Annotated in this window: 90 protein-coding genes and 3 pseudogenes; 47 read left to right on the forward strand and 46 right to left on the reverse strand. The window is 63.3% G+C overall.

Annotation, left to right across the window (positions count from 1 at the left end):
* Positions 1-244: GntR family transcriptional regulator (locus tag NKJ72_RS24820; RefSeq protein ID WP_352479813.1), on the reverse strand; the 244-nt coding region annotated here is incomplete at its 3' end.
* Between the two features lie 139 nt (positions 245-383).
* A pseudogene (locus tag NKJ72_RS24825) lies at positions 384-623 on the reverse strand (ABC transporter permease); the annotation flags it as partial.
* 113 nt (positions 624-736) lie between these two features.
* Here NKJ72_RS24825 and NKJ72_RS24830 point away from each other — a divergent pair.
* From NKJ72_RS24830 to NKJ72_RS24850, 5 genes are all read left to right on the forward strand, one after another.
* Positions 737-1,336, forward strand: a complete 600-nt coding sequence (locus NKJ72_RS24830) for an ANTAR domain-containing response regulator (RefSeq protein WP_023676288.1) — start codon at positions 737-739, stop codon at positions 1,334-1,336.
* 2 nt (positions 1,337-1,338) lie between these two features.
* The gene (locus tag NKJ72_RS24835) at positions 1,339-2,577 is read left to right on the forward strand and encodes a CmpA/NrtA family ABC transporter substrate-binding protein (protein ID WP_352479814.1); all 1,239 of its coding nucleotides are present in this window, start codon (positions 1,339-1,341) and stop codon (positions 2,575-2,577) included.
* Positions 2,578-2,936: 359 nt separating this feature from the next.
* On the forward strand, positions 2,937-4,253 hold the full coding sequence (locus NKJ72_RS24840; RefSeq protein WP_352479815.1) for a CmpA/NrtA family ABC transporter substrate-binding protein: 1,317 nt from the start codon (positions 2,937-2,939) through the stop codon (positions 4,251-4,253).
* An 83-nt stretch (positions 4,254-4,336) separates the two neighbouring features.
* Entirely contained in the window at positions 4,337-5,233 is an 897-nt protein-coding gene (gene ntrB, locus NKJ72_RS24845) for a nitrate ABC transporter permease (protein WP_352479816.1), read from the forward strand.
* 11 nt (positions 5,234-5,244) lie between these two features.
* Positions 5,245-6,042 carry an ABC transporter ATP-binding protein gene (locus tag NKJ72_RS24850; protein WP_352479817.1) on the forward strand — a complete coding sequence of 266 codons (798 nt, stop codon included), beginning with the start codon at positions 5,245-5,247 and terminating at the stop codon, positions 6,040-6,042.
* Positions 6,043-6,323: 281 nt separating this feature from the next.
* Here NKJ72_RS24850 and NKJ72_RS24855 read toward each other — a convergent pair whose 3' ends face one another.
* Positions 6,324-6,515: a hypothetical protein gene (locus NKJ72_RS24855; RefSeq protein ID WP_352479818.1), complete on the reverse strand. Its 192-nt coding sequence runs from the start codon at positions 6,513-6,515 to the stop codon at positions 6,324-6,326.
* 162 nt (positions 6,516-6,677) lie between these two features.
* On the opposite strand from NKJ72_RS24855, the gene NKJ72_RS24860 reads away from it, so the two are divergent.
* The 5 genes from NKJ72_RS24860 (at position 6,678) to NKJ72_RS24880 (ending at position 14,269) form a co-directional block, all read left to right on the forward strand.
* Positions 6,678-7,979, forward strand: coding sequence for an MFS transporter (locus tag NKJ72_RS24860; protein WP_352479819.1), 1,302 nt, complete (start codon positions 6,678-6,680; stop codon positions 7,977-7,979).
* A gap of 19 nt (positions 7,980-7,998) precedes the next feature.
* Positions 7,999-10,449 (forward strand): nitrite reductase large subunit NirB, encoded by a 2,451-nt coding sequence (nirB, locus tag NKJ72_RS24865; RefSeq protein ID WP_352479820.1) that lies wholly within the window; start codon positions 7,999-8,001, stop codon positions 10,447-10,449.
* A gap of 66 nt (positions 10,450-10,515) precedes the next feature.
* Entirely contained in the window at positions 10,516-10,845 is a 330-nt protein-coding gene (gene nirD, locus NKJ72_RS24870; protein ID WP_254816082.1) for a nitrite reductase small subunit NirD, read from the forward strand.
* Between the two features lie 3 nt (positions 10,846-10,848).
* Complete coding sequence (locus tag NKJ72_RS24875) at positions 10,849-13,680, forward strand: nitrate reductase (RefSeq protein ID WP_352479821.1); 2,832 nt, start codon at positions 10,849-10,851, stop codon at positions 13,678-13,680.
* Positions 13,681-13,783: 103 nt separating this feature from the next.
* Positions 13,784-14,269 carry a hypothetical protein gene (locus tag NKJ72_RS24880; RefSeq protein ID WP_352479822.1) on the forward strand — a complete coding sequence of 162 codons (486 nt, stop codon included), beginning with the start codon at positions 13,784-13,786 and terminating at the stop codon, positions 14,267-14,269.
* Between the two features lie 27 nt (positions 14,270-14,296).
* Here NKJ72_RS24880 and NKJ72_RS24885 read toward each other — a convergent pair whose 3' ends face one another.
* Positions 14,297-15,328, reverse strand: coding sequence for a hydroxyacid dehydrogenase (locus NKJ72_RS24885; RefSeq protein ID WP_352479823.1), 1,032 nt, complete (start codon positions 15,326-15,328; stop codon positions 14,297-14,299).
* Between the two features lie 177 nt (positions 15,329-15,505).
* On the opposite strand from NKJ72_RS24885, the gene NKJ72_RS24890 reads away from it, so the two are divergent.
* Positions 15,506-16,942: an aldehyde dehydrogenase family protein gene (locus NKJ72_RS24890; RefSeq protein ID WP_352479883.1), complete on the forward strand. Its 1,437-nt coding sequence runs from the start codon at positions 15,506-15,508 to the stop codon at positions 16,940-16,942.
* A gap of 38 nt (positions 16,943-16,980) precedes the next feature.
* On the forward strand, positions 16,981-17,562 hold the full coding sequence (locus NKJ72_RS24895) for a DUF1349 domain-containing protein (RefSeq protein WP_352479824.1): 582 nt from the start codon (positions 16,981-16,983) through the stop codon (positions 17,560-17,562).
* Positions 17,563-17,602: 40 nt separating this feature from the next.
* Here the strand turns inward: NKJ72_RS24895 and NKJ72_RS24900 are convergent, their stop codons facing one another.
* Positions 17,603-18,355 (reverse strand): SDR family NAD(P)-dependent oxidoreductase, encoded by a 753-nt coding sequence (locus NKJ72_RS24900; protein ID WP_352479825.1) that lies wholly within the window; start codon positions 18,353-18,355, stop codon positions 17,603-17,605.
* Positions 18,356-18,684: 329 nt separating this feature from the next.
* Between NKJ72_RS24900 and NKJ72_RS24905 the strand changes: the two genes are divergently transcribed.
* The gene (locus NKJ72_RS24905) at positions 18,685-19,956 is read left to right on the forward strand and encodes an O-antigen ligase family protein (RefSeq protein ID WP_352479826.1); all 1,272 of its coding nucleotides are present in this window, start codon (positions 18,685-18,687) and stop codon (positions 19,954-19,956) included.
* Between the two features lie 77 nt (positions 19,957-20,033).
* Here the strand turns inward: NKJ72_RS24905 and NKJ72_RS24910 are convergent, their stop codons facing one another.
* Positions 20,034-21,281 (reverse strand): polysaccharide biosynthesis/export family protein, encoded by a 1,248-nt coding sequence (locus tag NKJ72_RS24910; RefSeq protein WP_352479884.1) that lies wholly within the window; start codon positions 21,279-21,281, stop codon positions 20,034-20,036.
* Between the two features lie 171 nt (positions 21,282-21,452).
* Positions 21,453-22,130 (reverse strand): sugar transferase, encoded by a 678-nt coding sequence (locus NKJ72_RS24915; RefSeq protein ID WP_352479827.1) that lies wholly within the window; start codon positions 22,128-22,130, stop codon positions 21,453-21,455.
* A gap of 549 nt (positions 22,131-22,679) precedes the next feature.
* Here NKJ72_RS24915 and NKJ72_RS24920 point away from each other — a divergent pair.
* The 8 genes from NKJ72_RS24920 to NKJ72_RS24955 all read left to right on the forward strand — a co-directional run bounded on the left by NKJ72_RS24920 (position 22,680) and on the right by NKJ72_RS24955 (position 31,499).
* The gene (locus tag NKJ72_RS24920) at positions 22,680-23,009 is read left to right on the forward strand and encodes an exopolysaccharide production repressor protein (RefSeq protein ID WP_254816090.1); all 330 of its coding nucleotides are present in this window, start codon (positions 22,680-22,682) and stop codon (positions 23,007-23,009) included.
* Positions 23,010-23,461: 452 nt separating this feature from the next.
* Positions 23,462-24,484 carry a glycosyltransferase family 2 protein gene (locus NKJ72_RS24925; RefSeq protein ID WP_352479828.1) on the forward strand — a complete coding sequence of 341 codons (1,023 nt, stop codon included), beginning with the start codon at positions 23,462-23,464 and terminating at the stop codon, positions 24,482-24,484.
* Positions 24,485-24,753: 269 nt separating this feature from the next.
* A complete protein-coding gene (locus NKJ72_RS24930) occupies positions 24,754-25,155 on the forward strand; it encodes a hypothetical protein (protein WP_254816092.1) in 402 nt (133 codons plus the stop codon).
* Between the two features lie 132 nt (positions 25,156-25,287).
* Complete coding sequence (gene exoK, locus NKJ72_RS24935) at positions 25,288-26,154, forward strand: endo-1,3-1,4-beta-glycanase ExoK (RefSeq protein WP_352479829.1); 867 nt, start codon at positions 25,288-25,290, stop codon at positions 26,152-26,154.
* An 85-nt stretch (positions 26,155-26,239) separates the two neighbouring features.
* Complete coding sequence (locus NKJ72_RS24940) at positions 26,240-27,571, forward strand: UDP-glucose dehydrogenase family protein (RefSeq protein WP_254816094.1); 1,332 nt, start codon at positions 26,240-26,242, stop codon at positions 27,569-27,571.
* Positions 27,572-27,602: 31 nt separating this feature from the next.
* On the forward strand, positions 27,603-28,682 hold the full coding sequence (locus tag NKJ72_RS24945) for a glycosyltransferase (protein WP_352479830.1): 1,080 nt from the start codon (positions 27,603-27,605) through the stop codon (positions 28,680-28,682).
* A gap of 187 nt (positions 28,683-28,869) precedes the next feature.
* Positions 28,870-30,039, forward strand: a complete 1,170-nt coding sequence (locus NKJ72_RS24950; protein WP_352479831.1) for a glycosyltransferase — start codon at positions 28,870-28,872, stop codon at positions 30,037-30,039.
* Positions 30,036-31,499 carry a lipopolysaccharide biosynthesis protein gene (locus NKJ72_RS24955; protein WP_352479832.1) on the forward strand — a complete coding sequence of 488 codons (1,464 nt, stop codon included), beginning with the start codon at positions 30,036-30,038 and terminating at the stop codon, positions 31,497-31,499. The genes NKJ72_RS24950 and NKJ72_RS24955 overlap by 4 nt, the downstream gene beginning before the upstream one ends.
* A 222-nt stretch (positions 31,500-31,721) precedes the next feature.
* Here the strand turns inward: NKJ72_RS24955 and NKJ72_RS24960 are convergent.
* Positions 31,722-32,774 (reverse strand): annotated as a pseudogene (locus NKJ72_RS24960) (polysaccharide pyruvyl transferase family protein); the annotation flags it as partial.
* Positions 32,775-33,076: 302 nt separating this feature from the next.
* Here NKJ72_RS24960 and NKJ72_RS24965 point away from each other — a divergent pair.
* The 6 genes from NKJ72_RS24965 to NKJ72_RS24990 all read left to right on the forward strand — a co-directional run bounded on the left by NKJ72_RS24965 (position 33,077) and on the right by NKJ72_RS24990 (position 40,690).
* Positions 33,077-34,249, forward strand: coding sequence for a glycosyltransferase family protein (locus NKJ72_RS24965; protein ID WP_352479833.1), 1,173 nt, complete (start codon positions 33,077-33,079; stop codon positions 34,247-34,249).
* Between the two features lie 11 nt (positions 34,250-34,260).
* Complete coding sequence (locus tag NKJ72_RS24970; protein WP_254816099.1) at positions 34,261-35,253, forward strand: glycosyltransferase family 2 protein; 993 nt, start codon at positions 34,261-34,263, stop codon at positions 35,251-35,253.
* Positions 35,253-36,203 (forward strand): glycosyltransferase family 2 protein, encoded by a 951-nt coding sequence (locus NKJ72_RS24975; RefSeq protein ID WP_352479834.1) that lies wholly within the window; start codon positions 35,253-35,255, stop codon positions 36,201-36,203. The genes NKJ72_RS24970 and NKJ72_RS24975 overlap by 1 nt, the downstream gene beginning before the upstream one ends.
* Positions 36,193-37,143 (forward strand): glycosyltransferase family 2 protein, encoded by a 951-nt coding sequence (locus NKJ72_RS24980; RefSeq protein WP_352479835.1) that lies wholly within the window; start codon positions 36,193-36,195, stop codon positions 37,141-37,143. The genes NKJ72_RS24975 and NKJ72_RS24980 overlap by 11 nt, the downstream gene beginning before the upstream one ends.
* 79 nt (positions 37,144-37,222) lie before the next feature.
* A complete protein-coding gene (locus NKJ72_RS24985; RefSeq protein ID WP_352479836.1) occupies positions 37,223-38,119 on the forward strand; it encodes a UTP--glucose-1-phosphate uridylyltransferase in 897 nt (298 codons plus the stop codon).
* 150 nt (positions 38,120-38,269) lie between these two features.
* Complete coding sequence (locus tag NKJ72_RS24990) at positions 38,270-40,690, forward strand: polysaccharide biosynthesis tyrosine autokinase (RefSeq protein ID WP_352479837.1); 2,421 nt, start codon at positions 38,270-38,272, stop codon at positions 40,688-40,690.
* Between the two features lie 16 nt (positions 40,691-40,706).
* Here the strand turns inward: NKJ72_RS24990 and NKJ72_RS24995 are convergent, their stop codons facing one another.
* Together NKJ72_RS24995 and NKJ72_RS25000 are read right to left on the reverse strand one after the other, a co-directional pair.
* A complete protein-coding gene (locus tag NKJ72_RS24995; RefSeq protein WP_352479838.1) occupies positions 40,707-41,471 on the reverse strand; it encodes a metallophosphoesterase family protein in 765 nt (254 codons plus the stop codon).
* A gap of 129 nt (positions 41,472-41,600) precedes the next feature.
* Positions 41,601-43,508 (reverse strand): propionyl-CoA synthetase, encoded by a 1,908-nt coding sequence (locus NKJ72_RS25000; protein ID WP_352479839.1) that lies wholly within the window; start codon positions 43,506-43,508, stop codon positions 41,601-41,603.
* A gap of 172 nt (positions 43,509-43,680) precedes the next feature.
* Here NKJ72_RS25000 and NKJ72_RS25005 point away from each other — a divergent pair, with 172 nt between their 5' ends.
* Complete coding sequence (locus tag NKJ72_RS25005; RefSeq protein WP_352479840.1) at positions 43,681-44,478, forward strand: DUF2259 domain-containing protein; 798 nt, start codon at positions 43,681-43,683, stop codon at positions 44,476-44,478.
* Positions 44,479-44,762: 284 nt separating this feature from the next.
* Here the strand turns inward: NKJ72_RS25005 and dhaK are convergent, their stop codons facing one another.
* The 14 genes from dhaK to NKJ72_RS25075 form a co-directional block, all read right to left on the reverse strand.
* Positions 44,763-45,749, reverse strand: a complete 987-nt coding sequence (gene dhaK, locus NKJ72_RS25010; protein WP_352479841.1) for a dihydroxyacetone kinase subunit DhaK — start codon at positions 45,747-45,749, stop codon at positions 44,763-44,765.
* A 26-nt stretch (positions 45,750-45,775) separates the two neighbouring features.
* Positions 45,776-46,198 (reverse strand): hypothetical protein, encoded by a 423-nt coding sequence (locus NKJ72_RS25015; protein WP_352479842.1) that lies wholly within the window; start codon positions 46,196-46,198, stop codon positions 45,776-45,778.
* An 8-nt stretch (positions 46,199-46,206) separates the two neighbouring features.
* Positions 46,207-47,823 (reverse strand): phosphoenolpyruvate--protein phosphotransferase, encoded by a 1,617-nt coding sequence (ptsP, locus tag NKJ72_RS25020; RefSeq protein WP_352479843.1) that lies wholly within the window; start codon positions 47,821-47,823, stop codon positions 46,207-46,209.
* Complete coding sequence (locus NKJ72_RS25025) at positions 47,807-48,109, reverse strand: HPr family phosphocarrier protein (RefSeq protein WP_023676329.1); 303 nt, start codon at positions 48,107-48,109, stop codon at positions 47,807-47,809. Before NKJ72_RS25025 ends, ptsP begins: the two co-directional genes overlap by 17 nt.
* A gap of 22 nt (positions 48,110-48,131) precedes the next feature.
* The gene (dhaM, locus tag NKJ72_RS25030) at positions 48,132-48,521 is read right to left on the reverse strand and encodes a dihydroxyacetone kinase phosphoryl donor subunit DhaM (protein WP_352479844.1); all 390 of its coding nucleotides are present in this window, start codon (positions 48,519-48,521) and stop codon (positions 48,132-48,134) included.
* Entirely contained in the window at positions 48,518-49,120 is a 603-nt protein-coding gene (dhaL, locus tag NKJ72_RS25035) for a dihydroxyacetone kinase subunit DhaL (protein ID WP_352479845.1), read from the reverse strand. The genes dhaM and dhaL overlap by 4 nt, the downstream gene beginning before the upstream one ends.
* An 81-nt stretch (positions 49,121-49,201) precedes the next feature.
* On the reverse strand, positions 49,202-50,845 hold the full coding sequence (locus tag NKJ72_RS25040) for a dihydroxyacetone kinase subunit DhaK (RefSeq protein WP_352479846.1): 1,644 nt from the start codon (positions 50,843-50,845) through the stop codon (positions 49,202-49,204).
* Positions 50,846-50,912: 67 nt separating this feature from the next.
* Positions 50,913-51,926: an ABC transporter ATP-binding protein gene (locus NKJ72_RS25045; RefSeq protein WP_352479847.1), complete on the reverse strand. Its 1,014-nt coding sequence runs from the start codon at positions 51,924-51,926 to the stop codon at positions 50,913-50,915.
* The gene (locus tag NKJ72_RS25050) at positions 51,919-53,031 is read right to left on the reverse strand and encodes an ABC transporter ATP-binding protein (RefSeq protein ID WP_352479848.1); all 1,113 of its coding nucleotides are present in this window, start codon (positions 53,029-53,031) and stop codon (positions 51,919-51,921) included. Before NKJ72_RS25050 ends, NKJ72_RS25045 begins: the two co-directional genes overlap by 8 nt.
* A 3-nt stretch (positions 53,032-53,034) precedes the next feature.
* Entirely contained in the window at positions 53,035-53,235 is a 201-nt protein-coding gene (locus tag NKJ72_RS25055) for a hypothetical protein (RefSeq protein ID WP_352479849.1), read from the reverse strand.
* On the reverse strand, positions 53,232-54,182 hold the full coding sequence (locus tag NKJ72_RS25060; RefSeq protein ID WP_352479850.1) for a carbohydrate ABC transporter permease: 951 nt from the start codon (positions 54,180-54,182) through the stop codon (positions 53,232-53,234). The genes NKJ72_RS25055 and NKJ72_RS25060 overlap by 4 nt, the downstream gene beginning before the upstream one ends.
* A complete protein-coding gene (locus NKJ72_RS25065; protein ID WP_302893612.1) occupies positions 54,179-55,126 on the reverse strand; it encodes a carbohydrate ABC transporter permease in 948 nt (315 codons plus the stop codon). Before NKJ72_RS25065 ends, NKJ72_RS25060 begins: the two co-directional genes overlap by 4 nt.
* A 128-nt stretch (positions 55,127-55,254) precedes the next feature.
* On the reverse strand, positions 55,255-56,586 hold the full coding sequence (locus NKJ72_RS25070) for an ABC transporter substrate-binding protein (protein WP_352479851.1): 1,332 nt from the start codon (positions 56,584-56,586) through the stop codon (positions 55,255-55,257).
* A 210-nt stretch (positions 56,587-56,796) separates the two neighbouring features.
* Entirely contained in the window at positions 56,797-57,486 is a 690-nt protein-coding gene (locus tag NKJ72_RS25075) for a PIG-L deacetylase family protein (RefSeq protein WP_352479852.1), read from the reverse strand.
* Positions 57,487-57,513: 27 nt separating this feature from the next.
* Between NKJ72_RS25075 and NKJ72_RS25080 the strand changes: the two genes are divergently transcribed.
* From NKJ72_RS25080 to nhaA, 5 genes are all read left to right on the forward strand, one after another.
* Positions 57,514-58,404, forward strand: coding sequence for a DMT family transporter (locus NKJ72_RS25080; RefSeq protein ID WP_352479853.1), 891 nt, complete (start codon positions 57,514-57,516; stop codon positions 58,402-58,404).
* Positions 58,405-58,480: 76 nt separating this feature from the next.
* A complete protein-coding gene (gene hrpB / locus NKJ72_RS25085) occupies positions 58,481-61,063 on the forward strand; it encodes an ATP-dependent helicase HrpB (protein ID WP_352479854.1) in 2,583 nt (860 codons plus the stop codon).
* Positions 61,064-61,163: 100 nt separating this feature from the next.
* A complete protein-coding gene (locus tag NKJ72_RS25090) occupies positions 61,164-62,489 on the forward strand; it encodes an ActS/PrrB/RegB family redox-sensitive histidine kinase (RefSeq protein WP_352479855.1) in 1,326 nt (441 codons plus the stop codon).
* Between the two features lie 63 nt (positions 62,490-62,552).
* A complete protein-coding gene (locus NKJ72_RS25095; protein ID WP_023676342.1) occupies positions 62,553-63,116 on the forward strand; it encodes an ActR/PrrA/RegA family redox response regulator transcription factor in 564 nt (187 codons plus the stop codon).
* 93 nt (positions 63,117-63,209) lie between these two features.
* Entirely contained in the window at positions 63,210-64,403 is a 1,194-nt protein-coding gene (gene nhaA / locus NKJ72_RS25100) for a Na+/H+ antiporter NhaA (protein ID WP_352479856.1), read from the forward strand.
* Positions 64,404-64,447: 44 nt separating this feature from the next.
* Here nhaA and NKJ72_RS25105 read toward each other — a convergent pair whose 3' ends face one another.
* The 7 genes from NKJ72_RS25105 to NKJ72_RS25135 form a co-directional block, all read right to left on the reverse strand.
* The gene (locus NKJ72_RS25105; RefSeq protein WP_352479857.1) at positions 64,448-65,875 is read right to left on the reverse strand and encodes a gamma-aminobutyraldehyde dehydrogenase; all 1,428 of its coding nucleotides are present in this window, start codon (positions 65,873-65,875) and stop codon (positions 64,448-64,450) included.
* Between the two features lie 25 nt (positions 65,876-65,900).
* Positions 65,901-66,716 (reverse strand): ABC transporter permease, encoded by an 816-nt coding sequence (locus NKJ72_RS25110; RefSeq protein WP_352479858.1) that lies wholly within the window; start codon positions 66,714-66,716, stop codon positions 65,901-65,903.
* Positions 66,706-67,656 (reverse strand): ABC transporter permease, encoded by a 951-nt coding sequence (locus NKJ72_RS25115; protein ID WP_254816389.1) that lies wholly within the window; start codon positions 67,654-67,656, stop codon positions 66,706-66,708. Before NKJ72_RS25115 ends, NKJ72_RS25110 begins: the two co-directional genes overlap by 11 nt.
* 14 nt (positions 67,657-67,670) lie before the next feature.
* Entirely contained in the window at positions 67,671-68,669 is a 999-nt protein-coding gene (locus NKJ72_RS25120; RefSeq protein WP_352479859.1) for an ABC transporter ATP-binding protein, read from the reverse strand.
* 190 nt (positions 68,670-68,859) lie between these two features.
* The gene (locus tag NKJ72_RS25125) at positions 68,860-70,014 is read right to left on the reverse strand and encodes an ABC transporter substrate-binding protein (protein ID WP_352479860.1); all 1,155 of its coding nucleotides are present in this window, start codon (positions 70,012-70,014) and stop codon (positions 68,860-68,862) included.
* A 201-nt stretch (positions 70,015-70,215) separates the two neighbouring features.
* Positions 70,216-71,142 (reverse strand): LysR family transcriptional regulator, encoded by a 927-nt coding sequence (locus tag NKJ72_RS25130; RefSeq protein WP_254816127.1) that lies wholly within the window; start codon positions 71,140-71,142, stop codon positions 70,216-70,218.
* A gap of 66 nt (positions 71,143-71,208) precedes the next feature.
* The gene (locus tag NKJ72_RS25135) at positions 71,209-71,985 is read right to left on the reverse strand and encodes a DeoR/GlpR family DNA-binding transcription regulator (RefSeq protein WP_352479861.1); all 777 of its coding nucleotides are present in this window, start codon (positions 71,983-71,985) and stop codon (positions 71,209-71,211) included.
* A 435-nt stretch (positions 71,986-72,420) separates the two neighbouring features.
* Here NKJ72_RS25135 and NKJ72_RS25140 point away from each other — a divergent pair, with 435 nt between their 5' ends.
* Together NKJ72_RS25140 and NKJ72_RS25145 are read left to right on the forward strand one after the other, a co-directional pair.
* Positions 72,421-73,305, forward strand: a complete 885-nt coding sequence (locus NKJ72_RS25140; RefSeq protein WP_352479885.1) for a phosphotransferase — start codon at positions 72,421-72,423, stop codon at positions 73,303-73,305.
* Complete coding sequence (locus NKJ72_RS25145) at positions 73,302-75,755, forward strand: GcvT family protein (protein WP_352479862.1); 2,454 nt, start codon at positions 73,302-73,304, stop codon at positions 75,753-75,755. Before NKJ72_RS25140 ends, NKJ72_RS25145 begins: the two co-directional genes overlap by 4 nt.
* Before the next feature lie 18 nt (positions 75,756-75,773).
* Here NKJ72_RS25145 and NKJ72_RS25150 read toward each other — a convergent pair whose 3' ends face one another.
* Positions 75,774-76,406: a class I SAM-dependent DNA methyltransferase gene (locus NKJ72_RS25150; protein WP_352479863.1), complete on the reverse strand. Its 633-nt coding sequence runs from the start codon at positions 76,404-76,406 to the stop codon at positions 75,774-75,776.
* A gap of 105 nt (positions 76,407-76,511) precedes the next feature.
* On the opposite strand from NKJ72_RS25150, the gene NKJ72_RS25155 reads away from it, so the two are divergent.
* Positions 76,512-77,414 carry a phosphotransferase gene (locus NKJ72_RS25155; RefSeq protein ID WP_352479864.1) on the forward strand — a complete coding sequence of 301 codons (903 nt, stop codon included), beginning with the start codon at positions 76,512-76,514 and terminating at the stop codon, positions 77,412-77,414.
* Here the strand turns inward: NKJ72_RS25155 and NKJ72_RS25160 are convergent.
* From NKJ72_RS25160 to ilvD, 3 genes are all read right to left on the reverse strand, one after another.
* A complete protein-coding gene (locus tag NKJ72_RS25160; RefSeq protein WP_352479865.1) occupies positions 77,411-78,331 on the reverse strand; it encodes a DMT family transporter in 921 nt (306 codons plus the stop codon). The genes NKJ72_RS25155 and NKJ72_RS25160 overlap by 4 nt on opposite strands.
* 115 nt (positions 78,332-78,446) lie before the next feature.
* Positions 78,447-79,721, reverse strand: a complete 1,275-nt coding sequence (locus NKJ72_RS25165) for an amidohydrolase family protein (RefSeq protein ID WP_352479866.1) — start codon at positions 79,719-79,721, stop codon at positions 78,447-78,449.
* Positions 79,722-79,953: 232 nt separating this feature from the next.
* Entirely contained in the window at positions 79,954-81,798 is a 1,845-nt protein-coding gene (gene ilvD, locus NKJ72_RS25170; protein WP_352479867.1) for a dihydroxy-acid dehydratase, read from the reverse strand.
* Positions 81,799-82,087: 289 nt separating this feature from the next.
* On the opposite strand from ilvD, the gene NKJ72_RS25175 reads away from it, so the two are divergent.
* Positions 82,088-82,561 (forward strand): VOC family protein, encoded by a 474-nt coding sequence (locus NKJ72_RS25175; RefSeq protein WP_254816135.1) that lies wholly within the window; start codon positions 82,088-82,090, stop codon positions 82,559-82,561.
* A 168-nt stretch (positions 82,562-82,729) separates the two neighbouring features.
* Here NKJ72_RS25175 and NKJ72_RS25180 read toward each other — a convergent pair whose 3' ends face one another.
* The 4 genes from NKJ72_RS25180 to NKJ72_RS25195 form a co-directional block, all read right to left on the reverse strand.
* Positions 82,730-84,328, reverse strand: a complete 1,599-nt coding sequence (locus tag NKJ72_RS25180; RefSeq protein WP_502901893.1) for a peptide chain release factor 3 — start codon at positions 84,326-84,328, stop codon at positions 82,730-82,732.
* 152 nt (positions 84,329-84,480) lie between these two features.
* A complete protein-coding gene (locus tag NKJ72_RS25185) occupies positions 84,481-84,783 on the reverse strand; it encodes a YjiS-like domain-containing protein (RefSeq protein ID WP_352479869.1) in 303 nt (100 codons plus the stop codon).
* A gap of 108 nt (positions 84,784-84,891) precedes the next feature.
* Positions 84,892-85,407 carry a hypothetical protein gene (locus NKJ72_RS25190; RefSeq protein ID WP_352479870.1) on the reverse strand — a complete coding sequence of 172 codons (516 nt, stop codon included), beginning with the start codon at positions 85,405-85,407 and terminating at the stop codon, positions 84,892-84,894.
* A 16-nt stretch (positions 85,408-85,423) separates the two neighbouring features.
* On the reverse strand, positions 85,424-85,705 hold the full coding sequence (locus NKJ72_RS25195) for a DUF4242 domain-containing protein (RefSeq protein WP_254816139.1): 282 nt from the start codon (positions 85,703-85,705) through the stop codon (positions 85,424-85,426).
* Positions 85,706-85,909: 204 nt separating this feature from the next.
* Here NKJ72_RS25195 and NKJ72_RS25200 point away from each other — a divergent pair, with 204 nt between their 5' ends.
* A complete protein-coding gene (locus NKJ72_RS25200) occupies positions 85,910-87,712 on the forward strand; it encodes a winged helix-turn-helix domain-containing protein (RefSeq protein ID WP_352479886.1) in 1,803 nt (600 codons plus the stop codon).
* A gap of 23 nt (positions 87,713-87,735) precedes the next feature.
* Here the strand turns inward: NKJ72_RS25200 and NKJ72_RS25205 are convergent, their stop codons facing one another.
* Both NKJ72_RS25205 and NKJ72_RS25210 read right to left on the reverse strand, forming a co-directional pair.
* Positions 87,736-88,653, reverse strand: coding sequence for a haloalkane dehalogenase (locus tag NKJ72_RS25205; protein WP_352479871.1), 918 nt, complete (start codon positions 88,651-88,653; stop codon positions 87,736-87,738).
* Between the two features lie 4 nt (positions 88,654-88,657).
* Entirely contained in the window at positions 88,658-89,248 is a 591-nt protein-coding gene (locus NKJ72_RS25210; protein ID WP_352479872.1) for a TetR/AcrR family transcriptional regulator, read from the reverse strand.
* A 117-nt stretch (positions 89,249-89,365) separates the two neighbouring features.
* Here NKJ72_RS25210 and NKJ72_RS25215 point away from each other — a divergent pair, with 117 nt between their 5' ends.
* Positions 89,366-90,442, forward strand: coding sequence for an NAD(P)/FAD-dependent oxidoreductase (locus NKJ72_RS25215; protein WP_352479873.1), 1,077 nt, complete (start codon positions 89,366-89,368; stop codon positions 90,440-90,442).
* Here NKJ72_RS25215 and NKJ72_RS25220 read toward each other — a convergent pair.
* Together NKJ72_RS25220 and NKJ72_RS25225 are read right to left on the reverse strand one after the other, a co-directional pair.
* Positions 90,436-91,809 (reverse strand): amidase, encoded by a 1,374-nt coding sequence (locus NKJ72_RS25220; protein WP_352479887.1) that lies wholly within the window; start codon positions 91,807-91,809, stop codon positions 90,436-90,438. The two genes, NKJ72_RS25215 and NKJ72_RS25220, sit on opposite strands and share 7 nt — an antisense overlap.
* A 171-nt stretch (positions 91,810-91,980) precedes the next feature.
* Positions 91,981-92,196 carry a DUF6356 family protein gene (locus NKJ72_RS25225; RefSeq protein ID WP_023717932.1) on the reverse strand — a complete coding sequence of 72 codons (216 nt, stop codon included), beginning with the start codon at positions 92,194-92,196 and terminating at the stop codon, positions 91,981-91,983.
* A gap of 115 nt (positions 92,197-92,311) precedes the next feature.
* Between NKJ72_RS25225 and NKJ72_RS25230 the strand changes: the two genes are divergently transcribed.
* The 3 genes from NKJ72_RS25230 (at position 92,312) to NKJ72_RS25240 (ending at position 94,008) form a co-directional block, all read left to right on the forward strand.
* Positions 92,312-92,782, forward strand: a complete 471-nt coding sequence (locus tag NKJ72_RS25230) for an Lrp/AsnC family transcriptional regulator (protein ID WP_352479874.1) — start codon at positions 92,312-92,314, stop codon at positions 92,780-92,782.
* Between the two features lie 84 nt (positions 92,783-92,866).
* Positions 92,867-93,352 carry a dUTP diphosphatase gene (gene dut / locus NKJ72_RS25235; RefSeq protein WP_254816143.1) on the forward strand — a complete coding sequence of 162 codons (486 nt, stop codon included), beginning with the start codon at positions 92,867-92,869 and terminating at the stop codon, positions 93,350-93,352.
* Positions 93,352-94,008 carry an HAD family hydrolase gene (locus NKJ72_RS25240; RefSeq protein ID WP_352479875.1) on the forward strand — a complete coding sequence of 219 codons (657 nt, stop codon included), beginning with the start codon at positions 93,352-93,354 and terminating at the stop codon, positions 94,006-94,008. The genes dut and NKJ72_RS25240 overlap by 1 nt, the downstream gene beginning before the upstream one ends.
* A gap of 33 nt (positions 94,009-94,041) precedes the next feature.
* Here the strand turns inward: NKJ72_RS25240 and NKJ72_RS25245 are convergent, their stop codons facing one another.
* The gene (locus NKJ72_RS25245) at positions 94,042-94,626 is read right to left on the reverse strand and encodes a TetR/AcrR family transcriptional regulator (protein ID WP_352479876.1); all 585 of its coding nucleotides are present in this window, start codon (positions 94,624-94,626) and stop codon (positions 94,042-94,044) included.
* Between the two features lie 81 nt (positions 94,627-94,707).
* On the opposite strand from NKJ72_RS25245, the gene NKJ72_RS25250 reads away from it, so the two are divergent.
* The 4 genes from NKJ72_RS25250 to NKJ72_RS25265 all read left to right on the forward strand — a co-directional run bounded on the left by NKJ72_RS25250 (position 94,708) and on the right by NKJ72_RS25265 (position 97,945).
* Positions 94,708-95,118 carry an SRPBCC family protein gene (locus NKJ72_RS25250; RefSeq protein WP_352479877.1) on the forward strand — a complete coding sequence of 137 codons (411 nt, stop codon included), beginning with the start codon at positions 94,708-94,710 and terminating at the stop codon, positions 95,116-95,118.
* A gap of 75 nt (positions 95,119-95,193) precedes the next feature.
* Positions 95,194-96,051, forward strand: coding sequence for a hypothetical protein (locus NKJ72_RS25255; protein WP_352479878.1), 858 nt, complete (start codon positions 95,194-95,196; stop codon positions 96,049-96,051).
* A gap of 77 nt (positions 96,052-96,128) precedes the next feature.
* Positions 96,129-96,932, forward strand: coding sequence for an isocitrate lyase/PEP mutase family protein (locus NKJ72_RS25260; protein ID WP_352479879.1), 804 nt, complete (start codon positions 96,129-96,131; stop codon positions 96,930-96,932).
* 14 nt (positions 96,933-96,946) lie between these two features.
* The gene (locus NKJ72_RS25265) at positions 96,947-97,945 is read left to right on the forward strand and encodes a proline racemase family protein (protein ID WP_352479880.1); all 999 of its coding nucleotides are present in this window, start codon (positions 96,947-96,949) and stop codon (positions 97,943-97,945) included.
* Here NKJ72_RS25265 and NKJ72_RS25270 read toward each other — a convergent pair.
* Positions 97,942-98,637, reverse strand: coding sequence for a sulfate transporter family protein (locus NKJ72_RS25270; RefSeq protein ID WP_352479881.1), 696 nt, complete (start codon positions 98,635-98,637; stop codon positions 97,942-97,944). The genes NKJ72_RS25265 and NKJ72_RS25270 overlap by 4 nt on opposite strands.
* A gap of 85 nt (positions 98,638-98,722) precedes the next feature.
* Positions 98,723-99,130 (reverse strand): annotated as a pseudogene (locus NKJ72_RS25275) (DMT family transporter); the annotation flags it as partial.
* A 208-nt stretch (positions 99,131-99,338) separates the two neighbouring features.
* On the opposite strand from NKJ72_RS25275, the gene NKJ72_RS25280 reads away from it, so the two are divergent.
* Positions 99,339-100,331 (forward strand): adenosine kinase, encoded by a 993-nt coding sequence (locus NKJ72_RS25280; protein ID WP_352479882.1) that lies wholly within the window; start codon positions 99,339-99,341, stop codon positions 100,329-100,331.
* The last annotated feature ends 268 nt before the right edge of the window (positions 100,332-100,599 follow it).

The raw sequence follows: 100,599 nt of genomic DNA on the forward strand, positions 1-100,599 counted from the left end.
TGCCATCGAAGGTGACGAAAGAGCCGATGCCGACTTTGGTGGTGATCAGCCCGCGGCTAGACAGTTCCTCGAGACCCTTGCGCACGGTGTTACGGCTGACGGAGAAACGCTGGACGAGCTCGTTCTCGCTTTGCAACCGGTCGCCGAAGCCCAGAACACCGGAGCGGATTTCATATTCGAGAACAGTGGCGATCTGTTCTGGCTTGCCCGTGCCGGGAGACAGTTGAACCGAGCGCCGCTTCATTTGGATACCTGTTCAGTGAACCTGTATGATCGTGTTCATTATCCTCACGCGGTGGTCTTGTCAACGACGACTGATATCTGGCCTGCAGCCGTGAAGGACGCTTTCAAATCCCATGACTATCTGACCGCACAGCGTTTCGGGTGAGGATCAGCGCCCCGATGATGGTGGAGCCGCCGCGGCCGCCGGAGATCGAGGTTCCGCCGCCGACGGCCGCGGGCACCGAAGGCAGCACCAGCGGTTCGGCAAGCGACAGCGACGGCGCCTTGATCAGGCCGATATAGAGCAGTGCGAGCCCGCTCCAGATGATGTAGGGCACGGTGATCGCCTGCCAGGCGCAGACGCCGGACAGGCGTGTTGCCCGTTCGTTGTCGCCGACCGCCGCCCGCGTCGCGGCGGCCGTCGCGTCCGGTACCTCAGGCGGCGCGTCGGCTTTGTTTCCGTGAATCTCGCTATGCCGCATTGCACAATCGCCTCGCCTGCGCAAAATGCGGCATGATCCGCAAATCCCTCACTGTCCTGGTGATCGATGAAAACCACATCCGCGCTTCCATAATCGAAGCGGGACTGCGGGAGGCAGGGCATCAGCAGGTCACGGTCATCCACGACGTCGCCGGCATCGCGCGGCGGATCGCCGAGATCGAACCCGACGTCATCGTCATCGATCTCGAAAATCCCAACCGCGACATGCTCGAAAACATGTTCCAGCTTTCGCGCGTGGTGAAGCGGCCGATCGCCATGTTCGTTGACCGCTCGGACCAGGCGTCGATCGAGGCAGCGGTGGAAGCCGGGGTGTCGGCCTATGTCGTCGACGGCCTGCGCCAGGAGCGGGTCAAGCCGATCCTCGATATGGCGATCAGTCGCTTCAACGCCTTCTCGCGCATGGCGCGCGAACTGGAAGAGGCCCGCAGCGAGTTGGAGAGCCGCAAGGTGATCGATCGCGCCAAGGGCATCCTGATGAAGTCGCGCGGCCTGTCGGAGGACGCGGCCTACACGCTGCTGCGCAAGACAGCCATGAACCAGAACCGCAAGATCGCCGAAATCGCGCAGAGCCTGGTGACGGCGGCAGGGCTTCTGGATCCCGAGGAGAGTTGAGAATGGCGGCCGAGCACCGGATCAATGTTGGCTTCATGCCGCTCTTCGACAGCGCCGTCCTTGTCGCGGCGAAGGAAATCGGCTTCGCCTTGCGTGAAGGCATCGACCTGACGCTCAACCGGGAAACGTCCTGGGCCAACATCCGCGACCGCATCGCCATCGGCCATTTCGACCTGGCGCATATGCTGGGGCCGATGCCGATCGCCTGCAATCTGGGGCTGACGCCGCTCGCCTCCGACACCGTCGTGCCGTTCTCGCTCGGTCTCGGCGGCAATTGCGTGACGGTTTCGAACGCGGTCTGGGCCGGCATGGCCGCGCACGGCGCCCGGCCCGATCTCGATCCGGCGCGGGCCGGTAAGGCGTTGGGCGCGCTGATCCGTGATCGGGCGAATGGCGGCGGCGATCCGCTGCGCTTCGCCGTCGTCCATCCGCACTCCGGGCACAACTACGAACTGCGCTACTGGCTCGCCGCCTGCGGCATCGATCCGTCGCGTGAAATCGAAATCGTCATCGTGCCGCCGCCATTCATGGCCGACGCGCTCGCCGCCGGCAGGATCGACGGCTACTGCGTCGGCGAACCCTGGAACAGCGCCGCGGTCGTCGCCGGCACCGGCCATATCGCCACGGTCAAGGCGGCCATCTGGAAGACCAGCCCGGAGAAAGTCGTCGGCGTGCGCAAAGCATGGGCGGAAAGAGAGCCGGACGCGCTTTCAGCCCTGCTGCGTGCGCTTCATCACGCGGCGCGCTGGTGCCAGGATCCGGCAAATCGCGGCGAACTCGCGGCCCTGATGGCGCAGCCGGCCTTCCTCGGCCTGGCGCCGGCGCTGCAGATGCCGATCCTCAGCGGGCGTCTGGCGCTCGGCGGCGGTGCCGAACTGAGCGTCGGCGACTTCTTTCTGCCCTTCAACAAGGCGGCGAACTTCCCGTGGAAGAGCCATGCGCTGTGGTTCTACACGCAGATGGTGCGCTGGGGGCATGTCGCGCACACGCCGGAAAACCTCGCTATTGCCCGCGACTGCTACCGCCCCGATCTCTACCGCTCGGCGTTGAAGCCGCTTGGCGTGGCGCTTCCCGGTGCCAATGCCAAGGTCGAGGGCGCGCTGAAGGCCGCGACCCCAGTTGGTTCGGCGGGGGCAAGCCTGGTGCTCGGTCCCGACGGTTTCTTCGATGGCCAGATCTTCGATCCCGACGAGATCGACGCCTACATTGCCGGCCAGAAATTGGCGCGCGCTAAAGCCTGATCATTTCCGCGCCATTCTTGTGCACTGCACAAAAAATGTGCGTGCAACTGCGCTAATGAACAATCTTTGGCTTGCTCGCCCGGCGGGCCGGGGCGCCGACGATTTTGGCATGCCGTTGATCTCATTGATGTTTATCATCCATTCCGAAACTGGCACGGTTCCTGCGTTGCAATAGGCAGACTCTTCTCGGGGTCACGGAATAGGCGTCCAATGGCGGGCGCTACAGGCAAAGCTGCCGCTCAGGTCAACACGCGATCCCGGATGGACGGACGCGCGAGGCCTGGCCGGCGGCTTTTTTGTTTTGGTCGAACACGCAATCGACGGCGCCGATCCCAAGCCGCGCCCAACCGGAGATGACGATGACGAAAAGCACCAATAGCCATTCCGCCCAAACGGCGATCAGCCGCCGCGATTTCCTGAGGATCAGCGCGGCCGCCGCGGCAACGCTGGCCGCGGCGCGTGCGCTGCTGCCCTCCGGCGCCTATGCGGCTACCGCCGTACCGGAAGTCACGGGCGCCAAGCTCGGCTTCATCGCATTGACTGATGCAGCACCGTTGATGATCGCCAAGGAGAAAGGCCTGTTCGAGAAATTCGGCATGCCCGATGTCGAGGTGCTCAAGCAGGCCTCCTGGGGGGCGACGCGCGATAATCTGGTGCTCGGCGGCGAAGCCAACGGCATTGACGGCGCCCATATCCTGACGCCGATGCCTTATCTGATGCACACCGGCAAGGTGACGCAAAACAAGCAGCCGCTGCCGATGGCGATCGTGGCGCGCCTCAACTACGACTGCCAGGGCATTTCCGTTGCCCAGGAATATGCCGCCACCGGCGTCGCCCTCGACGCCTCCAGGCTGAAGGATGCCTTCGCCGCCAAACAGGCCGCTGGCAAGGAGGTCAAGGCCGCCATGACCTTCCCGGGCGGCACGCACGACCTCTGGCTGCGCTACTGGCTGGCCGCCGGCGGCATCGATCCCGACAAGGACGTCTCGACCATCGTCGTGCCGCCGCCGCAGATGGTCGCCAACATGAAAGTCGGCAACATGGACGTGTTCTGTGTCGGCGAGCCGTGGAACGAGCAGCTCGTTCACCAGGGCGTCGGCTTCACCGCCGCCACCACTGGCGAGCTATGGAAGGGCCATCCGGAAAAGGCGCTCGGCCTGCGCGCCGCCTTCATCGACAAGTATCCGAACGCCACCAAGGCGATCCTGATGGCCGTCATGGAAGCCCAGCAATGGTGCGAAGCCAAGGAAAACAAGGACGAGATGGCCGCCATCATCGGCAAGCGGCAATGGATGAACGTGCCGACCGCCGACATCATCGGCCGCCTCAAGGGCGACATCAATTACGGCAATGGCCGCGTCGCCAACGGCACAGATCTCTACATGAAGTTCTGGCAGGGCGGCGTGTCCTATCCCTTCAAGAGCCACGACAGCTGGTTCCTCGCCGAAAACATCCGCTGGGGCAAGTTCGCGCCGACCACCGACATCAAGGCGCTGGTCGCCCAGGTCAATCGCGAGGATCTGTGGCGCGAAGCGGCCAAGGCTCTTGGTGTCGCCGCGGCCGATATCCCGGCGTCTTCATCGCGCGGCGTCGAGACCTTCTTCGACGGAAAGGTGTTCGATCCGGAGAACCCGTCCGCCTATCTCGACAGCCTGAAGATCAAGGCATCGGCCTGAACGGTGCAAACGGCGCTCGCGCCGTTTGTCGCCGCAAGCGCAACGGCGCCCTTGTCGCCAAATGCCAAAGGAACGTTCGAGAAATGTCTATCCAAGCCATCAAGGACCGCAAGGTGAAGCCGTTCCCCGCGCCTGCCAAGCCTGCCGAAATCATCGCCTTCACCGCCAGGACGCGGCGTCGCTTCGATCCGGCCGCAATCGCAGGCAAGCTGGCCAGCACGCTGGTGCCGCCGGTCATCGTCGTCGCCATCATGCTCGTCGTCTGGCAGGTCGCCTGTTCGTCGCCGACGGCCAGCCTGCCGCCGCCAAGCCAGGTCTGGAACGAGGCCTATGACCTGATCGCCCATCCGTTCTTCAACAATGGCCCGCAGGACATTGGGCTCGCCTGGCGGGTGCTGATCTCGCTGCAGCGCGTCGCCATCGGCTTTGGCCTTGCAGCGGTCGTCGGCGTCGCGCTCGGCGCTCTGGTCGGCCAGTCGATGTGGGCGATGCGCGGCCTTGATCCGGTGTTCCAGATCCTGCGCACGGTACCGCCGCTCGCCTGGCTGCCGCTGTCGCTGGCGGCGTTCCGCGATTCCAGCCCGTCGGCGATCTTCGTCATCTTCATCACCTCGATCTGGCCGGTGATCATCAACACCGCCGTCGGCGTCCGCAACATTCCAGAGGACTATCGCAACGTCTCCCGCATCCTCAGGCTCAACCAGCTCGAATTCTTCGTGAAGATCATGGTGCCGGCCGCGGCACCTTACATCTTCACCGGCTTGCGCATCGGCATCGGTCTGTCCTGGCTCGCCATCGTCGCCGCCGAAATGCTGACCGGCGGCGTCGGTATCGGCTTCTTCATCTGGGATGCCTGGAATTCGTCGCGGCTGCCCGACATCATCGTCGCACTCGCCTATATCGGCGTCACCGGCTTTTGCCTCGACCGCCTGGTCGCGGCGGTCGGCGTCTTCGTCACCCGCGGCACAACGGCAAAGTGAGGAGAGGGACGATGACGGCCTATCTGAAACTCGACCATATCGATAAATCCTTCATGCGCGGCGGCCAGGTCAGCGACGTCCTGAAGGACATAAGACTGACCATCGACAAGGGCGAATTCGTCTCGATCATCGGCCATTCCGGCTGCGGCAAGTCGACCTTGCTCAATCTAATCGCCGGGCTGACCAAGGTCTCCGCCGGCGCGGTTCTGTTGGAAGACAAGGAGGTCGACAGCCCCGGTCCCGAACGCGCCGTGGTGTTCCAGAACCACAGCCTGCTGCCATGGCTGACCGTCTACGAAAACATCAACCTCGCGGTATCCAAGGTCTTCGGCGGCAAAAAGAGCCGGGCCGAACGGCATGACTGGATCATGCGCAATCTCGATCTCGTGCAGATGGCGCATGCGAAAGACAAGCGCCCAGCGGAGATTTCGGGCGGCATGAAGCAGCGCGTCGGCATTGCGCGCGCGCTCGCCATGGAGCCGAAGATTCTTTTGCTCGACGAGCCGTTCGGGGCGCTCGACGCGCTGACCCGTGCGCATCTGCAGGACGCGGTGATGGATATCCATTCCAGACTCGGCTCGACGACGATCATGATCACTCACGATGTCGACGAGGCGGTGCTGTTGTCCGACCGCATCGTCATGATGACCAACGGGCCGGCGGCCACCATCGGCGAGGTTCTTCCCGTGCCGCTGGCCCGGCCGCGTCGGCGCATCGAGCTTTCCTCCGACCGCACCTTCCTGCGCTGCCGCGAGGCGGTGCTGAAATTCCTCTACGAACGCCACCGCTTCGTCGAAGCCGCGGAGTGAGGTCCTAACGGGAAAACGCGTCATCATCATTGGAAATCTGCATCGGCAATCGGCAATCTACCGCATTGCACAAATATTATGCTGCTGTGCAAGGCATTTTGACTAATCTTTGATCCGCTGCCGAGCTTGGTCAAAAGTCGCGCGGCTGCGGCTCATATTGATTTCATTCGATAATTAAGAGCGCTGTCGAATTGGCACGCTTCCTGCTTTCCAAAATGTAGGGCCCGCAAGGGCCAAGTGACACGGCGTCCAATGGCGGGCGCCACAGGCAAAGCTGCCGCTCAGGTCCACACGCGCTCCCGGAATCCCGGACGCGAAGACCTGGCCGGCGGCTTTTTTGTTTTGACGCAATCGACGGCGCTGGTCTCAAGCGGCGCCAACCGGAGACGACGATGACGAAACGGATCGGAACTGGCGCGTGCCTCGCGGAATTCACGCGCCGCCATTTTTCTGGCCAGCAGCGCGGTGTTCACCGCCGCGCTCGTCCTCTTTCCCGCTGCCATCAAGACTGACGGCAAAGGTCGAAGTGACCGTGCACAGCTCGGTTTCAACCAGTTCGCCGATGCCACGCCGCTGACAGTCGCGAACGAACAGCCAAGGGCGGTGCCCCCCACGCCGCAAACCGGAGCCAGAAAATGACCGCAAATCTCCCAGCCGCGCGCAGCCAGGACACTGCTCCCCGGCAGGCGCTTGTGATGTCCACCATCGCCTTCACCGTCTGCTTCGCGGTGTGGACGATCTTTTCAATCATCGGCGTGCGCATAAAGCAGGAGCTGGGGCTGAACGAGACGGAGTTCGGCCTGCTCGTCGGCACGCCGATCCTCACCGGCTCGCTTGTGCGCATGGTGCTCGGTGTCTGGACCGACCGTTTTGGCGGTCGGCTGGTATACACCGCGACCATGCTTGCGGCGGCGGTCGCGACCTTCCTGCTCGCTTTTGCGCACACCTACGGGCAGATGCTGGTCGCTGCACTAGGCGTTGGGCTCGCCGGCGGTTCCTTCGCCGTCGGTGTCGCCTATGTCTCGCGTTTCTTCCCGGCCGGCAAGCAGGGTACGGCGCTAGGCATTTTCGGTGTCGGCAATGTCGGCGCCGCGGTCACCAAGTTCCTGGCACCATTCGTGCTTCTCTCCTGGGGCTGGCAGTCGGTCGCGCTGATCTGGGCGGCAGCACTCGTCGTCATGGCCGCCGTCTTCTGGGTCACGACCGGCGACGATCCGGTCATTCGCGAGCGCCGCGCCGGCAAGGCAGCGCCCGCGAGAAGCTTCTGGCAGGAATTCGCGCCGCTCAAGAACCTGCAGGTCTGGCGTTTCGCCTTGTATTATTTCTTCGCTTTCGGTGCATTCGTGGCGCTGTCGCTGTGGCTGCCCCGCTACCTGATCGGCGTCTACGGCTTCGGGCTTGCGACCGCCGGCATGATCGGCGCGGCCTATTCAATTCCGGCAAGTATTTTCCGCGCCTATGGCGGCGTGCTTTCCGACCGGATCGGCGCCCGCACCGTGCTCTACTGCACCTTCGCTGTCAGTGCCGTCGCGACTCTCGTTCTGTCTCTCCCCTCGGCAGACTACGTCGTGCGCGGTATCAGCGGGCCGATCGCCTTCCATTTCGAGATCGGCCCGCTCGCCTTCATAGCCGTGGCCTGTGTGCTCGGCTTCTTCATGAGCCTCGGCAAGGCCGCCGTCTACAAGCACATCCCGGTTTACTATCCGCAGAGTGTCGGCGCGGTCGGCGGCGTTGTCGGCATGATTGGCGGGCTCGGCGGCTTTATCCTGCCAATCGCCTTCGGCGTGCTCAACGACCTCACCGGCGTCTGGTCGAGCTGCTTCATGCTGCTCTTCGTCATCGTCGCCACCTGCTTTGCCTGGATGCATTTTTCCATCCGGCGGATGGAGCGCACGGCGTCTGCCGAAGCTTCAGGCCTTTCCTACGCGGCTGAGTGAGAGCGGAGTGGATCAGGACATGACCGAGAAACTCGTCATCATCGGCAACGGCATGGCCCCCGGGCGCATGCTGGAGCATCTCCTGGAAAAGGCGCCTGGGCGCTACCAGGTCACCATCTTCAACGCCGAGCCGCGCGTGAACTACGACCGCATCATGCTGTCGCCGGTTCTGTCGGGCGAAAAGGCCTATGAGGAGATCATCATCCATGGCGACGGCTGGTACATCAAGCACGGCATCACCCTCTACAAGGGCCACAAGATCGTCGCCATCGACCGGCAGGCAAAGACCGTCACCTCCGATCATGGCGTGACCGAGCCTTATGACAAACTCGTCATCGCCACCGGCTCGGTGCCGTTTATCATTCCGGTGCCCGGCCATGACCTGCCGGGCGTGCTCACCTATCGCGATCTGGACGACGTCCGGGCCATGATGCTTGCCGCCCAGTCGCGGGCCAAGGCTGTCGTCATTGGGGGCGGCCTGCTTGGGCTCGAGGCGGCAGCGGGCTTGAACTCACAAGGCATGGACGTCACCGTGCTGCACGTCATGCCGACGCTGATGGAGCGTCAGCTCGATCCGGCCGCAGGCTATCTCCTGCAGCGTGCCGTCGAGCAGCGCGGCATCAAGGTCATCACCAAGGCCAACACGCAGGCGATCACCGGCAACGGCAAGGTCGAGCGGGTGGAGCTTGCCGACGGCACCGTCATTCCCGCAACGCTCGTCGTCATGGCGGTGGGTATCAGGCCGAACGCGGTGCTGGCAAAAGAAGCCGGCATTGCCGTCAATCGCGGCATCGTCGTCGACGCCGGCATGCGCAGCAACGACCCGGACATCTACGCAATCGGCGAATGCGCCGAGGTCAACGGCCAGGTCTACGGGCTGGTCGCGCCGCTCTATGAGATGGCGCGCGTCGCCGCCAGCCAGCTGGCTGGTAACGAGGCGGCGGCTTTCGTCCATATGGACACGCCGACCAAGCTCAAGGTCACCGGCATCGACCTGTTCTCGCTCGGCGACTTCGCCGAGGGCGAGGACCGCCAGGAGATCGTGCTGCGCGATGCCGCCGCCGGCGTCTACAAACGCCTGGTGCTGAAGGACGACCGCATCATCGGCACCGTGCTCTACGGCGAGACGACGGACGGTGCCTGGTTCAATGACCTCAAGAAGAAGCAGACCGACATATCCGAGATGCGCGATACGCTCATCTTCGGCCAATCCTACCAGGGAGGCCCCCCTCTGGACCCTATGGCGGCCGTTGCAGCCTTGCCGGATGATGCGGAAATCTGCGGCTGCAACGGCGTATGCAAGGGAAAGATCACCGGCGCGATCACGGCCAAGGGCTTGACCTCGCTCGACGATGTGCGCGCCCACACCAAGGCGTCGGCGTCCTGCGGTTCCTGCACCGGGCTGGTCGAAAAGCTCATGGTGCTGACCATCGGCGACAAATACAACCCCGCGGCGGTCCAGCCGATGTGCAGCTGTACCTCGCTTGGCCATGACGAGGTCCGCCGGCTGATCAAGGCCAAGGGCCTGAAGACCATTCCCGCCGTCATGCAGGAGCTGGAGTGGAAGACCTCTTGCGGCTGCGCCAAATGCCGGCCGGCGCTCAACTATTATCTCGTCTGCGACTGGCCCGACGAATACGCCGACGATTATCAGTCGCGCTTCATCAACGAGCGGGTCCACGCCAACATTCAGAAGGACGGCACCTATTCGGTAGTGCCGCGCATGTGGGGCGGCGTCACCAACGCCGCCGAATTGCGCGCCATCGCCGATGTCGTCGACAAGTTCGACATTCCGATGGTCAAGGTCACCGGCGGCCAGCGCATTGACATGCTCGGCATCCGCAAGGAAGACCTGCCGGCAGTGTGGGCCGATCTCGGTCAGGCCGGCTTCGTCTCCGGCCACGCCTATGCCAAGGGACTGCGCACGGTGAAGACCTGCGTCGGCTCGGACTGGTGCCGCTTCGGCACGCAGGATTCGACCGGCTTGGGCATCCGTATCGAAAAATTCATGTGGGGCTCTTGGACGCCGGCCAAGGTCAAGATGGCGGTGTCGGGCTGTCCCCGAAACTGTGCCGAGGCGACCTGCAAGGATGTCGGCGTGATCTGCGTCGACAGCGGCTATGAGATCCATTTCGCCGGCGCCGCCGGCCTCGACATCAAGGGCACCGAAGTGCTTGGCCTGGTCAAGACCGAGGACGAGGCGCTGGAGCATATCGTGGCGCTGACGCAGATGTATCGCGAGCAGGGCCGCTATCTCGAGCGCATCTACAAATGGGCCAAGCGCATCGGCATCGCCGAGATCAAGCGTCAGATCATGGACGATGGCGAGAAGCGCAAGGCCTATTTCGACCGATTCGTCTTTTCGCAGAAATTCGCGCAGGTCGACCCGTGGTCGGAACGTGCTTCCGGCAAGGACAAGCATGAATTCCGGCCGATGGCTTCGGTCGGTTTTGCGCAGGCGGCGGAGTAGGCGCGTGTCCCCGAAAAGTGGAATGCGGTTTTCGGACAAGAATACGCGCAAAAGAGGAATGGCCACATGAATTGGGTATCGATCGGCTCCCTGTCTGACATTCCGCGTCGCGGTGCGCGCTGCGTGGCAACGCCCGAAGGCAAGATCGCCGTCTTTCGTACGGCTGACGATCAGGTCTTTGCCATCGATGACCATTGCCCGCACAAAGGTGGGCCGCTCAGCCAGGGCATCGTCCATGGCACGGCTGTGACCTGTCCCTTGCACAATTGGGTGATCTCGCTGGAGACAGGCAAGGCGCTTGGCGCCGACGAGGGCGCGGTGCGCACCATCGCGGTGCGGATCGACGGCGAGCGGCTGTTCATTGCGCTGGAAGCGCTGGCCAGCCGCGCGGCGTGAACCATGCAGATTGATGAAGCGCGCGAGGTGAGGACCACCTGCCCCTATTGCGGGGTGGGCTGCGGCGTGCTGGCGAAGGTCGCCGCGGACGGTGAAATAACCGTTCGTGGCGACCCCGACCACCCGGCGAATTTCGGCCGGCTCTGCTCCAAAGGCTCGGCGCTGGCCGAGACCACCGATCTCGAAGGCAGGCTGCTTCATCCGGAAATCCACGGTCGCCGCACCGGCTGGGACGAAGCGCTCGACCTTGTCGCTTCGACCTTCTCGCAAACCATTGCCGAGCACGGCCCCAACGCGGTCGCCCTCTACGTCTCCGGCCAGTTGCTGACCGAGGACTATTACGTCGCCAACAAGCTGATGAAAGGTTTTATCGGCTCGGCCAATATCGACACCAATTCGCGCCTGTGCATGGCATCGTCCGTCGCCGGCCACCGCCGCGCCTTTGGCTCGGACACCGTTCCGGGAAATTACGAGGATCTGGAACTTGCCGACCTGATCGTGCTGGTCGGCTCCAATCTCGCCTGGTGCCATCCGGTGCTCTACCAGCGCATCGTCGCGGCCCGGGAAAAGCGGCCCGAGATGAAGGTGGTGCTGATCGACCCACGCCGCACCATGACGTCAGACATCGCCGACATGCATCTGGCGATCGCGCCCGATGGCGACGTCGCTTTGTTCACCGGCCTGCTCGCCTATCTCGGCCAGCACAACGCGTTGGACCGCACCTATATCACGGCGCACACGACCGGCTTCGGGCAAGCGCTCTTCGCCGCCTCGGCGCTCGACCTGGCCGGCATCGCCGCGGCCACCGGCCTTGGCGAGGATGAACTGGCCCGCTTCTACAGTCTGTTTGCCGCGACGGCGAAGACGGTGACCGTCTACAGCCAGGGCGTGAACCAGTCGTCTTCGGGCACCGACAAGGTAAACGCCATCATCAACTGCCATCTAGCCACCGGCCGCATCGGCAAGCCCGGCGCCGGGCCATTCTCGGTGACCGGCCAGCCCAACGCCATGGGCGGCCGTGAGGTCGGCGGCATGGCCAACATGCTGGCCGCCCACATGGAGATCGAAAACCCCGAGCACCGGAACCGCGTGCAGCGCTTCTGGAACGCGCCAGCCGTCGCCGAAAAATCCGGCCTGAAAGCGGTCGAGATGTTCGAGGCGGTGGCGGACGGACGCATCAAGGCGCTGTGGATCATGGCGACCAACCCAGTCGATTCGATGCCGGATGCCGATGCCGTCGAAGCGGCGATCAAGGCCTGCCCGTTTGTCGTGGTGTCGGACGTGCTGGGCGAGACCGACACGGTCCGCCACGCCCATGTCCGGCTGCCGGCGGCGGCATGGGGCGAGAAGGACGGCACCGTCACCAATTCGGAACGCCGCATCTCGCGCCAGCGCGCCTTTTTGACCACGCCCGGCGAGGCAAGAGCCGACTGGTGGATCATCGCCGAAGTGGCCAAGCGGATGGGTTTTGGCGAGGCGTTTTCGCATGTGTCGCCGGCCGACATCTTCGCCGAGCACGCGGCGTTGTCGGCATTCGAGAATGATAGTGCTCGCGATTTCGACATCGGCGCTTATGCCGATGTGGATGCAGAGACCTATGAGGAGTTGGCGCCATTCCAGTGGCCAGCGCCGAGCCAAGCCACCCCCCTCTGGCCTGCCGGCCATCTCCCCCGCAAGGGGGGAGATCGGCTATCATCACGGCCTTCGCTAATCTCCAATGCCGCAAGGGGAGAGCCGGCGCCAAAGCTGCCAATCTCCCCCCTTGCGGGGGAGATGGCCGGCAGGCCAGAGGGGGGTGCGTGGCGCCAGCCGGAGGACAAAAGCACCCGCTTCTTCGCCAACGGCAGCTTCTACACGCCCGACCGGAAGGCGCGCTTCATTGCCATCCGCCCAGCCGCACAAACCCGCACCAGCCTGGACTACCCGTTGGTGCTCAACACCGGGCGCGTGCGCGACCATTGGCACACCATGACGCGGACCGGCAGGAGCCCGCGCTTGTCGCAGCACATGGCCGAACCGTTCGTCGAAATCCACCCGTCCGATGCGCAGCACTTCGACATCGGCGATGCCGAGATCGTCCGCGTCTCGACTGCCCATGGCGAGGTGCTGGTCCGCGCCCTGGTGACGGTGCGTCAACGCCAAGGCTCTGTATTCGTACCGATGCACTGGACCGATCAGTTCTCCGCCCGCGCGCGCGTCGATGCGTTGGTCGCGCCGACGACCGATGCGATTTCAGGCCAACCGGCCTCGAAGAATGTTGCTGCCCGCATCGAGCGGTTCGCCGCCACAGCCTTCGGCTTCGCCGTGCTCGCCGAACGGCCCGCATCGATCGACGCCGATTACTGGAGCCTCGCCCGCAGCCCCGCCGGCTGGCGGCTTGAAATTGCGCTGCAGGACAGCCGCGACTGGACCGGGTTGGCCGCCGCGCTGTTAGGCATGGAAGGCGAGACGCTCGCCTATCACGACATCGCCGGCGGGCACCATCGCTTCGCCCGTTTCGCAGGCAATCGGCTGGTCGGCGCGCTCTATCTTGCGCCTACGCCGGTGGCGGTGTCGCGCGGCTGGGCGGTCGAACAACTTGGTGCTGACCATGCCGATCGGCACGCGCGGCTGGCGATTGTCGCCGGGCGGCCGGGCGGCAACAGCGTCGACCGCGGTGCCATCGTCTGCGCCTGTTTCGGGGTCGGTGCCAACCAGATCGCGGAAGCGGTACGCGGCGGCTGTACCAGCGTCGCGGCAATCGGCGCCGCCCTTCACGCCGGCACCAATTGCGGCTCTTGCCGCGCCGAGATCAAGACCATTATCGACGGGCGGCGTCTGCAAGCTGCGGAGTGATGCGCCGAGGAACTCTGCCGCGCCGCTGCATGATGCTTACTAGCAATTTACAAACCATGGGCTACCAACGTTCTGACTTCGATTCGCTCGGAACGGGAGCCTCATGAGCAAAGCCCTGACCTCATTCGCGCTTGCCGCCGTGCTGACGGCCTTGCTGATGGCGCTCAGCCTGACGGTGGCCAGGCATGGCTATCCCTATGGCGCGATCGGCGCCAAGCGCCTGAGCGACGTTGCCGATGCGGGGACGTTCATTCCGCTCGCGGCGGTCTATTTTTTCAGCGCACTCCTGATAATGGTTCTGCCGATCAGGCTCGCCGGCATCGTCCTGACACATGCCGCCGATGCGATCTTCTGGACGGTCATCGTGTTGTTTGCGGTCATCGTTGGATGTCTCGCCGCGAGGTTTGCTTTCGGTCAGCGCGATGTGCTCCCGGCACTGCTGAACTGGCGGTTCCTTTTTGTCGCGGCAGTCGTCGGATGCAATCTCTTCATCAACGAGCTGCGCCGCAACATCCTGTCGCGAAGCCTGTTCTTCGTCGTCTTCGCCGTAGCGACACTGGCCTGCCTGTTTTGGTCCTTCACCGTCTGAGCATGTGCGACCCGTCGGGCAGACGGCCTAATTCTTGTCGACCGGCTTCGAACGCATGCGCGAAACGGTCTCACGCTCGGCCCGCTTCGAACGCATCGGCGGCAGGCCGCGGTCGACCAGGTCCATGTCTTCCAGCACCATGTCGCCCATCCGCTTGAAAGCGATGTCGAGCGCACCGGCCCGGTGGGCGGAGCGCAGGAACCCCGGCAATGTGCGGACCGGGTGATCCTGGGCAAGCGGCTCCTCAGGAAAAACATCGCTGGCGGCGACGATATGGCCGCTGCGGACGGCGTCCATCAGTGCCGGGAAATCGACCACGCCGGCTCGGCTGAGCAGGATGAAAGCGGCTCCCTTGCGCATCCTGGCAAACGCCTCGGCGCCGAGGAAGCCCTGGTTTTCGCTAGTCACCGAAGCGACGACGAAGACGAAATCGCTGTTCGACAGAACGTCGTCGAGAGAGGCCGGCTCGACGCCGTTTTCGATCAGGATCGACGGCGGCAGCCACGGGTCGAAGACTTTTGTCCGCGTGCGAAAGCCCGACAGCAGCCGGTTGAGCGCACGGCCAAGATCGCCGAAGCCGATGATGCCGACGTCCGCGCCGGAAAGAAGCCGCGCCGTCCGGTTGCTGTCGCCGCCCCAACGCTCCTTGCCCTGTCGAAAGGCGAGGTCGGCGTCGACGATGTCACGGGCGAGGTTGAGCGCCATGGCAAGGCCGAGTTCGGCCACCGGTTCTGCAAACACCAGCCCGGTGGTGACGACATGGATGCCGCGCGAAAACAGCGTCTCGTAGGGCATGTTGTTGATGAGGTTGCTCTCGACATTGAAGATGCAGCGCAGCGCCTTCATTTTTTCCAGCGTCTCCGGCGCGATAGGTGGCTGGCCGACGATGTAGCGCGCCTCGCCAAGGATATCGGCCGGCAGCGCCGCCACCGCTTCGGGCGATGTTTCGACGATGCGGTATTTCGATCGAAAGTTCGCCAGCGCAGCCGGCGTGAAGATCAGGTCGAGCGTGCGCGGTTCGGGTGCGCTGATCACCAGGGGCAAGGCGCTGTCGGACATGATACTTCACCTCCCGTGCGATCCGCGTCGCACCACAATAGAATCGTCTTTTCCCGCCCCCGACACCTATCACATGCCTGTCGAGAAGGAGAAGTTTGCCTTCTTCGGCCTTGCGGTGCGGCGGTCGGTGGTCCAGATAGACGGCGATCGAAGGACGACAAGGAAGACAGCGACATGATCCCGTTTCGAAAGAACCTCATCGATGGCGAGTGGGTAGGCGATGCCGGCTCCCGCAACATCAACCCGTCCAATCTCGACGACGTGGTCGGCGAATATGCATCGGGGGGCGCGGAGCACGCTCGGCAGGCCATCGCGGCGGCGAAAGCGGCATTTCCGGCATGGTCTCGATCGGGCCTGCTGGCCCGCCATGCGGTGCTGAGGAAGACGTCGGACGAGATCACCGCGCGGAAAGATGAAATCGGCCGGGCCTTGGCGCGCGAAGAAGGCAAGACGCTGGTCGAGGGCATCGGCGAGACCGTGCGGGCCGCCCAGATATTCGATTTTTTCGCCGGCGAGACGCTGCGTCTTTCGGGCGAGCTGGTGCCGAGCGTGCGGCCCGGCGTCGGCGTCGAGATCACCCGCGAAGCGGTCGGCGTCGTCGGCATCATCACGCCGTGGAATTTCCCGATCGCCATTCCGGCTTGGAAAATCGCTCCGGCGCTGGCCTACGGCAACACCATCGTCTTCAAGCCGGCGGAACTCGTTCCGGAGAGCGCCTGGACTATTGTCGACATCCTGCACCGCGCCGGGCTGCCCAAGGGTGTGCTCAATCTGGTCATGGGCAAAGGTTCGGTGGTCGGCCAGGCCATGCTCGACAGTCCTGACCTCAACGCGATCACCTTCACCGGATCGGTCGGCACCGGCAAGCGCGTCGCCGCCGCCAGCCTCGAGCACATGCGCAAGTTCCAGCTCGAAATGGGCGGCAAGAACCCGCTTGTAGTGCTCGACGATGCCGACCTTGCCGTCGCCGTCGACTGCGCTATCAACGGTGCCTACTTCTCGACCGGCCAGCGCTGCACGGCGTCGTCCCGGCTGGTGGTGACGGACGGCATCCACGACCGCTTCGTCGAGGCGCTCAAGGACCGCATGGCCAAGCTGGTCGTCGGCGACGCTCTCGATGCCAAGACCCAGATCGGGCCGGTTGTCGACCAGAGCCAGCTCAAACAGGACGAAGACTATATCGCCATCGGCCGTCAGGAAGGTGCGGACCTTGCCTTCGGTGGCGAGCGGCTCGATCGTGAAACCCGCGGCTTCTATTTGCAGCCGGCGCTGTTCACCGAAACCACCAACGCCATGCGCATCTCGCGCGAGGAGATTTTCGGACCGGTCGCCAACGTCATCCGCGTCAAGGATTATGACGAGGCGCTGGCGGTGGCCAACGACACGCCGTTCGGCCTGACCTCCGGTATCTGCACCTCGAGCCTCAAGCATGCCACGCACTTCAAGCGCAATTCGGAAGCCGGCATGGTCATGGTCAACCTGCCGACGGCCGGCGTCGACTTCCACGTGCCTTTCGGCGGACGCAAGGGATCGAGCTACGGCCCGCGCGAGCAGGGCCGCTATGCCGCAGAGTTCTACACAACAGTGAAGACCGCTTACACGTTTGCCGGCTAAGAAAAGACGGCAGACCAGCCAGGCAGGCGAGCAAATCGATGACATCTGAGAATACGGCCCTGACCTGGCTCAATCCGCCGCCGCACCACGCCTTCGGCAACAATACGGTGCATGTACGGACCGGCAAGGAGACCGACTTCTGGCGCGAGACGTTCTACGGCTTCTGGCGCGACAATGGCCATTTCCTCTATCGTGAGGTCGAGGGCGATTTCAGCGCCGAAGTCACGGTCAAGGGGCACTATGAGGTGCTTTACGATCAGGCCGGGCTTATGGTCCGCCTGAGCGAGACGCACTGGATCAAGGCCGGCATCGAATACACCGACGGGCTGATGTATTTTTCCGTCGTCGTCACCAACGATGCCTCCGACTGGTCGCTGGCCAGCATTCCCGCCGACCCCGACGGGGTCAGGATCCGCCTGACCCGCCATGCCGAGACGATCCGCGTCCAGTATCTGGACGCGTCCGACAAGCACTGGAAACCGGTGCGGCTTGCCTATCTCCCGCCGTCGAAAACGGTCGATGTCGGCATGATGTGCTGTTCGCCGCAGCGCGAGGGTTTCGAAGTGACATTCAGCGATTTTTCGATCGGCCCGCCGATCTCGCGGGAGCTTCACGACTGAGGCGCCGCGATGCGGTCGGGCGGTTTGCGTCGGGCCGGCCTCAGTAGGTCGCCCGGCCGCCGGAGACGTCGAAGACGGCAGCCGTCGTGAACGAGCATTCCTCGGAGGCGATCCAGCAAATCAGCGCCGCCACCTCCCCGACCTCGCCGAAGCGCGCCATCGGTATTTTGGACAGCATGAAATCGATGTGCTGCTGGCTCATCTGCTGGAAGATCGCGGTGCGCACAGCCGCCGGCGTGACGCAGTTCACCGTCACCTTGGTCTTGGCCAGTTCCTTGCCGAGCGATTTGGTCATGCCGATCACCGCCGCCTTGGAGGTGCTGTAGGCCGAGGCGTTCGGGTTACCTTCCTTGCCGGCAATCGAGGCGATGTTGACGATCCTGCCGTAATTGCGTTCGAGCATATGCGGGACCAGCGCCTTGTTGCAGAAGAAGACGCCGTTGATATTGATGTCGATGACCCGGCGCCAATCCTCTACGGAATACTCCCAGGTCGTCATGTTAGGCCCGGTGATGGCAGCACTGGTGACAAGGATATCGACCGCGCCCAGCGCTTCGATCGTCTCTCCGGCGGCGGCTTCGACCGCTATGGGGTCGGCGACGTCGAGGGTGACGCTGTACAGGCCTGGAACAATGGCCCTGGCCTGCTCGATCTGGGCGGCATCGCGATCCCAGACCGAAACACGTCCGCCTTCGTCAGTGATCCTTTGCGCGACGGCCAGGCCGATGCCTGAGGCGCCGCCGGTGATAACAGCAGATCGTCCGGCAAATCGTCCCGCGAAACTCATCGGCATGTCGTCTTCCTCCCAATCGGCGGCGAATGTGAAGTCAACGGCGGACAAGTTCAAGCACGGACTCGCAGCCTCAGAACAGCTTGTGATGGGCCAGCACCGGGCAATTGGACGGCACTGCCTCCTGGCCAAATCGTCGCGTCCGGTATTGCGAGAACTGCAGGAACGACGCGCCCAGTTGGCATTCGGGTGACAGGCGGCGCCGGATGCGTTATATTGCACTGCACAATGCGAGCGCCTGCAGGCGAAGCTCCCATCGATCCGATGAATCGGCCCATGAAATCGGCCCATGAATCGGCATTGAGCTGCAAGGACGGAAAACCGATACCGAGATGAAGATTCCAAAATCTCTGTTGATCGATCCGGACAAGAACACGGTCTATGGCAGCTTTGCCGTTGCCGTCTCGATCTGGGCGTTCTCCTACTCGACCATTTTCGGCCAGGCCATGATCCTGGCCTACTATGCAGTCTGGCTGCCGCTCATCCTGGTCGACTACCGCAAGATATTAAGGCACGCTTCCAGCGCCTGGCTTCCGCTGGCCTTTGCAACCTATGTCTGCTTCTCGGTGTTCTGGTCGGCAGCTCCCGGCACCACGGCAAGGACGGCCGTCCAATATTGTTCCCATATCGCCTGCGCCTACATTGCCGCACGCACCGTCAGCGTCCGGACCTTGACCATAGGCGCCCTGGTCGGGATTTTCGTCGTCCTGCTCTACTCGCTCAAGGTCGCGAGTTATTCCTACGACGTTCTCGATGGGACGTACAATTTCGTCGGCGCGTTCAGCTCCAAGAACCAGATCGGCTTTGTCGCATCGCTTGGCATTTATTTCTGCGTTGTCTACCTCGCCTTTCTCAGGCGGGGCCGGACAAGCTTTTTGTTGATCGTACCGATTGTCCTTCTATCGGGCTATCTACTGGTCGTGTCGCATTCGGCCACTTCGATGGCATCGACCCCGGCGGTTCTCGCTCTGGTCGCCCTGCTTTCCATCGGCAAGGTGCTTTCGCTCCGCCATCGCCGGGTGATTTTCATGATCGGTGCGGGCGGGCTGGTCGCCTGCACCGTGATTGCGCTGAATCTCGGGCTGATGGACTTTGTCCTTGGCCTTTTCGGCAAGGATTCGACGCTCACCGGACGAACCTACCTCTGGCAGCAGGGCTGGAATGCCGCGCAGCAATCGCCCATGCTCGGCGTCGGCTACGCGGCCTATTGGGTGCAGGGCTTCTCCGAGGCCGAGCGGCTGTGGAACGAATTCTACATCGCCGCGCGAAGCGGCTTCCACTTCCACAACACCTACATCGAGACCTTGGTGGAACTCGGCTTCGTCGGCGCGACACTGCTTTCGCTGATTATCCTGCGCACGCTCTGGGGTCACGTCTCGGCGCTGATATTCAGGACATGGCAAGCCGACTCAGTGATTCTTTCCGGCGTCATGGTGCTTCTGTTCATCCGATCCTTCGTCGAGGTCGAGACCCTCAATCCCTACATCATGGGATCGTTCCTGCTGTACTATAGCTACTTCAAGCTGGTGAGGGTGCCGGCCGTCGCTGCTTCCCGGTGGAGCGCCGTGAACCATCTAGAGGAACCGGACGCCGTGCGAGGCTAGAGCGGGCGGATCCCAAACAGCAAAAACCCCGCAGGCCGCTGCCCACGGGGTTGGTGCTTCACTTCGGTGGAAAGAAGCTACTGGATGGCCAAGGGCGCCGGTTTGACCTTGATCACGTCCCCTGGCAGCACCGGCGTGTCTTCATCGGCGGTGATTTCGCTGGTCTTGCCGTCGACCACCCGCACCAGGGAAAAAGACAAGGCCGCTGGTTCGTTGTTGCCATAGAATTGCGGCATTGGGCTGCCCGACAAGGCTTCGGACATCAGGGCCTTTTCCATATTCAGCTTCAGCGTCACCTCGTTGAGATCGGCTTCCGTCTGTTGCCGGTCGGTCGCGAGGCTGGAGTTCTGGGTGTTCTCGAGATCGATGGCGTCCTGGGTGGCCTTGCTGATCGACTGCTTGGCCGTGAGAATCGCCGTTTCGTAATCCAGGATCTGGCCCTCAAGGTCGGCGATGGTTTGCTGCGAGTTCAAAAGGCGCGTGTTGACGACCAGGCCCTTTTGCGCCAGCGAGCCGATGCCGTTGAGCTGCTCCTTCGCCAGATCAACCTGCTTCTGCTGGTTGACGATCTTTTTCTGCAGCGAATCGATCTCGCTCTGCAGCAGCGCCTTCAAATCGTCGAGCGCCTGCAAGCGCAGCTTGAGTTTCTTCTGGTCGGCCGCCAGGATCGCCGTCTCATCGGCTACGATGCTGGGCAGCTTCGGATCGTCGGCCACCTCTTTCGGCACCGCGAATGTCGGCTTGTCCGCCAGTTCCGCTTCGATGCGGGCGCGCTTGACGGTCAGCCTGACCAATTGGTCTTGTAGTACGTCGAAATTGCCCTTGGCATTGATCAGGTCGCGATCGTAGCGCTGTCCGCTCTCCGGGGTCCGCCGGGCTCCGCCGGCAATGCTCATCGCTTTCAGCACGGTCAACCCAGGCACACAAGGATACTGGCCAGGCGCTTGCACCTCGCCGGAGATGTAGAATGGCCGGTACTGCGCCATTTCGACGGAAGCCTCCGGCCTGTCGGCCAGAGCGAGCTTGCGCTGCAGCGCCTCGCCGAGCGATGCGGCGATCTCCGAAGTCGTCTTGCCGGATGCGGGCATCTCGCCGACGAAGGGAACCGACAAGGTTCCAGCGGGCCCGACCGTGTATTCTCCATTGATGGCCGACCAGTCGCGGAACGTGCCTTCGACGGTCTGCCATTCCGCCACGCGGATGGTCAGCTTGTCCTGTGCTCCAAGCCGATAGTCGTCGGCGAAGGCAAACTGTGGCAGGGCTAGCGACAGCGTCAGGCCGGTCGCCACTGTAAGGCAAGTCGTCAAAAGCCGTACTCGCCGCATGCGTCTGGAGAGAATGCCGGTGCAAAAAATATCGATTATATCTGCTTTCAACTGAGCGTTTCCGATCTGGTTTGCCCCGCCCGATGAACTGCCGATGCCTGAGTTAGGGGCCTGAGTTTCGGGCCCAAATTCTGGACAGCTGCTCCTCGATGTACGGCCAGCAAGCGGCCGTCAGTAGCAGCCTCGCGACATCCAGACCGCAGGCACGGTCTTGATGATGATGCGAATGTCTTCGAACATCGACCAGTTCTCGACATAGTGCCTGTCGAACGCGACGCGGCTGTCGTAGGAAACGTCGTTGCGCCCGCTGACCTGCCATAGCCCGGTCAGGCCGGGGCGCGATTTCAGGTAATAGACGGCCGAATTGCCATAAATCTCCAGCTCGTCGCGCACCACGGGACGAGGCCCGACCAGGCTCATATCCCCCTGCAGGATGTTGATGATCTGCGGCAACTCATCGAGGCTGAGCTTCCTCAGCACCGCTCCGACGCGCGTGATCCGCGGGTCGTTCTTCAGCTTGCGGGTCGCGATCCATTCGGCGCTGGCCTCCGGATTCGCGGCGAGATAGGCAGCAAGCACCCGCTCGCCGTCTGGAACCATGGTGCGGAACTTGAGGCACGGAAAAATCCGTCCTCCGCGACCGATCCGGCTATGACCATAGAAAATCGGCCCGCCATCGGAAAACTTGACCAGCAGCGCTATCATTACGAACAGCGGGCTGAGGGCGACCAGGCCGATCAGCGAACCGGCAATATCGAAGCTGCGTTTGAGCAGGCCGCCGATCGGTGGCGGAAAATCGACACCGGCCTGCGAAAAATCCGCATCGGCCGGCTTGGCTACGTCCCTCATGCGTAAACTCCATACGTTGAACGGATGGTTTACCGCACGATACCAAAAAAATGCTGCAGCGCAACACACAATTTCCCAGACGGCTGTAATAGTCGCGTCATGAACTGACTAAATAATAAACTCGTCCTGCACAAAATTGCGCCTTTATGTCGCAAAAAAGACGGATTATGGGCAATTTTGGAAAAGCTAGTCCAATTTTGAGGCTGATTTTAGGCGAATCGCTCTTTATACCCTGCTGTGGAGCTTTGTCGCCATTTAGAATTTCGAAATAACGACTGACGTTGTGGTAAAATACTAGTCGATATCATAAATCTTACTGGAGCGAGTCGATATCCGGCAATCAGTGGTGATGCCGACGTGTGCATTGCACCATGGCAGAGTCGATCCCGAGGATTCGTTTAAAATTTATTCCGCAGCTGCCCTTGCCGGCTATTGCGCGGCTCAATAGAGTTGCAAATTGTTTCTGTCGGACTATGGACAGATTGGGCTAGGCCGGAAGCAACCGGCCAGAAGCGGGCAACCTAAATAAGCTCGCAGAGTTTAAGGGAGGTGCTCGGGGTGGGCTTGTCGACATTTTTTCCCGAGCCGGTGGATGGGCTATCGGGTATGTCACTGCCAAAGTTCATTATCGGAATGTGTTTTGCGCTGGCGATCGTGATCGTCTGGTCCTATTTGGGCGGCGCCTCGCTCGGCACGACGCTGTTTCGCGTCATCGGCTGTGCCATAGTCATCCAAATGGGTTATTTTCTACTGGTCTTTGCCATGGTCGCCAGAAATGCCCCGACCCCGGCCGACAAAATTCGCGACGCTGAACGAACGCTGAGTTCGAACGAGGCGGCCGAAGGCGAGAAATTCAGCGCAAGGAGAGGCCTTCACTGATTTCGGGCCTGGCCGGGTCTGCGATGTCCATGTGACCTGTGGTTAAGCTCGTCGATCCTCTGACGAATTGCTCGCCTCGACAACACCGGCAGTCGGCATTCCTGTTCGTTCGTTTCCTTGACACTGCGGGCCTCGACGCGCTCGCTCGGCGCCGCCGCCGTCCGGTCGGCGAGGATCAGCAACTGGTTTTCCGCCTGTCGAGCGCTCTGGAGCGTGTAGGAACGGCTCTGCCAAGCGGTGCATTTCTGGAGCCATCCCTATTAAGGCTCGCCGCCTGCCCAGCCGGGCCATGACACCCAGCAAAATGAAAAACTGGACGGCGCCGATGATTTTGGCGATGCTTGCTTCGCACTTGCAGCATAGGCGCTTGGGCCGATGTATTTCAGAATGGGCGGTGGGGCATTGAGCGGTCGGGGCGAGGAAATCCGCAACGACTTCTGCAATCGAGAGGCATGTCCATGACATCATTCCAGGTCTGCGTGATTATCGCCGCCCGCAATGCGGCGCGGACAATCCCGGCTGCCATTGCATCGGCGTTACGCGAACCTGAGGTTGCGGAAGTTGTCGTCGTCGATGACGCGTCCACCGACGATACGGCGAAAGTCGCCCACGCAGCCAGCGACGGTACGGGCCGCCTGTCCGTCATCCGCTTCGACGTCAATCGCGGCCCGTCCTTTGCACGCAACGCCGCGATAGCCGGTTCCAGGTCGCCGTTCATCAGCATCCTTGACGCTGATGATTTCTTTTTCGAAGGCAGGTTTCACAGACTGTTCGCCAGCACCGATTGGGATTTCGCCGCAGACAACATCATGCTTGTCAGGGATGACGCGGCAACCGACGTTTCGAAAATCGTTGCTCCACCGTTCTCGCCCGAGCCGGAATTCCTCGATTTCGAGGGCTTCGTCGACGGCAATATCTCCAGGCGCCGTGTGCAACGCGGGGAACTGGGCTTCCTCAAGCCAGTGATCAGCCGCGCCTTCCTCGATCGGCATGGATTGCGCTACGACGAGAAGCTGCGCGTGGGTGAAGACTATGAACTCTATGCGCGCGCGGTTGCCCATGGCGCGCGTTTCAAGGTCATCAAATCCTGTGGCTACGGCGCGATCGTGCGCGCCGATTCGCTGAGCGGACGGCACAAGACCCAGGACCTGAAGCATCTGGCCGATGCCGACCTGGCACTGCTTGCGATCGACAGTTTGCCGGAGGCATCGAAGGCTGCGCTGAGAAGGCACGAGCGGCACATCCGCGACAAATACCGGTTGCGGAAGTTTTTAGACGTGAAGGCTGAGCGCGGGTTGGTGCCGGCCGCGGCCTACGCCTTGGCCGGCTCGTCCAACCTCACAGCCGTCGTCCGCGGCGTTGCCTCCGACAAGCTGGATGCGCTGTTTCGCCGCGCTGGTCTCGCCGCGAAGCGTCAGCATGTGCCGCCGCTGCGCTTCCTCATGGCCGGAACCAGCACGGCCAGCGATAGCTAGGCCCGTCAACGTGCGATGGCGGTAGCCACTCCGTTACCGTTAGGTCGGCTCGCACCATTTCAACGAGATTCATGAGTTTACGATCTAGGTGGTTGCCTATGGGCGCCGGGAATGGCAATCTATGTTGCGGTGCAGCAATTGTGGACGGCCAACCGAACTGGCCCGAGACATACCCTGTCGGAGGAGCTGGACGATGCAAGAAATGTCTTTTGAATGTGGACGGGCACTAAGGCCGTTCACCAGCTTGACGATGACGGGGCGCTGACTACATGGCCTCGATCTTTCGCTTCCGATCGAGAGATCCGGCGCGCGACACGCAGACCGACACCTCGCGCCTCGATCGCTTGGCAAAGCTGCTGGACCAGATCGCGGCCGAAGTCGAGGCGGAGAAGAGCGGACTTGAGAACCGCTACAGGACAACGGCCACCAATGCCGCCTTTCTGGTCGAGGCGATGGAGAACGGTTCGGTCTCCTCGCGCAGGTCTTCCGAAGTCGGCGAACTGACCAGGTCGATTCTGAATTGCGAGCGGCGCATCGCAGCGCTGTCGCGCCAGATGCAGATGATGAAGGATCTCCGTCATTCGCTGGATGAAATCTTCGAGCCGAAGCGGCAGAACGGTCCCGACATGAGGACTGATTTTGTGAAGCCCGCCGATTCCGGCACGGGCTGAGCGAACACCCTGGGTCGGCGCAATGGTTTAGGCACAACACGGAGCTTGGGAGCGACAGAGGTCAAGATCAGGTTGTTTCGTCACGGTTCGAACGATCGCTTTGGGGGCGCACAGCACAAGGTGAGTTTTGATATGAATGCAGATCTTAAAAGCACGTCCGCCCCGGCACCCCGCGGCACCCCGTTCACGCGCCCGATCTCAGGCAAGCTGCGGCCGCTCCGTTCAGACGGCGCGTTTCTGCTGATCGTTCTCGTCAGCCTGGTTGCGGGCCTGGTGCCCGTCCGTGCCCAGGACCTGCCAACCGCGCCGTCTTTTGTCGATGATTTCACCAGCCTCAGTCGCGCGCGCTGGTACATTTCCGACGGCTGGACGAACGGCAAGCATCAGAACTGCACCTGGTCCAAAAACCTGATCGGGCTTTCCGACGGCATGCTGACGCTCGGTTTCGAGAAGCGCAAGCTGAAGGATCGCGAATTCGCCTGCGCCGAGATCCAGACCAAGCAGCGCTTCGGCTACGGCACCTACGAGGCGCGGATGAAGACCGACACGGGCTCCGGCGTCAACGCGGCATTCTTCAGCTTCGTCGGCGATGCCGACAAGCAGCCGCATGATGAAATCGACTTCGAGGTGCTGACCAAGGACACGTCCAAGGTTCAGGTCAACGCCTACATAGCCGGCAAAGGCAAGAACGAGAAACTGGTCGACGTCGCCGGTGGCACCGACAAGGCCTTCAATGACTACGCCTTCGTCTGGGAAAAGGACCGGCTGCGCTGGTACGTCAACGGCAAGCTTGTCCACGAGATCACCGATCCGGCGAAGCTGCCCACCCATTCGCAAAGGATCTATTTCAGCCTGTGGGGCAGCGATACGATGAAGGGCTGGATGGGGCCGTTCTCGGATCCGGGCCGCAAGCTCACCATGCAGGTGGATCGCGTTGCGTTCACCGCACTCGGCCAGCCCTGCCAATTCCCGGAATCGCTGGCATGCAACACAAACTAGAAGCGCATCTGAACCGGCCGGGCCGAAGGTGGTCGGAAAACCGAAGCTTGAACAGGCCCGAAGCCTTGAACAGGAATGAAACCGAATGAATTTGACTGTCTTTGGAATCGGCTATGTCGGTCTTGTACAGGCGGCGGTGCTTGCCGAAGTCGGCCATCAGGTGGTCTGTGTCGACATCGATGCAAAAAAGGTCGAACGGCTCAACCAGGGCCATGTCCCGATTTTCGAGCCCGGGCTCGAAAACATGGTCAAGGAGAACCATGCCGCCGGCCGCATCAAGTTCACCACCGACGCCGCGGCGGCGATCAAACATGGACAGATCCAGATGATCGCCGTCGGCACGCCGCCGGGCGAGGATGGTTCGGCAGACCTCAAATATGTGCTGGCCGTCGCCGAGGCCATCGGTCGTGAGATGGACGCGCCCAAGATCGTCGTCGGCAAGTCGACCGTGCCGGTCGGCACCTGCGAAAGAATAAAGGCCAGGATCGCCGAGACGCTGAAGGCGCGCGGGCGCGAGGATCTGGTTTTCGACGTCGCCTCCAATCCGGAATTCCTCAAGGAAGGGTCCGCTGTGAGCGACTGCATGAAGCCCGACCGCATTATCGTCGGCACCAGCAACGAGGACACCGAGGCGGTGATGCGCGAGCTCTACGCGCCGTTCAACCGCAACCACGAAAAGATGATCGTGATGGACGTGCGCAGTGCCGAGTTCACCAAATACGCGGCCAATTGCATGCTGGCGACCAAGATAAGCTTCATGAATGAAATGGCCAACCTGGCCGAGCAACTGGGCGCCGACATCGAGGAGGTCCGCAAGGGCATCGGCAGCGACCCGCGGATCGGCTACCACTTCATCTATCCGGGCCTCGGCTATGGCGGCTCGTGCTTCCCGAAGGATGTGCGTGCCCTGATCAAGACCGCCGAGGCCGTCAAGTTCGACGCCAAGCTGCTGCGTGCCGTCGAGGAGCGCAACAACCAGCAGAAGTCGGTCCTGTTCGAGAAGGTGCACCGCTATTTCAAGGGCAATCTCAAAGGCAAGACCTTTGCGCTGTGGGGCCTGGCCTTCAAACCCAATACCGACGATATGCGCGAGGCCCCGGCCCGCACGCTGATGGAAGCGCTCTGGGCCGCCGGTGCCAATGTCCAGGCCTATGATCCGGAGGCGATGCAGGAATGCCAGGCGATCTACGGGCTGCGCGACGACCTGCAACTGTGCGGCACCAAGGAGGCCGCGCTGCGAGGCGCCGACGCGCTCTTGATCGTGACCGAGTGGAAGAGTTTCAGCGCGCCGTCCTTCGATGCATTGAAGAACGCGCTGACCAGGCCCGTCATCTTCGACGGACGCAATCTCTACGACCCCAAGGTCATTGCCCGCCACGGCATCGAATACCACAGCATCGGCAGAATGGCGGCGTGACGCCAGGGCGGTCCAGCAAGGAGCCAGGTCCATGAAAGTTCTGTTTGCAGGCGGCAACGGCTACACACCGCAGTTCAGCGGTGGCGTTCAGTCGAGCACGCACCATCTGGTCGAGCAGCTGCGCGAGCACGGTCATGACGCCTCGGTGCTGGCGGCGCTATTCGGTGACGGCATGTTCGGTTTCAAGGCGCGCGCCAAGATGAAGCTCCTTCGCCAGCGCGCGGTCATCGACAGCTATCCCGGCTATCCTGTCGTGCGGGCGTGGTTTCCCTGGGAGGCGGCCCGCTTCGCCGTCGAACGGCTCGATCCCGATGTCGCCGTCGTGCAGTGCCACAAATCGGTGCCGATCGGAAAGGCGCTGCAGGCGCTCGGCGTGCCGCTGGTGGTCTATCTGCGGAACGTCGAATTCCACGAATTGGCCGGCGACCTGCGCGAATTGCATTCGGCGCTTTATATCGCCAACTCCGAATTCACCGCGCGCACCTATAAGGAAAAGTTCGGCATCGACTCGACCGTAATCCCGCCGACCATCAATCCCGGGCTCTACAGCACGCCGACCACCGGCGAATTCGTCACGCTGATCAATCCTTACAATGAAAAAGGGTTCGAACTCGCCGTGCGCATCGCCGGCCAATGCCCCGAAATCCCGTTCCTGTTCGTCGAAAGCTGGAAGCTCGACGACGACCACCGGGCGCAGATCGAACGGATCATCGCGCCGCTACGCAACGTCAGGCTGGAAAGCCGCACCAGCGACATGAAGACCGTCTATGGCCGCACCAAGATCCTGCTGGCGCCCAGCAAATGGGAAGAAGCTTGGGGGCGGGTGGCATCCGAGGCCCATTGCAGCGGCATTCCAGTCGTCGGATCCCGCCGCGGCGGCCTGCCGGAAGCGATTGGCGCCGGCGGCGTTGTGCTCGACTATGACGCACCGCTCGACGACTGGGTCGCCGCGGTCAGGCGACTATGGAGCGACAAGGCCGAGTACGATCGGCTGTCGGCGGCGGCGCAGCTGTTTTCGGAGCGGCCGCAAATGAACCCCGACAGTCAGTTCACGACCTTCCTCGGCGTTCTCGACAACGCCAGGCAAGGCGCGCTGGAGCGTGCCGCCTGATGCATTTCGTCCAAAATCGTTTATGTCGCCCAACAGCCCGCTTTTGCGCCTGACCGGGGTGTGAGCGGCTTTGGGACAACAACATGCACAACACCAGACGCTTGAAGCGCCTCGCACGGCGGCGACGGGCGTCAGCCCTCATCCGTGCGAGCAGATCGCCGACCGGCCTCGAAAGATCGTCCATTCGATGAAGATTTGCTTCGTAGTTGATAAGTTCCCCTCTTTGTCGGAGACCTTCGTCCTTGACCAGATAGAAGGGTGCCTCGAGCGCGGCATGCTAGTCGGCGTCGTCTGCAACGAGACGTCCTTCGGCAAGGACAGCAACACCGACGATCGCCACTGGCAGGCTCTCCCTGGCAAGGTCGTCTGCTGGTGGGGCGGGCTGGGGCGCTTTCGCCCGACGCTCAGGAAATGGTCGGGCAGGTTCTGGGATAAGCTCTCGACCGCTGTCGACATCGCTTTTGCGCGCAAATTGCAGAACGCCGATGTGATCGTCGCGCATTTCGGCAATAACGGCATGCGCGTCGCCCGCGCCATGAAACGAGGCCGGATTTCCGCTCCTTTGGTGACCATATTCCACGGCCGCGACGTGGGGGAACCGCTGCATGACAACACGCTCACGCGCTATAAGGTTGTCTTCGACAAGGGCGTTCTCCAGCTCCCGGTGAACGCGTTTTTCCGCGATGCCCTGATCGGCGTCGGAGCACCCCCGGCGCAAGTCATGGTTCACCATATGGGCGTGCGGCCCGGTGAGATCGGCTACCATTGGCGTTCCTGGGAACGGGACACACTGTCCTTCATCTCGGTCTGCCGGCTGACCGAAAAGAAGGGCATCGAATTCGCCCTTCGGGCGCTCGCCAGCCTGCCGCGGCGCGACTGGGTCTATTCGGTGATTGGCGGCGGCGAATTGCTGGAAGAGTTGAAGAAGCTCGCCGCAAATCTCGGCATTGCCGACCGGGTGACTTTCCTCGGGCCGCGTCCGCACGCCGAGGTCAAGCAGCGCCTGCGCGACGCCCACGTATTCCTGTTGCCGAGCGTTGCCGCGCGAGACGGCGATCTCGAGGGTATTCCGGTGGCGTTGATGGAGGCTATGGCCGCCGGGCTGATCGTCGTCAGTACCTATCACTCGGGCATTCCCGAACTGATCGAAGATCAGGAGACAGGCTTCCTCGCGCCGGAGCGAGACGTTACGGCGTTGGCCCGCAAGCTTGTCTGGGTGGCCGAGAACCCGGACAAATGCGAGCGCATCGCACGTGCGGCGCGCCGTAAGATCGAGCAGGATTTCAACGCGGACGTGCTCAACGAACGTTTTGCGCAGATCGTTGCCCAGCTGGCCGAAGCCAGGCGCCCGGCATGAACGCCAACCCGCCCCCCCAGTTCGGTCGTGTCGCCCTGCGCGGCGGCGTGGTGACGATCGGCGCGCAAGGCTTCAAGATGGCGATCCAGTTTCTCTCCGTCATCGTGCTTGCGCGTCTGCTCGTGCCCGAGGATTTCGGCCTGGTGGCTTCCGTCGGTCCGATCGTGGCCTTTGTGGGGCTGCTTCAAAACCTTGGCCTGCAGCAGGCTGTGGTCCAGCGCAAGGATATCAGCACGGAGCAGCTCAACCAGGTATTCTGGATCAGTGCGTTGGTTGGGCTGGGCAGTGCCGCGATGGTGGCATGCCTGGCGCCCGCCATCGCCGCCTTCTACGGCGATCAACGCATGGTCGGGATCACCATCGGCTCTGCCTTGCCGCTGCTGCTTGGCAGCCTCGCCGCGGTGCCGCTGGCGCTGATGAACCGTCACTTGCGCTTTGGCCAGCTCGCGCTGAACGACGTGATTACCGCCGCTGCCGGACTTGCGACTACCGCAATCGCCGCCTATGCGGGACTGGGCTATTGGTCGCTGGTCATCGGCCCGGCGGTATCGGCTGTTGTCGCGCTGGCCGCGGCATGGCAGGTGGCGCGCTGGACGCCGTCTCGGCCGGACCTGAAGGTCGATACCGACATATTGTCCTTCGGCGCCAATCTGACCGGCTTCAATCTGGCCAACTTCTTCTCGCGCAATCTCGACAACATCCTGATCGGAAAATATTCGGGCGCGATCGAGCTCGGCTATTATGACCGCGCCTACAAGCTCCTGCTGTTTCCGCTGCAGAACATCAACCAGCCGCTGACACGCGTGATGGTGCCGCTGCTGAGCCGCATCCATGAGGACAAGGCGCGGTTTCGCGACATCTATGTGCGAACCAACTGGATGCTGGCGGCCGTCACCATGCCCGGCATCGCGGCGCTGACGCTGACGTCGGACCAGGTGGTGGGGCTTCTCTTCGGCGAGCGCTGGGCGGCGGTGGCGCCGATTTTCGCCTGGCTGGGCATCGCCAGCCTGATCCAGTCCGTCTCGAGCACCACGGGATGGATCTTCATCTGCCAGGGCAAGACCAAGACCATGTTCCACTGGGGCATCTACTCGTCGCTGACGACGGTCGCCGCCTTCATCATCGGATTGCACTGGGGGGCCGTCGGTGTCGCGGCGGCCTATGCAATCAGCGGCTATGTGCTGCGCGTCCCGGTGCTCGCCGTCCTGGTCCACCGGGTCGGCCCGGTGACCGCAGCCGACTTCCTGATCATGCAGGGGCTTTTCATCGCATCGTCGCTGCTTGCCTGGTCCGTGTACCGCGAGTTGCCGGCATCGCTGACCGGTCAGTCAGACCTGCTCGCGGTGGTCCTGGCGGTTGCCCTCAACTATTCGATCGGCCTGGTCCTTATGCTTGCCCTTCGCCAGTCGCGCAGCGCCCTGTTCACCACGCTTTCCAGCGCCATGCGTAACGCCCGCTAGGCGAGCGATCACCGGCCTCAAAAGCTCACCTGCCGACATCGCCGACGCATGCTCCTCAAGCACTGCCTGAAGGCTCGTCCTGCGATAGAGGTCGAGATTGGCGGTAAGTCTGCCGAGCTTCTCGCTCGCTTCCTCGGGCGTCACCGTATCGATGTCGAGCAGCAGGTCGGCGACGCCGATCCGCTTGGCAAGCTCCTTGGTCTTGAATTCATAGGCGATCGGCAGCACCGGCGTGCCGACGCAGAGCGACATGATCATCATATGCATGCGTGTTGCGACGACAAAGTCGAAGCCTTTCACCAGGGCCATCAATTGCTCCGGCGTGTGGAACGAAGCGTCCACGCTGACATGCTTGGCGATCTCCGGATCGAGTTCGGCAACGATCGCCCTCGCCGTCTTGGAATCGTCATGGGCGTATTCCGGCACGCCCTGGCAGGTGGAGACGAAGGTGACCTCCTTGGCGTGGTCCCTGACCAGGATAGTCGCGATCTCGCGGATCGAGTCGATGTAGCGGCGCATGCCGCCCTCGCCGTCGCTGACATAGTTCCAGTGACGGACGGAAATGGCGACGCGGCCGGTGACGGTCGCCGACTGGCCGGAGGCCAGAATTGTTCCGATCCTGTCAGTATCGGCCAGGGCAAAGACGGCGTCGGCCACGACGTGGCATTTGCCGGGGTCTTTCACCATGTCCACAATGTGGCCCCGCGAACGTTCGTCGCGCAGCAGGATGAGCGGGCTCCGGTCGAAGATCGGGCTCAACTCCTGGCGATTGTAACTTTTGTTGAACGGGCCGAGCGATTGTGTGAAGAAGACCGGGTCCTTGCCCAGAATCGCGTCGATCCTGAATTGATTGAGGCGCCGCTCCAGATTGTAGGTCTCGACGAGATAGGTTCCGCCTGTCGTGACCACGAGGTCGGCGCCTTTGTAGATCTCGAGACCACGGCGATTGCTTGAGCTGAACAAACGCCCGACAACGCCGCGGATGCCGAACCGCCGCAGGGCATTGAGGACGAGCCGATTGTAGATCGGCTTGAACAGGTTCTTCAGCCCGCTGCCGTATTTGTAGCGGAACAGCGATTCCGACAGCAGCTTGTGGAATTCGAGGTCCGGATAGTCCTTCTTCGTGTAGAGCCTCGCCGCCACCTCCGGCTGGCTGTCGAAGACGTAGAACTGGATGTCGTCCTGCACGATCGTCTTGAAAACATGGCGAATCGCCAGGAGAATCGCTGCATCCCCGGTATTCAGGCAGACGGTGTTTTCAACCGCGATCTTCATGGAATGACCTCATTTCGTGAGTAGTCCCGTGCTTCCATCGACGGGCGCGAAGGGGCGAATTGCAGGCGGGTTGGCCGAAAATGCTGCACGCCAAGGATGGTCCTCGCGTCGTGATTATTGGCGCGCAGTCCGATGGCAGGCCAGCGCGCGGTCCATGCGGCCCAAGCAGAGCGAGATTAACCCATCGATTTTGCAGTGCAACAAAAAACGTGGATCTTTGCTACGCTGCAACCAAAAATGTTGCGATGCAGCAAGAGGTGTACTAGCATCGTCGCGGGCGGGCCAACAGCGGTCGAGTTTTCATGCTGCATGTCTTGTACTTGGTACACGACGTCTCCGACCCGGCAGTGCGCCGGCGGATCATAATGCTCAAGGCAGGCGGCGCCCAGGTTACGCTGGCGGGCTTTCGTCGTACGGCAAGCGCAGTTGCTGATGTCGAGGGCTTGCAGCCGGTCGATCTCGGCCCGACTCGTGATGGCCGATTCGCCCAACGTCTGGCCGCGATCATGAAGGCGGTGGTCTCGACCGGCTCGAAGCTGGGCTCAATGCCACGGCCCGACCTCATTATCGCGCGCAATCTGGAAATGCTGGCGCTTGCCCGCCGCGCCAGGTCGGCTTTCCAGGCAACAGTGCCGATCGTCTACGAGTGCCTGGACATCCATCGCCTGCTGCTTCGCGACGATCCGCTGGGCTGGGCGATGCGCGGTGCGGAACGCTTCCTGGCCAGGGATGTTAAGCTTCTGGTGACCAGCTCTCCGGCCTTCATCGCCAACTATTTCAAGCCGTTCGGACAGGTTGCCGCCCCGGTCGAACTGCTCGAAAACAAGCATTTCGAGCCGGCCGCAGCTTCGCTGGACGACCGCATTACGGCGGAGAATCCCGTTGCGCCGCCGTGGCGGATCGGCTGGTTCGGTGCGCTCCGCTGCCGTCGCTCCCTGGAGCTTCTGGCCGAATTTTCGCGCCGCCTCGACGGCCGCTTTGAAATCGTCCTCAGAGGCCGGCCGGCGCTGTCCGAATTTCCCGATTTCCATGGTTTTGTTCAATCGGAACCCTGGCTGTCGTTTGGCGGGCCCTACCGCAATCCCGAGGATATGGCGGCGATCTACCACGAGGTTCACTTTTCCTGGGCCATAGACTTTTTTGAGCAGGGCCTGAACTCCGAATGGCTGCTGCCGAACCGGCTCTATGAAGGCTGCCGCTTCGGAGCTGTGCCGATTTCGATGGGAACCACCGAAACCGGCCGGTTCCTCGACCGGCAAGGCATCGGGGTTCTATTGTCAGAAGCCACGCCCGAGGCGCTCGAAGCCGCCGTCGGCACGATGGAGCAGCATCGATTCGAGACATTGAGGGCGCGTGTTCTTGCCCGCAATCCGCGCACCTGGAGCCACGACCGCGCCGATTGCCGGGCGTTTGTCGAAAAGCTCCGCGGGCTGACTGCGGCTCCCGGTCCATATGCTGCCGAAGCATTGGCATAGAAGGACTGCCGATGACGCAAACCGACATTCCATCCTGCATGATCGTGGTTCCGTGCCTGAACGAAGCGGCCCATATCGGCGCATTGCTTCGAGAGCTTCGCCCTGCGGCCGAGAGGCTGGGCGCCGTGATCATCGTTGCCGATGGCGGCAGTACGGACGGCACCAGGACGATCGTCGCGGATATCGCCGCAAAAGATCAGCGGGTTACCCTGCTGCACAATGAAAAGCGCTTGCAGAGCGCGGCGATCAATCTCGCCGTCGCCAGATTCGGGGAAGGCGTCGACTATCTCATTCGCATCGATGCGCACGGCGGCTATCCCGCGGATTATTGCGACCGGCTGATCGAAGAAGCGCAGGCCACCGGCGCGGATTCGGTCGTCGTCTCGATGCTGACCAGTGGCAGCGGCATGGTTCAGAAAGCAGCGGCAGCGGCGCAGAATTCCAGGCTCGGCACCGGCGGCTCCAAGCACCGGCACCTTTCGGCGGGGGAATGGGTCGATCATGGCCACCATGCGCTGATGCGGATATCGGCCTTCACCGCGGTCGGCGGCTATGACGAGACGTTCAGCCACAATGAGGATGCCGAACTCGACTATCGGCTCCGCCAGGCCGGCTACCGCATCTGGATGACCGGCAAGACGCAGATGGTCTACTACCCGCGCTCCTCGCTGAAGGGCCTCTATTTTCAGTATCTCGGCTATGGCCGTGGCCGGGCGAAGAACGTTCTCAAGCACCGCATGATCCCGAAGATCCGGCAAATGGTGCCGCTTCTGGTGTTCCCCGTGGTTCTTCTCGCCGCCTTTTCCTTCGTCCACTGGCTGGCGGCCGTGCCGCTTTTGCTATGGGCGTCGGTCTGCCTCGGCTACGGCTTTTGGACCGCCGTCAGCCAGCGCAAACCCGACATTGCGCTTGCCGGGGTCTCGGCAATGGTTATGCATTTCGGCTGGTCGGTCGGTTTCTGGCTGCAACTGCTCGCACCGCGACCGCAGCGCGAGGTAGCGTGATGGAGCCGGTCAGAAAAAATCGAAGCATCGATATCTGCATCTGCACATTTCGCCGGCCGGAGCTGGCCGACACGCTTCGCTCCATAGCGGCCATGGATATGCCCGTGGGATTCGACGTCGGTGTCATCATTGCGGACAACGACGATACGCCGACGGCCGAAACGCTGGTCGCCAGGCTGGCGGCCGAGTTGAAGCTGCCGGTGACCTACCGGCACGCCCCGGCCCGCAACATCTCGATCGCGCGCAACGCTTGCCTCGATGCCAGTGCGAGGGATTTCGTCGCCTTTATCGACGACGACGAGACGGCCACCGCCGGCTGGCTTGCCGAACTGGTGGCGACGGCGGAAGCTACTGGTGCTGCGGCCGTTCTCGGGCCGGTGCAAGCCCGTTACCGGGCGGATGCGCCCGCCTGGATGCGCGAGGGCGATTTCCACTCGACCCTACCGGTCTGGGTCCGCGGCGAGATCCGCACCGGCTATACCTGCAACGTCCTGCTCAGGATCGGGGCTGAGAGCCTGCGCGGGCGGCGCTTCAGCCTGGCACGTGGCCAGACCGGCGGCGAAGATACGGAATTCTTCGACCAGATGGTCAAGGCCGGCGGCCGCATCGCCTTTTCGCCGGAGGCTTGGGTCGACGAAGCGGTGCCACCTGCCAGGGCGGCATTCGACTGGCTCGGCCGCCGCCGGTTCCGCGTCGGGCAGACGCACGGTCATCTTCTGGGGCGCAATGTACACGGCCTTGCCCGGCTCAAGCAGGTCGGCATTGCCGCGGCAAAGGCCGCCTACAGTTTCCTGTCGGCAATTCCGGTCGCCATCGACCCCGTGCGCCGGAACCGCAGCCTGCTTCGCGGCATTATGCATGTCGGCGTCGTCAGCGGCCTCGTCGGGGTTCGTGAAATCCGCCAATACGGCCTGTCTTCGCCGCAGCAAGGGGGCAAGCGTGCAGCCTGACGTGAGCTTCGTGATTGCCGCCTACAATGCCGAGGCGACCATCGATCGGGCGATCGCCAGCGCCATTGCCCAGCGCAATGTCAGCGTCGAGGTTATCGTCGTCGACGACAGGTCGGCCGACCGGACGCTCGATTTGGCGAGATCCTACCCCGAAGGCATCGTACGCGTGGTCGCGCTTGAGCAAAACCGTGGCCCCGGCGGCGCCAGGAACGCCGGCCTTGAACTTGCCCGCGGCAGGTGGGTCGCGGTCCTCGATTCCGACGACGCGGTCTATCCCGGGCGAATTTGCACCATGATCGAACGCGCGGAGAAGGCGGGCGCCGAGATCGCGGTCGACAATCTGCAGGTCGTTCGCGAGGATGGCGTTGCCGAAGAGACGATGTTCCCGGCCGACTATCTGGAAGGGCTCGGTTCAATCTCGCTGGCGGATTTCATCGGCGGCAACGTCCTCTTCGAATCGAGGTTCAATCTCGGCTACCTCAAGCCGATCTTCCAGCGCCGGTTCCTGAACGAGAACGGGCTTCGTTACGATGAAAGCCTGATCATTGGCGAAGACTACATCCTCCTGGCCAGTGCTCTGGCCAAAGGCGGCAAATGCGTGGTCGAGCCGACCACGGGCTATATCTACCACATTCGCACCGGTTCCATCTCCCGGGTGCTCGAACTTCATCACGTCGAGGCGATGCGCAGGGCCGATGCCACCTTCGCCGCGACCCATTCCATGGATGCTGCGGCCGAGGTGGCGTTCGCCAGGCGCGCTCGCAGCCTGCGCCGGGCGGCATCATTCCTGTCTCTGGTTCAGCACATCAAGGCGCGATCGCCGCTCAAGGCGATATGGACGGCGCTCAGCGATCCGGCGGCGGTTCGGCATATGAGCATGCCGATCGCCGTCCGGCTGCGAAGGGTAGCGGCACAGTTTGCCGTGGTGGCGGGGAGGTGAAGGGCTGCAGGCGAATGGATGAAGACAGCTTTCGCCGCCTGCGACAGGTTGAAATCGATCTCCTCAGAAGGAACATGCAATGAAAAAAGTCAGGAAGGCAGTCATACCGGTGGCGGGGCTTGGAACGCGGTTCCTGCCGGCGACCAAGTCCATGCCGAAGGAAATGCTGCCGGTGGTCGACAGGCCTGTCGTGCAATATGCGGTTGACGAGGCGTTTGAGGCCGGCATCGAGCACATCGTCTTCGTCACCGGCCGCAACAAGGCGGTGATCGAAGACTATTTCGACCTGCATCCTGAACTGATCGGAACCCTGGAGCAGAGCGGCAAGAAGGCGCAGCTTGAATCGCTTGAAAGCCTGCTTCCCGTCGCCGGCGCGACGAGTTTCATCCGCCAGCAGTCGCCGCAGGGCCTCGGCCATGCCGTGTGGTGCGCGCGCGAAGTCATCGGCGACGAGCCCTTTGCATTGCTTTTGCCGGACATGGTGTCCTTTGGCGGGCGCGGCTGTCTCGCCGAAGTCGCCGATCTTTATGCACAGACCGGCGCAAACGTCATTGCCGTCGAGCGTTGCGATCCGACCGAGACCAGCAAGTACGGCATTGTCGGCCGCGGCGCGGATGTCGGCACTGGCTTCGAGGTGACGGCCATGGTCGAAAAGCCGGCTCCGGCCAACGCCCCGTCGAACTTTTACATCAACGGCCGCTACATCCTGCAGCCCGAGATATTCTCGCTGCTGGGCAGCCAGCAACGCGGCGCCGGCAACGAGATCCAGCTGACCGACGCAATGGTGCGCCTCGCACAGACGCAAGCCTTCTTCGCCCAGCCTTTCGACGGCCGCATGTTCGACTGCGGTTCGAAGGAGGGCTTTATCCAGGCCAATATCGCTTTCGCGCTGGCGCGGGAGGACATGAAGGGCCAGATCTTCGATATGCTGCAGGAATTCGTCCGGTCGCATCAGCGTCGGGAAGAAGCCGCATAATGTCCATTTTTTCGAGGCATTGTGGGTGCGGCTGATGACGCAGGACAGGCCCGTTGCGCCGCGCGTAACGCGCACTGTCCGGCGCAAGGTTTGCACCCTATGTCCCGACCTTCGAGGCGGTAGCGCCTGCAAACTAGAATTGGACCGAAGATGAACTATGCCAATTTTCCTGTCGAGAAGAGGACGCCATTGCCGGCTTCGAGTGCGGCAAACGCCGAAGACTTCATCGACATCGAGCGCCTGCTTGGCATGGCCGCGCGGCAGGCGAAAGTGGTTGCCGCCTGTGCCGTCATCGGTCTCTTTCTCGGCGTGCTCTATTTGCAGACCACGCCTCCAACCTATGTGGCGACGAGCAGCGTGCTGATCGACGAAGGATTGAACAAGGTCGTCGACGACATTTCGGCGGCGTCGGTCAGCATGCAGACCGACTCCGCCGTTCTGAGTCAGATCGAAATTCTGCAGTCGGCCAGGCTGGCGGGGGTGGTCGTCGACAAGCTGAAGCTCGATCAGAACGACGCTTTCATGAACCCTCCGACGTCGGCTCTGTCGAAGGTCGCAGGCTTTGTACGCGGTATCATCCAGTCTGTCCGCCCCAAGCGCGCCGCTAGCACGACCGACGTCACTCAGCTTGATGCTGCGACGCGTGACGCGATCACCGCATCGTCGTCGCCCCGTGACTACGCAATCTTCAAACTGCAGAACCAACTCGACGCCGAGCGGATCGGCCGAAGCTTTGTCATCAGCATCTCCTTCCAGGCGACGGATCCGGCGCTTGCGACCGCCATCACCAAGGCCTATGCCGACGCCTATCTCGCCGATCAGCTCGATGCCAGCTTCGACGCGACCGAGCGGGCGGCGGTCTGGCTGCAAGGCCGGCTGACCGAGCTTCGTGAGAGCTCCCAGGCGGCCGCACTGGCGGTCGAAAAGTTCAGGGCCGAACATGGATTGGCCGTCAATGACGGCCAGCTGATCAGCGACAAGCAACTGTCCGATCTCAACACCCAGCTGATCGTCGCCCAGGCCGATACCGCACGTGCCGGCGCCCGCTATCAGCAGTACAAGTCGATCGTCGAAAGCGGCTCGGACAATGCGTTCAAGGACGCTGCGATATCGAACGACCAGCCGAGCAGCTCGGTCATCACGACGCTCAAGAACCGCTATCTCACCGTCGCCAAGCGGCAGCAGGATGTCGAAGCCAATTTCGGCCCGCAACATCCGCAGGCCGCCGCGCTCGCCAAGGAGAAGGCCGACATATCGGCGCAGATTTTCGGCGAGCTGAAGCAGCTCACCGAAAGCTACCGCAACGAATACGAGGTCGCTCTGGCGCGCGAGACCGCGCTCCGCGCAAATGTCGCCTTGGCGGCAGGCAAGAGCTCCATCGACAACCAGTCGCAGGTCAAGCTGCGTGAACTGGAGCAGAAGGCGACGGCGCTCTCGACGCTCTATCAGACATTCCTGAACCGCTATGAGGAGGCTGCACAGCAGCAATCCTTCCCGGTCGGCAAGATCCGGGTCATCTCCGATGCGACGATGCCGCAGTCGGCCGCAACCCCGCGGACGGCCATCGTGCTGGGGCTTTCGCTGGCGCTTGGCATAATGATGGGGGCCGGGGTTGGCGGCCTGAATGAATTCAGGGAACGGTTCTTCAGGACCGGCGAGGATGTGCGCGACCGCGTCGGCCTCAAATTCCTCGGCTACCTGCCGGTCATCGGCAAGGCTGGGAAGGACGACCAGCGCGACGACGGTCAGGCCGACGTCAAGGCCGCCGAAACCAGGACCGCCAAGTCCTCCAAATCCCAGTCCTCCAAGACATTGTCGGCAGCCGAAAAACGTGCGCGCATGCGGGTAACCGTCGATGCACCGGCGTCAATGTTCTCCGAGACACTGCGCAACGCCAAGATCGCCTTCGATGTCGTGATGGAAGGCCAGGGCAGCCGGGTCATTGGTGTGATCTCAGTGCTGCCCGGCGAAGGCAAGTCGACAGTTGCCGCCAATCTTGCCGGGCTGCTTGCGGCCAACGGATCGAAAACGCTGCTGATCGACGGTGACCTGCGCAACCCCGGCCTCAGCCGCAGCCTTGGCATGGAGGCCGAGCAAGGCTTGATGGAAGCGGTGGTGAGCGGGCGGACCTGGCAGTCGGTCGGCAAGATCGACCGGCAGACCAAGCTGGCGATCATCCCGGCCGTCCTGCGTGGCCATTTTTCGCACACCAGCGAGCTTCTGTCTTCGGCCGGCATGCGGCGCTTCATTGACAATGCCAAGGAAACTTTCGAATACATCATCGTCGATCTGCCGCCGCTCGGGCCAGTCGTCGACGCCAAGGCCTTCGCCCCGCTTGTCGACGGTTTCGTGCTGGTCGCCGAGTGGGGACGCACGCCCCGGGCAATGGTGCAGTCCGTGCTGAGCTCAGAACCCTATATCGCCAAGAAGATCGTCGGCGCGGTTCTGAACAAGGTCGAATTGAAGAAACTGGCCAAGTATGGCTCGATCGGCGGCTCCGAAAGATTCTTCGACAAATATTCGAGCTATTATCTGGAAAAATCGGAAGCGCGCACAAAGGCGGCTGCCTGAGCGACGGATATCGCGCTCAGGAAAATATCAGCCTGGCGCGTTTGTCGGCGATCCTGACTGCGGTCAGCCGGCCGCTTTGGAAGGCGCCCGTGTCGATGCCAAGCCGGCGTCCCTCGAGCTTCGGAAACTCGACCGGCGTATGCCCGTGCACCACATAGCGGTCGAGAAGATGCGCGGCTTGGAAGAACTCCGAGCGGATGTTGAGCAGGTCGTCCTCGTCTTGTGCGGCGAGGTCGATGCCCGGCCTGATGCCGGCATGAACGAATACGAATTTCGCCGAACAGACCATGACCGGCAGCGCACGCATGAAACTGACGTGGTCGGCGGGAATGATCTCTCGAATGCGCCTGTCGACCTCCTCGTTTGAACCGTAGAGATCGGCCATGCGCTCCGGGTCGACGCCGTAGGAAAACAGCGTTTGCAGGCCGCCTATCGCCAGCCACGACTCTCTCGAAATGATCCCGTCGAGATAGTTCAGCATCACGACTTCGTGGTTACCGGCAAGGCAGATACGCTGGAAGCCTTGGAGCGGCGGCGCCAGCAGATGATCGAGCACGCGCGCCGACTGCGGGCCACGATCGACGTAGTCGCCAAGCATGATGATGAGCTTGCGCCCCTCGAAAGACGCAGAATCGAGCAGGATGTTCTGCTCCAGGGAGCGAAGCTCCTTATAGCAGCCATGCACGTCGCCGATCGCATAGACGACTGAGTCCCGGATATCGATCTCGAGCCGCTGGCGCGCCGTGGTCCGGCTGTTTCTCGATCGCTGGAACAAGGTCACGAATGGCGTCCCGTATGGCTGTGAATGCGCCTCGATCTCGAAACAACATGGCGACGCAGCGCGTGGATACCATGTCTGGCACCGGTCGTTCCATACCGGAGCTCCGGACGCAACTCGGCTTCGGCGTTCTTACAGGCCGATGCCACGGCCCTTCAGCGCGGCGGTGATCTCGTCGAGGATGGCCGGGTCGTCGATCGTTGCCGGCATGACCCATTCCTCCTTGTCGGCGATTTTCTGCATGGTGCCGCGCAGGATCTTGCCGGAGCGCGTCTTCGGCAGGCGCTTGATCGTCACTACCGTCTTGAAGGCTGCGACAGGACCGATCCGTTCGCGCACCAGCGTGACCACCTCGCTCTCGATGATCCCTGCATCGCGGTCGACGCCCGCATTCAGCACGACGAAGCCGAGTGGAACCTGGCCCTTCATCGCATCGGCAATGCCGACGACGGCGCATTCGGCAACGTCGGGATGCGCGGCCAGCACCTCCTCCATGGCGCCGGTCGAGAGCCGGTGGCCGGCGACATTGATGATGTCGTCAGTGCGGGCCATGACATAAAGATAACCGTCCTCGTCCATCATGCCCGCATCCGCGGTCTTGTAGAAGCCGGGGAATTCCTCGAGATAGGCTTGGCGAAACCGCTCGTCGGCATTCCACAGCGTCGGCAGGCAGCCGGGGGGCAGCGGCAATTTCACCACGACATTGCCAAGCGTACCACGCTTGACCTCATGCCCGGCATCGTCGAGCACGCGGATGTCATAGCCGGGCATCGGCACGCCGGGCGAGCCGTATCTGACCGGCAGCAGGCCCAGTCCGGCGGGGTTGATGGTCATCGGGGAGCCGGTCTCGGTTTGCCACCAATGGTCGATCACCGGGACGATCAATTTCTGCTCCGCCCATTTGATGGTTTCCGGATCGGCGCGCTCGCCGGCGAGGAACAAAGTACGGAATTTGGACAGGTCGTATTTTGGGACGAATTCGCCCTTCGGGTCCTGTCCTTTGATGGCGCGGAAGGCGGTTGGCGCGGTGAACAGCGCGACGACGCCGTGCTCGGCAATCACCCGCCAATAGGTGCCGGCATCGGGCGTGCCGACCGGCTTGCCCTCGAACAGCACGGTCGTGCAGCCATGCAGCAGCGGGCCGTAGACGATGTAGGAATGGCCGACCACCCAGCCGACATCGGAAGCCGCCCAAAACACTTCGCCCGGCTTGACGCCGAACTCGTTTTCCATCGACCATTTCAGCGCGACCATATGGCCGCCATTGTCGCGCACGATGCCTTTCGGCTGGCCGGTCGTGCCCGACGTGTAGATGATGTAGAGCGGATCGGTGGCAAGCACCGGAACACAGTCGACATTGGCGCCGGCGGCCCGCTCACGCGCCACGGCGTCGGCATAGTCGATATCGTGATTTTGCCTGAGCTCGCAGCGCAACTGATCGCGCTGCAGGATGAGGCAGGCTTCGGGCTTGTACCGCGACATCTCGATCGCTTTGTCGAGCAGCGGCTTATAGGCGACGACGCGCCCTGGCTCCAGGCCGCAGGACGCCGAGATGATCAGCTTCGGCTTGGCGTCGTTGATGCGGGTGGCGAGCTCATGCGAGGCAAAGCCGCCGAAGACCACCGAATGTACGGCGCCGATCCGCGCACAGGCAAGCATGGCGAAGGCTGCTTCCGGTACCATCGGCATGTAGATGATGACGCGATCGCCTTTTTGGATGCCACGATTCTTGAGCACCGAGGTCAGCGCGACCACCTCGCGCTTCAACTCGGCATAGGTGAATTTCCTGATTGTGCCCGAAATCGCGCTGTCATGGATCAACGCGATCTGGTCGGCACGGCCGCCCGCCACGTGGCGGTCGACGGCATTGAAGCAGGTGTTGCAGGAAGCGCCGTTGAACCACCGGCCATAGACACCTGCATTGGCGTCGAACACGGTCTCGAAGGGCGAGAACCAGTCGATAGCGCCCGCGGCATCGGCCCAGAACTTTTCCGGGTCGCGTTTCCAGCCGTCATAAACCTCATGGTAGCGTGACGCCATCCAGCTTCCTCCCCAGGAATGTTTGCTGTCCTTGAAATAGCGTATGCTGGTTTGTGTAACCATGTATTTGTGCGTTTCGTTTGCCGTCGTTCTAATTCGGCCGCAAATGCAAGGTCGTCGTGGTCTGCGGGGCTGGTATCGGCCGAATTTTCGACATTGGGGGCAGGGCGCGATGAAACTGCGATACGAGCTTGGATTTGCCGCGGTTGCGACGCTGGCTGTGGGGCTCGCTTCAGCTGCTCAGGCCAGCGATGCGGCGGCACGGCGTATCATCGGCTTTTCGCCCGACGGCAACTATTTCGCCTTCGAGCAGTATGGCACGCTCGACGCTGGTGCTTCGGATTCGGGCTGGTCGGAGATCGACATCATCGACACCCGCACCGATCAGTTTGTCGGCGGCAAGCCGATCCTCATCGTCGACGAGACGGAGGATTCGACGCTGACACTTGCGCAGGCGAGGGCACAGGCCGCGGGGCAGGCGGCGCCCTTGCTGGCCAAATATTACATAGCGCCGCGTGGCGAACGGACTGGCTTCGACAAGTTCACCTTTCCCGAGGACATGGTCGCCTACAACGACATTGCGCGCCTCGAGCAGGTTTCGCAACAATGGCTTTCGCCGACCTATGACGAGCTTGGCATCTCGACCATTCAGCTCGAGCAGATTCTTGCCGATAGCACGGCGGATTGTTCAGCGAGTTTCGACGGGGCGCAGCAGGGCGAGACGACCGGCAAGGCGCTCGGCTTTCGCCTGACGCTGCAGGGCCAGGACGGCCATCCGATCAAGGTGTTGCACGAGGACAAGACCGTACCCAGTTCGAGAAATTGCCCGACCTCCTATAGCCTGTCGGAATCCTACACCTTCGCCCCAGACGGCAAAGCGGGCGTGGTTGTCGTGCTCGTGCAGCGCTTCAGCCAGGGATTTGAAGGGCGTGACCGCCGTTTTCTCGCCGTGACAGGCCAGCTGCACTGAGGCAACGCGCTGAGAAGTAGTCCGCTACCCCAGGTTGTTGTCCCTAAAGCGGGAGGGCAGCGAGCATAAGTCCGACCCCGCCGGCGATCAGCAAGGCGGCTGCCAGCATCTTTCCATGGCGCTCGAAACCCGTCGGCGCCCGATCCCAATTGTAACGCATCCTCGAACTCCCCAAACCCGCAGATTCTTTATCTTACGCAGGGTGAGGAGGGCAACTGTCTGACGGTACGCGGCGTTGCCGATGTCGGTCCTATCACCGACTATTTCTGGGGCATTCTCCGCCGCTACATGCCCCAGCGCAGCGCGGCCGTATGTACCGGTGCATCCCACCAAACAGCCGCCTCGTCGTCGAGCATGCTCAGCGTGATCGAACAGCCGGCCATGTCGAGCGAGGTCACATAGGACCCGACCAGCGACCGGGTTACCGTGACGCCGTGCTTCTCGAAGATTTTGCGGGCGCTGTTATACATCAGGTAAAGCTCCATCAACGGTGTGCCGCCAAAGCCGTTGACGAAGAGCAGCGCCTGGCCTCTGGCACCGTCGCCCAGGTCACCCAGGATTGCGGTACAGATCTCGTCGGTGATGGCATCGGCGCTTTTCAATGTGTCACGCCGCCTTCCGGGCTCGCCATGGATGCCGACCCCGAACTCCATCTCGCCGTCGCCGATATCGAAGGTCGGCCTGCCCGCCGCCGGCACGGTGCAACTGGTCAGCGCCACGCCCATCGAGCGCGTCGCGCCGTTGACGCGCTCGCCCAGCGCCTTCAACGGCTCCAGTGGCATGCCTTCTTCGGCCGCCGCGCCGACGATTTTCTCGACCACCAGCGTACCGGCGACGCCGCGCCGGCCGGTGGTGTAGGACGAGTTTTCGACCGCGACGTCGTCATTGGTCACGATTTGCATCACGCCTTCCGACATTTCAGCGGCCATGTCGAAATTCATCACGTCGCCCTCGTAGTTCTTGACGATGAACAGGCAGCCGGCGCCCGTATTGACGACTTCGGCCGCCGCCATCATCTGGTCAGGCGTCGGCGAGGTGAATACCTGGCCGGGGCAGGCGGCATCCAGCATGCCGTGCCCGACGAATCCGCCATGCAGCGGCTCGTGACCCGAGCCGCCGCCGGAGATCAGCGCCACCTTGCCCGGCTTGAGCAGCTTGCGGCGGATGAATTTGTGTTCCTCGCCAAGCGCCAGGATATCGGCATGCGCGGCAACGAAGCCGTCGAGGCTCTCGGTCAGCACCGTATCGACCGAATTCAGAAATTTCTTCATGGCTGTCCTCCCGAAATAGCCCAGCGTCAGCTGCCCTTGCCGGCGATGCTGGTGATCTTCTGGATGAAATCGTTGACCGCCCGGTCGAGCGCCGCGTTCTGCTTGTCGTCGCCGAAATCGGGAACGATCAGCGAGACATGACGTGTCTTGCGCATGCCTGCGGCCAGCGACATCTTTCCTGGATGCGCCCGATGGTAGGCCTCAAGGAAATGATCGCGTTCGACCGGGCTGAAATGGCAGACGGAGAAGATAGCCGGCAAATGCTTCGACGGGATCGGCGTCGAGTAGGCCGGGCTTGAAATCTGCGTGACGAAGCTGCGGTGCTTGCCAAGCGCGTCGGCGAGACGCTGGCGCATGCCGGACGGGCGCTGGTCAATCACCTGTGACAGGATCGTCTTGTAGGCGCGGATCGCCTCTTCGGGGCCGGATTGCGACGCCTTGTCTGCCATGCCGGGGCCTAGATCGAAACGTCCGCGATGGCCGCCTTGGCCATCGCGAGTTGGGCGGGAGCGACCGAGAGGTCACGCAGGCCGGTTTCGAGCAGCGCCGGGATCGAGGCGGGGTCGCCGCCGGCATCGCCACACAGGCTGACCGGGATATTATGCTCGCGGCTGAAGGCCGCAACGGAGGCGATCAGCCGGAGCACGGCCGGGTGCCTGACGGAATTCAGATGCGCGACCGACGCATTGTCGCGCGCGGCGGCCATCACGTATTGGGTCAAATCATTCGAACCGATCGAGAAGAAGGCGGCCTTGGCGAATGCCTCCGGTGCGATGGCCACCGACGGCACCTCGACCATGATGCCAAGCGGCGGCATTTTGTGCGCGATGCCGCGCGCCAAAAGGTCAGCCTGCTCCTCAGCGAACAGCGCGGTGGCGTGTTCATACTCTTCCGGAACGGCGATCATCGGGAACATCACCTTCAGATTGCCGTGCATGGCGGCACGTAGCAAGGCGCGGATCTGCACACGAAAGACCTCCGGACGCACCAGCGACAGCCTGATGCCGCGCAGACCAAGGAATGGATTACCTTCCTCGACGGTCAGGCCCGGCACAGGTTTATCGCCGCCCGCATCGACGGTACGGATCGTCACCGGCCTGTCGCCTGCCCATTCCAGCACTTTGCGGTAGGCGCGATATTGCGTCTCCTCGTCCGGCAGCGTCTTGCCGAACAGGAATTCGGTCCGCATCAGCCCGACACCGTCGCACGCCGCAGCATCGATGCTGTCGACATCGGACGGATCGGCGATATTCACCTGCACGCGCACCGCTATGCCGGTCTTCGTTGCCGCCGGCCTTGTCAGATAGGCTGCTGCTTTGCCGCGATGCGCCGCGAAAGACGACGACGATCGCCGGAATATGGCGATCTCCGCTTTCGAAGGCGCCAACACGATGCCACCATGTTCGGCATCGAGCAGTGCGATTCCGGTAAGGTGAGCCGGCGAAGCACCTGGCCTGGCTAGCCCACGCTCCATGAGCCCAAGCCCCACCACCATGGGCACGCCGCGTGAGCGTGCCAGCATTGCGACATGACTTGCGGCACTTCCGGCCGTAAGTGCTATGCCGCCGCCTGCACTCCAGTCGGTTTCGAGGAAGCGCGTCGGTGCGATATCCTCGCCGTAGAAGATCGCACCCGCCGGCGCGGCAATGTCGCCGCCCCCGGTCAGCGCGCGCAGCACCTGGTCGCGTATATCGCGCATGTCGGCGGCGCGCGCCCGGAAATAGTCCTGCTCGGATGTTTCATAGCCGGCGATCTCGGCGTCGAGCGCTTTTCGCCAAGCCACATCAGCAGCCATGCCCTCGACAATTCGCGCAAAGGCCGGGCCGGTCAGCGCGTCGTCCTCCAGCATGGCGAGCTGGAATTCGAGGATCCCGGCCGCCTCGCTGTCGCTGCTTTCGATCAATGTCGCGAGCCGGCCGGCGGCAATGGAGATGGCGGCCTCAAGCGCCGCCTTCTCGTCCGCGGCAGTCGCCTTGCGGACATAACGCACAGCAGCCTGGTCCAGACCGAACAGCGGCCCCTCGGCATAGCCGGCCGATGCCGAAATGCCCTGCAGCCTAAGCGGTTCGGGCATGGTCCTTGCCTTCGTCGAAATCGCGGCGCACCAGCTCGACCAGTGCTCCGACCGCCTCGCCGGCGCCGTCCCCTTTGGCTCTGATGTGCAGGACAGTGCCTTTCGGCGCTTTCGCAGCCATCACCTTGACGATGCTCTTGGCGTCGAACCATGGCCCGTTGGCGGCGAGCGCAATCTCGACGTCGGCCGAAAACGTCTTGGCAAGCTTGGTGAACTTCACCGAAGGACGCGCATGCAGCCCCACCTCATGGGTGATCAGGACGCTGGCTTCGGCTGCTGCGGACATATTTGTCAAAATTCCCGTTCGTTCACGACGGCGACAATTCGTGCGCCGTCGCCACCACTTCCCTAAGCGAGGCGCCGCCGGACGCCTCGGTCGCCGCCATCACCGCGCCTTCGACGATCGGCGCATTGCAGACGACGATCTTCTGGGCGCGTGGTTCGCCGATCATCTCGATCGCCATCTCGCTATTGGTCTCAGCACCTCCGAGATCAACGAGGATCGCGACACCCGCCTCCGACCAGGCCTTGTCGATGGCGCCCATGATCGCCTCGACATTGGTTCCCAGCCCGCCATGGCCGTTTCCGCCGCACCATGCAAGCGGCACTTCGTTGCCGACCATCTGCCGCACCATGTCGGCGGTGCCTTCGGCGACCAGCGGCGAATGCGAGACGATGACGATGCCGACATTGCTCATGCGCGCCTCTCGATTGCTTCGGCTACGGCCCGCACCAGAAGCGCGGTCGAGCGTGCGCCGGCATCCATATGACCGATCGAACGGTCGCCAAGGAAGGAGGCGCGCCCACGCAGCGCCTTCATCGGCACAGTCGCGTCGGCGGCGTTGTCGGCGATCTCGGCGATGTCCGCTGCCGCCTTTCCCTGCACGAGGGCTTCATGTACCGGCTGCAGCACGTCGAGCATGGTTTTTTGCCCGGCCTGCGACTTGCCTCTGGCGGCCACTGCTTCAATCGCCTTGCCGAAGGCCGCCGCCAGATCGACGCGATCCGGCGCGGCGGGAATCTCCTTGCCGAGCACCATGAACAGCGTGCCGAACAAGGGACCGGAGGCTCCGCCGACGGTCATCACCAGTTTGGTGCCGATCGCCTTCAGCGCCTCGGGCAACGGCTTTGCCGCAAACACGCCGGCCTCGGCCCGCACGGCCTCGAAGCCGCGTTTCATGTTGAGCCCATGGTCGCCGTCGCCGATGGCCTGGTCGAGCCTAGTCAGCTCTTCGGCATGGGCGGCGATGGTGTTTGCCGCCGCCTCGATCAGCCTGGAAATATCCGCTGCCGCCATATCACCCATGCTCCTGGCCCCTGCGCTACCGGCAGTACGAGAAAATTGCATATCCGGCAATTGAAGCATTCTTTTCCCCAGTCAAGCGGGTTCGAGCAACGCAGCGAGTGCAGTGAAGACCTCGGCGACGGCAAAGGCGCCGGGGTCGACCACGCCGTCGAGCTGGCTGCCAATATAGGCGGACCGCCCGGCCTTGGCCTTGCGCATGGCAGCGGTGGCCTCGGCGCCGCGTCGCGCCGCGACCGCCGCGTCCTCCAGACTGCCGCTATCCAGCGCCTTCAAGGCGGGTTCCAAGGCATCGATCATCGTGCGATCGCCCATCCTCGCTCCACCATAGAAGGACATCCGATCGAGGCCGGCGAGAAGCGCCTTGGGAAGCGTTTCGCCAGACTCCAGCGCCTGCGCGGCGGCGGTGAAGAAGATCGACAGCAGCACGCCGCTGGAGCCGCCCATGCTGGCACTCAGGATGTCGCCCACGGCGGCCAGCGTTGCGGCAGGGTCGGCGAGCGGCAGCGCCGCAAGGCGGCTAAGCACGCTCCGCGCACCGGCCGCCACAGTCGATCCGGTGTCGCCGTCTCCCGCCTTGGCATCCAGTCCGTTCAACGCGCCTTCAAGCGAGATCAGCCGGTCGCAGATGGCGACCACCAGCCGCTCGGTGCGTGCGTCCGGGCTGGCTTTCGAAGCGTTGCCCCGGCCGGCGGCTTTCGCCATCGGCACGACGCTGGCTTGGCGAACGGCTCTTGCCGGCAGCCAGGCGTGAGGGCCTACCGGCGCCCGCAACGCCAATTCGCGCGGCGCGTCGAGCCGGATCAGCGACAAGGAAAAGCCGTTCATGTTGAGCGCGGTCATAAGCTGCCCGGGTCCGATCGTCAGCGTCACCTTTCGTGCCAGCGGTGATGCCAACACCGCATTGGCGACAAGCAACATTTCCAGCGGTGGCACCGAACCGAGATTGTTGATCAGCAAGGCGTAGTCGCTGGCGGGATCGAGCCGCGCGGCAAGGCGCTCCGACATGATCGCAACCAGCCTTTCGGCACTTTGCACCGCAAGCCGCTCAACGCCCGGTTCGCCATGGATGCCGAGGCCGAGTTCAGCGTCGTCGGCGCCAAATCTTTCGTCATGGCTCTGACCGGGGATCGAGCAGGATGACAGCGATATGCCGAGGGAAACGATATCCGCCGCCGCGGCCCGCGCCGCAGCGGCAACCGTCGCCAGATCGTTGCCGGCTTCCGACATGTGGCCGGCGATCTTGTGCACGAACAAGGTGCCGGCAACGCCACGCGGCTGGGCAATATCAGGCAGGGCGATGTCGTCGGCGACGATCACCATCTCGACGCGGAAGCCTTCGGCGCGCGCCTTCTCGGCGGCCAAGCCGAAGTTGAGGCGATCGCCGGTATAGTTCTTGACGATAAGCAGGCACCCGGCGGGACCGGTCACCGCGCGGATGGCCGCCAATACTGCTTCCACGCTCGGCGAAGCAAAGATCTCGCCTGATACTGCCGCCGTGAGCATGCCCATGCCGACGAAGCCGGCATGCGCGGGTTCGTGCCCGGCCCCGCCGCCGGAGATGATGCTGACCTTGCTCTTATCCCAGTCTGCACGGAGGACGACCTTGATTTCGGGATAGCCGTCGAGGCGGGCGAGATCGCTGGTGCCGGTCGTGCCGAGAAAGCCGTCCAGGGCCTCAGTTACGATCGTATCCCTGTGATTGAAAAAATGCTTCATCGAATTGGTCCAGTCCGGTGCCCGAAATTGCCGGTTGAAAGGTGCCGGGAAAACACTCGCGCAGCGCTCACATCAGCCGTCGCCCATCGGCGCCGAAATACAGCGGCGAGCGATAGCGGATCATGATCCTGTCGCCCTGCGCCAGGTCGGTGTCGGGGTCGGTCAGCGTCACCAGCTTCCTGGTCCCCACCGTCACATGGAGATGGTTCTGGTCGCCGAGATGCTCGACCCAATCGACGACGCCGTCGGCATGCCCGTTCGCCGCCTTCGCGATCGAAAGATGTTCGGTACGCGCACCGATTGTCCTGGTGCCCGCCGGCGCTCCGCCATCCGGCAGCAGTCCGACCGGCAACAAATTGATTGCCGGTTGGCCGAGCCTGGCCGCGACGTGAAGGTTTGCCGGCTCAGAATAGATCGTGCGCGGCGAACCGATCTGCACCAGCACGCCGTCGGCGAGGATGCCGATGCGGTCGGCCATGGTCATCGCTTCGATCTGGTCATGGGTGACGTAGAGCATGGTGGCGCCGAGTTCGGCCTGGATGCGCTTCAGCTCGAGCCTGAGATCGGCGCGCAGCTTGGCGTCGAGCGACGACAGCGGCTCGTCCATCAGGTGGATCGACGGCTTGCGCACCAAAGCGCGGCCGATAGCGACGCGCTGCATCTCGCCGCCCGAGAGTTTGGTCGAGCGATTATTCAGCTTGTGGTGGATGCGCACCATCTTGGCCACGTCCTCGACGCGGCGGCGGATCTGGTCCTCCGGCATTTTCCTTGCCGGCGAGCGCAGCGGAAAGGCGAGGTTGTCGTAAACCGACAGATGCGGATAGAGCGAATATTGCTGGAACACGAAAGCGGTGTCGCGCTCGGCCGGCGACAGCGTCGTCGTGTCGTGGCCGGCAATATGGATCGAGCCCGCTTCCGGACGCTCCAGCCCGGCGATCAGCCTGAGCGTTGTCGTCTTGCCGGCGCCGGTCGGCCCGAGCAGCACGACGAATTCCCCGTCGGCGATATGCAAATCGAGATTGTCGACGGCGACATGCTCGCCAAAAGCCTTTGTCACGCCCTTGATGTGAACGTCAGCCATGATGCGCTCTCCCCTGGGAGGCCGAGTCATGGATTTCGGTGCGCACCGCACGGCCGGATCCTTTTGCGAACAGCGACAGCCGCGCGCTGTTCAGCGCCAAGCCCACATGATCGCCCGGATTGAGCCGGATTTCGGCCGGCACCCTGGCCTTGATGATGCCGTCTGCCGTCTCCACCACCACGATCTGCGTGGTGCCGAGATATTCCGTGCCGTAAATAGCTCCGCGCAGCTTCGAAGCGTCGTCGAAGCGGATGTGCTCCGGTCGGATGCCAAGCGCCATCTCGGCCGGCGCGACATCCTCGCGCACCTCCGGCACGGCCACCCTCGCGCCCTGCACAACAACTTCCCTGGCGCCCTTTGAAAGGCCGCCGCCGAAGCCGAGGAAATTCATCGGCGGCGAGCCGATGAAGTCGGCGACGAACATCGTCGCCGGCCGATCATAGATCTCGCGCGGCGTGCCGAACTGTTCGATGACGCCGTGGTTCATCACCGCGATCTTGTCGGCCATCGACATCGCTTCCATCTGGTCATGCGTGACATAGACGGTCGTGGCGTGGATGCGGTTGTGCAATTCGCGCAGCTCATGGACCATCAGGTCGCGGAATTCGGTGTCGAGCGTGCCGAGCGGCTCGTCCATCAGGAAACATTTTGGCCGCCGCACGATGGCGCGGCCGAGCGCCACGCGCTGGCGATCGCCGCCGGCTAGCCCGGAGACCGATTTGTTGAGCAGATGGTCGATCCGCAACAGCTTCGCCGTCTCTTCCACCCTGGCCCGAATTTCAGCGCCTGGCATGCCTTGCGCCAGCAGCGGGAAACCGATGTTCTTTCTCACATTCATGTGCGGATAGAGCGCGAACAGCTGGAACACAAAAGCGATGTCGCGCTCGCGGGCACGCCGCATGGTGACGTCCTCGCCGCCAAGCAGGATCTTGCCACCGGTCGGCAGTTCGAGCCCGGCGATCATACGAAGCGTCGTCGTCTTGCCGCAGCCCGACGGCCCCAGCATGACGAAGAATTCGCCGTCCTCGACGACGAAGTTGGAATCTTGCACGGCGACGAAATCGCCGAATGCCTTTCTCAGATGTTCGACCCTGATCTCAGCCATCGTCTACTCCGGAAATTTCGAGACGATGATGAACATCGCCGTGCCGGCCAGCATGGTGACGAACGAATAGGTGTAGAGCGCCAGCGCGAAGGGCTGGAACAGCATCAGGAAGCCGATGGCGATGATCGCCGTGGCGACGTTTTCCATCAGCCCGCGCCTGGCCCAGACGGGCCAGCGCGATTTGCGTTTTACGGTCAGGCTCATTTGCGCACCGCCCCGAAGGTGACTCCGCGCAGCAATTGCTTGCGAAGCAGGATGGTGAAGACCAGGATCGGCACCAGGAAGATCGTCGTGCCGGCCGCGACCGCCGGCCAGTCCTGGCCGCCTTCGCCGATGATGGTCGGGATGAAGGGCGGCGCGGTCTGCGCCGTGCCCGAGGTCAGCAGCGCAGCGAAGGCGTATTCGTTCCAGGCAAAGATCAGGCAGAAGATGGCGGTTGCGGCAATACCGGTGGTCGCCTGCGGCAGCACGGTGCGCCAGAACGCCTGCAGCCTGGTATAGCCGTCGATCATCGCCGCCTCTTCATATTCGCGCGGGATCTCGTCGATGAAGCCTTTCAGCAGCCAGACTGCCAGCGACACGTTGACCGCCGTGTAGAGCAGGATCATTCCGAGCGCGGTGTCCGACAGGCCGAGCTCCCGATACATCAGGTAGATGGGAATCGCGACCGCGATCGGCGGCATCATCCGCGTCGACAGGATGAAGAACAGCAGGTCGTCGGCGAGCGGCACTTTGAACCGCGAAAAACCATAGGCCGACAGCGTGCCGAGGAACACCGCGCAAAAGGTCGAGCCGAAGGCGATGATCAGCGAATTGACGAAACGCGGCATGAAGTTCGACGGGCCGGCAATCACCATGTTGCGCTTGCGCACCGTCTCGTCGCAGACCCCGGTCGCCGGTCCCAGGGAGTTGATGTATTCCGGGGTTTGCCGAGTCCGGGTCGAGAACAAGTTGCAGTAGCCCTCGAGGCTCGGCTGGAACAGGATCTTCGGCGGATAGGCGATCGAATCCGGCGGCGTCTTGAAGCTGGTGGCGAAGATCCACAGCAGCGGCACGATCGAGATCAGCGCGTAGGCAACGATGATTGTGCCGGCGACGCGCTTCGACGTGGCCGAGGGTGCGACAACGGAATGGGCTGACGTCAGGCTCATCTCTGCTTCACCTTGTTCAGTGCCTTCACGTAGATGTTGGCCAGGCCGAACACTGCGACGAACAGGATGATGGCGAAGGCCGAGGAATAGCCCGTCCGCCAGCTTTCGAAGGCCTGCCGCTTCAGCGTGATCGAGGCCACTTCGGTGGTCGATCCTGGCCCGCCGCCGGTGAGCAAATTGACCATGTCGAACATCTTGAAGTTCTCGATGCCGCGGAACAGCACCGCCAGCATGATGAAGGGCAGCGCCATCGGCAGCGTGATCGACCAGAACTGCCGCCAGTTGGAGGCGCGGTCGACCTCGGCCGCTTCGTAGATGTATTCGGGGATCGAGCGCAGGCCGGCGAGGCAGATCAGCATCACGTAAGGCGTCCACATCCAGGTGTCGACGATGATGATCGACCATGGCGCCAGCGACACGTTGGAGAGCATGCTGATCTGCGTTGCCGGAATGCCGGTGACGAATGAGACAGCGTAGGCGAACAGCCCGATCTGCGGCTCGTAGAGAAAGCGCCAGAAATTGCCGACCACCGCCGGCGACAGCATCATCGGCACCAGGATGATGGTCGTCCAGAAGGCGTGCCCGCGGAACTTGCGGTCGATCAGCCAGGCCAGCGTAAAGCCGATCAGCGTCTGCAGCAGGATGGTCCAGAACACGAAATGCGCTGTCGTCTGCATGGCGATCCAGATGTCCTGGTCGGCGAGGATGCGCTTGTAGTTCGCGAGCCCAAGGTTCTTCACCACCTCATTGGGACGATTGGCGCGAAAATTGGTGAAGGACAGATAGATCGCCCAGAACAGCGGGAAGATGTTGATGGCTAAAAGCAACAGGATCGTCGGCGAGATGAACAGCCAGGCGAGGCCCTTGTCGCTGATGCCCCGGACCTTGCGGGCCAACGGCTCGGGCGTAGCCCGGGCAACGCTGTCCGCAGTCCGATTGAGCATGGTCAGTCCTGCTTCGGTCACTTGGATCGTCTCGACAATGGAATTTATCTGAACTGTGTCCCGTGCCAAGGGCGGCACGGGACGGTTCGGTCATGGGCTCGGGAGGAGCCGGTTACATCTTGCCCCGGTTACATCTTGCCATCGTCCTGGAAGACCTCGGTCCAGTCCTTGACGAGGCCGTCGAGCGCATCCTTGGCCGAGCCTTGCCCGGCAACGACATAGTCGTGGAAGCGCTTTTGTGATGCCTGCAGCAGCGGGGCATAGCTCGGCTCGGCCCAGAAGTCCTTCACGATGGCCATCGAGTCGAGGAAGGTCTGCGCGTAGGGCTGGCTGGCCGGGAAGCCCGGATCCTTGACGACCGCGTTGAGGCAGGAATAGCCGCCGAGCGACCACCATTTGGACTGCACGTCCTTGTTGGCAAACCATTTGATGTATTTGAGCGCGGCTTCCTGCTTGTCGGAATAGGAGACCACCGAGATGCCCTGGCCGCCGAGCTGGGCGAACTGGTCGCCGTCCGGACCTTTGGGATTGACGAAATAACCTATCTTGTCGCCGCCGACATTCTCGTCCTTCTGCAGGCCTGGCCAGGTGAAGGCGAAGTTCATGTGCATCGCCACCTGGCCGGATTTGAAGGCATCGACACCTTCGCCCATGTAGCTGTTCGAGGCGCCGGGAGGCGTGCAGCAGTCATAGAGCGCCTTGTAGAACTCCAGGCCCTTCACCGATTTATCGGAGTTGACGAAGCCTTCCATCTCGTAGGGCTTTTTCGGGTTTTCGTACTGGAAGCCGAAGCTGTAGAGTACGTCCATGGCGCCCATGGTGATGCCTTCCGAGCCGCGCTCGGTATAGATCGACGCGCCATAGACGGTCTTGCCGTCGATCTCGCGCTTCTGGAAGAATTCGGCGATCTGCTTCAGCTGGTCGAAGGTCGTCGGCGGGCCGAGATCCCAGCCATACTTTTCCTTGAATTCCTTCTGCAGCTCCGGCTTGGAGAACCAGTCCTTGCGGTAGGTCCAGCCGACGACGTCGCCCATCGCCGGCAGCGCCCAGTAATTTGGCGAGTTCTTCGGCCATTCCGAATAGCCGACGACGGTCGCCGGCACGAAATCGTCCATGCTGATCTTCTCCTTGTCGAAGAAGTCGTTCAGCTTGACGTAATGGCCGTTCTCGGCGGCGCCGCCAATCCACTGGCTGTCGCCTATGATCAAGTCGCACAGCTTGCCGTGCGAATTCAGCTCATTGAGAAAGCGGTCGGCATAGTTGGTCCACGGCACGAATTCGAATTTCATGCCGATGCCGGTTTCCTTGGTGAAGTCCTTGGATAATTCCACAAGCGCGTTGGCCGGGTCCCAGGCTGCCCAGCAAAGCGTCAGATCTTCTGCCTGCGCGACGTTCGAAACGGCTGTCGACGCAACGAGTGCCGAGGCCAGACCCAACGCCAATTTAAAGGTCGATTTCATGCCTTCCTCCCATTTGCGAAACGCGTCCGGATGACGGTTTCAAGAGCCCGCTAAACCCCTCTCCTCCGGGGCCTAAACACAGTGGCGGCAACGCCCGGATGTTTAGTAATTTGTTTAGTGATGCAATTTTTACTAAACAACGCAAGCGAATTCGTTGCTGCACCGCAGCATGCTGGATAGGAACCAACGTGAGAAGTTGCGGCGGCCTGCCTAGGTCACCGTCTTGTTGCTGACCGTCACCGGTCGGATCACTGGGGCCGGCGGCAGCAGCGCGCGGATATCGGCGAAGGGGAAGACCGGCTCGAAGCGGAAGGCCTCGGCGAATGATCCGGCTAGGCCGTTGCACTGGCCGGCGCGGAAGGCGTTCTGCGTGCGCGCCGCGTCGACGAAACGCTCGGGATCCTGCGACTGGTGCGCCCGGATCGCCTCCGCCTTGAGATCGAAATGCCCGGAGGTATCGACGTAGTGCGTAGGCGAAAACCCGGTGCCGCCGAACGTGTCGGCATGCAGCACCGGCACCGAGAATGATGCGGCGATGCGCATGCCATCCGATAGCGCGCGGTGGTCGCCATGATAGTCGTTCGGCGCATGCGTGATCGCCAGATCCGGCCCTATCTCGCCGATCACTGCTTTCAGGGCAGCGATCAGGGCGGCGTCCGCCACCAGCGCGCCATCGGGAAAGTCGAGGAAGCGCGGCGTCACGCCAAGCAGACCGGCCGCCGCGGTCGCCTCCTTGCGGCGCGTGCGGGCAAGCGCGGCCGGATCGCCGTAGCCGCCCCTGGTGCCATCCGTGGCTATGGCAAAAAAGAGTTCTGCGCCTTGCGCGGCATAGGCCGCCATCGTACCGAACATGAAGATCTCGATGTCGTCCGGATGCGCGCCAAGCGCCAGTATCTTCACTCTCATCTCTCCCGGAAACGGAAAAACGTGCCCAACGGAATTCTGCTCGCTCTCATCGCCTATGCAAGCTATTCGTGCAGCGACGCCGTTGTCAAAAGCCTGGGCGGGCAGTTCAATGTCTTCGAGATCGGCTTCTTCTCGACATTGTTTGCCGGCTGTTTCCTGCTTTTCGCCAGGCCGCCAGGCGAGCGCTGGCGCGATTTCTGGCGCACGACCCGGCCCTGGGCGGTACAGGCCCGCGCCTGGGCCGGCATCGCGTCGGGCGTGCTCAGCGTCTATGCCTTCACCACCATCCCGCTGGCGGAAGTCTATGCGCTGATCTTCCTGGCGCCGCTATTCGTCACCATCCTGGCCACGCTGGTCCTCAAGGAGAAGGTCGGCCCCTGGCGGTGGCTGGCGGTGGTCGCTGGCTTTGCCGGGGTTATGCTGGTTGTCAGGCCTGGTTTTCGCGAGCTGCATCTTGGCCATCTGGCGGCGTTCATCGTCGCTTTCCTGGCCGCCACCAGTGTCATCCTGATGCGTTCGCTCGCCGCTCAGGAAAAGCGCACGACGATGCTCGGCGTGCTGATCGGCTACGGCCTGTTCTTCAACGGCGTCGGTGCGGCGGCCACCTCGTTCTCGCTGCCGGATGGCAGGCAATGGGCCTGGCTGGTGCTGGCCGGCGCCTTCGCCGCCGGCGGCCAGCTGCTGCATCTGCTGGCGGTCAAATACGCACCGGCCAACCGTATCGCGCCGACGCATTATTCGCAGATCGTCTGGGCGGTGCTTCTAGGTGCGTTGTTCTTCAGAGAATATCCGGATTTTCTGTCGCTGGTCGGGCTCGCCGTGGTCGGCGGTTCCGGCCTGCTGACGATGGTGCGCGAGGAGGTGCGGCTCGGCACGGTGCGCTGGAACCCGTTTTCGCGGACCAGGCTTTGAATCGGCGCCGAGGTTGCGCCGCGACCGTCACCGCTGATATGCGATCGGCGCCAACTGGCTGCACAGCATTAGCACAATGACCACAAAACTTTTGCCGGACCTGCCGGTCTCCGCTGTCTTGCCGGCGCTCGATGAAGCGCTGAGCCATGGTAACAGCGCCGTGCTGGTGGCGCCGCCCGGCGCCGGCAAGACGACTTTGGTTCCACTGGCGCTGCTCGACGCTGAATGGCTCGGCGCCGGAAAAATCATTCTGCTCGAGCCTCGCCGCCTCGCCGCCCGCGCTGCCGCCCGCCGCATGGCCGAATTGCTTGGCCAAGAGCCCGGCGAAACCGTCGGCTATGCCATGCGCATGGAAAACCGCACTTCCGCGAAGACCAGGATTCTCGTTGTCACCGAAGGCGTGCTGTCACGCATGATCCTCGACGATCCCGAACTGCCCGGTGTCGCGGCGGTGTTGTTCGACGAGTTCCACGAACGCTCGCTCGACGGCGATTTCGGGCTGGCGCTGGCGCTCGACGTGCAAAGTGCGCTGAGGCCCGACCTCAGATTGCTGGTGATGTCGGCGACGCTCGATGGCGCGCGTGTCGCAAGATTGCTGTCCGGCGCGCCGGTGATCGAGAGCGCAGGCCGCGCCTTCCCGGTCGACATCCGCTATGACGAGCGGCCGGCCGGCATCGCCATCGAGGACGCGATGGCCAGGGCGATCCGCTCGGCGCTTGCCGGGGAGGAGGGCAGCGTGCTCGCTTTCCTGCCCGGCCAGCGCGAGATCGAGCGCACCGCGGAGCGGCTGGCCGGCAAGGTCGGCGCCGACACCGATATCGTGCCGCTCTACGGCATGCTCGACAACAAGACGCAGGACGCGGCGATCAAGCCTGCGCCGCCCGGCCGCCGCAAGGTGGTGCTCGCGACGTCGATCGCCGAAACCTCCATCACCATCGATGGCGTGCGCGTCGTCATCGATTCCGGCCTGTCGCGGCTGCCGCGCTATGAGCCGGCGAGCGGCCTGACGCGGCTGGAGACGGTGCGTGCTTCGCGCGCTTCCGCCGACCAGCGCGCCGGCCGTGCCGGGCGCACGCAGCCCGGCGTCGCCATCCGGTTGTGGCGGGCCGAGCAGACGGCGGCCCTGCCGGCCTTCACGCCGCCGGAAATCCTCGAGGCCGATCTTTCCGGCCTGTTGCTCGATTGCGCCGCGTTCGGCGTCGCCGATCCGACCAGCCTGTCCTTCCTCGATCCCCCGCCGGCTGCGGCGCTCACCGAGGCGAGGGCGCTGCTGCGTGCGCTCGATGCGGTCGATGCGGCAGGACGCCTGACGGATGGCGGTGCGGCGATGCGCAGGCTGGCGCTACCGGTGCGGCTCGCCCACATGGTCGCCGAGGCGGCAAGGACCGGCCAGGCGCTCGAAGCGGCGATGCTCGCCGTGCTATTGACCGAGCGTGGCCTTGGCGGCGAGGGTGCCGATCTCGAACGGCGGCTGATGCGCTTTCACGCCGAAAGATCGCAGCGTGCCACCGCTGCCCGGCAACTGGCCGAGAGGTTGGCAAAGCAGGCTTCGTCCTCCCCCTCGAGGGGAGGGTCGGCGAACGAGCCGAGCGCAGCGAGACGAGGGAGACGGGGCGGGGTCGCCGATGGCGTGCCCGAACCGACCCCGCCCCGATCCGCTACGCGGATCAACCCTCCCCTCAAGGAGGAGGGCAGCACTGCCGGCTCGCTCCTCATCCATGCCTGGCCGGATCGGGTCGCCAAAGCGCGCGGCGAGCGTGGCCGCTTCGTGCTTGCCAACGGCTCGGGCGCCATGCTCGACGCCTCCGATCCGCTGGCCGGCGAGACCTGGCTCGTCGTCGCCGACCTGCAGGGCAAGGCGCAGAACGCCCGCATCACCGCGGCGGCAGCCATCGATGAGACCGATATCCGTGCCGCGCTGGCGGAAAGGATCGAGACGCGCCGGGAGGTCAGCTTCGACCGCGACAGGCGCGCGGTGCGGGTGCGCGAAACGGTTCGCCTCGGGGCCGTCACGTTGTCCGAACGCATGCTGCCGAAGCCGACCGGTGCCGACGCGGATCGCGCCATCCTCGACGCCTTGCGCGAACACGGCCTGTCCCTGGTGCCGTGGACCAGGGAGGCGGAGACGTTGCGGCAGCGGCTCGGCTGGCTGCATCGCGGCCTCGGCGCGCCATGGCCCGATGTCTCCGATGCCGCGCTCGTCGAGCGCCTCGACGACTGGCTGCTGCCATTCCTTTCCGGCGCCACAGCCTTTACGGCGATTGATCCTAGCGTGCTTTCGCAAGGCCTGATGACGCTGGTGCCGCACGAATTGCAGCGCAAGATCGACACATTGGCGCCGACCCATTTCGACGCGCCGTCGGGCAGCCGGCTGCCGATCCGCTATGACGGCGAATGGCCGGTGCTGGCGGCGCGCGTGCAGGAGCTGTTCGGCCTCGACCGGCATCCGGCGATCGCCAACGGCACTGTGCCGCTGACCCTCGAATTGCTGTCGCCGGCGCACCGGCCGATCCAGACGACGCGCGACCTGCCCGGCTTCTGGCGCGGCTCCTGGGCCGATGTGCGGGCAGAGATGCGTGGCCGCTATCCCAGGCATGTCTGGCCGGAGAACCCGCTTCTCGCCGCCGCCACCAGCCGCGCGAAGCCGCGCGGTACCTGATGCTTCCCGGACCATGATCACAACCCGAAGGTCCGCGTCAGCGGAAAGTGGTCCCGGTTTTCGGAAAGACCTCCAGCGGTTTCCCCTCTATAATCCCGCCATGATAAACATTCTGCACGCGCCCGACTTCCAGCAAAGCCAGCGGCTGCGCCTCAACACGCTGATCAGGCTGCGCTGGCTTGCCATTGTCGGCCAGAGCCTGACCGTGCTTGTCGTCGCCTACGGGCTGAAATTTCCGCTGCCGGTCAGCATGTGTTTTGCGCTGATCGCTTGTTCGGCCTGGATGAACCTGTTGCTGACCTTCCGCTATCCGGCGGCGCATCGGCTTACCCCGTTCTCGGCCTTTGCCATCCTGACCTTTGACAGCCTGCAGCTTGCCGGCCTGCTCTACATGACCGGCGGCCTTACCAATCCGTTTTCGCTGCTGATGACCGTGCCCGTCGTCGTCTCGGCGACGTCGCTGCCGCTGCGGTTGACGGCTCTGCTCGGCGCGCTGGTGATCGTGGCGGCGACGCTGCTGGTCTTCTACCACCTGCCGCTGCCCTGGCATGAGGGGGCGCCATTGGCGATGCCGTTCATCTATGTCGCCGGCATGTGGATGGCGGTGTTCTGCTCCATCGCCTTTACCGCGATCTATGCCTTCCGGGTGGCAGAGGAGGCGCGGCTGCTTGCCAACGCGCTTGCCGCCACGGAATTGGTGCTGCAGCGAGAACAGCATCTCTCGGCCCTCGACGGCCTCGCCGCGGCCGCCGCGCACGAACTCGGCACGCCGCTCGCCACCATCACGCTTGTCGCCAAGGAGATGGAGAAGGCGCTTGGCGAAGATCCGAAATACGGCGAGGACGTGAAGCTGCTGCGTTCGCAGAGCGAGCGCTGCCGCGAAATCCTGAAGCGCCTGACCAGCCTTTCCTCCGAGAGCGAGGTGCACCTCTCGCGCCTGCCGCTGACCTCGCTGGTCGAGGAAGTGACGGCACCGCACCGCGATTTCGGCATTTCGATCAAGCTTCGGCCGGGCGAGCGCATCGGCCCGGAACCGGTGGGCCGGCGCAATCCCGGCGTCATTTACGGGCTCGGCAATTTGGTCGAGAACGCTGTCGACTTCGCCCGCAAGAACGTCACCATACGCTGGAAATGGAACGAGGCCGCCGTCAGCTTCTCGATCATCGACGACGGGCCGGGCTTTCCGCCGGAGATCATCGACCGTATCGGCGAACCCTATATGTCGACCCGACAAGGCACCGAAGCCGGCGGCGGCCTCGGCCTCGGCCTATTCATCGCCAAGACCTTGCTCGAACGCTCCGGCGCGACGCTCGATTTCCGCAATTCGAGCGAACCCGGCGAGGGCGCTATCGTGCAGATATCGTGGCCGCGCAGCGTCTTCCTTAATCCCGAGCAGGCTTCGGCCACCATGTTCGACACGGCCTAAATTGGACAATAGCGTTGCGAAACTATATTTGCGTAAAAATCAGGCAGCAGGATTTTCAGCACGATGAGTACTGACGAAACGATTGGCGCAATGGTCGAAGGCGAGGACACCTCGTTGCTGATCGTGGACGACGACAAGCCGTTCCTGACGCGGCTTGCCCGCGCCATGGAAACCAGGGGTTTCGTGGTCGAGACGGCGGAGAGCGTCGAGGAGGCGGTTGCCAAGGCGCGCGCCAATCCGCCGGCCTATGCGGTGGTCGACATGCGGCTGGCCGACGGCAACGGCCTCGACGTCGTCGCTGCCATTCGCGAGAAGCGCGACGATGCTCGCGCCATAATCCTTACAGGCTATGGCAACATCGCCACTGCGGTGACGGCGGTAAAGCTCGGCGCCATCGACTATCTATCGAAGCCGGCCGATGCCGACGACATCTTTGCAGCCCTGACCCGCACGGCGGGCGAACGTGCCGCGCCGCCGGAAAATCCAATGTCGGCTGATCGCGTGCGCTGGGAACACATCCAGCGCGTCTACGAAATGTGCGACCGCAATGTCTCGGAAACCGCACGCCGCCTGAACATGCATCGCCGCACGCTGCAACGCATCCTCGCCAAGCGCGCGCCGCGCTAAAAGGTTCTGACTGCAGGCTTGCCCGGCCAGCGCCGTTTGCGCATCATCGCTGGGCGGTGCGTCGGACCTTGCCGCTGACACGACGGAGGCGACATGCAGGACGAAAAGCGGCTGGTCTCCATGCTGCGCGAATTCCTCGACAGCGAGGCGGCCGGCGGCCTCATCCTGATGGCTGCGGCGGCCCTGGCCCTGATCGTCGCCAATTCGCCGCTGGCCGAGGCTTATTTCTCCGCCCTCCATGCCTATCTCGGACCGCTCAGCGTCTCGCACTGGATCAATGACGGCCTGATGGCGGTGTTCTTCCTGCTGGTTGGCCTCGAGATCAAGCGCGAGATGCTCGACGGCCAGCTCTCGACCTGGCCGCGCCGCGTGCTGCCCGGCATCGCCGCCGCCGGTGGCATGGCGGTGCCGGCACTGGTCTACGTCGCCATCAACCGCAACAATCCAGCCGCTCTGTCCGGTTGGGCGATCCCGACCGCCACCGACATCGCCTTTGCGCTCGGCGTGCTGTCGCTGCTCGGCAGCCGCGTGCCGGGCTCGTTGAAGATATTCCTTACCGCGCTCGCCATCATCGACGATCTCGGCGCCGTGCTCATCATCGCGGTGTTCTATACCAGCGGCCTGTCGCTCGCCTATCTCGGCGCCGCCTTCGCCGTCATCGCGCTGCTGGCGGTGCTCAACCGCATGCGGGTGCTGACGCTGCTGCCTTATATCGTGCTTGGTGTCGTGCTGTGGGTTTTGGTTTTGAAATCGGGCGTCCATGCGACGCTCGCCGGCGTTGCGCTGGCCCTCACCATCCCATTGAAGATCTCGCCGGGCAGCGGCCACGATCTCGACCATTCGCCGCTGCACCGGCTCGAACACGGCCTGCACAAAGTCGTCGCCTTTTTCGTCATCCCGATTTTCGGCTTTGCCAACGCCGGCGTCTCGCTCGGCGGTCTCAGCGCTGCCGCCCTTGCCGAGCCGCTGACGCTCGGCGTCGCCGCCGGCCTCGTCGCCGGCAAGCTGGTCGGCGTGTTCGGGTCTTCCGCGCTTGCCATCCGGCTTGGCTTCGCTGATCTGCCGGTCAATGCCGGCTGGCTGCACATGATCGGCATTTCGCTGCTCTGCGGCATAGGCTTCACCATGAGCCTGTTCATCGGCCTGCTCGCCTTCGCTAGCGACGTCGCTCTGCAGGACGCGGTCAAGGTCGGCATCCTCGCCGGCTCTTTCATCGCAGCGATCCTCGGCGCCGCTGTGCTGCTGGTTGCGCCGGCCGCGAGCGGCGCGGAGGAGGCGGAAGAATAATCGCGTGGCGCCTTCGGCCTGAGGCCACCGTCTCCCCGAGGGCGCTATCCGTGCGCAATCATGACGTGGCGGACTGCGGTATAGTCCTCCAGCGCATATAGCGACATGTCCTTGCCGTAGCCGGATTGTTTCAACCCGCCATGCGGCATCTCGTTGGTCAGCATGAAATGGGTGTTGATCCAGGTGCAGCCATATTGCAGGCGGGCGGCCGTCGCCATGGCGCGCGAAACATCCTTGGTCCACACCGACGACGCCAGGCCGTAGTCAGAATCATTGGCCCAGTTCACCGCTTCGTCGACTTCGGAAAAGCGGGTGACCGAGACCACCGGGCCGAACACTTCGCGGCGCACGATCTCGTCCTCCTGCAGCGCGCCGGCGACGACGGTCGGCTGGTAGAAGAAGCCGGAGCCCTCGCCCGGCTTGCCGCCCGTAGTGATCTCGATGTGCTTGAGCTCCGAGGCGCGCTCGACGAAGCTCGAGACGCGGTCACGCTGGCGACGCGAAATCAGCGGGCCGATCTCGTTCTCGGTATCATCTGGGCGATCATACTTGATGGTCGAGACCGCAGCGGAGAGGTCCGCGACGAGTTTGTCATAGATATTCTTGCCGGCATAGATGCGGCAGGCGGCGGTGCAATCCTGGCCGGCATTGTAATAGCCGAAGGCGCGCAGGCCGTTGACCACCGCACCGAGATCGGCGTCGTCGAAGACGATGACCGGCGCCTTGCCGCCGAGCTCGAGATGTGTGCGCTTGACCGATTTAGCGGCGGCCTGCAGCACCTTCTTGCCGGTGGCGACGTCGCCGGTGATCGAGATCATGTTGACTTTCGGATGGTTGATCAGCGTGTTGCCGACGCTGTCGCCGCGGCCGAGCACGACGTTGACGACGCCTTCCGGCAGGATCTCGACAAGGATTTTCGCCAGCTTCAGCGCAGTCAGCGGCGTCTGTTCCGACGGCTTGAAGACGACCGTGTTGCCGCCGGCAATCGCCGGCGCCAGCTTCCAGGCCATCATCATCAGCGGATAGTTCCACGGCGCAATCGACGCCACAACGCCGATGGCGTCGCGGCGGACCATCGAGGTGTGGCCGGGAATGTATTCGCCGGCGACCTGGCCAGGCATCGAGCGGACCGCGCCGGCAAAGAAGCGGTAGCAGTCGACGATCGCCGGGATCTCGTCATTGAGCACGGCATTGATCGGCTTGCCGCAGTTCAGCGCCTCGAGCGCCGCAAAGTCCTTTGCCGCAGCCTCGATGCGATCGGCAATCTTCAGGACATAGCCGGCGCGCTGCGCCGGTGTTGTGCGGGACCAGGTGACGAAGGCTTTTTCGGCGGCAAGTACGGCCGCCTCGATCTGCACGGGGCTGGCCTCGGGCAGATTGAGGATGGTCGCCCCGGTCTTCGGGTTGAGGATCGGTTCCTCGGTCTCGGTGCCTTTTTCGAATTTCGAGCCGATCAGCATCTGCGTGTCCATGGAAGTCTCTCCCTTATGAACGAGATCATTTGCCCGAACCGGCGATCTGGTCGCCGTCGCGGGTCAGGTAATAGGCAGCGAGGATGGGAAGCAGCGTCACCAGTACCACGACCATGGCCACGACATTGGTGACCGGACGCTGGCGCGGACGGATCAATTCCTCCAGCATCCAGATCGGCACCGTCTGCTGCTGGCCGGCGGTGAAGGTGGTGACGATGACCTCGTCGAAGGACAGCGCAAAGGCAAGCATGCCGCCGGCCAGCAGCGCGGTTGCGATGTTGGGCAGCACGACATGCCGAAATGTCTGGAAACCATCGGCGCCGAGGTCCATCGACGCCTCGATCATCGAGCCGGACGTGCGGCGGAAACGGGCGACCGCATTGTTGTAGACGACGACCACGCAGAAGGTGGCGTGGCCGAGCACGATTGTCCAGAACGAGAACGGGATTTCGGCCAGCGCGAAGGCTGAGCGCAGCGCGATGCCAGTGATGATGCCGGGCAGCGCGATGGGCAGGATGACCAGCAGCGAGATGGTTTCGCGGCCGAAGAATTTTGTGCGCGACACGGCAGCGGCGCACAGCGTGCCGAGGACCAGGGCGATGGCGGTCGAGATCGCCGCGACCCGCACCGACAGCGACAGCGCCTGCCAGACGTCGGGACGATTCCAGGTGACGGCGAACCATTGCGTGGTCAGGCCCGGCGGCGGCCAGACGAAGCTCTTCTCCTCGGTGGTGAAGGCATAGACGAAGATCAGCAGAATCGGCAAATGCAGGAAAAGCAGGCCGCCGGTGGCAGCGAGCTTCAGGCCGATCGGCGCGGATGGGCCACGGTCAGAGCGCATCGAAAGCCCCCATGCGCTTGGCGCCCCAGAGATAGAAGCCCATGATGACGATAGGCACCACGGTAAAGGCGGCGGCGAGCGGGATGTTGCCGGCGGTGCCTTGCTGCGAATAAACGGCCTGGCCGATGAACAGCCGCGAGGTGCCGATGATCTGTGGGATGATGTAGTCGCCGAGCGTCAGCGAGAAGGTGAAGATCGAGCCGGCGACGATGCCGGGCAGCGCCAGCGGGAACAGCACGTTGCGGAAGGTCTGCCCGGGCGAGGCACCGAGATCGGACGAAGCCTCGACCAAATTGCCCGGCACGCGCTCGAGTGCGGCCTGCACCGGCAGGATCATGAACGGCAGCCAGACATAGACGAAGACGATGAAGGTGCCGGTTGAGGAGACCGACAGCGAGTTGCCGCCGACGACCGGCAGCGACAGCCAGGCGTCGAGCAGCCACAGAAGATGTAATTTGGCCAGTAGCCACGTCAGGATGCCTTCCTTGGCGAGGATCAGCTTCCAGGCATAGATCTTGACCAGGTAGCTCGACCACAGCGGCAGCATGACGCCGAGATAAAACAGCGCCTTCCAACGGCCGCGCGCATAGCGCGCCGCGTAATAGGCGATGGGAAAGGCGATGACCGCCGCCGCCAGCGTCACCAGCGCCGCCATCGTCACCGTGCGCAGGATGATGTCGAGATTGGCGGCCTGAAGCAGGTCGCCATAAGTCTTCAGCGTGAACTGCCGGTTGATCAGGCCGGAGAACTCGTCGATCGAAAAGAAGCTCTGCAAAAGCAGTGCGAAGAGCGAGCCGATATAGACGATGCCGAGCCACAGAACCGGCGGCAGCAGCATGAGCAGAAGCAGGAATTGCGGCCGGCGCCAGAAGAGGTCGGAGAGCGCGCCACGCAGGCCGCCGCTTCCCGGCAGGATGGCGGGCGCCGTGGCCCGCGGCATGGCAGCGTCCAGGCTCATCCGAGATCGTCCATCAGATGCAACTGCTCGCGGTTGAAGGTGAGCACGACCGCCTCGCCTTCCCGGGGCAAGGCAGCACCCGCCGGCACGATGGCATGCAGCCGCAAGCCCTCTGCATCGAGCGCCAGTCTTGTCGTGGCGCCGAGATAATTGGTCGACACCAGGCGGGCGGCAACGCCGTCGCCCTTGGCCGCCCGGCCGATGCGAATGGATTCGGGCCGCAGGCTGCCCCAGCGATGCTGGCCGGCATAGCGCTGGACGAAATCCGGCGGCAACACGTTGGACGAGCCGACGAAATCGGCGACGAAGCGGGTCTTGGGGCGCTGGTAGATGTCTTCCGGCGTGCCGATCTGCATGATCTTGCCATCGTTGAACACGGCGACGCGGTCGGCCATCGACAGCGCTTCGCCCTGGTCGTGGGTGACGAACACGAAGGTGATGCCAAGCGCCTTCTGCAGCGATTTCAACTCCTCCTGCATGTTTTCGCGGAGCTTGAGGTCGAGCGCGCCGAGCGGCTCGTCGAGCAGCAGCACCTTGGGCTGGTTGACCAGCGCACGGGCGAGCGCGACGCGCTGGCGCTGGCCGCCGGAAAGCTGGCCAGGGCGACGCGCGCCGTAGCCGGGAAGCCGCACCAGCGCCAGCGCGTCTTCCGCCGCCTTTTGCCGCTCCGGTCTGCCGATGCCCTTGACCATCAGCCCATAGGCGACGTTGTCGAGCACGTTGAGATGCGGGAACAGCGCATAATCCTGGAACACGGTGTTGACGTTGCGGCGATAGGGCGGCACGCCCTCGGCGCGTTCGCCGAAGATCGAGATCGACCCCGCCGTCGGCTGCTCGAAACCGGCAATGAGGCGCAGGCACGTCGTCTTGCCCGAGCCGGAAGGCCCGAGCATGGCGAAGAACTCGCCCGGCACGATGTCGAGATCGACCGCGTCGACCGCACGCACGCTGCCGAAATGGCGGGAGACTTTTTGGAAGGAAACGGCGGAGGTCATGGGGCTGTCCTGATCTGTCAGGCTCATCAAATTTTCATGCGGTTGTGCCGCCCCTCATCCGCCTGCCGGCACCTTCTCCCCGTATGGTGGACGGGGAGAAGGGAGGCGCTCCAACGCTGGCGGCCCCCCGTTCTTCACCGGGAGAGGGTAAGGGTGACGGGCAGCGCCGGGCTTCGTAGGTGAGGCGAACTCACCGCCCGCCGATGACGCCGATATAGTCCGACACCCAGCGGTAGTAGGGTACGCACTGGTCGTTCTGGGTGGCGCATTTCGAGACCGGCGTCTTCCAGAACTTGATCTTGTCGAAATTGTCGTAGCCGTTGGTCTTGCAGCCTTCTTCGCCGAGCAGTTCGTTGCCCTTGCAGGCGGCAGGCACCACCGGCAGCGAGCCGAACCAGGCGGAGACGTCGCCCTGCACTTTCGGCGACAGCGAATGCTCCATCCACATGTAGGCGCAGTTCGGGTGGGCAGCATCGGCCTCCATCATCGTGGTGTCGGCCCAGCCGGTAACGCCCTCCTCGGGGATGGTCGAGGCGACCGGCTTCTTGGCCGCGATCAGCGTGTTGACCTGGTAGGGCCAGGAGCCGGAGGCGACGACGCCTTCGTTCTGGAAATCGTCGACCTGGATGGCGGCGTCGTGCCAATAGCGTCCGACCAGCGTACGCTGGACCCGCAGAAGGTCGAGCGCGGCCTTGTACTGGTCTTCGGTCAGTTCGTACGGATCCTTGATGCCGAGCTCCGGCTTGTGGGCCATCAGGTAGTTGGCGGCATCGGCGATGTGGATGGGCCCGTCATAGGCCTGGACGCGGCCCTTGTTCGACTTGCCGTCGGAAAGCTTCATTTCCTCGAAGACCACGTTCCAGCTCTTCGGCGCCTCCTTGAACACTTCGGTGTTGTACATCAGCACGTTCGGCCCCCACTGATAGGGGACGCCGTAATGGACTCCGCCGACGGTGAACCAGGGCGCATCCTTCAGCCGGTCGTCGACCGTCTTCCAGCTCGGTATGAGGTCGGTGTTGATCGGCTGAACGCGCTTGCCTGCGACAAGGCGCAGCGAAGCGTCGCCCGAGGCGGTGACGAGATCGAAGCCGCCCTCGTTCATCAGCGAGACCATCTCGTCGGAGGTGTTGGCGGTCTTGACGTTGACCTTGCAGCCGGTTTCCTTCTCGAACGAAGTGACCCAATCATAGGCCTTGTCGGTTTCGCCGCGCTCGATATAGCCCGGCCAGGCGACGATATTGACCTCGCCTTCGCCTTTGCCGAGCTCCTTGACCTGGGCGATGGCCTGGCCGGAGAAGCTCAGCGCGACCGTCAAGGCAGTGCATGATTTCAGCAATGAATTCATCGTCGATCTCCCATTTTTGCATGACCTCGAAACCGGTTTCGGGCTTCGGAAGAAGATCATGCGCCCGTTCAAAGACGTTGGATGCGCGGCTCTGAGGGCCGTGCTCCGGCGGCAGCTTTGTTCCCTGACCGAAAAGTGCTGCGAAATTTCCGGTTTCGCAAATTCATTTATCAGAAAGCCGATATCGATTTTTCCGATACGTCAGCGGCCGATCTTCTCGGGTCGTTGGCGCACCATGCGCTGCGACTGGGCAAGTCCGATGAAGTCGCGCGCCGCTTGCGGCAGGCCGGAGCCGCGCCGCCAGACCATGCCGACCTGGACGACCGGCAACGACCCCGAAATATCGCGCGATTCGATGCGGTCGCCTTCCAGCGACCATGGCCGGTAGACGAGATCGGGCAGCAGCGCCACGCCGGCGCCGGTAGCGACGAGGCTGCGCACCGCTTCGACCGAGCGGGTGCGGAAGGCGACATGCGGCTTGGCGCCGATTGCCGTCAGCAGCTTTCCGGTATTCTCCTCGATCTCGTCGACGGTCAGCATGATCAGCGGTTCCGAGGCGATGTCGCCGATGCCGATGATGTCGGCACCGGCCAAGGGGTGGCCGAGCGGCAGCCACAGCCGGTAGGCCGAGACTTCGAGGATTTCGGACTGCAGCGCGGTGCGGTCGCGCAGGTTCGAGGTGACCATGACGGCAATGTCGAGCTTGCCGCCGATCAACAGATGCTCGAGATAGTCGCCATTGTCCTCGATCGCCGAGACCTCGACACCCGGATAGGCGCGGCGGTAGCGGGCAAGAAGATCGGAAAGCACATAGCCAGCGACCAACGAGGTGACGCCAAGTTGCAGCCGCCCGCTTGCCGCGATCCGTTCGCCGAAGAAGGCGCGGCGCGCATCGGAAACGTCGGCCAGGATCTTCCTCGCATGGCGCAGGAACTGGTGGCCTTTGTGGGTGATGTTCAAGCCGCGCGGGTGGCGCTCGAACAGCTCGACGCCGAGATCGTGCTCCAACTCCTTGATCGCTTCGGTGACCGAGGATTGCGAGATCGACAGGTTCTGGGCGGCGCCCGACACTGTGCCCTGCTCGGCCACGGCGATGAAGAACTGCAATTGGCGGATGGTGAAAGCCATGGCCGGACTAAACACGGCAGAGGCGGCGCTGGGAAGTGGGTGCTGGTGCCGATCTGCCGATAGAGCTCAGCCCTCGCTTCCGCCGTCCGCAATGCTGAGCCGCGCGCCGGCCTGGACGAGGGCGGCGGCGATGTCGTGCGGCGGCCGCCGGTCGGTGGCGAGTTCGGAAAAGCCGCCGAAGCCGCAGACCTGAACAAGGCCCTGGCGGCCGAACTTGCTGTGGTCGGTGACGACAAGCGAACGCTGACCGCGCGACAGCACCATGCGGGCGAATTCGGCCTCTTCCAGATCATAGTCCATGACGCCGGTGACAGCATCGACCGCACCGGTCGATATCACTGCATGGCTGACGGAAAAACGGCTGACGAATTCGATGGCCGAGACGCCGAAGGCAGCACCGGAATCGCTGCGCAGCTCGCCGCCGGCCATATAGACCTTGTTGCCGTTGACGGTGGCCAGTGTGCGGGCGATGTCGGAGGAGTTGGTGACGACCGTCAGCCGCCGGTGGCCGAGCAGTTCCCGGGCCAGGAATGAGGTGGTGGTGCCGGTGTCGAGCATGATCGATTCGCCGTCGCGGATGGTGGCGGCGACCATGCGGGCAATAGCTCGCTTGGCATCGGCGTTCTCGCGCATGCGCCGCTCGAACGGCGCTTCGCCGGCAATCGACGGCAGGCCGACGGCGCCGTGCATCTTGAGGATGGAACCGTCGCTGGTCAGTGGCTTGACGTCGCGGCGTACTGTCTCCAGCGAGACGCCCAGCCGATCAGCCAGGCTGGCAATGGTAACGGTGCCTTCCTCCTTGAGGAGGCGCAGGATTTCGCCATGCCGCTTCGAGTGGAGCATCAGTTCCATCCGGTCGGATTGTTGCACCATTGACCGGTTCTACGGCATAAATGCCACTAACTCCAGGAAATTTAGCAAAATTCGGGCAAAAAACCAGAAAACACCACAATTTCGCGTTGACAACGCCTCCAGCGTGGCGCGACATTATCGCCGTGACAGGCTCGGAACGGAGGACGACGGCTGAGCCGCACGAAAAATCGCCTGCCCGAATGCCCGGGAGATCGTCGGGTGCAAGGGTACCGAAATTCAGGATCCGCGGGGGCGGATGCCGGCGTCGAAGAACCCGGCACAAAGGGGCTCGTCGGTGCGGTGCGGGATACCGATCCCGAGATCTGCACCGACGAGATCTTCGCGTTGCCGCCATTCCTCCGTCCGATTGTCATCGCTGGCCAGCCGTGACATGCGTGGAAAATTGACCCGATGTTGGACGAGATCGTGACTGTCGAAGACCGCATCCGTGCGCTGCCTTGCTGGACCGGCGGCATCGATATCGCGCCGCTGCCGGGCGGGTTGAGCAATGCCAATTATCTGGTCAAGGACGCGGCCGGGCGGCACGTCGTGCGGATCGGCCAGGATTATCCGTTCCACCATGTCTTTCGCGAGCGCGAGATGATGACCGCGCGGGCAGCGCACGCGGCAGGCTTCGCTCCGGCCGTCCACTACACCGGACCCGGCGTCATGGTGACGGAGTATCTCGGCGCCAAGGCCTATGTCGCGCAGGACGTGCGCGCTGATCTCGGCCGCGTTGCCGCGTTGCTGCGCGGCTTCCACCGGGAGATGCCCAGTCACATCTCCGGCGCCGGCTTCATGTTCTGGGTATTCCACGTCATTCGCGACTATGCGCGCACGCTGGAGGAAGGCCGCAGCCGCAAGCTGGACGAATTGCCACGCCTTTTGACCCTGGCGGACGAGCTCGAGCGCGCGCAAAAACTGCTGCCGATCGTCTTCGGTCACAACGATCTTCTGCCGGCCAACATAATCGACGACGGTCACAGGCTGTGGCTCATCGACTTCGAATATGCCGGCTTCAACACCGCAATGTTCGACCTTGCCGGTGCGGCTTCGAACGCCGGCATGAGCGACGAGGAATCCTTCGCCTTCCTGACCGCCTATTTCATGAAGGAGCCGGACCCGGCGATACGGCGCTCGCACGCCGCCATGCAATGCGCGTCGCTGCTGCGTGAGGCGATGTGGGGCATGGTTTCCGAGCTCTACCTCGATGCGCCCGGCGTCGACTACGCCGCCTACGCCGACGAAAACCTGGCGCGGCTCGAAGCCGCCCTGGAAAACTACAGGACAAAATACGGGACGCGGACATGACCTTGCCCGCCCAGGCCGGGATCGTGGTCATCGGCGGTGGCATCATCGGCTGTTCGACGGCCTATCATCTGGCGCGCGACCACAAGGCCGAAATCGTGCTGCTCGAACAGGGCAAACTGACCTCGGGTTCGACCTGGCATGCTGCCGGGCTGGTCGGCCAGCTACGCTCGTCGGCGTCGATCACGCGCGTGCTCAAATATTCAGTCGATCTCTACAAGGGGCTGGAAGCCGAAACCGGCCTCGCCACCGGCTGGAAGATGACTGGCTGCCTGCGCCTCGCCACCAATGCCGACCGCTGGACCGAGTATAAGCGGCTGGCAACGACGGCCAAGAGCTTCGGCATGGACATGCATCTGCTGTCGCCGGCCGAGGTCAAGGAAATGTGGCCGCTGCTGGAAACCGGCGACCTCGTCGGCGCGTCCTGGCTGCCGACCGACGGTCAGGCAAGCCCTTCCGACATCACCCAGTCACTGGCCAAGGGCGCGCGCATGCATGGCGCAAAATTGTTCGAGGAGGTGCGGGTCACCGGCTTTGAACTGACCAACGGCCGGATCGTCAAGGTTAGGACGAACAGGGGCGATATCGCCTGCGACAAGGTGGTGAACTGCGCCGGGCAATGGGCGCGGCAGGTGGGTGCGTTGGCCGGCATCAACGTGCCGCTGCAGCCGGTGAAGCACCAGTACATCATCACCGAGAGGATCGTCGGCCTGGCGACCGACGCGCCGACAATTCGCGACCCCGATCGCCGCACCTATTTCAAGGAGGAGGTCGGCGGGTTGGTGATGGGCGGCTACGAGCCGAACCCGCAGGCGTGGACGACCGGTCTGCCCGGCGGCGATGTGCCGGACGATTGGGAGTTCCGGCTGTTCGACGATGATTACGATCATTTCGAGCAGCATATGAGCCAGGCGATCGAGCGCGTCCCGGCGCTTGCCAATGTCGGCGTCAAGCAGATGATCAACGGGCCGGAGAGCTTTACGCCGGACGGCAATTTCATCCTCGGCGTGGCGCCGGAATGCCCCAATATGTTCGTCGGCGCCGGCTTCAATGCCTTCGGCATCGCGTCCGGCGGCGGCGCCGGCTGGGCGCTGGCGCAATGGGTCGTCGACGGCGAGGCGCCGCTCGATTTGTGGGTGGTCGACATCCGCCGCTTCTCCGACCTGCACCGCGACCGGAAATGGGTCGGCGACCGCACGCTGGAAGCGTACGGCAAGCACTACACGATCGGCTTCCCGCATGAGGAATATGTCAGCGGACGGCCGCGCATCGTCTCACCTTTGTACGAGCGGCTGCAAAGACATCGCGCCGTGTTCGGCTCGAAACTTGGCTGGGAGCGGCCGAACTGGTTCGCACCGGCAGGCATCGAGCCGAAGGACGTCTATTCGATGGGCCGGCAGAACTGGTTTTCACCCGTCGACGACGAGCATCGCCATGTGCGCGAAAAGATCGGTATTTTCGACCAATCGTCGTTTGCCAAATACGAAATGACCGGAGCCGACGCGCTGAAGGCGCTGGACTGGATCTGCGCCAATGACGTCGCCAAGCCGGTCGGCCGGCTGACCTACACACAGCTCCTCAATACGCGTGGCGGCATCGAGGCCGATTTGACCGTGGCGAGGCTCGGTGAGGAAAAATTCTACATCGTCACCGGCACCGGGTTCCGCACGCACGATTTCTCCTGGATTGCCGATCATATCGGCAGGGAGTTCGACGTGACGCTGACCGACGTCACCGAGGATTTCGGCACATTGTCGCTGATGGGGCCGCGCGCACGTGATGTGCTGTCGGCGGTGACCGATGCTGACGTCTCGAATGCCGCCTTTCCGTTCGGCCATGTTCGCGAGATCGCCATTGCCGGCCACGCCGTGCGGGCACTGCGCGTCACCTATGTTGGCGAACTAGGCTGGGAATTGCATGCGCCGATCGCGGCGACAGGCGAGGTTTTCGACGCGCTGATGGCGGCGGGCGCTACCCACGACATCCGCCCGGTCGGCTACCGGGCGCTGGAATCGCTGCGGCTGGAAAAAGGCTACCGCGCCTGGGGCGCCGACATCACGCCCAACGACACGCCGCAGGAGGCCGGCCTCGGCTGGGCGGTGAAGCTCAGGAAAAACACCGATTTCCTCGGCCGGCGGGCGCTTGAAAAGCTCGGTGGCTCGACGCTCAGGAAACGCTTTGCCGGCTTCACTGTCGACGATCCCGACGTCGTGCTGCTCGGGCGCGAGACCATCCTGCGCAACGGCGAGGCGGTCGGTTATCTCACCAGCGGCGGCTATGGCTACACCATCGGCAAGAACATCGGCTACGGCTATGTGCGCAATGCCTATGGCGTCAGCGATGATTTCCTCACCTCCGGCGACTACGAGCTGGTTGTGGCAATGGAACGGACGCCGGCGAAGATTCACCTCGAGCCGCTTTACGATCCGGCAGGAGTAAAGGTGAAGGCGTAGAGCCTTCCGATTTCAGCCTCAGTTCACGATGAGCACCAGCCCCCGGCTAGGCACCGTATCGGCCTCGCCTGGCATCGAGACATAGGGCGGCGTCTCCTCGGCGCGGGTGACGATGCCTTGCGCCTCGAGCTCGGCGATCCGCGCGGCAAAACCCATGTCCCACAGAGTGTTCTTCACCGTCAGCACGATCACTCCGCCCGGCCGGCAGATGCGGATCAGCTCGTCCAGACCCTCGGCTCCGACATGGCCCGACGTGAAGACGCCGGCTGAGATGATCCCGGCATAGGCATCATCCACGAAGGGGAGCGGCCCGCCAAGCGCCAGGCAGTGAAGCGCCGAATAGACGCCCTTTCGCGCCGCTTGCGCCAGCATTCCTTCCGAGATGTCGAGCGCCTCGACCTGCGGATAACCGGTAATGGCGAGCCACTCGCCGATGAGCCCGGTGCCGGCGCCGGCATCGAGCAGAGGTGCGGCGCCGCGCGGCAGATGGCGGGCCAGCAAGGCAAGGCAGATGGTGGGATGGCGATAGCCGGCCGCCGACATGTCGGCGTCGTAAGTGCCGGCCCAGCTGTCGTAGAGCGCGGCTACGTCTTCCGGCCGCTTCGCCGCATAGGCTGCGGCGAGTGCGCTCTGCTGTTTGCTGTCCGTCATTGCTGTTCCGTCGCCTGGTATTGATCCGCTACGCGATGATAGCCAAACGGCGAAAACTGTGGAACCGTCGTCGCGACGATAAAGATGGGAAAAGGAGCGAAAGCCATGGCGGATGAGCAGGCACGCGCCGCGCTTGCGGCCATTCCGATGCTGGCCGGCTATGACGGCCCGCTGGAGCGGCTCGGCGGCCTGACCAACCTCGTCTTCAGGGGTAAGGATTTCTGCCTGCGTATCCCCGGCAAGGGTACCGAGGAATACATTAACCGCGCCAACGAGGCAGTGGCGGCCCGGGAAGCGGCAAAGGCCGGCGTCAGCCCGGAAGTGCTGCATGTCGATGCCGAGACGGGCGTGCTGGTGACCCGCTTCATCGCCGGCGCCGAGACGATGTCGCCGGAAAAATTCAAGACCCGAGCGGGCAGCCCGGCACGCGCCGGCAAGGCCTTTCGCAAGCTGCACACATCCGGCGCGGTGTTCCCCTTCCGCTTCGAGCTGTTTGCGATGATCGACGATTATCTGAAAGTGCTGTCAACCAAGGACGTCGCGCTGCCTGCCGGCTACCACGATGTGGTCCGCGAGGCGGAGGCAGTGCGCTCAGCACTTGCGGCTCAACCTCTGCCGATCGTCGCCTGCCACTGCGACCCGCTCTGCGAAAACTTTCTCGATACGGGCGACAGGATGTGGATCGTCGACTGGGAATATTCCGGCATGAACGATCCGCTCTGGGATCTCGGCGACCTCAGCGTCGAAGGGCAATTCGACGCCGCGCAGGACGAGGAAATGATGCTGGCCTATTTCGGCGGCGAGCCGAGACCGGCGGAGCGCGCCCGCATCGTCATCTACAAGGCGATGTGCGACCTTTTGTGGACGCTGTGGGGACTGATCCAGCTTGCCAACAAAAATCCGGCCGACGACTTTCGCGCCTATGCAGACGGCCGGTTTGCGCGCTGCAAGGCACTGATGGAGATGCCGGAATTTTCGCGGCATCTCGCGGCGGTGCGCCGGGGTTAATTCACACCCTTCGGTACGTTTTCGGGCGGTACCGTGTCGACCACCTTCTGGCGGTGGAAGATGAACAGGCCGGCCAGCACGACGATGGCCGAGCCGATCAGGATGCGCGGCCCAGGCACATCGCCGAAGAAGGCGAGGCCGAAGACCACTGCCCACAACAGCAGGCTGTAATGCAGCGGCGCCAAGGTCGAGGCCGGCGCCAGCTTCAACGCCCTGGTGATCATCAGATGCGCGCCGCAGGAGACGATGCCGAGAAGCAGCATGGCGCCGAAATCGAGCGAGGACGGCGTCCTCCAGCTGCCGAGGGTCAGCGCAGCGCCGACCAGCAGCGTGCCGATGGTTTGCCAGGTGACCAGCGAAGTGTCGCTGGTGCCGCGCAGCCGCCGATTGAGGATGATGGCGAAGGCAAAGGAAATGCTGCCGGCGAGCGCGAACATCGAGGACAGCGAGAACGCGGCCGACGACGGCTTCAGCATGATCAGCACGCCGCAGAAACCGACCAGGATAGCCGCCCAGCGGCGCCAGCCGACCCTTTCGCCGAGCAAAAAGTGCGACAGCGCCGCGACGTAGATCGGCCCGGCCATGTAGAAGCTCATCACATCGGCGAGCGGCAGATAGACGACCGCCGCGTAGAACAGCGCCGTATCAAGCGTCGTCATCACCACGCGCAGCAGCTGCAGCTCCGGCCGCTCCATGAGAAACAGCTTGGCCGCCCCTTGATGTGCAATCATCGGCCCGAGTATGAAAAACGCGCCGATCGAGCGGATCAGCACGACCTGGCCGACGGAAAAACTGGCGACCAGCCACTTGCCCATCGCATCGTTCAGCGCAAACAGGAAGTCGCCGGCGAGCATCAGCAGGATGCCGGCCAGCAGCACGTTCCTGATCGTCGAATTCTGGGCTGCGGGCTGCGCCATTCCGTTACCGGTTCCTCGCCGTGGGGTACGGTGACCCGCGTCGTAGTCGCAAGCTGCGGCCGTGACGAGGCGAAAATCGAGAATTCGGTAAGACCAGCGCCGGAAATCGGCTGGACTAAGCGTGGCGCCGGTTCACCGTGCCCGGCCTTCCGGCGATCGAAAGCCGCGTGTCCTGCCGGCTGCGCTCGGCCACCACCTTGCCCCTGGCAATGACGCAGAGACGCTCTGGGCGCAGCCGCAGCGCCTCGACTGGGTTGCCGGCATCGAGAACGACCAGGCTGGCGCGCTTGCCGACCGCCAGGCCAAGGTGGTCGAGGCCCATGATGGCGGCATTGACGTTGGTGACCATGTCGAAGCAGCGCGCCATCTCGGCCGGGCTCGACATCTGGGCGACATGCAGGCCCATGAAGGCGACGTCGAGCATGTCTGCGGTGCCCAGCGAATACCAGGGGTCGAGCACGCAATCCTGGCCCCAGCCGACGCGGATGCCGTGCGCCAGCATCTCCTTGACCCGCGTCAGGCCGCGGCGCTTGGGAAAGGTGTCGTGGCGGCCCTGCAGCATGATGTTGATCAGCGGATTGGGGATCGCCGAAACGCCGGCCTCGGCAATCAGCGGCAATAGCTTCGAAACGTAGTAATTATCCATCGAATGCATCGATGTCAGGTGCGAGCCGGCCACTCTGCCCTGCAACCCGAGCCGCTGCGTCTCATAGGCCAACTGCTCGATGTGGCGCGATAGCGGATCGTCGGTCTCGTCGCAATGCAAGTCGACCATCAGGCCGCGTTTGGCCGCGATCTCGCAGAGCTCGGTGACGGAGCGCGTGCCGTCGGCCATTGTGCGCTCGAAATGCGGAATGCCGCCGACTACATCGACGCCTATGTCGAGCGCCCGGATGGTGTTGCTGCGCGCCGTCGGCGAGCGATAGAAGCCGTCCTGCGGGAAGGCGACCAATTGCAGGTCGATATAGGGGGCAACGGTCTTCTTCACGTCGAGCAGCGCTTCGACCGCCAGCAGGCGGTCGTCGCAAACATCGACATGGGTTCGGATCGCGAGCAGGCCCATCGACACCGCCCAGTCGCAATAGGCAAGCGCACGGTCGCGCACCGCCTCATGGGTCAGAAGCGGCTTCAGCTCGCCCCAAAGCGAGATGCCTTCGAGCAACGTGCCCGAGACATTGATGCGCGGAATGCCGAGCGAAAGCGTTGCGTCCATATGGAAATGCGGATCGACGAAAGGTGGCGAGACCAGATTGCCACGGGCATCGATCGCCGTGCCGGCGCTGACGTTCAGCTCGGGCTCTATCGCTGCGATCGTTTCGCCGACGATACCGATATCGGCGATCCTGCCGTCGGGCAGCGTGCCGCCGCGCACCACAAGGTCGAAATCCATCTATCGCCACCTCGTTCAAAAAGGCATTTCTTTCCATGCAGCGTGCTACCGCAAGGCGGAACCTTCAGGCGCGGCTTTCCCTTCTCCCCTTGTGGGAGAAGGTGGCCGAGCGAAGCTCGGTCGGATGAGGGGTGTTCCAGCTCGGCATCCCCTGCACTCCGTCCAGCACCCCTCAACCGTCTCGGCGCTGCGCGCCGATCCACCTTCTCCCACAAGGGGAGAAGGAAAGGCCCTATTCCGGCACGTACCGCACCGCCCCCTTGGCGGCACTTGTCGCCATCGCCGCATAGGCGCGCAAGGCCGTCGTCACCTTGCGCTTGCGCTTTTCCTCGGGCTTCCAGGCAGTTGGTCCCTTCGCCTCCATCGCCGCACGACGGGCGGTGAGCTCCGCGTCGTCGACGGCAAGCCTGATGGTGCGGTTGGGGATGTCGATCTCGATCGTGTCGCCTTCCCTGACCAGCCCGATCAGCCCGCCTTCAGCCGCTTCCGGCGAGACGTGGCCGATCGACAGGCCGGAGGTGCCGCCGGAAAAACGACCGTCGGTGATCAGTGCGCAGGCTTTGCCGAGGCCCTTCGATTTGAGATAGCTGGTCGGATAGAGCATTTCCTGCATGCCGGGGCCGCCGCGCGGGCCTTCATAACGGATAACGACGACATCGCCGGCCTTGATCTCGTTCGACAGGATCGCCTTGACGCTGGCGTCCTGGCTTTCGAACACTCTTGCCGGACCGGTGAATTTCAGGATCGATTCATCGACACCGGCCGTCTTCACGATGCAACCGTCGAGCGCGAGATTGCCTTTCAGCACGGCAAGGCCGCCATCCCTTGAGAAAGGATGTTCGGCCGAGCGGATGACGCCCGTCTCGCGATCGAGATCGAGATCGTCCCAGCGGCGGTCCTGGCTGAAGGCGACCTGCGTCGGCACGCCGCCGGGTGCCGCGAGGAAGAAGTCGCGGACATTCCGGCTTGAGGTGCGGGAGATATCCCAATGATCGAGCGCTTCGCCGAGGCTTGCGGTGTGCACCGTCGGCAGGTCGCGGTTGATCAGCCCTGCGCTATCCAACTGGCCGAGGATCGCCATGATGCCGCCGGCGCGGTGGACGTCCTCCATGTGGACGTCGGCCTTGGCCGGCGCCACCTTGCACAGCACCGGCACCCGCCGCGACAGCCGGTCGATGTCTTCCATGGCGAAGTCGACCTCGCCCTCATGTGCCGCGGCGAGGATGTGCAGCACGGTGTTGGTCGAGCCGCCCATGGCAATGTCGAGCGTCATGGCGTTCTCGAAGGCGCCCTTCGAGGCGATGCTGCGCGGTAGCGCGGTGTCGTCGTCCTGCTCGTAATAGCGCTGGGCGAGATCGACGATCAGATGGCCGGCCTCGACGAACAGGCGCTTGCGGTCGGCATGCGTCGCCAGCGTCGAGCCGTTGCCGGGCAGCGACAGGCCGAGCGCCTCGGTCAGGCAGTTCATCGAATTGGCGGTGAACATGCCCGAGCACGAGCCGCAGGTCGGACAGGCCGATCGCTCGATGATCTTGACGTCCTCGTCGGACACCTTGTCGTCAGCGGCCGCGACCATGGCGTCGACCAGGTCAAGCGCCTGGCTCTTGCCGGCGAGCACCACCTTGCCGGCCTCCATCGGCCCGCCGGAGACGAAGACGGTCGGGATGTTGAGGCGCAGCGACGCCATCAGCATGCCCGGCGTGATCTTGTCGCAATTCGAGATGCAGACCATGGCGTCGGCGCAATGCGCGTTGACCATGTATTCGACCGAGTCGGCGATCAATTCTCGCGACGGCAGCGAATAGAGCATGCCGTCATGGCCCATGGCGATGCCGTCGTCGACGGCTATGGTGTTGAATTCCTTGGCCACGCCGCCGGCCTTTTCGATCTCGCGGGCAACCAGCTGGCCTAGGTCCTTCAGATGGACATGGCCCGGCACGAACTGGGTGAAGGAATTGACCACGGCGATGATCGGCTTGCCGAAATCCGAATCCTTCATCCCGGTGGCGCGCCACAGACCGCGAGCGCCGGCCATGTTGCGGCCATGGGTGGTGGTGCGGGAACGGTAGGCGGGCATTGAACTGTCCTTGCTGTCTGCTCGCGCCGCACAGGCGCGGAAAACCGGAATTGAGCCGCAGGCCTTATAGACGCCAAGCTCTGGTCTGGCCACAATTTTGCGCTGCGCCAGGGCGCGGAACGAGCGCCAGCCAAAGACGCAGCCGGTCCAGGCCGTAAAAAAGTCAGAGGTGTTGTCGGATCGGGTCTCGCTCGAGCGTCCTTAGGCAGACGGCGGGGCCGGGCATCAATCGCCAGCCGGCCGTTTTGCGAGTGAAAACAAAGCCAAAACCAGTCCGAGGAGCAAGAGAATGCAAAAGATCACCCCCTGCCTGTGGTTCGACGACCAGGCCGAGGAGGCCATGAACCATTACATCTCCATCTTCAAGAATTCGAAGGTGCTGAGCGTGATGCGCTGGCCCAAGGGCAGCGGCGATAATGAGGGCAAGGTGCTGATGGTCTCATTCGAGCTCGACGGCGTTCAGTTCCAGGCGCTCAACGGCGGGCCGCAATTCAAGTTCACCCAGGCAGTCTCGCTCTCCATCGACTGCAAGACGCAGGAAGAGGTTGACTATTTCTGGGACAGGCTCATCGCCGGCGGTGGCGAGCCCAGCCAGTGCAGCTGGCTGAAGGACAAGTTCGGCCTCTCCTGGCAGGTCGTTCCCGAGCAGTTGCCCAAGCTGCTGCTGGACCCCGACAGGGAAAAGGCCGGCCGGGTGATGCAGGCGATGATGCAGATGAGCAAGATCGACATCGCCAAGATCGAAGAGGCAGCCAGGGGGTGAACGAACGCGGTCTTGCCTTCCCTCCTGTGGGAGAAGGTGGATCGGCGCGAAGCGCCGAGACGGTTGAGGGATGCTGGACGGAATGAGACGTTGGTGTTTCCTGGAACACCCCTCATCCGTCGCCTTCGGCGACACCTTCTCCCCCAAGGGGAGAAGGGAAGGGGCGCATCAAGCCGCTTTGTCGCGGACCTGATAATCCTTTACCGCCGCAAAGCGGATCGCCTTCCAGCGCTCGGCCTCGTAGTTGAGCGAGAAGGCGTGCTGGGCGAGGAACACCGGATCGTTGTCGAGGTCGCGGGCAATGTCGCCGCGATGCGCCTCGATGAAGCGCTGGAGCTCGGCCTTGTCGTCGGCCGAGATCCAGCGGCAGACCGAAAAGCGCGACATCTCGAAATCGACCGGCAGTGTGTATTCGAAGTTCAGCCGCTCTTTCAGGACATCGAGCTGCAGGGCGCCGACGACGCCGACGATGGCCGGCGAGCCGTCCTCCGGCGAGAACAATTGCACGACGCCTTCCTCGGCCATCTGGTGCAGCGCCTCCTTGAGCTTCTTGGCCTTCATCGCGTCGCCGAGGCGGACGCGGCGCAGGATTTCCGGCGCGAAATTCGGCACGCCGCGAAACAGGATCTCCTCGCCTTCGGTCAGCGTGTCGCCGATGCGCAGCGTGCCGTGGTTGGGAATACCGACGACATCGCCGGCAAACGCCTCGTCGGCGGTGACGCGGGTGCGGGCGAAGAAGAATTGCGGCGCCGACAGGCTCATCGGCTTCCCCGTGCGCACCAGCTTGGCCTTCATGCCGCGCTCGAGCTTGCCGGAGCAGACGCGGACGAAAGCGATACGGTCGCGGTGGTTGGGGTCCATATTGGCCTGGATCTTGAAGACGAAGGAGGTCATCTTGTCCTCGGTCGCCTCGACCTTGCGCGTGTCGGCCTCCTGCGCGCGCGGCGGCGGCCCATAGGCGCCGAGCGCCTCGATCAGGTCGCGCACGCCGTAATTGCGCAGCGCCGAGCCGAAATAGACCGGTGTCAGATGGCCTTCGCGAAAGGCTTCCAGATCGAGCGGGCGGCAGGCCTCGCGCGCCAGCTCCAGCTCCTCGATGAAAGCCTCCCGGTCGTTCTCCGGCAAGAGACCGGCGACACGGTTGGAATCGGGGCCGTTGACCGGCGTGCGCTCCTTTTCAGCGTCGCCCTTGCGCACAGCATTCAGCGCCAGATGGTAGGTCCCGCAAAAGGTCTTGCCGCGGCCGATCGGCCAGGTGATCGGTGCGGTATCAAGCGCCAGCTTCTGCTCGATCTCGTCGAGGATGTCGAACGGGTCGCGGCTTTCTCGGTCCATCTTGTTGACGAAGGTGATGATCGGGATATCGCGCAACCGGCAGACCTCGAACAGTTTCAACGTGCGCGGCTCGATGCCCTTGGCGGCGTCGATGACCATCACCGCGCTGTCGACCGCCGACAGCGTGCGATAAGTGTCGTCGGCGAAATCCTCGTGGCCGGGCGTGTCGAGCAGGTTGAAGACAGTGTCCTCATATTCGAAGGTCATCACCGAGGTGACCACCGAAATGCCGCGCTCGCGTTCGATCTTCATCCAGTCGGACCGGGTCTGGATGCGGTCCTTCTTGGCCTTGACCTCGCCGGCAAGCTGGATCGCACCGCCGAACAAAAGCAGCTTTTCGGTGAGCGTCGTCTTGCCGGCGTCGGGGTGAGCAATGATCGCGAAAGTGCGGCGGCGCGATACCGCTTGTTCGATGTATTCAGCCAATTTCATGGAATCCTGTCTGTGGCGCGGGCTTTTAGCAGCGCTTTCTCTGCCTGTCGACGGTTTTGGGCTAATGGGCTCGGCCGAAGGGACATGCCGGTTTGTCGTTGCGACCGAATAGGACCCTGTCCTAGCGAGCCAACGGCACAGATTGCGGCTGTTCAGATGAGAAGATACTCTCCCGCTATGTCCACGCTACCATGATTTGCTTCTGGTAAGGGTGGCTGGTGGCCGACGCCCCTGCCGCCGAGCCAGGTAATCGACTGGATCTCCGAGCGGTTTATGCCGACGTCGCGCAACAGGTAGTCCGGCAGTTCGTAAAGCAATGCGCGGTCACGCCGGATGCGGATGATGCGGGCTAAGGCGCGTGGAACGGCGAGCCACATTTCGACGATTGCGGCGACGAACCGCGAACTATCGGGATGATCGGCGATTAAATCCGGCTCTGTATGTCCGATCAGCATGGCAATATTTCCTGTGGTTCGAGGGATGGGAGACACGGTTCCGAGATGTCGGCCGCGGAATGTTGGGAGAGCCATGCAATGGCCCTCCTGGGCGCTGCGTAACACCAGTCAAGACATGTCGTGTTCGCAGCTCACATAAGGGTTCCAGTCGGCGAACATGCCGGCCGGATTGTGCCGCCAGTGCCAGACGTGAAGCTCGTAGTAGGGGTCCACGGGATGAACGCCCACCGTCGTCTTGCGCTGGAGAGTGCGTCCGAGAAACTCGGGAACACCCTTGCCCTTCCAGTCCTTCTCGAAGACTATATATTCCATGCCAACGAGCTGCATGGAGCCGTCGGGCTCAGGTTCGTAGGTCAGCACGTCCGGCTCGCCGAGCACCAGCTTGCCGTCACCGGCACGACCGGGATGGATGAAGTGTACACCCATCGTGCCGTGCTCGTCATGTGTCGTGCATTCGAACAACTGCTGGTAACCGTCGGCTTTGGCGACCTCGATGCTGAGGTATTTGGCCGCCATCTCCCGCGACCGGTTGAGGACCGGGTCAGGTATGTCATGAGCATCCGCCGCGCCGCAGAAGAATGCCGAGATTGCCACGGCGAGCACAATATCTGAAAAGAGCTTCACGATCCGTCCCTCCCTGCTAGGCCTGAGCGTAGGCGGTCGTTGGATCGAACAGGCGCTTCACCTGTGTGATCTTTGTGGCCGGGAAGCCGCTCATCTTGGCATGGCGCTGGATTATCGCTTCGTCCTTCGCGAGGTAGACGCAGAACGTTTTGTCATCCGCAACGAACGACTCCACCCACTGAATTTCCGGGCCGAGTTCGGCAAGAACAGCGTTCGAAGCCTTGGATGCCTCGCGAAGCTGCTCTCGCTCGAAAGTGCCGACCTTCGGAATGTCCCTTTCAATGATGTACTTATGCATTTTCCTAGTTTCCTTGTGTTGGGTTCAAATGTCGCCGGACGGCCGATCGCTGCCGATGACATCCCCGGGGTTGCTGAGCTAAAATGCTCCTTGGCCGGCCAGGCACATGGAGAATGACAGGAGGGGCGGCCAACAGTCCTTACGCCGCTCTTATCTTCTTCTGATCCTTTGCCCATTGTCGTAGGAGGAATGCTGCCGATGGGGATGTATTGCTTCGGTGACTTCGAGCTGAACGAGGAAGCTCGCGGTCTTCGCCTCGCCGGCAGGGAGATCGAGGCGCAACCTCTGGTCTTCGATTTCCTCGCCATTCTTCTGCGCCATCGGAGCCGGGCTTTGAGCAAGGAAGAGTTGCTCGAAACGCTGTGGCCGGGCGTCACGGTGACCGAAGCCTCGCTGCAGCGTGTTGCCAGCCTGGCTCGCAGCATCCTTCGCCAGGGCGGCATGGAAACGGCACTGCGCAACCTGCCGCGGTTCGGCTACCGGATGTGTCTCGATCCGCCAGCCGTTTCGGAACGAGCGCCGACTCTCCCTGATCCGTCGACTGCGCATTCGAGCGCTAGCTTGCAGATCTTGGCCGCGCGGGCGGCTGCTTCGGCCAGGAAATGGTATGAGGCCGCGGCTTTGTTCGCCGAAGCGGACACTGCCGACGAGCTGGTCACCGCCGATCTCGAGGAATGGGCGCTGGCTCTGGAATGCATGGGGCGGCCGGCCGAAGCCATCCCGCCGCTGACGCGTGCCGTGAGGGCATACAGCATTGCTGGGCAAGGTTCGCGGGCCGCTGCTCCGGCAATCACACTTGCGCGGATCCACCTAGAGCGAGGAGAGCTTGCCGTCGCCAAGGGCTGGCATCAGCGCGCGGCAGCATTGATCGGCACCGCCACCGATAGCCGGGAGCACGGCCTTTGGTGTTGGATGGGGTCGCGGATCAAGGCCGCGGACGCGGAACCGGAACAGGCGCTGGCGTTTGCCGAGCAGGCCTGCGTCGTCGGCAAACATCTGGAAGATCCGGTCGTGGAGTCGCTCGGCCTTGTCTATCGCGGTTTTTTCAAGCTTTGCCTTGGCGACACCCAATCCGGACTGGAAGATCAGGACGCCGCCGCCGCCCTCGGTTTGTCCAGCGACGTCGATCCGGTGGTCGGCGGAATTCTCTATTGCAACGTCCTTTGGGCCTGCCGAAATATCGGCGACTGGTCGAGAGCAAACCAGTGGACCCTCGGTTACGAGAATTGGTGCAGGGGCCACGGGCTAGAGGATCTGTCGGGCTCGTGCCGGTTGCATCGGGCCGAGGTGCTCGGCGTGCACGGCACGCTGAAGGAAGCGGAAGCATTGGTGCGCACCGCCCTCGACCAACTTGCGCTCGATGCGCCTTGGGCGATGGGCGACGCGTTGCGCGTGTTAGGCGACATCCATCTTGCGGCAGGGGACCTCACCGAGGCGGAAGCTGCGTATCGTGGCGCCCATGCGGTCGGCTGGGACCCTCAGCCGGGCCTTGCATTGCTGCAGCTCGAGCAAGGACAGGCAGAAGCCGCGTTCAGCGCTCTCGAGCGGTCCCTGATCGGGTCCGCCTGGCCGACCTTGCAGCGTCGGGGTTTGATTCTCGCCACTCTGGCAAAGGTGGCGGCACGAACGGATCGACTGGAGCGCGCGAAGCAGGTCATCGCCGAACTGGAAACCCAGCCACAGCGCTGGCCGATGGCATCTATCCGGGCGCTCACCTCGGAAGCCAAGGCCGAGCTTTTCATACGGGAAGGCCGCTTGGCCGAGGCCATTGGAGAACTGCAAGTTGCATACTCGCGCTGGAATGAGATCGGTTCGGCGGTTAATGCCGCCGACGCCCGGCTCTCGCTTGCGGCTTTGCTCATTCAACTGGGTGATCGCACCGGCGCAGAATTGGAACTTGGCACCGTGCTGACGGTCGCAAGGAAAGTCGATTCGTCACGGCTTATGCGCCGATACGAAACCTTGAAGGCGCTGCTCGGCGGCACAAATAGAGAGGCACCCGCGTAAGAAGCTACGGCGGCGCGATAACGTCACGCCGGTTCGGCGGCATGGCTCTCGAAGGCTATCTCGGGAATCCACTCGGCAATGGCGGTACCGATCCTTTCGGCATGGTCCTCCTGCAGATAATGCGCGCCGGGTCCGAGATCGATCAACCGGCAGTTCTTTAGGCCGGCTGCGAATTCCCGTGCCGCCTGCGGCGAGACGAGGGCGCCCGGATCGCCTGAGAAAAGCAGCTTCGGGTAGGAGGAAGCCCGGAGCGCCCGATGGTCGTTCTCACTGATGGCGGCGACGTCGGCAGGCTGGCCTTCGATCGGCAGGTCCCGCGGCAGCCGCAGAATCGGCTTGCGCGATCGTGGCGTCGGGAACGGCGCCCGGTAGGCGGCCATTTCTTCATCGCTCATGGTGCGCAGCACAGCGGCCGGCAGCACTTTTTCGACGAAGACGTTGTCTTCCAGGACAAGCTTTTCACCGATGCCAGGCGTGCGCATTGCCTTGAACAATTCGCGCGCCTGCGGACGCTGGTGGAAATCGTCCCAGCTCTCGAAGGGGCGGATGAATTCCATGAAGGCGAGGCCGAGGATCCGCTGCGGCCGCCGGGCGGCGAGATGGAAGGCAAGGGCGGTACCCCAGTCCTGCGCGACGACCACCATGTCGGTGATGCCAAGCGCCTCGATGAAAGCGTCGAGATAGCGGACGTGGTCGAAGAAGCGATAGTCGATGTCCGGCTTGCCGGATTGGCCATAGCCGATCAGGTCGGGCGCTATGCAGCGGCCGAACGGCGCTACATGCGGGATGATGTCGCGCCAGATGTAGGACGACGTCGGGTTGCCGTGCAGGAAGAGTACTGTCGGGCCAGCCTTGCCTGCCTCGACATAGGAAATGGTGGAATCGAGTACCGCGACTTGCGAGCGCGGCAACATTCTGCGCTTTTCGAGTTTCGGGTTCATCGGATCAGCTCCTTTTTGCGAAGACTGTTTTGAAGACGATGTTCTTGAAACGCTCGAGCGGTTCGGGATTGCGCTCCACCTTCATGCGCAGCATCGCGCCTTGCCAGGAACTCAAAAGGAAATCGGCGAGATCCTCGGCATCGAACGCGTCGGTGATATCGCCGGCCGCCTGGCCCTCGGCGATGCATTCGGCAAAGGGCTTGCGCCAGCGTTCGAAAATGGCGACGAGTTGCAGCCTCAGCGCCTCACTGTGAGCTGCCGTCTCGAGGCTGAGATTACCGATCATGCAGCCCCGTGCCCAATCATGCGCCTCCAGTTTCGAGGTGATGATTTCGAGATAGCGGCGCAAGCGCCCGACCGGGGGCGTGCCGTCCCGGGCAAGGGCCTGCTCCACCAAACCGCTCACATAGGCGAAATAGCGGTCCAGCACCTCGCCGGTGAACGCCTCCTTGGAGGCAAAATGATTGGTGAAGGACCCCGGGCGGGCATCGGCCGCGGCGACGATATCGCGTACGCCGGCGGCCGAATAGCCGGAACTCCAGATGGTCTTGAAACCGGCGTCGAGAAGTTTTTCGCGAAGTGAATGTCTAGCCATGCCGGTATAATACGTACGTACGTATTAAAGTCAAGAAGCATATTTTATACCGCGCGCTCTTGGCAGAACCCACGGGCAATGGCATCGCAGCGGTGGCGTTGGAACGAGGAGTGAAGCATGGCAGCGGCGAAACAAGTCATCGTCATCGGCGCCGGCATCATCGGCGCCTCCATCGCCTGGCACCTGACCAGGGCCGGAGCAAAGGTGACGGTCATTGCCGGCAGCGGTGCCGGCGGCGTCGCGACGCCGAATTCCTTTGCCTGGATCAATGCCAGTTGGGGTAATCCGCAGCCTTACTTCCGGCTACGGACTCGATCGATGGCCGAATGGACGCGATTGGCGAACGAGGTGCCGGGCATCCCGTTGCAATGGTGCGGTGGCCTGTGCTGGGACCTGCCCGCGGCCGAACTGGAAGCCTATGCCGCCGAACATCCCCTATGGGGCTACGGCATCGAGCGTGTCGACCGTGCCGGAGCGGCCCGCATCGAGCCAAACCTGACCGAGCTTCCCGACTTCGCCCTTTATGTCGCCAAGGAAGGTGTCGCCGAACCGGTCGCTGCTACGCAAGCGTTGCTGACCGACGCCGAACGGCGCGACGCGCGGCTGCTGACGGGAGTTACCGCGACCGCGCTTGTGCAGGCCAACGGCAGGATTGCCGGCGTCGATACATCCGGCGGGCGGATTGCTGCCGACGAGGTGGTGATCGCGGCCGGAGCCGGCTCTCCTGCACTAGCGGCAACAGCCGGAATAGAACTGCCGATCGAGACGCCACCCGGCCTGATCGTGCATTCGCGCCCCTACGAAAAGCTGCTCAACGGGCTGGTGATCGGCGACCGCCTGCATATGCGCCAGACGGCGGAACGCCGCGTCATCGCCGGCTCGGATTTCGGCGGCGCCGATCCCGGCATGGATGCCGCGGCCACCGCCCGCGACCTGTTTGCAGCGATGAAGGCGATGCTGCGCGGCGCGGATGGGCTGGAACTCGATTTCCACACCATTGGCTACCGGCCGACGCCGGTCGATGGCTTTCCCATCATAGGCCGCGCCGAAGGCACGGGCGGCGTCTACGTCACCGTTATGCATTCCGGCATCACGCTGGCGCCGGCCGTCGGCCTGTTCGCCGCCCGCGAAATCCTCGACGGCGAGCGCGATCCGTTGCTTGATCCCTACGGGCTGGCGCGGTTTACTCAATAACCGGGCGGGCGGCGAAAGCCGCCGGCCAGCGGCTCGATTGCGCTGGCGATCCCGAGCAGGCGCGACTCCGACCAGCGTTTGCCAACAAGCTGTAGTCCGACGGGCAGGCCGTCGCGATCCTGTCCGCAGGGCAGCGACAGTGCCGGATGGCCGCTGTAGTTGAACACTGCGCCGTAGGCCGGCAGTATCCAGTAGCTTTGCTTCTCGCCGTCGACCTCGATCGGCGTTCCCGGCTCGCAATGCGGGAAGGCGGTGACCATGGCGACCGGGCACAGCAAGGCGTCGCAACCGTCGAAGAACCGTTCCCATGCCAGGATGGAGCGGTCGCGGCGGGCGAGCGCCTCGAACCAGCGCGAGACCGGCGTCGGCTTCTCCGGCGGTTCGGGCTGCGCCGCCTCCAGCATCATGCCGATCAGGACGCCGCCCTGCTTCAGGTCGTCGTGCAGGTCGAGCTCCGGCAATTCGGCTTCCTCGACGATGGCGCCCGCAGCCCGAAGCTCTGTTGCCAGACTTTCGACCGCCGCGCTGATCTCGCCGGCCACTGGAAAGCCCGGAAAGGACGGCGCGACGGCAATGCGCAAATTTTTGAGGTCAAGCTCCGGCATGGTTTGGACCGGTACCGGCGCAAGGTCGGTATCGCTTCCATCCGGCCCGGCAATGAGGCCGTAGATGAGCGCCAGGTCCTCGACGCTGCGCGCCAGCGGTCCGAGGCAGGACATCAGCCGCACGCTGCGCGGCGCCCCGCCTGGATCGGGAAAGGCGCCGGCGAGCGAGACGCGGTGCTCGGTCGGCTTGAGGCCGTAGACGCCACAAAAGGCGGCCGGCAGCCGGATCGAATCCTGCATGTCGGTGCCGACCTCGAACGGCGTCATTCCGGTGCTGAGCGCCGCCGCCGCACCGCCGCTGGAGCCGCCGGCGGTGCGCTGGAGATCCCAGGGATTGCCGGTGCGGCCGAATAGCGGATTGCTCGACTGCCAGTCACCGAGCATTGTCGCCACGTTCGTCTTGCCCACCAGTATGCCGCCTGCCGCCTTTAGCCGGGCAACGACCGAACTGTCTGCCCTCGGGGCATAGTCGGCGAAGGCCGGGAAGCCGACGGTGGTCCTCATGCCAGCGGTTTCGTGCGTGTCCTTCAGTGTGAACGGCAGGCCATGCAGCGGCCCAAGTGCCTCGCCGCGCGCCTGCGCTTCGTCGGCTTTCTTCGCTCGAGCGCGAGCCTCCTCCCTGTCGAGCGTGACGACGGCATTGGCCGCCTCATTGTGCCTGTCGATCTGCGCCAGATGCTCGTCCAGCACTTCTATTGCGGAAACCGTACGGTCGCGGATGGCCGCGGCCAATTTGGTGGTCGAGGAAAAGACGATATCCATCATGACCGCTCCGGGCTTATCGCGTCGCGCTCCTCAAAATGGTGGATTGCGGCGCGGCTTCAAGCCTGGCTCGGCATTTCGACGACGGCGGCGCTTGATCGGGATTGCGCTGCCGGGATGTGTTGAGGGGGCGCTGTACCGCGGCCTCGCCGCGATCGGCACCTCTACGGCTTACCGCCCCCGGTTATGCGTCCGTTCGTAGAGCTCACGGATGATGCCGCTTGCCGTGGTCTCGAACAGAAACGGCAAGAAAGCATGAATGAGCGCGGCAAAGGCCGCCATGAACAATCGTGACGAGAACCATGCGGCGAAAGCCATATGGCCGAAATAGCTCTCGCCGACCGCGGCCGGGTGAGAGGTGAAAAGTCTTGCGAGCCGTGCTGTCATGTCGATCCCTCCTGCCGGCATGAAGAGCCAGCGATCAATATCCTGCCACGGCTATCAGGTTCGTAGGTCTCAAATTGTCCTTGTCTAAAGCCACATTTTGGGACAAACATCCCACATGAGGGCGGAAATCGACGAAATAGACCGGAGATTGCTGGCCGAGCTGCAACGCGACGGCACGCTGTCCGTCGACCAGCTCTCGGCAAGAATATCGCTGTCGCGCAATGCCTGCTGGCGCCGGGTCAAGCGGCTGGAGGAAGACGGCATCATTACCGGTCGGGTGGCGCTGGTCGACGCCGACAAGCTCGGACTCGGCCTCTCGGTGTTCATCCTGATCCGCACCTCGAACCACGATCCCGACTGGCTGCAAAGATTCCGGGCGGCGGTGACCGGCTTTGCCGAGATCACCGGCGCCTACCGCATGTCCGGCGATCTCGACTATGTGCTGCGCGCCCGCGTCGCCGACGTGAAGGCCTATGACCGGCTCTACCAGCGGCTGATCGCCAAGGTGGCGCTGTCGGACGTTTCGGCCTCTTTCGTCATGGAGGAGATCAAGGAGACCACGGTCGTTCCGGTGGAACTGCGCTGAGGCGGAACTGCGCTGAAAGAAAGCCGTTGATAGCATTGCCGCCGAGTTGACTGAACCGGCGTTCGCGACGATAGGATCAGCCTTATGCGCGCAGCACCTTATCCTACCTCCGTCATCGGTCCGGCTGTCGGTTTCGTCAGGCTGCCGCATGGCGAGGGCTTGCCGCTTCCCGCCTATGAGAGCTCGGGCGCCGCCGGCATGGACCTGCGCGCCGCCGTCCCCGACGACAGGCCGCTTTTGATCCTGCCGGGAAAGCGCGCGCTGGTGCCGACCGGGCTGGTCCTGGAAATTCCGGAGGGCGTCGAAGGGCAGGTCCGGCCGCGTTCGGGCCTCGCCTTCAAGCACGGGCTCACCTGCCTCAACACGCCGGGCACCATCGACAGCGACTATCGCGGCGAGGTCAAGGTGCTGCTGATCAATCTCGGCGACGAGGATTTCGCGGTGACGCGCGGCATGCGGATCGCCCAGATCGTCTTCGCCCCGGTAACGCAGGCGACCGTCGAGGAGCGCACATTGGCCGGCGGCACGGCGCGCGGCTCGGGCGGCTTCGGATCGACCGGCACTGCTTGATGAAAATACCCAAACTCGTCATCTTCGATTGCGACGGGGTTCTGGTCGATACCGAGAACCTGGCCAATCGGCGCCTCGCCGAATGGTTGACCGCGGCAGGCTTTCCGGCCAGCTTCGAATATTGCCGCAAGAATTTCTCCGGCCGCAGCATGGTCTCGGTGCAGAAGGAAGTCGAGGCGACCGGCGTCAGCCTTGGCGCCGATTTTGTCGAGCGCTGGAACGCCGGCCTGCCGGACCTGTTCGCGCATGGCGTCGAGGCCATCCCCTACGTTCGCGAGTTCATCGAAACCGTGCACGCCGCAGGCATCGCCACCTGCGTCGCCTCGTCGGCACGGGTGTCGAAAATGCACATCACACTCGGCCAGACCGGGCTGCTGCCGCTGTTCGAGCATGCGCTGTTCAGCTCGACCATGGTCTCGCGCGGCAAGCCGTTCCCCGACCTCTTCCTGCATGCGGCAGCGACGATGGGCTTCGCGCCCGCCGACTGCATCGTCATTGAGGACAGCGTCGCCGGGACGACAGCCGGCATCGCCGCCGGCATGCGCGTCTATTCCTACCACGGCGACCCGCTTTCCGACCGCGATGGACTGATCGAAGCTGGCGGTATCCTGTTCGACGACATGCGTGAACTGGCCGGGCTGGTGCCGATCCACTGACCGCCTTTGCGCAGGCTGGATGCGCATCCCGTCTCAGACCGGGCGTGGGGCTCCAAGTACTCGGTCGACCGTGTCGCGTATGAGACTGCGCAGCTTGGCCGGCCTGTCGAGATGACTGACGACAAGGAGCCCGTCGGCCGCCACCGTTAGCGCGTCCGCTGTGCGGTCCGGATCGGGATTTGCGTCCGCGATCAGCAGATCCCTGAGGATACCCCACTTCCAGTGACGATGCTGATCGATCGCCTGGCGAACCGGGCTGCTGGGATCTGGATATTCAGCGGCGGCATTCTGAAACGGGCAGCCGCGGTAGCCCGGCTGATCTGCCGCATCGGCGATGAGATCGAATATCGCAAGGATCGTCTGGCGAGGTGGCCGCCGGCCAAGCTTCGCGATTGCCGCCCGTCCTCCCTTGCTGAGCTCCTCGATGTAGGCGCGGACGAGATCGTCCTTGGCCGCGAAATGATGATAGAACGTCGCCTTGGCAACGCCGGCCTCGGCGATGATGCGGTCGATGCCGACTGCGCGCACCCCCTCCAGAGAAAACAGCGCGGTCGCCGTATCGAGGATGCGACGACGCGCAAGACTTTCGGGACGATCGTTGATTCGGGCTGCGGACATGCCTTGACTATATAGCAGACGGGTCTGTATACATCCATATGTAGACAGACAGGTCTACCTACTAATGAAGGAAAGGCGAACATGGCTTCGATAGTCAGGGAAATCATCGTAGATGCTTCACAGGAAAGCGTATGGGCGACGGTCGGCGACTTCGCCGGCGGCGCCCAACGGATAGCCCCAGGCGTTTTCGTCGACTGCAGGGTGGATGAGGACGACGTACGGGCCCTTACTTTCGCCGACGGCAAGATTGTGCGAGAGCGGCTCATCGCCCGCGACGAGCAGAGCCGACGCATCGTGTGGGGATGGCTCGGCGATGAGGTCACCCACGATAACACCTCCATGCAGGTCTTTGCCGAGGGCGAGGGCCGGAGCCGCCTGGTCTGGATCCATGACACTCTGCCGGACGAACTCGGCGCGTGGCTCGCAGCCGCCATGGATCAGCTGGTGCCTGTTTTCCAGCAGACCCTGGCGACCGAAGCCAAACCAACATAGCGAGGCAACGCCAGGTGTTTCCTCTTGGCCGCAAAATGCTCTAGCTTGCGCGCGCCCGACATAACGAGCGCGCGCATGGCCTTCTCCCTGTTTCGTTTCATCCTTGCCTGCCTGCTGCTGCCTTGTCTTTGGACGACGGCCAGCGCCGAGGCCGTCAGTTTCGCGGAGCTCGGCAGCGCTGTCCCCGGCCACGGCGATGTCACCTATCTCGACCTCGCCAGGATGGTCATTCCCGATCTGGCCGCGGACAAGGACGGCTTTTTCCGGGGTTCGACGCCGATCGAGATGCGCCACATCGCTGGTCCGGACTACGGCGGCTCCCCGCCGGCGACGTCGGGTCTTTCCAACGCCGGCGTGCTCGGCATCAAGGCCGGCGGCAAGGAGCGGCTGACCATGCTGTTCGACCTTGGCGACTCGCCTGACAGCGCCGAGGGCTATGCCGTGCTGGCACTCTACGACATCACCGGCAAGCCGGCGCTGCTCGACGCGGTCAATGTCGCCGTCGACCGCATCACCTATCTTCGCGATCCGGGCAAGCTGGCGATCGGGCCTGGTGACGACGCTATCATCAGCATGAGCATGCATTTCAATTCGAGCCAGGGCTATGGCATCACGCCGCTGATCATGGTTCGCAACGACAGGTTCGAGCTGATCGACATGATCTATACGTTCGACGACAACCTCTGCACTCATAGGAGGACACAGAATGCGGCGTTCCAGGTGATCGCCGACGGCCAGCCTTATGCAGCCATCAAGGTCACAGTGACCGACGCGACGCTACCGGGAGAAGAAAGCTGCGACGGCCAGCAGCCGCCAAAGGCGTCTTCGCGCGACATTTCCGTCACCTATCATTGGGACGAAAATGCTTCGCGCTACGTCAAGGATTCCGATGCGCTGGACCGATTGGCAGATGACAACGCCAAACGCTTCTGAGCCAACCGCATTTGTTTGCCCGGCGCCTTCCGCCGGGCTAGAATTTGCCTCACATTCTGCACTGGAGGGGAGCATCCATGGACAAGGGTAAGATTTTTCGCGACCTGCATGCCTCGATCTTCGTCATGGCCAATTCCTGGGACGTCGGGACGACCAAGCTCTTGGCTTCGTTCGGCTTCAAGGCGCTGGCCACGACCAGCGCCGGCTTTGCCTTTTCGCGCGGCCTGCCCGACGGTGCGGTGACGTTCGAGGCGATGATCCATCATTGCCGTGAAGTGTCGGCGGCGACCGGGCTGCCGGTTTCGGCCGATCTCGAAAAGGGCAAGGGCGACAGCGCAACAAGTGCCGGCGAGACCATCTTCGCCGCCGAGGCGGCTGGCCTCGCCGGCTGCTCGATCGAGGACCATACTGGCGAGCCCGACAAGCCGATCTATGATTTTGCGCATGCCGTCGAGCGCGTCGCGGCGGCGGCAGAATCGGCACGGGCACTGAAACGCGATTTCGTCTTCACCGCGCGGGCCGAGAATTTCCTGTGGGGCAAGCCCGATCTTGACGATACGATCAAGCGGCTGCAGGCCTTCGAGAAGGCCGGCGCCGACGTGCTCTATGCACCGGGGCTGGGCGACATCGAGATGGTTCGAACCGTCTGCTCGGCGCTGACCAAGCCGGTCAACGTCATGGCCAGGCCCGGCTTCACCATCGCCGACCTGGCCACGGCGGGGGTAAAGCGGGTCTCGCTCGGTCCATGGCTCACCAATTTCGCCTTCGGCATGCTGGAGACCGCGGCGCGCGAGATCCAGCAGGATGGCACCTTCGGCTTCACCCGCGCCGCCATGCCGTTCGGCAAGCTGCAGGCGCTGTTTGCCAAATCTTCAGCCTAGGTCGGGCCCAGCGAATGACCCTCACCGTCGTCGACATGCACACCGGCGGCGAGCCGCTGCGGATCGTCACCGGCGGCTACCCCGACATTCCCAAGGGCACGATCCTCGAAAAGCGTGCCTATGTGCGCGACCATCTCGATCATCTCAGAAAGATCCTGATGTTCGAGCCGCGCGGCCATTATGACATGTATGGCGCGCTGCTGGTGGAGCCCGACCTGCCGGGCGCCGACCTCGCGGTGCTGTTCATGCACAATGAGGGCTATTCGACGATGTGCGGCCACGCCATCGTCGCGCTCGGCCGATACGCCGTCGACGAGCGGCTGGTGGCGCCACGCGAGCCGCTGACGACCGTCAACATCGAGGCGCCATGCGGGCTGATCTCGGCTGCGGTCGAGGTGAGGGATGGCAAGGCCGGTGCGGTGTCCTTCGAAAGCGTGCCGGCGTTTCTGTTCGCCCGCGACCGGCGGATCGAGCTGCCGGGCTATGGTCCGGTCGGCTTTGACATCGCCTATGGCGGCGCCTTCTATGCGCTCGCCGACTGCCGCCAGTTCGGGCTGGAATTCGGCAGGAACCGGGTGCGCGATTTCGTCGATGCAGCGACCGCGCTGACCGATAAGCTCAAGGCCGAATTGCCGCTGTCGCATCCCGACCATGCAGATCTCGCCTTTCTCTACGGCACCATCCTGACCGACGGACAGGATGCGTTCTCCGATACGCCGACCAAAAACATCTGCGTTTTCGCCGAAGCCGAGGTCGACCGTTCGCCGACCGGCTCGGGCGTCACCGCGCGGCTGGCGGCAATGCACGCCAAAGGCCAGATCGAGATTGGCCGGACGCGGCTGTTCGAGAGCATCGCCGGCTCGCGCTTTTCCGGCGCGGTCGCACGCACGGCCACAGCCGGGCCGCATGATGCCATCATCGCCCGCGTCGGCGGCCGCGCCTATTACTCAGGACGGGCCGAATTCATCGTCGAGGACGATGATGAACTGGGCAGGGGTTTCCTGCTGCGCTAGCTCGCTTCCCGCGCCGAGATCGCCTTGTGCAGATGCACCATCATGGCGGCGGCGAACAGCGGCGTCAAAAGATTGAGCAGCGGCACGGCCAGGAAAGCGGCGACGACCAGCCCGGCCAGGAATACGGTGACCGCGTGCTTTCTGCGCAGCGCCCTGGCCTCGGCCTCCGGGCGAAAGCGCATGGTGGCGAACTCGAAGAACTCGCGCCCGAGCAGATAACCGTTAACGATGAAAAAAGCGGCGATGTTGATGCCCGGCACCAGCAGAAGCAGCAGAGCGATGATGTTGCCGAGGATGACGACGCCGAAGAACCTGATCGCCAGCACCAGCGAGCGCAGCGCCGGCACGGCGCGGCCGGGCGGATCGTTGGGATAGTCGGTGCGCTCGACCACTTCGGCGACGTCGTCAAGGAACAGGCCGGCGATGATCGCCGTCACCGGCGCGATAAAAAGCGCCAGCCCCAGCGCAAGGCCGACGCCGGCGACAACGGCGCCCAGCCATCCGGCCCAGGAGGGAAGGGCGGGCAGCCATGCATCGATCCACGGCCAGGCCAGCCATTCGAACAGGCTCTTTATTCCGAACCACAGCGCCGCCAGTGCCAGCAAGGTCAGCCCCAGTGTCTTCACGAACACGGAACGGAATTCGGGCGAGAATAGCCGGCTCAAGGCGGCGCGGGCGGCATCGAGGATCACGGCGTTTCCAATTCCCTGTCAAACATGCCCGTGGCTGATATCTCCGAATAGGCGGAGACCGCCCAAGTCGCAAGCGCGGCTTCCTTCCGGCGATTCCCGCCGCGACACCGAACAGCTTGCGCATGGTCGCCGGTTCATGGCGGGTGATCAGGGCGGTCAGCAAGAAGGTGAAGATCGGCGAGGTCGCATTCAGGATCGTGGCCAGCCCGGCATCCAGCGAGCGCTCGGCCCAAGCGATCAGCGTGAACGGCACGACGCTGTTCAGGCATGCCTGGAATGCAAACCGGCGCCAGCTTGCGGCATCACCCGGCAAGGCCAGCCCGCGCCAGCGGATCAAGGCGAACAGGATGCCACCCGCGATCAGGGTTCGCGCGGCGATCAGCGTTACCGGCGGGATCGTCGCGACGCCGATCTTGATGAAGCTGTAGGATGCGCCCCACAGCACCGCCAATACGACGAGCAGCACCAGCTCGATCCTGGTGTCGGTTTTCATGGACATGGCCGGCTGGAACCTCTGGGCATCGCTCATCTCAGCGATGCTTGTAAGCCAGGCCCGCGGGAAATGCTTCGGCCGCCATCCAACGATGGTCGCTATGCTGACATTCGTCGGATCGCCGCTAGGCAAAGCCGCATCAAACCGCTAGACCCGCCCGCGCCCGGCGTGGCAGAAAGCCGGTGGCTTTTGGCGGAGACATGAATTGATGCCGGAATATGACGTGCTTTGTATCGGAAATGCCATCGTCGACATCATCGCCCAGTGCGACGAGGCGTTCCTGGAGACCAACGGCATCATCAAGGGCGCCATGAATTTGATCGACACGAAGCGCGCCGAACTGCTCTACAGCCGCATGGGCCCGGCCATTGAAGCCTCGGGCGGCAGCGCCGGCAACACGGCGGCGGGCGTTGCCTCCTTCGGCGGTCGCGCCGCCTTCTTCGGCAAGGTCTCCAACGACGCGCTCGGCGAAATCTACGCGCATGACATCCATGCCCAGGGCGTCGCCTTCGACACAAAGCCGCTCAACGGCGAACCGCCGACGGCGCGCTCGATGATCTTCGTCACGCCGGACGGCGAGCGCTCGATGAACACCTATCTCGGCGCTTGCGTCGAACTCGGCCCGGAGGACGTCGAGGCCGACAAGGCGTCGGGCGCCGCGGTCACCTATTTCGAGGGCTATCTGTGGGATCCGCCGCGCGCCAAGGAAGCGATCCGGCAGACGGCGAAACTCGCCCATGCCGCCGGGCGCGAAGTGTCGATGACCCTGTCGGACTCGTTCTGCGTCGACCGCTACCGCGACGAGTTCCTCGATCTGATGCGCTCCGGCACCGTCGACATCGTCTTTGCCAACAGCCACGAGATCAAGTCGCTCTACCAGACCGCGTCCTTCGACGAGGCGCTGGCGCAGATCCGCAAGGATTGCAAGATCGCCGCCGTCACCCGCTCGGAAAAGGGCTCGGTGATCGTGCGCGGCGACGAGACCGTCACCATCGAGGCGACCAGGATCCGCGAGCTGGTCGACACCACCGGCGCCGGCGACCTCTACGCCGCCGGCTTCCTCTACGGCTACACGCAAGGCCGCGGCCTGAAGCAGTGCGGCGACCTCGGCTCGCTGGCGGCCGGGCTGGTCATCCAGCAGATCGGCCCAAGGCCAAGGCAGAATTTGCGCCACGAGGCCGAACAGGCGGGGTTGCTATAGCTAGCAGCACCTCTTCCCCTTCTCCCCTTGTGGGCCTGTTGCGTAATTCGCTGATTGTGATTCTCTGAGACGAAGCTCGGAGGGAATCGCGATGGCAGTGAAGCAGATGGGCCAGTTGAGCTTGGCGGAGGCTTTTCTGGGCGGCAAATTGGCTGGCGGTTCTTCACCGCTTGATCGATTGTCGGGTCTGGTGAAGTGGTATCGCTTCGAGAAGCTGCTCAACCCGCTGCGCGATGGCGGACCCGGACGGGCAGCTTGGCCACCGCTG

This window comes from Mesorhizobium sp. M0045, assembly GCF_040323385.1.
Classification (GTDB): domain Bacteria; phylum Pseudomonadota; class Alphaproteobacteria; order Rhizobiales; family Rhizobiaceae; genus Mesorhizobium.

What these genes read in the sequence shown, in the direction of transcription:
- ntrB (WP_352479816.1), top strand. Translation starts at nt 4,337, where the DNA reads ATGTCTATCCAAGCCATCAAGGACCGCAAGGTGAAGCCGTTCCCCGCG.
- dhaM (WP_352479844.1), bottom strand. Translation starts at nt 48,521, where the DNA reads ATGAGCAATGTCGGCATCGTCATCGTCTCGCATTCGCCGCTGGTCGCC.
- NKJ72_RS25185 (WP_352479869.1), bottom strand. Translation starts at nt 84,783, where the DNA reads ATGCTGATCGGACATACAGAGCCGGATTTAATCGCCGATCATCCCGAT.
- NKJ72_RS25120 (WP_352479859.1), bottom strand. Translation starts at nt 68,669, where the DNA reads ATGACCTCCGCCGTTTCCTTCCAAAAAGTCTCCCGCCATTTCGGCAGC.
- NKJ72_RS24830 (WP_023676288.1), top strand. Translation starts at nt 737, where the DNA reads ATGATCCGCAAATCCCTCACTGTCCTGGTGATCGATGAAAACCACATC.
- NKJ72_RS24925 (WP_352479828.1), top strand. Translation starts at nt 23,462, where the DNA reads ATGTCCATGACATCATTCCAGGTCTGCGTGATTATCGCCGCCCGCAAT.
- NKJ72_RS25095 (WP_023676342.1), top strand. Translation starts at nt 62,553, where the DNA reads ATGAGTACTGACGAAACGATTGGCGCAATGGTCGAAGGCGAGGACACC.
- NKJ72_RS24905 (WP_352479826.1), top strand. Translation starts at nt 18,685, where the DNA reads ATGAAGATTCCAAAATCTCTGTTGATCGATCCGGACAAGAACACGGTC.
- dhaL (WP_352479845.1), bottom strand. Translation starts at nt 49,120, where the DNA reads ATGGCGGCAGCGGATATTTCCAGGCTGATCGAGGCGGCGGCAAACACC.
- NKJ72_RS24915 (WP_352479827.1), bottom strand. Translation starts at nt 22,130, where the DNA reads ATGAGGGACGTAGCCAAGCCGGCCGATGCGGATTTTTCGCAGGCCGGT.
- NKJ72_RS25260 (WP_352479879.1), top strand. Translation starts at nt 96,129, where the DNA reads ATGGACAAGGGTAAGATTTTTCGCGACCTGCATGCCTCGATCTTCGTC.
- NKJ72_RS24885 (WP_352479823.1), bottom strand. Translation starts at nt 15,328, where the DNA reads ATGTCCGACAGCGCCTTGCCCCTGGTGATCAGCGCACCCGAACCGCGC.
- NKJ72_RS25280 (WP_352479882.1), top strand. Translation starts at nt 99,339, where the DNA reads ATGCCGGAATATGACGTGCTTTGTATCGGAAATGCCATCGTCGACATC.
- NKJ72_RS24965 (WP_352479833.1), top strand. Translation starts at nt 33,077, where the DNA reads ATGCTGCATGTCTTGTACTTGGTACACGACGTCTCCGACCCGGCAGTG.
- NKJ72_RS25115 (WP_254816389.1), bottom strand. Translation starts at nt 67,656, where the DNA reads ATGCCGCGGGCCACGGCGCCCGCCATCCTGCCGGGAAGCGGCGGCCTG.
- NKJ72_RS25050 (WP_352479848.1), bottom strand. Translation starts at nt 53,031, where the DNA reads ATGGCTGAGATCAGGGTCGAACATCTGAGAAAGGCATTCGGCGATTTC.
- NKJ72_RS25175 (WP_254816135.1), top strand. Translation starts at nt 82,088, where the DNA reads ATGCAAAAGATCACCCCCTGCCTGTGGTTCGACGACCAGGCCGAGGAG.
- NKJ72_RS25250 (WP_352479877.1), top strand. Translation starts at nt 94,708, where the DNA reads ATGGCTTCGATAGTCAGGGAAATCATCGTAGATGCTTCACAGGAAAGC.
- NKJ72_RS24950 (WP_352479831.1), top strand. Translation starts at nt 28,870, where the DNA reads ATGAAGATTTGCTTCGTAGTTGATAAGTTCCCCTCTTTGTCGGAGACC.
- NKJ72_RS25150 (WP_352479863.1), bottom strand. Translation starts at nt 76,406, where the DNA reads ATGACGGACAGCAAACAGCAGAGCGCACTCGCCGCAGCCTATGCGGCG.
- NKJ72_RS25255 (WP_352479878.1), top strand. Translation starts at nt 95,194, where the DNA reads ATGGCCTTCTCCCTGTTTCGTTTCATCCTTGCCTGCCTGCTGCTGCCT.
- NKJ72_RS25200 (WP_352479886.1), top strand. Translation starts at nt 85,910, where the DNA reads ATGTATTGCTTCGGTGACTTCGAGCTGAACGAGGAAGCTCGCGGTCTT.
- NKJ72_RS25230 (WP_352479874.1), top strand. Translation starts at nt 92,312, where the DNA reads ATGAGGGCGGAAATCGACGAAATAGACCGGAGATTGCTGGCCGAGCTG.
- NKJ72_RS24850 (WP_352479817.1), top strand. Translation starts at nt 5,245, where the DNA reads ATGACGGCCTATCTGAAACTCGACCATATCGATAAATCCTTCATGCGC.
- NKJ72_RS25025 (WP_023676329.1), bottom strand. Translation starts at nt 48,109, where the DNA reads ATGTCCGCAGCAGCCGAAGCCAGCGTCCTGATCACCCATGAGGTGGGG.
- NKJ72_RS25160 (WP_352479865.1), bottom strand. Translation starts at nt 78,331, where the DNA reads ATGGCGCAGCCCGCAGCCCAGAATTCGACGATCAGGAACGTGCTGCTG.
- NKJ72_RS25060 (WP_352479850.1), bottom strand. Translation starts at nt 54,182, where the DNA reads ATGAGCCTGACGTCAGCCCATTCCGTTGTCGCACCCTCGGCCACGTCG.
- exoK (WP_352479829.1), top strand. Translation starts at nt 25,288, where the DNA reads ATGAATGCAGATCTTAAAAGCACGTCCGCCCCGGCACCCCGCGGCACC.
- NKJ72_RS24895 (WP_352479824.1), top strand. Translation starts at nt 16,981, where the DNA reads ATGACATCTGAGAATACGGCCCTGACCTGGCTCAATCCGCCGCCGCAC.
- NKJ72_RS25180 (WP_502901893.1), bottom strand. Translation starts at nt 84,328, where the DNA reads ATGAAATTGGCTGAATACATCGAACAAGCGGTATCGCGCCGCCGCACT.
- NKJ72_RS25125 (WP_352479860.1), bottom strand. Translation starts at nt 70,014, where the DNA reads ATGAATTCATTGCTGAAATCATGCACTGCCTTGACGGTCGCGCTGAGC.
- NKJ72_RS24985 (WP_352479836.1), top strand. Translation starts at nt 37,223, where the DNA reads ATGAAAAAAGTCAGGAAGGCAGTCATACCGGTGGCGGGGCTTGGAACG.
- NKJ72_RS25130 (WP_254816127.1), bottom strand. Translation starts at nt 71,142, where the DNA reads ATGGCTTTCACCATCCGCCAATTGCAGTTCTTCATCGCCGTGGCCGAG.
- NKJ72_RS25145 (WP_352479862.1), top strand. Translation starts at nt 73,302, where the DNA reads ATGACCTTGCCCGCCCAGGCCGGGATCGTGGTCATCGGCGGTGGCATC.
- NKJ72_RS24940 (WP_254816094.1), top strand. Translation starts at nt 26,240, where the DNA reads ATGAATTTGACTGTCTTTGGAATCGGCTATGTCGGTCTTGTACAGGCG.
- NKJ72_RS24975 (WP_352479834.1), top strand. Translation starts at nt 35,253, where the DNA reads ATGGAGCCGGTCAGAAAAAATCGAAGCATCGATATCTGCATCTGCACA.
- nhaA (WP_352479856.1), top strand. Translation starts at nt 63,210, where the DNA reads ATGCAGGACGAAAAGCGGCTGGTCTCCATGCTGCGCGAATTCCTCGAC.
- NKJ72_RS25105 (WP_352479857.1), bottom strand. Translation starts at nt 65,875, where the DNA reads ATGGACACGCAGATGCTGATCGGCTCGAAATTCGAAAAAGGCACCGAG.
- nirB (WP_352479820.1), top strand. Translation starts at nt 7,999, where the DNA reads ATGACCGAGAAACTCGTCATCATCGGCAACGGCATGGCCCCCGGGCGC.
- NKJ72_RS25000 (WP_352479839.1), bottom strand. Translation starts at nt 43,508, where the DNA reads ATGGCGTCACGCTACCATGAGGTTTATGACGGCTGGAAACGCGACCCG.
- dhaK (WP_352479841.1), bottom strand. Translation starts at nt 45,749, where the DNA reads ATGAAGAAATTTCTGAATTCGGTCGATACGGTGCTGACCGAGAGCCTC.
- NKJ72_RS24910 (WP_352479884.1), bottom strand. Translation starts at nt 21,281, where the DNA reads ATGCGGCGAGTACGGCTTTTGACGACTTGCCTTACAGTGGCGACCGGC.
- NKJ72_RS24990 (WP_352479837.1), top strand. Translation starts at nt 38,270, where the DNA reads ATGAACTATGCCAATTTTCCTGTCGAGAAGAGGACGCCATTGCCGGCT.
- nirD (WP_254816082.1), top strand. Translation starts at nt 10,516, where the DNA reads ATGAATTGGGTATCGATCGGCTCCCTGTCTGACATTCCGCGTCGCGGT.
- NKJ72_RS25240 (WP_352479875.1), top strand. Translation starts at nt 93,352, where the DNA reads ATGAAAATACCCAAACTCGTCATCTTCGATTGCGACGGGGTTCTGGTC.
- NKJ72_RS25065 (WP_302893612.1), bottom strand. Translation starts at nt 55,126, where the DNA reads ATGCTCAATCGGACTGCGGACAGCGTTGCCCGGGCTACGCCCGAGCCG.
- NKJ72_RS24945 (WP_352479830.1), top strand. Translation starts at nt 27,603, where the DNA reads ATGAAAGTTCTGTTTGCAGGCGGCAACGGCTACACACCGCAGTTCAGC.
- NKJ72_RS24955 (WP_352479832.1), top strand. Translation starts at nt 30,036, where the DNA reads ATGAACGCCAACCCGCCCCCCCAGTTCGGTCGTGTCGCCCTGCGCGGC.
- NKJ72_RS25070 (WP_352479851.1), bottom strand. Translation starts at nt 56,586, where the DNA reads ATGAAATCGACCTTTAAATTGGCGTTGGGTCTGGCCTCGGCACTCGTT.
- NKJ72_RS25165 (WP_352479866.1), bottom strand. Translation starts at nt 79,721, where the DNA reads ATGGATTTCGACCTTGTGGTGCGCGGCGGCACGCTGCCCGACGGCAGG.
- NKJ72_RS25155 (WP_352479864.1), top strand. Translation starts at nt 76,512, where the DNA reads ATGGCGGATGAGCAGGCACGCGCCGCGCTTGCGGCCATTCCGATGCTG.
- NKJ72_RS25110 (WP_352479858.1), bottom strand. Translation starts at nt 66,716, where the DNA reads ATGCGCTCTGACCGTGGCCCATCCGCGCCGATCGGCCTGAAGCTCGCT.
- dut (WP_254816143.1), top strand. Translation starts at nt 92,867, where the DNA reads ATGCGCGCAGCACCTTATCCTACCTCCGTCATCGGTCCGGCTGTCGGT.
- hrpB (WP_352479854.1), top strand. Translation starts at nt 58,481, where the DNA reads ATGACCACAAAACTTTTGCCGGACCTGCCGGTCTCCGCTGTCTTGCCG.
- NKJ72_RS25090 (WP_352479855.1), top strand. Translation starts at nt 61,164, where the DNA reads ATGATAAACATTCTGCACGCGCCCGACTTCCAGCAAAGCCAGCGGCTG.
- NKJ72_RS24835 (WP_352479814.1), top strand. Translation starts at nt 1,339, where the DNA reads ATGGCGGCCGAGCACCGGATCAATGTTGGCTTCATGCCGCTCTTCGAC.
- NKJ72_RS25040 (WP_352479846.1), bottom strand. Translation starts at nt 50,845, where the DNA reads ATGAAGCATTTTTTCAATCACAGGGATACGATCGTAACTGAGGCCCTG.
- NKJ72_RS25055 (WP_352479849.1), bottom strand. Translation starts at nt 53,235, where the DNA reads ATGAGCCTGACCGTAAAACGCAAATCGCGCTGGCCCGTCTGGGCCAGG.
- NKJ72_RS24875 (WP_352479821.1), top strand. Translation starts at nt 10,849, where the DNA reads ATGCAGATTGATGAAGCGCGCGAGGTGAGGACCACCTGCCCCTATTGC.
- NKJ72_RS25225 (WP_023717932.1), bottom strand. Translation starts at nt 92,196, where the DNA reads ATGACAGCACGGCTCGCAAGACTTTTCACCTCTCACCCGGCCGCGGTC.
- NKJ72_RS25245 (WP_352479876.1), bottom strand. Translation starts at nt 94,626, where the DNA reads ATGTCCGCAGCCCGAATCAACGATCGTCCCGAAAGTCTTGCGCGTCGT.
- NKJ72_RS25210 (WP_352479872.1), bottom strand. Translation starts at nt 89,248, where the DNA reads ATGGCTAGACATTCACTTCGCGAAAAACTTCTCGACGCCGGTTTCAAG.
- NKJ72_RS25135 (WP_352479861.1), bottom strand. Translation starts at nt 71,985, where the DNA reads ATGCTCCACTCGAAGCGGCATGGCGAAATCCTGCGCCTCCTCAAGGAG.
- NKJ72_RS24860 (WP_352479819.1), top strand. Translation starts at nt 6,678, where the DNA reads ATGACCGCAAATCTCCCAGCCGCGCGCAGCCAGGACACTGCTCCCCGG.
- NKJ72_RS25195 (WP_254816139.1), bottom strand. Translation starts at nt 85,705, where the DNA reads ATGCATAAGTACATCATTGAAAGGGACATTCCGAAGGTCGGCACTTTC.
- NKJ72_RS25265 (WP_352479880.1), top strand. Translation starts at nt 96,947, where the DNA reads ATGACCCTCACCGTCGTCGACATGCACACCGGCGGCGAGCCGCTGCGG.
- ptsP (WP_352479843.1), bottom strand. Translation starts at nt 47,823, where the DNA reads ATGCCCGAACCGCTTAGGCTGCAGGGCATTTCGGCATCGGCCGGCTAT.
- NKJ72_RS25015 (WP_352479842.1), bottom strand. Translation starts at nt 46,198, where the DNA reads ATGGCAGACAAGGCGTCGCAATCCGGCCCCGAAGAGGCGATCCGCGCC.
- NKJ72_RS24880 (WP_352479822.1), top strand. Translation starts at nt 13,784, where the DNA reads ATGAGCAAAGCCCTGACCTCATTCGCGCTTGCCGCCGTGCTGACGGCC.
- NKJ72_RS25205 (WP_352479871.1), bottom strand. Translation starts at nt 88,653, where the DNA reads ATGAACCCGAAACTCGAAAAGCGCAGAATGTTGCCGCGCTCGCAAGTC.
- NKJ72_RS24840 (WP_352479815.1), top strand. Translation starts at nt 2,937, where the DNA reads ATGACGAAAAGCACCAATAGCCATTCCGCCCAAACGGCGATCAGCCGC.
- NKJ72_RS24970 (WP_254816099.1), top strand. Translation starts at nt 34,261, where the DNA reads ATGACGCAAACCGACATTCCATCCTGCATGATCGTGGTTCCGTGCCTG.
- NKJ72_RS25045 (WP_352479847.1), bottom strand. Translation starts at nt 51,926, where the DNA reads ATGGCTGACGTTCACATCAAGGGCGTGACAAAGGCTTTTGGCGAGCAT.
- NKJ72_RS24930 (WP_254816092.1), top strand. Translation starts at nt 24,754, where the DNA reads ATGGCCTCGATCTTTCGCTTCCGATCGAGAGATCCGGCGCGCGACACG.
- ilvD (WP_352479867.1), bottom strand. Translation starts at nt 81,798, where the DNA reads ATGCCCGCCTACCGTTCCCGCACCACCACCCATGGCCGCAACATGGCC.
- NKJ72_RS25220 (WP_352479887.1), bottom strand. Translation starts at nt 91,809, where the DNA reads ATGGATATCGTCTTTTCCTCGACCACCAAATTGGCCGCGGCCATCCGC.
- NKJ72_RS25215 (WP_352479873.1), top strand. Translation starts at nt 89,366, where the DNA reads ATGGCAGCGGCGAAACAAGTCATCGTCATCGGCGCCGGCATCATCGGC.
- NKJ72_RS25005 (WP_352479840.1), top strand. Translation starts at nt 43,681, where the DNA reads ATGAAACTGCGATACGAGCTTGGATTTGCCGCGGTTGCGACGCTGGCT.
- NKJ72_RS24900 (WP_352479825.1), bottom strand. Translation starts at nt 18,355, where the DNA reads ATGCCGATGAGTTTCGCGGGACGATTTGCCGGACGATCTGCTGTTATC.